The following is a 113,486-nucleotide window of genomic DNA, read 5'->3' as shown; positions in this document are numbered from 1 at the left end:
CACGACGGCGCGCAGAAGCAGTCCGCTGACGGATTTCGACGACAGCCCGGCGGCCCGCCGCCGCGCCGCGGTGCGGTAGCTGGAGAAAAAATACGCAATGCCGGCAAGCGCAATGAGCGTATAGGAGACCGGATCCGGCATGACCATTATCTGCCCGAAATTCACGAGCCACGAGCCATAGGTCAGATTGATCGAGCCGGTCGCTCCGAGAATATAGAGCTGCAGCCCGAGAACGGCGAGCAGTCCCGACAGGGTAGAGACGAAGCTCGGCATGCCGAAGCGGTTGAAGAGGAAGGAGTAAAGTGATCCGATCAAGGCGCCGACCGCCATTGCGGCAAGTATGGCCAGTACCACCGGCCAGCCCTGGTTGATCCAGAAGACGCCGACCAGCGCCGAGGCGAAGCCGCTGACTGAACCGACGGACAGATCGATTTCGCCGACCATCAGGATGCAGACGATGCCGAGCGAGATGACGCCGACCGTCGAACAATCGAACAGCATGTTGACGAGGTTGGCGCTGGAGAGAAACACCGGATTGAGCGCCTGGAACACCGTCCAGATGATCACCAAGCCGATGATGACAGGCAGCGAGCCGAGGTCACCGGAGCGGATACGATCCCAGAAGGCGCGGACCCACCCGGCAAGGCTATCGTCATGGCGTACTCTTTCGTCACGCCGATCGAGGAGAACAGGTGCTGCCGGTTCGTTCTCAATGGTCTTCATCATGCCCTGCCCTCCTCGTTCTCTTGGCTTTGCGCCTTGCGACGCATAGCGCGGCGGGAGACGGAGTTGTTGGATGCGCCGGTAATCGCGCTGACGAGCTCTTCGTTCGATGCGTCGGGCATGAAGGTGCCGTTGTTTCGCCCGAGCCGGAGCACGACGATACGGTCGGCAACAGCCCGCACATCCTCCATGTTATGGCTGATCATGATAACGCCGAGGCCGCGCTCGCGCACGCGCTCGATCAGATCCAGCACCTCGGCCGTCTGAGCAACGCCGAGTGCGGCGGTGGGTTCGTCGAGCATGATTAGTTTCGGTTCGAGCAACAGCGACCGGGCGATCGCCACGGTCTGACGCTGGCCCCCGGAAAGCGAGGCGACGGGCTCGCGCACGCTTGGGATCCGCGCGGAAAGTTCGTTCAGCAGCTTCCAGGCGCGGATCTCCATCGCGACCTCGTCGAGCTGGATGGGATTGAGCTCCTTGCCGAGAAAGATATTGGCGACGACGTCGAGATTCTCACAAAGAGCCAAATCCTGAAAGACGGTCGCAATGCCGAGATTGAGCGCAGCGCTTGGGCTCGACAGATCTGCCTGTTTTCCCTCGAACAGGATGGTGCCCGCGGTCGGCTGGTGGACGCCCGCCAGAATCTTGACCAGCGTTGATTTGCCGGCGCCATTGTCGCCCACAAGCGCCACGACTTCGCCGGCGTGCACGTCGAGCTCGATATCGGTCAGCGCCGACACCGCTCCGAAATTCTTCGAAATCCCACGCAGGCTGAGGACGGGCTGGCGGGGATCAAATTGATGTGAGATTTCAGACATCGCCTGATCTTTCGGAAAAGCGAAAAAGGAAGCGCGGCCGATGTCGGACGCGCTTCCGTTGGATTTACTTGATGATGCCGAGCTTCTTGCAGCCCTCGGCGTAACGGCCGGTGCAGAGCTCTTCGGCAGTGTTGATCTTCTTGTCGATGATCTCGGCCTTCAAATTCTCGGCAGTGACGACGGCCGGCACGAAAAGCTGCGCCGGCGTGTCGTAGAGCGTCATCTCGGCCTTGATCGTTTCGCCTGCCAGGAGCTTTACGGCGACGTCGGCTGCGGCGGCGGCGACGATTTCGCTCGGCTTGGAGATCGTGTTGTACTGATCCCCTGATATGATGAGCTGCAGCGCCGCGATCGTCGCGTCGTTGCCGGTCACCGGCGGCACGGGATCGACACCGGCGGCCTTGAAGGCTGCGATGGCACCACCGCCGGTGCCGTCATTAGCAGCGACGACGCCGACGATCTGCTTGCCGAAGCGGGTGATCTGTCCGGCGGCCCATTGCTGCGCATTCGCCGGCTGCCAGTTCGGCGTATCGAATTCAGCAAGCGTCTTGTATCCACCGCTCGCCAGACCCTCGTGAATGCCGTCCTTGATCAGGCCGGCAGCAGCATCGGTCGGCGAACCGTTGATCTGCAGAATACCGCCGCTGTCCGTTGGCACGTTCTTCGCCTTCAGATGCTTGACGAGCGATTCCGCAATCGCCTTGCCGATCGCCTTGTTGTCGAAGGAGACATAGAAATCGGCCTTGCCGGTCGGAATCGGGCGGTCATAGGCAATGACCTTGACGCCCTGGCTTTGGGCGAGCTGGACAAGAGATGCGGCCGCCGCCGAATCCACCGGATCCAGCACGATAACCTTGGCACCCTGGGTGATGGCCGAATTGAATTGTTGCTGCTGTTTGGCAATATCGGCATCGGCATTCTGATAGATGACCTTGCACGACGCGCAAAGCTTCTTCATTTCGGCGACGAAGCCCGGATGGTCGTGCTCTTCATAACGGGTCGAGCCTTGGTCGGGCATGAGGAACGCGACGGTCGCATCCGCAACCGCGCTTTGTGCAAAGGCGGAAGTTCCCCCGAGCAAGGACAACATAAGTGCCGCGGCGCCTGCCGCTTTCGTCGAAAATTTCGTCATTTCCATCTCCTCCCATTGGAAAAAATCGTGTAGTCGGTGATTGCAGTGATCTGCTGTGCCGTTCGGCTGAACGAGCGGCGTGCCTGCCCCGGCGGTTTGCTGTTTCTGAGGACAAGCGTCTCCTCTCGCGAGCCGCTCCTCGCGCGCTCACGTTCAAGCCTGCGTCAGTTTTGTTCCTCCTCCTTGTCCTCCCTATTGCCGTCTTCGACGGACCTTATGCCGCCTTCGCCACGTTGATATTGTCGCCCAACAATCGCCGGAAGCGGGACGGCGTCATGCCTTTTTCCGCGAGAAACTGGCGGTTGAAGTTGGACAGATTGTTGAAGCCGACCTCGAAGCAGATGTCTGTGATCGACGCATGGTCGTCGCTCATCAGGATCTGGCAGGCGAGATTGATGCGTAGGCGTTTCACATATTGCACGAGCGACATGCCGGTATGGCGGCGGAAAGCGCGTGAGAAGGCGCCTGTGGACTGTCCGGCGATCGCAGCGAGATCGGTTTCGTCGAAGGATTTCGTCAGATTTTCTCTGATATAAGCGAGCGCCTTGTTGATGCCGGCCGACATATAGCCCGAGGGATCGGGCAGATAGCTGGGGCTTGCGAGAAGCTGGGCGTCCTGCGCCCGGCTGAGCAGCCCGACGATCATCATGAAGAGCTCGATACGGCGTACGCCCTGGGCCTGCTGCACCTCGTTCATTAGCGGCGCCACCTCCCCGCTGGTCTCAGTGCCGAAGAGCACGCCCCGGCGGGATGCTTCGAGGACCGGCTCGAAGGGACCGAGCTCGGGCAGCACTTTCATTGTGTCGCTGATAAAATTCTCGCTGAACTGGATGAGCTGGCATCGAAGCGGAATGCTCGATCCCTTCGGGACGTCGCTGATCCAGTTGTGAGGAAGATTGGGGCCAGCCAGCACCAGATTGCCCGGTTCGAACTCGCCGATGAAATCGCCGACGAAATAGCGTCCTGTTGTCGCCACGACGAGATGCAGTTCATATTCCGGATGAAAATGCCAGCGAACGGTGTGATAGGGATAGCCATGCGCCTTCGCTGCGAAGGATTCGCCCGGTCTGATCTGAACGACTTCCAAGTCAGGTTCCATCGCTTCCTCCTCCGGGTGCGGTTCTACGTCCGCCTGCCAAATTTTCTTTTGGCTCTATTATTAAGGCGAGTGTAGTGGGCTCGCTTCATGCCCGCCACCACGATTCCAGGCCAAAACCGATACTTTTTTGATGATTAACGCTAAGCAGGCGGCGCAAAGACGACGGCAATCTGCCTTTGGGATCGTCCGAGACTGATCTCAGGCGGCCAGGGCGGCAATCACATTTCTGACCAGCGCAGCCGAAGACAGCCGGCCCGTGGCGCAGCTCGGGGCGCCGATGGCCCCGACGCGAATGGAAACTCCGCCGCGCGCATTGGCGATCGCAAACATCGACTCGTCCGTCAAATCATCGCCGATGGTGATCGGAACGCGGTTCTTGAAAGGATCGGACTGGAAAAAGCGTTCCAGCGCGTCGCCCTTGCTCGACCGTGCCGGTCGCAGCTCGAACACCCTTTTACCGAGCTGCAACGCCCAGTTCGGCCCGGCCAGCTCGGCATAGTGATGCATGCGCTCCTCGAGCACTTTTTCATATTCGGGCGCCAGTCGGTAGTGCGCGGCAACGGCGGCGCCTTTATCCTCTATCAGAACTCCCGGATAATGTTCGGCTTCGGCGGTCAACGCATGTTTCAGCGCCTGGAACTCGGGCGTCGGCTCGACGGTATGCATCCCGGCGGCGCTCCTGATCTCGGCGCCGTGCAGGCCTGCGGTTGGAAATGCAAAGGGTTTGAACAGCTCGTCTGCATAGGCAAGCGAGCGCCCAGTGACCAGTGCCAAGGCGCCGCCGAGCTTGTTCGAAAGGCGATGAAGGTGTCCGGGCAGGTCCTCTGGGACCTCAATTGCGTCCGGCGTAGGCGCAAGATTGAGCAGCGTTCCGTCGATGTCGAGAAACATCGCCCAGTGCTCCGGTTCCCCCAGCACCAATGAAAGCATTTCCTGCGTAGTGGTGTCGTCCTGCACGGCATTCTCCAAACTCTGCAATCATTGAAGCTAGGTCGCCCGCCGGCAACGACAAGATGACGTGGCCGGCACGGGAACATCCAAAGGCGGGTCAGCGTTTAATCTCGCCGCCCGTTCAAGCACTCGTGCCGTAAAGGTAAATTGATGGCCAGAAGCAGCTCCAAGAATAGCGAGGAGATCACCGCGCCGTTGGCGCATGGCGCGACTGTTTTGCCGCTGGTGACGATCGACGACTACAACAATGAACTGCGTGACAAGAACGGCTTTGTTGGCGACAACGCCAACAAGAAGACCTTCCAGCAGAAGCTCGACGATTGGAGAAAACACGTCCGCAAATTCGGAGATGACCCGATCGGTAAGGTTGCGACAGCAAAGCTTTCCAAGAAAAAGATCGAGTCTCTGCTGAAAGGGGACGATATGGAGGCCGCCGCACTGGTCCTGGGGGCGGTGGAGGACTTCGCGAAGGACTTTGCCGAGGTCATCGGCAAGTTCCTCAAGGACGAGCGCTGGTTCAAGACGGAGCGCATCGTCGTCGGCGGCGGCTTCAGGCAAAGCCGCTTCGGGGAGCTGGCAATCGCCAGGACCATGGTTCTTCTCAAGGCGGCGGGCATCAATATCGAGGTCACCCCAATCGTCCACCATCCCGACGAGGCGGGACTGATCGGCTCCGTCCACCTCATGCCGCCCTGGATGTTCAAGGGTTACAAAGCGATGCTCGCCGTCGATATCGGCGGCACGAATGTCCGTGCCGGCGTCGTTGAGTTCGGAAAGGAAAAAAGCCCCCATTTTGCAGATGCGGGCGTCTGGGAATCGACCATCTGGCGCCACGCCGACGACGAACCGAGCCGCAGTGCGACGGTGGAAAGAATGGCGGCGATGCTACAGGAATTGATTGACAAGGCAGAAAAGGCCAATCTGAAGCCGGCTCCGATCATCGGCATCGGCTGTCCCGGCATCATCAAGGCAGACGGCTCGATCGAACGCGGTGGACAGAACCTGCCAGGCGGCAATTGGGAAAGCGACAACTTCAACCTTCCCGCAGCACTGATGAAGGCCATTCCCTCGATCGCCGATCACAGCACCTTCGTGATGATGCACAATGACGCCGTCGTGCAGGGCTTGTCGCAGATCCCTTTCATGGAGGACGTGTCGAGATGGGCGGTGCTGACCATCGGCACGGGATTGGGCAATGCGCATTTTACCAATCGCGAGGGATTGAAAGCGCGATAATCCTGCCACGACGGGGAAGCTTTCGGCAAAGCAATGATCATGTCACCCCCCGCACAACCATCGGCCGACGCCGCGTCGCCTTATGGTAAATAACAGGTAAACAACGAAGAATTTGGTAGACGGAAGCAAAGGCGCGCATAAGTTCCGCTAGGAAGAGTGCCGGTTTCAGCAGAGACAGGTCCCGTGCGGCCTTGAACCCGATGATAGCCGTGCCGATGTGATTCGCATAGCGCAGGGCAAACCTCACATCCATTGCGCTTAATGTCCGTCACGCCAGCTGTTCCTATCTGCAGCTGACTGCGAACTCGGTTGATTGGTTCATCGCGCCGACATTCGGCTGGCTCACTCGTAGTAGATGTCGTGCAGGCATCACACTGCCGCGCCCAGCAGCGGCGGCGCAACTCAATCGCGGACGCAAGTCGCGACTCTTGGCAATGCGTATGGCCCGAATAGAACCCGGTTCGGCGCGTCTGTCGAGCATGCCGCGCATCGTCGTTGTCGCAAGCGTATCTCGGGAGTAATGCCTGGTTTAGCCCCCTTCCCTTTTCTGCCACAACTGCAAAAGATGGTGATAACATCGGCGGGCGGTTCTCCGCGCATTCAAATTGCGCTTATCTCCACGTCACGCAAGCTCATATGCAGACGAAAGATATAAGATGAACTTCAAGGGAATAAGCGCTCCGATCAATGCAGGCCGTCTCGAACAAATGCTCGGCCTTGCCTCGTCACGCCGCGATCCGGAATCCCAAGATGCAAATGGCAAGGCTTCCCACGTCGAGCCCGTCCGCGGGTTGGAGGTCGAGAGCCTTTGCCGTCCGTCTGCCTATAAATAAGAACGCCATCTGCCTGATCCGGTCTGTACCAAGCGGCGGCGGTTACTCCACTGAGTCGGCGAAGGCCTCGACGTCGGTCGAGTAGTCCCGGCGATAGGTCGGTGGCTTCGGCCGATGCCGTGTCGCCACCATTGTCAGCTGACAATCGCGCTAAGATTCCGGAATTCCACGTAATTTTTTCGAGGAATTCGGTTTGTTATATATTGGCTAACCAAGAAATCGCTTGACGGAATCGCCAGACTCACGATCTTTTGCGCAAAATTGCCCGATTTATCAGGATTTGCGTGAATGCCGACCAAGGCCGCGATTGTTGAGAAAGCCAGAAGAGCGAGTCAAGTCTCCATCGACGAAACGATTGCGCAGGACTCGACGATGCTCAGCAGCCAGCTCCAGGTTCTGTTCGAGCGGTTATTTTCGCCCGATGCCCGCAAATCGCTGCGACGGTTCAGCAGCACCGAGGCCGCCAAGCTGCTCGGCGTCACCGACAGCTATGTTCGCCACCTCACGGCCCAGATGGAAAGCATCAATCCCGAAAAGACGGCGGCCGGCCGCCGCGTCTTCTCGCTCGAAGAAATCCATGCGATGCGCCAGCATCTGGGGCGCACCAAACCCTCCTATCTGCCGACGCGCCGGCCGGGCGACCATCTCCAGGTCATCGCCGTTACCAATTTTAAAGGCGGATCCGGCAAGACGACAACGTCAATCCATCTGGCGCAGTTCCTCGCACTGCGCGGCTATCGTGTGCTCGCCGTCGACCTCGACCCGCAGGCGTCGATGTCGGCGATGCTCGGATATCAGCCGGAGTTCGATGTCGGTGAAAACGAGACACTCTACGGCGCTATCAAATATGACGAGACGCGCCGCGACGTGGCCGACATCGTCCGCCAGACCTATTTCCCCGGCCTCGATCTCATTCCGGGTAATCTCGAACTGCACGAGTTCGAGCATGATACCCCGAAGGCGCTGGCCGACAGCAATCGCGACGACAAGGACATGTTCTTCATGCGGGTCGGCAATGCGTTGCATTCGCTGGAACAGAGCTACGACGTCGTCATCATCGATTGCCCCCCTACCCTCGGCTTTCTGACGCTGTCTGCTCTCTGCGCTGCGACTGCCGTGCTGATCACCGTGCATCCACAGATGCTCGACGTGGCGTCGATGAACCAGTTCCTGACGATGACCTCCGATCTTCTGGCCGTCGTCAAGCAGGCAGGCGGCAATCTCGAATATGACTGGATGCGCTACCTGATCACCCGTTATGAGTCCAATGATGGTCCGCAGGCGCAGATTGTCGCCTTCCTGCGCAGTTTGTTCGGCGAGCGCGTATTGACCTCGATGATGGTGAAGTCAACGGCGGTTTCGGATGCAGGCCTGTCCAAGCAGACGATCTACGAGGCGGGCCGCGAGACGATGCATCGCCAGACCTATGACCGCGGCGTCGAATCCGTCGACAGCGTCAATGCCGAGGTCGAGCAACTCATCCGCAGTGCATGGAGCAGGACATGAGCCCCAAAGGTCGCGATATCCTGAAGAGCATGGTCGGCGCCGTCGAGCCGGCACGACCGGAGGCGCCAAGCGCGCCGCCGCCGCATCGGCCATCGGGCGCGGTCAAGGCGATGAACCTGTCGCTTGGCCGGCTGGGTGAGGAAGCCGCGGCCGCCAAGGCCTTGCGTGAGTCCCTCGCCTCTGGCGACAAAGTGCTGGAGATTGATCCGGCTGTCGTCGAAATGTCATTTATCCGCGACCGCATCCCGGTCGACAAGGATCCTGAGTTCGAGCGATTGAAGCAGTCGATTCGGGAAAGCGGACAGCAGGTTCCGATTCTTGTGCGTCCGGACCCGATAAAGGCTGGGTATTACCAGGCCGCCTATGGCCACCGGCGCTTGCGTGCAGCCGCGGAGATAGGTGTTCCCGTCAAGGCCGTGGTGCGCAAGCTCACGGATGAACAGCTGATTCTCGCGCAGGGTCAGGAGAACGGCCCGCGTGTCGACTTGAGCTTCATCGAACGGGCGTTGTTTGCGCGACGCATGGATGAACATGGCTTCAGTCGCGACATGATTGCTCAGGCGCTGGCGACGGATAAACCGGAAACGTCACGGCTGCTGCAGGTGGCGCAGACGATCGATGCGGAGATCATTCTTGCCATCGGACCGGCGCCGAAGGTAGGACGCCCCCGCTGGTTGGCCTTTGCCGATAAATTCAAGGAGGCGGGCGGGCGGAAGAAGGCGCAGGCGGCAATCGCTGCCGCTGCTTTCCCAACACTGGAGAGCAATAGCCGCTTCGATGTCATCTGGAAGGCACTGGAGGAGAAGGGCTCGCCGCAGCGGGTCGAGCAGACGCTTCGGACGCAAGGCGGCGGGACGCTTGCTTCGGTGAGCCGCTCGGGAAAAACCTTTCGCATCACCGTCAAATCGGCGGCATTTTCGGAATTCCTGGCTCGGCGGCTGGCGGGCCTCGCCGCCGAATTCGAAGAGCAAAATGAGGGAAAATGAAGCAGTTAGACTGATTGTCAGCTGACAATTGAACAGGAGATAACGCGCAAAAGAAAAAAGCCCCCGAACGTCACCGTCACGGAAGCTTTCCTCGTAGTCTTGAACACCTCCGAGAATCGCACTTCCGAGAATCGCTGTCAAGAGTTTTTGGCGCCGTTCAGGCGAGCGGATTTCTTTTGCCTCATTGAGGTGGAAGAGATGGAAACCGGAAGTATAACGACGCCCTTCGGGCGGCGGTCGATGACGCTTGGAATGCTCGCAAACCAGGTCATGGCAGGTGAGATCAAGCCTGATCAGTCGGTCGATAAATGGAAACTGTTTCGCGCGCTGTGCGAAGCAAAGCCGCTGCTCGGCATCACCGATCGCGCGCTGGCGGTGCTCAATGCTTTGTTGAGCTTTTATCCGAAGAACGAGCTGGCCCAGGAAAACGGCTTGATCGTCTTCCCCTCGAATATCCAGCTGTCCCTCCGAACACATGGCATGGCCGAACAGACGGTGCGGCGCCATCTTGCCGCACTTGTCGAGGCGGGGCTTCTGTTGCGCAAGGACAGTCCTAATGGCAAGCGCTATGTCCGCAGGGACAGGGCAGGGGAGGTCAACGAGGCCTTCGGCTTCTCGCTGGCTCCGCTGCTTGCTCGCGCCGAGGAGATCGAGCAGCTCGCCGCCGAGGTAATGGCTGAGCGCTTGCATGTCCAGCGCCTGCGCGAACGCATCACCCTTTGCCGCCGTGATATCGCAAAGCTGATCGAAGCGGCTGTCGACGAAGACGTCCAGGGGGATTGGCAGGGGCTATATCGGGAATTTCGGGACCTGGTCGAAGGCCTGCCGAGGTCGCCGACGACAGCGCAGCTCGAGCATTTGCTCGATGAATTGACAGCGCTTCGGGCAGATATCCTTAACCGGTTGGAGACTCGGATTAAATCGACGAAACAAAGCGGCAATGCCTGTCACATCGAGCGTCACATACAGAATTCAAACCCCGAATCCACCTCTGAATTTGAACCAAGCTTCGAAACGAAGCAGGGCGCAATGCCGGAGCAAGACCACGGGCGTGGGGCCGTGCTGTTGGAAAGGGGGAGAGATGCAACGGCTCATCCGATCGGACACGAGCGGCAAAGTCGACGGGTGGGCGGCGGCGATGATTCCGGCGGCCTGAAATCCTTCCCGCTTGGCCTGGTTCTGCAGGCCTGCCCGGAAATCCTGGCCTACGGGCCGGGTGGCGTGATCCGCAACTGGCGCGACCTGATGAGCGCCGCCGTCACGGTTCGGTCAATGCTCGGCGTCAGCCCGTCAGCCTATGAGGAGGCGGCAAGTGTGATGGGGGCGGAAAACGCCGCGACCGTGATGGCATGCATCCTGGAACGCGGGGGCCACATCAATTCAGCCGGCGGATATCTTCGCGACCTGACGCGGCGAAGCGAAAAGGGAGAATTCGCGATCGGTTCGATGCTGATGGCGCTCTTGCGGGCGAATGCGCCAGCCGGCCGAAAGGCTGGATAGATCTTAGGCGGTCGGGTGGACGCCGGCGAGTCTGTTGAAACGGGGGAGGGACGGTGTGCTGGATTCAGCGGATAAGTCTTCGCTCGAGGAAGGCCTGCATGTCGCGGCGTCCGTCCACCACGCAATAGACGACGACGTCGGTGCCGATGATGCGGTAGATCATGCGCCAGGGTTTATGGTGCAGTTCCCGGTATTCGGAGATGCCGATGCTGGCCAGTTCCTTTGGGATATTTCCGCGGGCGGGGAATTCTTCGAGATTGGCACAGGCGTTCTCGATTTCCGTCAGGATGCGCTCCGCCGTCTCGGAGCCGTCGCGACCGGTGATGAAACGATAGAGATCCTCGACATCGCGCTCCGCGTCTTCGGCGAAAAGAACACGATAAGGCATCAGGACTGGCTGTCGGCCAGACGCTTGCGAATGCGCGCGAAGGATTCTGCAGCAGGGCGCGTCTTGCCTTCCTCGACTTGCCGATTGGTAAGCGCCAGCACCTTCAGGAGCGCCAAGGTCTCCTGCGTTTCTTCATACTGGCCTACATCCTGAAGGATCGCCTTTGCCTCGCCGTGAAGGGTAATGACGACAGGCCGCGGGTTGTCCTTCAGCGTCCGGATGATTTCTGGCGCATGCGCCTTAAGATAGCTGATCGGCTTGACCTGTTCTGACAGCTTCATGCGGTTACTCCTTTCGACCAGAATATAGATCACAAAATGGTCGATTGGAAGAGCTCGGCCGGCGATCCCAGCACGCCACCGGGGCTTTCAGGCGCGCCTGCTTTTTTCCACTCGGTGGCTCTGAAAGAGAATGTCATTTCTTATAATGAACGTTGTCTACTGATTTTATAGATTAAGTTTTGCAACCACTGAGTGGATCGGCGGGTTATGACCTACTTCCTCAGCCTTCTCGACAAAAGCCCGATCGAACAGGGCCTTTCCGCTGCCGATGCGCTGAGGGCGACGGTAAAGATTGCAGCCCGCGCCGAGGAACTTGGTTATCACCGTTTCTGGGTCGCTGAACACCACAACATGTCTAATCTGGCGAGCTCCGCGCCGGAGGCGCTGATCGCCTATCTTCTTGCTAGGACCTCGAAGATCCGCGTTGGCTCCGGCGGGGTCATGCTGCAGCATTACAGCGCCTACAAGGTTGCCGAGACCTTCAATCTATTGGCCTCGCTTGCGCCTGGCCGCGTCGATCTTGGCGTCGGAAAGGCGCCGGGTGGCTTTCCGCTATCGACACGTGCCCTGCAGCTAGCTGTCGATCCGTCCAGGAAGCCGGATTTTGCGAGCCAGCTTTCCGACCTCAATACCTATCTCGCCGCAGATCCCAATAGCGACGGCGCGCAGGCGACCCCTTTGCCGCCGATGGCTCCTGAACGTTTCCTGCTCGGCGCTAGCGTCGAGAGCGCGAGACTCGCAGCCGAGAAGGGCTGGGAACTCGTCTTCGCCGGCCACCTGAACGGTGATCCTGACAATCTCAACAAGACGTTCGAGGCCTATGAGCAGGCATCCGGCGGTAAGCGCCCGATCCTCGCGCTCGCAGCCTTTGCCGCCGAAAGCGAGGAATATGCCCGTGAGTGCGTCGGCAATCTGCGCATCGTCAAGGTGTTCCTGCCGAACGGCCAGACCGTCAATGTTGGCAGTGAAGGGCAGGCGGCCGAATTTGCCCGCCAAGCCGGCGTCACCGATTACCGTATCGAGGAGAAGGTGCCGAGCGTGCTCCACGGCACGGCCAAGCAGATCCGCAAGGAATTGGACGAGCTTCACCGCCGCTACGGCGTCAAGGAGTTCGTGCTCGACACGCCGGCGCTTTCAACCGCCGACCGCCTTGCCTCCATCGAGCTGCTCGCCGCTGAGCGGATTTCCCTCGTCGCCTGACCCGTTCCAAGGAGGATCGATCCCATGGTTCAAAAACACGTCACGTTCGGCATTATGCTGCAGGGGCCTGGCGGCCATATGAATGCCTGGAAACATCCGAGCGTCCCGGCCGATGCCAGCGTCAATTTCGACTTCTTCGTCGACACCGCGCGCAAGGCGGAGGCAGCCGGCATCGCCTTCGCCTTTGTCGCCGACGGACTCTATATCAACGAGCAGTCGATCCCGCATTTCCTCAACCGGTTCGAGCCGATCGCCATTCTCTCGGCGTTGGCGGCTTCGACCTCGAAGATCGGGCTTGTCGGCACGGTCTCGACCTCCTACAGCGATCCCTTCACCATCGCTCGCCAGTTCGCCTCGATCGATCTCATCAGCGGCGGCAGGGCAGGGTGGAACGCGGTGACCTCACCTCTCGAAGGTTCGGGGCGCAATTACAGCCGCGAGCATCCCGAACACGAGCTGCGCTACGAGATCGCCGAGAATTATATCGATGCGATCAAGGGCCTCTGGGATTCCTGGGACGACGATGCTTTCGTGCGCAATCGCGAGACCGGCGTGTTTGTCGACAAGACGAAGATGCACCGCCTCAATCACAAGGGCCGCTTCTTCCGCATCGAGGGGCCGCTCAACATCGGTCGTTCGAAGCAGGGTCAGCCCGTCGTCTTCCAGGCCGGCGCTTCTGATTCCGGCATCAGACTGGCCGGCAAGCATGCCGATGCCGTCTTCACCAATGGCGGGCCGTTTGAAGAGGCTCAGGCCTTCTATCGCCAGCTCAAGGACAGCGTGATTGCACATGGCCGCAGTGCTGCGGAGGTCGGTGTCTATCCGGGCATCGGGCCGATCGTCGGCGCGACGACTGATGAGGCGGAAGCCAAGTACCAGGCGATCCGCAACCTCGTTACGATCGAGGAGGCGCTTCTCTATCTCGGCCGCTTCTTCGATCACCATGATTTCAGCGTCTATCCGCTCGACGAAGCGTTCCCCGAACTCGGCGATATCGGCAGGAACAATTTCCGCGCTACCACCGATCGTATCAAAAGGACGGCGCGGGAAAAGGCGCTGACGCTCCGCCAGGTCGCGCTCGATGTAGCGACGCCGCGCACCGCCTTCATCGGCACCGCCGAGCATATCGCAGAAGAAATCATCCGCTGGGTGGATCATGGCGCCGCTGACGGCTTCATCCTGGGCTTTCCCGTCATTGCCGAGGGCTTCGACGATTTTGCCAGATACGTCCTGCCGATCCTCACCGAGCGCGGCTATTTCGATCCTGTCCTCAGGGGCGCGACGCTGCGCGACCATCTGGGCCTAGCCTTCCGTCAAAGCCGCTATGCGACCGCGGCGGAGGAGTTCGAACGCGGAAAGGCAGTCGGCGCCTGAGGCGCCGGCGAACCCGCCATGGATGTCATCGCTCAGAACCCGCGCAGCAATGATCCGGTCGAGAAGGGCATCGCCCGCTATCTCGATGAGATCATCGCGCTACGACATGATCTGCACCAATATCCCGAGCTTGCGTTCCAGGAACTGAGGACCAGCAAGCTCGTTGCTTCCCGCCTTTCCTCCTGGGGCTACGAGGTGGCGACGGGCATCGCCGGTACCGGCATCGTCGCCACCCTCAGACGTGGCGAAGGCAAGAAGCAGGTCGGCATTCGGGCCGATATGGATGCACTGCCGATCGAGGAGGCCACCGACCTTGCCTATGCCAGCAGCAATCCCGGCGTCATGCATGCCTGCGGCCATGACGGGCATATTTCAATCCTGCTTGCCGCCGCCCGCTATCTCGCCGAAAGCGGCAATTTCAGCGGCACACTCAGGCTGATCTTCCAGCCGGCCGAAGAGATCGGCGCCGGCGCCCGTAAGATGATTTCGGAAGGGCTGTTCGAACGCTTTCCTGTCGATGCGGTCTTCGGTTTGCACAACTGGCCGGGTGTCCCGGCAGGCCAGTTCGGCTTCGTCACAGGCCCCGCCATGGCCTCGGTCGACCAGGCGGTGATCAGGATCGTCGGCAAAGGTGGCCACGGCGCGGAACCTCACCGCGCCGTCGACCCGGTATTGGCTTCAGCCTCCTTCATCACTGCGCTTCAGAGCGTCGTCTCGCGCAATGTCGATCCGCAGGACATGGCGGTCGCCACCGTCGGTTCAATCCATGCGGGCTCCGCCTCGAACGTGATCCCGGAAAGCGTGGAGATGAAACTCACCATGCGGGCCTTCAGCGAGACGGTTCGCCAGCTATTGCAGGAGCGCATTCCAGCCCTTGCCCGGGCCCAGGCCGAAAGCTTCGGCGCGGAAGCGGACGTGAATTATCGGCTCGGCTTTCCGGCGCTGGTCAACCATGCCAAGGAGACGGCATTTGCTCGCGACGTCGCCTATGACGCTCTCGGCCTTGCTGCGATCGAGAAGGATTTCCGGCCGAGAACCGCGAGCGAGGATTTCGCCTTCATGCTGCAGGCCAATCCCGGCAGCTACCTCTTCGTCGGTAATGGCGACAGCGCTCCTCTCCACAGCGCCCACTACGATTTCAACGACGCGATCATTGCGCCCGCCGCGCGCTACTGGGTCCGGCTCGCAGAAACTTTCCTCACTGAAGACAACGGGTGATGAGCGATATGAGCGATACGTTTCTCTATACGAGCCCTCTTGATCTGCGCGCCAAGCCGCTGATCGATGAACTGATCCACGAATATGACAGCCGCTACGGCACCTATTTCAATGCCGAAGGCGCCGCAGCCGAATTGAACCGGTATCCTCCTGAAGCCTTTGCGCCGCCCCACGGAAACTTCCTGCTGTTGATCCGCAACGGCGAAACCGTCGGCGGCGGCGCCTTCAAGCATTACAACGATCGCACGGCCGAGTTCAAACGCATCTGGACACGTTCGGATCTGCGCCGTCAGGGACTCGCTCGCAAGGTTCTGGTGGAGCTGGAGCTTCAAGCCGCCCGCCAAGGTTATAGCAGGATCTATCTGACGACTGGTTTCCGCCAGCCAGAGGCAGTCGGACTTTATCTGAACTATGGCTACACCGCGCTCTTCGACACGGCGGCCGATCCCGAGATCTACAAGAGCCTGCCCTTCGAGAAGGACATCACCCATCTCGCCGTGCCGGCTTTCGAAAGCGAACCGCGCCTGAAAGTGGCCGGCTGAAATCTCTGAAACGGCAAGTCAGACAATCATAAAAGGGAAATGAGAATGGCACTGACGACGGATTTTGCGGGCCTTGAGCCCGGCAGCAGGACGGCAGAACCCAGGCAGGACACTTCCCGTTACCGCATCGTCCCGGCCCGCCATCCCGAGCGGTTGGCCGGCACGGTATTCGCTACCATCGTCATCGTCGCGGTGCTTTATTCCATCTTCACCAATCCACGCTGGGGTTGGGGCGTCTTTGCCGAATGGTTTTTCGCCGAGCCCGTGCTCGTCGGCCTTGGCAGGACGCTGCTCCTGACTGCGCTCGCCGCCGTTTCGGGTTCCATCCTCGGAACGGCTCTGGCGCTCGCCCGCGTTTCAAAGTCGCCGCTGCTGTCAGGCCTTTCCTGGGGCTACATCTGGCTACTGCGCTCGATTCCCATGATCGTGCTGCTGTTGATATTGAACAATCTCGGCTATCTCTACGAAACGATCAGGATCGGCGTTCCCTTCACCGACACGCTGCTGTTCGACTACCCCACCGTACAGTTGCTGACGCCCTTTGCTGCCGCTTATCTCGGCCTCACGCTCAACCAGTCGGCCTTCTTCGCCGAGATCGTTCGAGGCGGCATTTTGTCGGTGGACCAAGGGCAGCTGGAAGCCGCCGCTGCGCTTGGTCTGCCGCGCCGCCGCCAGGCCTTCCGCATCGTGCTGCCGCAAGCCATGCGCTCCATCCTGCCGACCGGCTTCAACGAGCTCATCGGTTTGGCGAAAAGCACCTCCATGGTCTATGTGCTGGCGCTACCCGAGCTCTTTTACACCGTCCAGGTGATCTACCGCCGCAATCTCGAAGTCATCCCGCTGCTGATGGTCGCAACCGTCTGGTATCTGATCATCATGACCGTCCTCTCGGTCGCCCAGCACTATATCGAGCGCTATTTCTCCAAGGGCGCCGTGCGCAATCCGACGCCGCTGCCCTTCCAGGCATTCCTGGAGCGCTTCCGCCGTACGCTGCCGGCCCTCGACAACACGACCGATAAGACGCGCAATCTCAGTTTTCATGACGCGACGGCACTGCGGACAGGCGGTGCGGTGCGCATCCACGGTATCTCCAAAAGCTTTGGTTCGCTGAAGGTGCTCGACGACGTCGAGCTCAACCTGGCGGCCGGCAGCGTGACCGCCATCCTGGGTCCTTCCGGTTCGGGAAAGTCGACCCTGCTGCGCTCCATCAACCACCTGGAGCGTGTCGACGAGGGCTTCATCTCGGTCGACGGCGATTTCGTCGGCTACAGCAGGAAAGGCGATACGCTCTATGAGCTCAAGGAAAAGGATATCCTCAAGCGCCGTGCCGATATCGGCATGGTTTTCCAGAGCTTCAACCTCTTCCCGCATCTGACCGTGCTCGAAAACTTGATCGAGGCGCCGATCCAGCTCCGCGGCATCGGCCGCGAAGAAGCCGTGCAGCTGGCGCAGGAGCTTCTCGCCCGTGTCGGCCTCAGCGACAAGATCAACGCCTATCCGCGCCAACTCTCCGGCGGCCAGCAGCAGCGCGTCGCGATCGCCCGGGCATTGGCGCTCCGCCCCAAGGTGCTGCTGTTCGACGAGCCGACCTCCGCACTCGATCCCGAACTGGTCGGGGAAGTGCTCGACGTCATCAAGGAGCTGGCCCGCACCGGCACGACGCTCGTCATCGTCACCCATGAAATCGGTTTTGCCCGCGAGGTCGCCGACACCGTCGTCTTCATGGAAAGCGGCCGTATTCTTGAGGCCGGCCCGCCGGCCCGGATTTTCACCCAGGCCGAGCATCCCCGCACACGCGAGTTCCTCGCAAAGGTTCTCTAGCGCCGACAGCGCTGGCGAAGGCCGGGCTGCGACGGGCTGCTCTGGTCGAATGACAACAAGCACAATCTTAAGATGAAACGGAGAAGGGGCATGACATTTACTGATAGAGTAAAGCTTTTGATAGCAGGAGCCGTCACCATTGGTGCGATCGGTTTCGGCTCCGCTCAGGCGCAGCAGAAGTTCGATCTCAGCCCCGAACAGCCGAACCGGCTGCGGGTGGAAAAGAACGAGAAGCGCATTGCCGAAATCAAGGACTTCAAGTTTGTCGAAAATGGCGTCTTCACCGTCGGCATCAGCACGAGCGGCAATCTGCCGCTGCACGACTATGCCTCCGATTCCAAGACCGTTATCGGCTATGACGTCGATCTCGCGCAGGCAATCGCCGACAGTTTGGGCTTGAAGCTCAATCTCGTGTCCGTCGCATGGGCGGATTGGCCGCTCGGGCTCACCTCCGGCAAGTTCGACGCGGTGATATCGAACGTGACGGTCACGGAAGAGCGTAAGGAAAAGTTCGATTTCTCGAACTATCGCAAGGATGAGCTCGGTTTCTACGTCAGGGCCGATAACCCGATCAATTCGATCAAGGAGCCAAAGGATATTGCGGGGCTGAAGGTCATCACAGATGCTGGCACCAACCAGGAGAAGATCCTTCTGGAGTGGGATCGGCAGAATGTCGCGGCCGGCCTGAAGCCGATCGAGGTGCAATATTACGACGACGACGCGGTCAAGGATCTCGCCGTCCAGTCCGCGAGGGCCGACGCTGTCTTCAGCGTCAACGCGACCCAGGCCTATGCTGCTGGCATCAACGGCAAGACCAAGCTCGTCGGCACGGTCAGCGGCGGTTGGCCGATCACCGCCGAGATTGCCGTCACCACGCGCAAGGGCAGCGGCCTTGCCGCGCCGGTCACCGATGTCGTCAACGACCTGATCGCCAGCGGCGCCTATAAGAAGATCCTCGATACCTGGAATCTCGGTCCTGAGGCGATCGACAAGGCCCAAACCAACCCACCCGGCCTGCCGAAGAGCGGTTCGTAATAGTCGGCTTACGGACCGGCATCTCGCCGGTCCGTCTCTGCCTTTCTATGCAAACGGAGACATATCGAGCGTGACGACCTTTCCAGCAATCCGTACCCTCTTCCTCACAGCGCTGACGGCAATCTTGACAGGGCTCGGCGCAGCACATGCCTCCGATGAATTCGACTTGAGCCCGCAGCAGCCGGCCAGGCTTCATGCCGCCAGGAACGATGCGGCCGTCGCCGCGATCCCGAAGGATTTCAAGTTCGTCACGCCTGGCAAATTCACCATCGCCGTCAGCCCCGGCGGTCCGCCGCTTGCCACCTATGCCACCGACGCCAAGACCGTGGTGGGGGCCGATCCCGACTATGCCTATGCCATCGCCGATAGCCTCGGCCTGACGCTAGAGATCGTGCCGGTCGCCTGGATCGACTGGCCGCTCGGGCTTACCTCGGGCAAATATGATGCCGTCATCTCCAATGTCGGTGTGACCGAGCAGCGCAAGGAGAAGTTTGATTTCTCCACCTACCGTCAGGGCATGCACGGTATCTTCGTGAAATCGGACAGACCCATCACCTCGATCAAGGAGCCGAAGGATGCAGCGGGCCTCAGGATCATCGTCGGCGCCGGCACCAATCAGGAGCGAATCCTGGTGAAGTGGAGCGAAGAGGACGTCGCCGCCGGCCTGAAGCCGATCGAGCTGCAGTATTACGACGACGAGGCGGCGAGCCTGCTTGCGCTTCGTTCCGGCCGGGCAGATGTCATCGTCCAGCCGCATGCCCAGCTCGTCTTCATCGCCGCGCGGGACAAGAACATCAGGCGGGTCGGCACACTGAGCGCCGGCTGGCCGGATCGTTCCGATGTCGCGATCGCCACCCGCAAGGGAAGCGGTCTCGCCGATGCGCTGACCATCGCCACCAACGGCCTGATCAAGGACGGCACCTATACCAAAATCCTCGAGCACTGGCATCTTTCCGAGGAAGCCTTGCCCGCATCCGAGACCAATCCGCCCGGCCTCCCGAAATATTGATCAGGAAGGCATGACATGAGCGGCCGCGATATATCGATCAGCCACATCGGCTTCCTCACCCCCGGCAATTATCCAGACGATGATCCCTTGTCGGGATTGGAGCAGACGCTTCAGCAACTGCAATATGGCGAGGAGCTGGGCTTCGACAGCGCCTGGGTCCGCCAGCGGCATCTGGAGCCGGGGATTTCTTCAGCGAGCGCCTTCCTGGCGGCGGCCACACAGCGCACCAGCCGGATCGAGCTTGGAACGGCGGTCATCCCGATCGGTTATGAAAGCCCTTACCGGCTGGCCGAAGACCTTGCCACCGTCGATATTCTCTCGCGCGGGCGGCTGAACATCGGCGTCAGTGCCGGCCGGCCGCTGCATGCCGAACTGATCGGCCCGCTCGCCTTCGACGGCGATTGGACGCGTTACGATTTCTCGCATGATCGCGTGCTGCGCTTCGCCGATAATCTGCGCGGCGCCTATCTCGGAGATGATGAAACCTTCATCAAGACGCCCTTCGGCCCCCAGCGGCCGCGCCTGCGGCCTTTTGCCAAAGGTTTGATCGACCGCATCTGGTATGGCGGCGGGTCGCAGCGCTCGGCCGAATGGGCCGGCCGCAATGGCTTCAACCTATTGACCGGCAACGTCATAACCGGGGAGGGGACCGACGATTTCTTCGCCGCTCAGTCCCGGCTCATCAAAACCTATCGCGCCTCTGGTACTGAGCGCCGTATCGCGCTCGGCCGCGTCATCGTGCCTTTCGACAGCGCCGATGCGGCCACACGCCGCCGTTACCGCGACTATGCCGACGGCCGCCATCAGCGGACGCTCTCGCCGCAAGGCGACCGGCGAACCTTGTTCGCCCGGGATATCGTCGGCACGCCGGAGGAGATATTGGAGCGGCTATTTTCAGATCCGATTCTGCCCGAGGTCAGCGAACTGAGGCTGGAACTCCCCTACGAGTTCGAGCATGAGCAATATCGCCAGATCCTCCACGATTTCGTGACAACGATCGCACCCGCGCTCGGATGGAAAGCGCAAGCCGGAATTCGCGCCGCTTCCTAAATCTCGCCAAACCGATGATCTGGGCCATTCGATGGCTGAACAATCACTCTACGAGGAACATTCATCAGTGACCAAAACGGTAGAATACTTCTTTTCAATCGGCTCTCCCTGGTCATACATTGGTTTCGATGCCTTTACCGAGCTGGCGGCGCACAACGACGTCCTCATCACTCCCTATTTGACGACGGTGGTCGAGGAAAACGGCGGCATCTTTTCGCGCAACCGCCCGGAAATCCGCCGCGCTTACTGGACTCGGGATCTCAAACGCTGGGCCCGTGTGCGCGGCAAGGAATTGTTCCTCGAGCATCGCCCCGAGCTCAGCGACCCAACACCGGCGTCCCTCTTCGTGATTGCGGCCTATCTCGACGGGCAGGACTGGATCGGCGTGGCCCGTGCTCTGCAGCATGCCTTCTGGAGCGAGGCGAAGGATATAGGCAAGGCGGATGTGCGCGAGGCGATCGTTAACGCCGCCGGTTTCAATGGCGCCGTGCTGCTCAGGCGCCAGGCAGACGACGATGTTCAGAACAAATGGTCGGCCGACCGCGTGCATGCGCGCGACAGCGGCGTCTTCGGCTTCCCGACCTACGTCCATGACGGCGAACTCTATTGGGGGCAGGACAATCTGCCTTTTCTCGAACGTCATCTCCGCGGCGACAGGCCTTAGAGACGGATTTTTTCAGAGAAGTCTATAAAATAGATGGTCTTTGTTCCCTGCCTTTGATGGCCTTCGCTAGATTGGCGTGGTTGATGGGGAAAATCGCACGCATGCCCGACAGGATTTCACAGGCGGCCGGAGCCATTCCGCGTTCGACGGAATGGCCGACCGTCATTCTCGCGCTCGTCATCCATGGCGGATTTCTTGCGCTCACCTGGTGGTGGCAATCATTGCCGGCGATCGTGGCCGTCTTCGCGGGCGGCTGGCTGATTGCCTGGCACGGTTCCCTCCAGCACGAGGTTATCCATGGCCATCCGACCGGAAAGCGATGGATAAACGACGCGATCGGGTCGATACCGCTGTCGCTCTGGCTGCCGTATCCGATCTATAGGGAAAGCCATCTGGAGCATCATCGCGACGAATATCTGACCGATCCGATCGAGGATCCTGAATCGTCCTATTTCACCAAGGCCGCCTGGCAACAGCTCGGCGCGGCCGGCAGGCTGCTGGCGCGGTGGAACACTACACTGTTCGGCCGTTTGACCATCGGCCCTGCGGTGATGCTGTTGAGTTTCCTTGGGCAGGAATGGCGACTGATATGGGCGAACGAACCGGGAAGGCGACGGATATGGGCGGTCCACGGTGCAGGCGTCGCCGCCGTCCTTGTCTGGGCGACGGTCCTCTGTGGCGTGCCGGTCTGGCTTTATCTCGGTTTCGTCTATGTCGGCGCAGCGATGACGCGGCTCAGATCCTATGCCGAGCACAGATATGCCGAAAGCCATCAGGAACGCACCGCCATCGTCGAAAACAGCCACCTCTTCGGCTTGCTGTTCCTCTATAACAATCTGCACGTCCTCCATCATCGCCGGCCCGGAATTTCCTGGTATCGCCTTCCCAAGATCTATCGCCACAATCGCGAAACGCTCGTGCGCTCCAATGGCGGGCTTGTCTATGACGGCTATTTGGACATTGCCCGTCGCTTCCTCCTGAAGCCGCACGACGATCCGACGCACCCCCGTCATTTATAGAGCCGCGCTCCCGGCGCAGCGAGCGCGCGCTCGTCATGGCACGCGCGCTTGACCGTGAGCTGCCGGGAAGGGCGAAGCGCCTGCCGCGCCGTGGGGCAAGTATAACGGACGGAATTCTGTTATATTGGCTATGTTGCGCAGTTCTAGCGCAACCGTTCCATTCTGTTGGAGGAAAAGATAAGGGAAGAATTTTTTATATTGTTTGCTGCAAATGGTTCTTTTATCTCCCGCTTCATCGAAACGCGAAACGCCGCTATTTACCGGAGAGAGACGATGAACCCCGCCATGAACATGATGCCGATGATGAACAACATGATGCCCGCCATGATGAACCCGATGATGGGTGGCATGATGCCGATGATGTCGGGCTTGCCCGTGATGCCGATGATGAATGGCGCGATGATGCCGATGATGATGATGATGGGCTCGATGAAGTGCACCATGACGGCAGAAGGCATGGTCTGCGAAATGAAGCCGATGGAAGGCATGGACAAGGACATGTTCATGGAATGCTGCAAGCGCATGATGTCCATGATGTCGGGCGGCATGCCCGTCATGATGAATTGCGGCGGCATGATGATGTGCTGCATGATGGCGGCATGAGCCATCCGCCTCCAGCGCACCTGCAAGATGCGCCCAAAGAAATGACCGAAAGCCTCCGGAGACGGGGGCTTTTTGCGTCAGACGCGAACGTCTTCGAGATAGGTCGTCACCAGGTAGAGAATCGCCTCCGTTCCGGTCATGTTTCGGTAGAGGTGAGGCACGTCAGCATCGAAAATGACGGCGTCGCCTTCACCGAGGATATGCGGCGCCTGCCTGCCGGCAATGATTTCGACCGTGCCTTGCGCGACGACCAGATTTTCGACCGTTCCATGCTGATGGGCGTCGGCGTTTTCGGTGTGGTGCGGAGCAATCCTTAGCTCGTAGAATTCCACCTTCCTCTCTCCTTCGAAGGGAAAAAGAGCCCGCGTCTGGAAGCGCCCGTCGGAAGAGGCGAGGATTTTTGATTTTGCCCGCGGCACGGCAACGATCGGGGTTTCGCCGCGTTCGGCGATAAGAGCGGCGCAGGGAATTCCGAGTGCAAGCGCGATCTTCGAGAGGATGCTTAAGGTCGGGCTGCTCTTGCCGGTCTCGATCTGGCCGAGCATCGCGCGGCTGACACCGGCGATCTTTGCCAGCCTGTCGAGAGAATAGCCACGCCGGGTGCGAATGCGCCGCAGGTTCTGTCCTGTCTGAGCCGTGATCTCGTCGGCAGTCTCTCTCGCTTCGCCGCCGGAAAGGAGCACTTGATCAGGCGCCATATCCTGCAATGCCCATTGCAATGACCGGGACGAAACCCCAATACGGCACCCACATGAGGACCGGCTGCATCGCAAAGGATACCGGAGCGGATGGCTTCGCCGCATCAGCATGTCTGCTGCGCGACTGCCGGTAGGCCTGGAAATCGATGACGTCAGCCGTCTGCACTGGCATGAAAAGCTCCCGCTAAAAACTATAAGAATGCTATAGTTTCTCTTGCGGGAAGGGCAGGACATCTCGTCCAATCCTCAGGCTCAACCGGAAATCTTATACCAATAATATTCGACCTTGCGGCAAAGCCATTTATGGCGGCGTTCGCAAAGCCTCTTGCCCTAGGTTCGTCGTATAGGCGTTCCGTTTCAGAGGTCTTCATCACAGCCGGCCCTGTTCCCATCGCTGCGGTCTTTGGCCCGAGTGCGGGCCCAGAGATCAGTGATTCCGGATGATGTCGTGATGCAGCTTATGCGTGCCGGATCTGTGGCGGATGTTTTTTTCAACGATAAGAGCAACGAAGAACGCTCGTTCCTTTTATCTATCAATTTTGTAGACAATAATTGACCAGTCTTAAGAGAGGAAAAACAATGTCAGGTTTCAAACTCGTCGGCATTGCTGGCAGCTTCAATCGTCCTTCCAAGACACTGGCTCTGGTCCGGCATGTCGCCGAACTTGCGACCGATCGATACGGCTTTACGAGCAGGACCTATGATCTGCATGATGTCGGCCCGTCGCTCGGCAGCGCCTTGTGGCGCAAGGACCTTGACGAGCAGGCCAAGCATGTCATCGACGAGATCGTGCAGGCGGATGCCTTGATCGTCGGTTCGCCGACCTACAAGGGTTCCTATCCCGGCCATTTCAAACACCTCATCGATCTGATCGACCCGCATGAACTGCGGGCGAAGCCGATCATCATCACGGCGACCGGCGGCGGCGACCGGCATGCGTTGATGGTCGAGCATCAGCTTCGGCCGCTCTTCGGCTTTTTCATGGCCCATACCTTGCCGACGGCCGTCTACGCCTCCGACCGCGACTTTACCGACTATGCGGTCTCCTCGGACGCGCTTTCGAACCGGATCGGCGAGGTGGTCGGGGAACTGGCTGCTTTCTTCCCTGAGGTGAAGCCGGCGCTGGCGGCGGCCGAATAGGATCATCGTCATGGTCAGGTTTCAGAAGGTATCGGCCGACGATGCTGAAAAGCCCGAGGCGGGCGAGCAGATGTGGAGCGTCTTTGAATTCGCACGGCGATATCGCCTCGCCAAGCGGGAAGAGAACCGACTGCTGATGCTCTACGGACCGACCGCATCGCTTGGCGATCTTCTTGCCAATGCGCGACGTCATTCGCTGATTTCCTGATGCAGGTTACCCAAAGGTGGGTCGCGGTCTTGAACGACCCGCATCGAACAATGACCTGAGGCGCGCCGCACGACTCAATTTGGTGTGACGCGCTTTAGCCGAAGAAAATCGGTTCCGGACAGGAGATTCGCATGAAGCTTGATTTCCAATCCTGGCTGAAGCTCGCGGTCGACCGCTTTCTTGATCTAAAGCCGGCAGCTGGGCGCAAGCCCGCAAATGAATTGCTCACTCGCGACGAAGAGCGGGACTGGTCTGCCCGCGAATACGAACTTCATTATTGGGGCGCGACGCCCGGCCTTTGGTATTGAGGAGGTCACGTGATGGCTATCATCATTGAACCCGGCCTCGGTCGGCATCGTGCGAAAAGAACAACGGGCAGCATCATGTCGCTATTCCGGAATGCCGCCGGAATCTGCACGACCACGGGCTCGTTCATATTCCTGTTCGCTCTAGTGATCGGGTTGATCCGATGAACGAAGTCCTTATCCTTCCCGGTCTGTTCGGCTCGGCAGAAGGACACTGGCAGCGGCACTGGCTGCAGGATCACCCGGACAGTCGTTGCGTCATCCAGGACGACTGGGATCATCCGAACGTCGACAAGTGGTTGTTTCGGCTGGAAAGCGCGCTCGAAGAGGCAGGTGAGGCCTATCTGGTCGCCCATAGTCTCGGATGCCTGCTAGCCGCCAGGCTCGCCGGCCGGAGCGTTGCGCGCCGCGTGAAGGGAGCTTTGCTCGTCGCACCATGCGACCTGCCCGTTACCGAAGTCCTGCACCCTGGACAAATCTCCTTCGGCGATATGCCGACGGCGCCTCTGCCTTTTCCGAGCATCGTCGTCGGCAGCATGAACGACGCCTATATGACCGTCGACCGCCTGGCCCTGTTCGGTCGGCTGTGGAACGCCGAGACCCGGAATATCGGCCTGGCCGGCCACATCAATATCGCCAGCGGTTTCGGACGCTGGCGCAACGGCTACCGGCTGCTGGAAGCCTTGAAGACGCGCTCGGGTGCTCGAAAGCGCGCCGTTTCCATGCTGCCGGCTTTTTCGATGTGAGTGGAAGCGCAATGTCCGACATCGTCGCCGATCTCCTGCGGCTCACCGAAGACCCGAATGCCGACCCGCGAAGCAGGCGCCGCCAGACCATCAATCATTTGGTTCAGGCGCTGCTTGCGATGGCCGACAGCCAACTCGGACCGGAAGATGCGCAGAACCGCCATTCGATCATCCATTTGACGACGATCATCCGCGATATGACGGGACGGATCGCCGATGCCGACGACGCGACGTTTTCGGCGATCGTCAGGGAGGCCGCGATGCTGATCCGCAGCCTGGAGCGGCGCCGGGCGGATGCGGCCAAGTTTACGGTGCATTGAACGTGACTGCGATCCGGGAGCGCAAGCAGGCGGTGATCCAGCCAAGCGAGGCCCGCATGTTCGGCGGTGCGCTCACAGATGCGCTCGTATCGCTGAGCCTACGCCCGGAGGCCGACCCAGGTCCGGAGCCGCATCGGACCCCGCTCACCGAAGCGGAGCTGGAGACGCTCGCCATGAGGCTGCTTCTCGAATCCGGCGCGGGACCGCTTTGGATTTTCGCCTATGGATCGCTGATATGGAAGCCCGATTTCGATGCCATCCAATGGCAGCAGGGTGCGGCCAGGGGTTGGCATCGGTCCTTCTGCCTGAAGATGACCCGCTGGCGGGGGACGCAGTCCCAGCCGGGCCTGATGATGGCTCTCGACCGCGGTGGACTTTGCAACGGCATCCTTTTCCGGCTCGCCGATAAGGATCGCCTTGGCCAGCTTCGGCGGCTGATCCGCCGTGAGGTCGGCTCGATCGAGGACGCTGCGACGGTTCGCTGGATTCCTGTCGCGACTGCAGATGGGCTTGTGCGTGCGCTGGTCTTCTGGGCGGGCCCGAAAGGCGAGCGTGTTTCGCGAAAATTGCCGCTGGAGACCGTGGCGCGTGTGCTTGCCAGGGCCTGCGGGCATATGGGCTCCTGCGCCGAATATCTCTATCTGACGGTGAAGCACCTGGAGGAGCGCGGCATTCGGGACCGCAATCTATGGCGGCTTCAGAAGCTGGTCGCGGACGAACTTGTCGCCATACATGGACTGACCGAGGCAGCAGGCAGTCATTGATATGGGTGCCTGCTGCCTGCCATTCGGTCAGAGCTTGCCTTTCCACGGAACGAGGAAGGCCTCGAGGAAGCGGACGGCGGCCGAAAAGGTGAAGGCGCAGATCGCGATGACGGCGATGCCGACAAAGACGACGTCCGTTGCCAGGAACTGCGAAGCCGACATGATCATGAAGCCGATCCCGCGGGTGGAGGCGATCAGTTCGGCCGCAACCAGCGTGCTCCAGCCGACACCGAGCGCGATGCGGATGCCGGTGAGAATCTCCGGCAGGGCCGAGGGCAGGACGATGTCCAGGAAGAGCTGCAGCCGGCTTGCTCCGAGCGAACGGGCGGCATTGACGCGCTCGATCGGCAACGAACGAACGCCGGCCTGAGCCGAGAGGCAGATCGGGGCGAACATCGCAAGCACCAGGAGCGTGATCTTCGACGTCTCTCCGATGCCGAGCCAGATAATCATCAGCGGCAGGTAGGAAAGGGGCGGAAGCGGCCAGTAGAATTCGATCGGCGCGTCGAGCACGCCTTTTGCCCAGCGGTTAAGCCCCATGAGCAAGCCGAGCGGAATGCCGGCGGAGATCGCGATGAGGGCGGCGACCACGATGCGGAACAGGCTCGCAGAGACATGCTCGAAGAGCGATGCCCCGGCATAACCGTCATGATAGATGACGCCGATCTGCGTCAGCACCTCGTCCGGGCGCGGCAGAAACAGGTGCGGAACGACGCCAAGCGCGGCGACGAACCACCACAGCAGCAATATGGCGAGGGCCGTGGCGACGCTGATGGCCACCGTCGATCTCTCGCCTGCGCCGAAGCCGGCCATTTTTACCAGCTTGACCTGGCGATCCTCGGTGTGAGTCGTAATAGGCGGAGCCTGTGTTATATCGCTCATGCGACGCTCCTCAAATCTTCGGTGCTGTGGAGAATGGCGCGTATCTGCTCGCGCAGCTCGGCAAATTCTGGCGAGGCCTTGATCGAGCGGGCATCTCCTGTTTCGGCAAAGCGTGTGACGAAGTCGAGGTCGAAGCGGGCCACGACGCGCCCGGGCCGAGGCGACATGACGAGCACCTGCGTGCCGAGGAACAGGGCCTCTTCGATCGAATGGGTGATGAAGAAAACTTTCTTCGCCGTCTTGTTCCAGACGGAAACCAGCAATTCCTGCATCTGCTCGCGCGTCAGGCTGTCGAGCGCGCCGAACGGTTCGTCCATCAGCAGGATGTCGGGATTAGTCGCCAGCGCCCGCGCGATGCCGACGCGCTGACGCATGCCGCCCGACAATTCGTAGGGGAAGGCGCCGGCGAACTCGTCGAGACCGACGAGCCGGAGCAGCTCCAGCGCCTGCGCTTGCCGTTCCTTCCGGCCTAAGCCGGCGAATTTCAGCCCGAGCGCGACGTTATCGATGACGGACTTCCAAGGCAGCAGCGAGTCCTTCTGGAACACGACGCCGCGGTCAGCACCCGGACGTTCGACGCTGCGGCCATCGAGCGTGATCCGGCCATCCGAAAGCGGAAGGAAACCGGCAATCGCGTTAAGAAGGGTCGACTTACCGCAGCCCGAGGCTCCGAGTGCGACGACAAAACCGCGTTCGGGAATATCGAAAGACACGCGATCGAGCGCGTGAACGGTCCGCCCGTCCCGGGCGGAGAAAAAAACGCTGGCGTGATCGACTTTCAGCATAGAGGAACTCGCACGTTAGACGCCGGCGCGGGCGCGCCGGCGTCGGGGAGGATCAGTTTGTGGCGCCGGCGAGCGCGTCGGCGGTGACGAAGCTGCCGTAATTGTCCAGCACGCCGGGCACCTTGCCCTGCTCCTTCAGGAAGGATGCCGTGTCCTTGAGGATCTTGCCGGCGCCCGCCTTTTCGCCGCCGCCGAGCCAGGCGTCGGAAGCTTGGACTTCGGGGGTGAGCAGCGTCAGGTTCTTTAGGGCCGAAGCCTGCTGCTCAGGCGTGCCGCCAAGAAGCTTGGCGAGCGACTTGGCGTTATCGCTGTCGGGACCCCAGGCGGCTTTGTCCGCCGCGAAGGATGCGTAATATTTGGTGACGACCGAAGCGAAGCTCTTGAGGAAATCCGGATTGTCGGCGGCGAACTTGGAGGTCGCAACCCAGGCGGAAAAGGTCGGTGCACCCTTGTCCGCCACATCCTTGGAGGTCACGAGGACCTTGCCGTTCTTCTTCAGCTCGGTTAGCGCCGGATCCCAGACGAAGCCGCCGTCGATATCGCCGCGATTATAGCTTGCGACGATTTCCGGCTGGGGGATGGCGAAGACCTGGACGTCTTTTTCGGTCAGGCCCAGCGATTTGATCAGTGCCAGCAGCTGATAGTGATCCGTCGACACTGGCGCGGCGGCAAGCTTCTTGCCCTTCAGATCGTTCAGGCTGTCGATGCCGGAGCCATTACGGACGATAAGAGCCTCGTCGATCCCCGAGATGGATGCCAGGTAGAAGGCTTTGACCTCGAGCCCGCGCGATACCGCGGCCGCGAACGGGCTGGAGCCGACATAGCCGACCTGGACATCGCCCGAGGCGATGGCTGCAAAGATCTCGGCCCCCGAATTGAACTTGCGGAAGTCGATTTCATAACCGGTCGCCTTGGCAAATTCGCCATTGGCGATCGCAACCGAAGACGGCAGCGCGTCGGTTTGATAGCCGACGACGACCTTTTTATCCGCCGCCTCGGCGACAAAAGCCGTTGCAAGTGTTCCGACGCCGACGGCGATCGCGGCAATCAAATTTCTGAAATTCATCTTGAGCCCCTTTGTTCAGGGCCACATCCGGCCCTTGATCTCACCCTCAAAAGCCTAACGGGTGAGAATGGGCTAGCGGGAGAAATAACAAACTATATTTATAGACAATGGAGATATTTGTTTTCGCGATTCTACCGCTGGCGCGGTCTCAGGGCCGAGTGAGCGGCAGAAGCCAAGGTGTGGACCGTCAGGGAGAATGCGTTGATATATGATGTTATCGTGGTCGGATCCGGTTTTTCGGCGATAGCCGTGACCTGCAATCTCATCGAGCAGCTTCCCGCTTCGGCGGCGGTCGCCGTCGTTGGCGATGATCCCGGCTTCGGCCGCGGCACGGCATACCGGACGGAACTTTACCTCCACCGCCTCAACGTAGCCGCGGGCCGAATGAGCCTGCTGCCGCATCAGCCCGACGACTTTGTCGACTGGTTGAAAAATCGCGGGCGGCGGCTGCAGGCCGGCGATTTCGCCTCGCGCAGCGATTACGGTCTCTATGTCAGGGATACACTCGCGCAGCTGCTTCGGAAGCGGGACGGCCGCTGTCGGGTTGATTTCATCCGGGCCAAAGCGGCGGGATGCGTGGAACGTTACAACAGCACTTTGGCCTTCCATCTCGGCAATGGCGACGAGATTGCCGGCAGGAACGTGGTGCTCTGCCTCGGCGTCGGCAACGCCAAGCTGCCGGTCGACCCGGCGGCCGTACCGCTGTCGATGCGGCCGCGCATCATCGAGAACCCCTGGCGGCTCTCCTGGCTGGGACGCGTCGCATCGTCCGATACGGTCTGCATCCTCGGTTCTGGCCTGACGATGATCGATCAGGTTCTGGCTCTGCGTGCTCACGGCCATAGGGGCAGGATTGACGTGCTTTCGCGCCGCGGGCTTGCGCCGCTCGGGCATGCGAGAAATCCTCCCGCGCCTCTGCCGATTGACGTTGAGGCGCTTCCCACGACGATCAGCGGCATATTGAAGAGCTTGCGGGCAAAGAGCAGGTCGGTCGACGACTGGCGAAGCGTGATGGATGGCCTGAGACCGCAAACACAGGCTCTCTGGCAGCGGCTTTCCAACAAGGAGCGGGCCCGCTTCCTCAGGCATGCGCTTCCCTGGTGGAACATCCACCGTCACCGCGTCGCGCCTGTCGTGTTCGACAGGTTCGACCAACTCGTCTCGGAAGGAGCCGTTCGATTCCACGCCGGCTTCCTGAAATTGCTCGAGGCCGAGGAGGGTAGGCTCGTTGCCGGATACAGAGTTAGAGCTACAAGCGATCTCGCCGCAATCAAGGCGGATTGGCTGATCAACTGCACGGGGATGGAGCGCGCCGGCATCAGCCATTCACCGCTTTTGCAGGAAATGAACCGGTCTCAGCTGATCGCCGCCGATCCTCTCGGCCTCGGCATTCAGGTGAATGCTGCTTCCGAGGTTATAGGGTCATCCCGGATCTCGCCTGTCCGGCTGTTTGCGGTGGGCGCCTTGACGGCGGGACAATTCTGGGAAATTACCGCCGTCCCCGACATTCGGGTGCAGGCCAAGGCCGTGGTCGAAGAGATCGTCGCGCGGCGGCGGCCAGCGGCCGAGTCATAGACCGGCTATCCCCAGGGTCACTCGGTGCTGTTGAATTGCCGGCCGCCGCCAGCTACAGTGCGTGGTACGCCATAATACGATTTTCGAACCTGGCTGCCGCGAGTTCTTGAGCGTGCGAAGCCGGTCCAACTCTGAGGTGCAGAATGAGCGGTGCTTTCAAGGACGCAGCAATCAGGGTCGAGCGTCCTGCGAAGACATTGCGGGAGCTGGCACTCGACAAGGTCCGCGAAGCCATCGTGAATGGGTATTTTCGCCCCGGCGACCGCCTTGTCGAACGTGACCTCTGCGCCCAGCTCGGCGTCAGCCGCACGGTGGTACGCGAGGTTCTGAGGCACCTGGAATCGGAAGGGCTCGTCGCCAATCTGCCGAACAAGGGACCGATCGTCGCGCAGCTCGACATCGAGGAAGCCAAGCAGATCTATGAGATCCGCGGCGCTCTCGAGGGTATGGCGGCGCGGCTCTGCGCGGAACGCAGAAGTCCCAAAATCGTAGCCGCGCTGGAGGAAGCCCTTGCCGGGATCCGCAACAGTTATCGCGACAACGATATGGCAGCAGTGCTGACCAACACCTCTTCCTTCTACCAAACGCTGTTCACGATGGTCGACAGGCACGTCGCCTGGGGTGTCGTCAATCTCCTCACCGTGCGCATAAACCACCTGCGCTCGATGACGATCAAGACGGAGAGGCGCGGCATCGAAGGGCCAGCGCAGATGTCCAAGATCGTCGACGCCATCCGTCGCGGCGACGGCGAGGGCGCTTACCGGGCGGCGATGGATCATGTCGCTGCCGCGAGCGCGATTGCCGAAGCGGTGCTGTCGGCTAAGAAGTCCGCCGAGTAACACCGGGCAACCGCGGCAGCTTCCAATGCAAGCGGGCGAAGCCATTCGCACCATCTTCTATCATCATACGGGTTACGATGCCGGAGAGTCTACACTCTTGACACCCAGTTTGTCCGATGTGATGGTATGCCATAATAAATAATATCCAAGTTGACATGGATTGGCTTGAATCCTTCTGCCTTGCAGCCTCCCTGCGAGCCGGTGGGCCGCCGTGCGCACGGGCTGTGTCAGCTGACAACAATGGACAGGAACGAAGAGACTATCGGGGACTAAACGACCTTATTGCGCCCCGAGCAAATGCCTTCGTGGCCCATGCAGAGGCTGGCGAAGCGGTCATCTATTGTTTTCTGGCGAATATCCTGAACGGCGCTTGGCTCTGTCGACGCCGCGCCTACAACGAACTTGACAGTCAGATAATATGGTATACCATAATACACATTAACGAGATTGAGGTGTTCAGGTGGCCATTCAAATTCGCAAGACGGGACTGCTGATCGAAACGACGCTAATCGAAGGCGGCAAGGCCGCGGCCGTGCCGCTGAAGCTGTTCTCCGCCTATGCTGTCGTGAAGAACCCCTGGGCAGGGCAGGGCTTCGTCGAAGACCTCAAGCCCAAAATTCATGCGGGCGCGCCGGTGCTTGGCGAGTTGCTCACCAAGATGATCGTCGATGCCGTCGGTTCGGGCGAGGCTGTCGAAGCCTATGGAAAATCCGCCGTTGTCGGCCTGGACGGCGAGATCGAACACGCGTCCGCGCTCATTCACACGCTGCGCTTCGGCAACTTCTATCGCCATGCCGTCGGTGCCAAATCCTATCTCGCCTTCTGTAACACACGCGGCCCTGCCAATGCGCCGATCATGATCCCGCTGATGGACAAGAATGACGAAGGCCGCCGCTCGCACTATCTGACCATCCAGACCTCGATCCCCGACGCGCCTGCTGCCGACGAGATCGTCGTGGCTCTCGGCGCTTCGGTCGGCGGACGTCCGCATCACCGCATTGGCGACCGTTACCAGGATCTGAAAGACCTGGGGCAGGACGTCACCAATCCTGCGGGCGTTTGAGGGAGCGCTCTGACATGCTGACAGCCAGATCGAGCAAAGACGCCGCTGCAGCAACGAGCGCCGCCGGTGCCTTGCCCCGAAAGAGGACGGCAAGCGGAACGGCCTATCACGAGTCCGGTAGCGGGGAACCGCTGGTTCTGATCCATGGCGTCGGCATGCGGCTCGAGGCCTGGGCTCCGCAGATCGCCTTTCTATCGGCCGGTCATCGCGTCATCGCTGTCGATATGCCGGGACACGGCGAGAGCGCGAAGCTGGCGGCGGGCAGCCGCCTCGAGGAGTTCGTCGCCTGGTTCGGGCGCTTTCTCGACGACATGGCGATCGAAATGACGAATGTCGCCGGACATTCCATGGGGGCGTTGGTCTCCGGCGGGGCGGCGGCGACCTTCGGCGAACGGATCAGCCGTGTCGCATATCTCAACGGCGTCTACAGGCGCGACCCTGAAGCAAAGGCTGCCGTCCTTGCGCGGGCTGCCGCCATTCCGGTAACGGGGGTTGACAAGGAAGGCCCCCTGGCTCGCTGGTTCGGCGACGATCCGGACAGCCTCGTTGCGCGTGAATTGACACGGGAATGGCTGAGCCTCGTCGATCCGGAAGGCTATGCCGTCGCTTACGCTGCCTTCGCCGGAGGAGACGAAACTTACGCCGATCGCTGGAAGGACGTCCGCGGCCCGGCCCTGTTCCTGACGGGATCGGATGATCCGAACTCGACGCCTCTGATGGCAACGCAGATGGCGGCGCTTGCGCCCAAGGGCTGGGCCCGCATCGTCGAAGGTCATCGTCACATGGTGAACCTGACCGCGCCGGATATCGTCAATTCGCAGCTCGCTGAGTGGCTGTCGTTCGGGGAGGATGAACGATGACAATCCAGACTGTCGATCCCAGGGCGTTGCGAGATGCATTCGGGGCTTTTCCGACCGGCGTGACCGTCGTCACCGCCTGCGACGGCGAGGGGAATCCGATCGGGTTCACGGCGAATTCATTCACTTCGGTCTCCCTCAACCCGCCACTGCTCCTCGTTTGCCTTGCCAAGACATCGCGCAACTTCGCCACCATGACCGGCGCGCGGCATTTCGCGATCAATGTGCTGTCGGAAACGCAGAAGGACGTGTCAAATACCTTCGCGCGCCCTGTTGAAGACCGATTTGCGGCGGTCGAATGGACCAAAGGGGCGGCAGGCTGCCCGGTCTTCTCGAACGTAGCAGCATGGTTCGAATGCGCCATGGAAGAGGTCATCGAGGCCGGCGACCACGTCATCCTGATGGGACGCATCGAATCCTTCGACAATAGCGGCCGCAACGGTCTCGGTTATGCCCGCGGCGGCTACTTCACGCCGACGCTCGCAAGCAAGGCGGTTTCGGCGGCAGCCGAAGGCAACATCGAACTTGCGGCCGTCGTCGAACGCCGCGGCGAGGTTCTGCTCCTCGGCGAGGAGGTGCTTTCCCTTCCAAGCATCGACGCCCATGACGGCAACCCGACCGAGGCGCTGGAAAAATACCTGGAGACATCAACCGGGCTGAACGTCAGCATCGGCTTTCTCTATTCCGTCTACGAGGGCAAGAGCGACGGCAAGCAGCACATCGTCTACCACGCCGTCGCCGGCGATGGGGAACCGGCGAGCGGCAGGTTCCTGAAACCGGACGTTTTGTCGGGTGCGCAATTCAAGACCAGTTCGACTGCCGACATCGTCACCCGTTTCGCGATGGAAAGCTCGATCGGCAATTTCGGCGTCTATTTCGGTGACGAGACCGGCGGCAAAGTTCATCCCATTCCAGCCAAGGGCGCAAAAGCATGAAGTTCTCCCTCTTCGTCCATATGGAACGGCTCGACGCCAGCCAGAGCCACAAGAGCCTCTACGACGAATTCGTCGCGCTCTGCGACATCGCCGACCAGGGCGGCATGCATGCGATCTGGACGGGCGAGCACCATGGGATGGATTTTACTATCGCGCCCAACCCGTTCGTCACCATTGCCGATCTCGCCCGCCGCACATCCCGGGCAAGGCTTGGCACCGGGACGGTGATCGCCCCCTTCTGGCATCCGATCAAGCTTGCCGGCGAAGCTGCCATGACCGACATCATCTGCGACGGCAGGCTCGATATCGGCATTGCGCGCGGCGCCTATTCCTTCGAATATGAACGCCTGCTCCCGGGCCTCGATGCCTGGGGCGCCGGCCAGCGGATGCGCGAGCTCATCCCGGCGGTCAAGGGCATATGGAAGGGCGACTATGCCCATGACGGGGAGTTCTTCAAGTTCCCCGCGACGACCTCGGCGCCGAAGCCGCTGCAGCAGCCGCACCCGCCGATCTGGGTTGCGGCGCGCGATCCGAACTCGCATGAATTCGCCGTCGCCAACGGCTGCAACGTCCAGGTCACGCCGCTCTGGCAAGGTGACGACGAGGTTCAGTCGCTGATTGACCGCTTCAACGATGCCTGCGCCAAGAATCCTGAAATCGCGCGGCCGAAGATCATGCTGCTGCGCCACACCTATGTCGGCTCGTCGGAAGAAGACGTCGCCCAGGCAGCCCATGAGCTCAGCGTTTACTACAACTATTTCTTCGCCTGGTTCAAGAATGAGAAGCCGGTCAACCAAGGCCTGATCGAGCGGATTCCGGACGAGCAGATCCGAGCGAATGCGATGCTGTCGGATCAGGTCATGCGCACCAACAATGTCGTTGGCGACGCCGAGACCGTTATCGCGAGGCTGAAGGCCTATGAAGCGCTCGGTTACGACGAATATTCCTTCTGGATCGACACCGGCATGAGTTTCGAGCGCAAGAAGGCGTCGCTCGAGCGCTTCATCACCGAGGTCATGCCGGCATTTCAGGAGTAGGACCATGCGGCGTTTCCAACATTATATCGGCGGCGAGTTCTCTGACGGCGAGGCTCATTATCCCAGCATCGATCCGGCGACCGGCACGGTCTGGGCTGAGATGCCAGAAGCGCGCGAGGGCGATGTCGACCGGGCCGTGAACGCTGCCGAAAAGGCGCTATACGACAGTCCCTGGGCGAAGATGACCGCGACGCAACGCGGCAAGCTGCTCTACAGGCTGGCTGACCTCGTTGCCGCCAACGCGCAGGTTCTCGCCGAACTGGAGACGCGCGATACCGGCAAGATCATCCGCGAAACATCCGCGCAGATCGCTTATGTCGCCGAGTACTATCGTTATTATGCCGGCATAGCAGACAAGATCGAAGGCTCCTATCTGCCGATCGACAAGCCCGACATGGATGTCTGGCTTCGCCGCGAGCCAATCGGCGTCGTTGCCATGGTCGTGCCGTGGAACAGCCAGCTCTTCCTGTCGGCGGTCAAGATCGGTCCGGCGCTCGCCGCCGGCTGCACGATGGTGGTCAAAGCCTCGGAAGACGGCCCGGCGCCGCTTCTCGAATTTGCGCGTCTCGTGCACGAGGCGGGCTTTCCCGCCGGCGTCGTCAATATCATCACCGGTTTCGGCGCCTCCTGCGGCGCTGCCCTCGGCCGCCATCCGAAGGTGGCCCACGTCGCCTTCACCGGCGGTCCTGAAACCGCGCGGCAGGTGGTTCGCAACTCGGCAGAAAATCTTGCTTCCACCTCGCTCGAACTCGGCGGCAAGTCGCCCTTCATCGTCTTTGCCGATGCCGATCTCGAAAGCGCCGCCAACGCCCAGGTCGCGGGCATCTTCGCCGCAACGGGACAAAGCTGCGTTGCCGGATCACGCCTGATCGTCGAGCGCAGCGTCAAGGACAAATTCGTCGCCCTGCTGCGACAGAAGGCTGAGGCGATCCGGATCGGCGCACCACTCGACATGGCGACAGAGGTCGGCCCGCTCGCCACCAAGCGCCAGCAGGACAATATCGGCGCCCTCGTCGAAAAGTCGATCGAAAGCGGCGCCCGTCTCGTGACCGGCGGCAGCAAGATCGACGGCGAAGGTTTTTACTTCCCGCCGACGATCCTCGATTGCGACAATGTCGCCTCGCCCTCGCTGATCGAGGAATTCTTCGGACCGGTCCTGTCGGTCGTATCCTTCGAGACCGAGGCCGAGGCGCTGCGGCTTGCCAACGATACCCGCTATGGCCTCGCCTCCGGCCTCTTCACCCAGAACCTGACACGGGCGCATCGGCTGATGAAGGGCATCCGCGCCGGCATTGTCTGGGTCAATACTTACCGTGCCGTCTCGCCGATCGCGCCGTTCGGCGGGTTCGGCCTGTCCGGCCACGGCAGGGAAGGCGGCATGGCCGCGGCGCTCGATTACACCCGCACCAAGACGATCTGGCTCCGGACGTCGGACGATCCGATCCCCGATCCCTTCGTGATGAGATGACGCCGATGTTTTACGAAATCCGGACCTATCGGCTGAAGAACGGCGCGATCCCGCAATATCTCAAGGTCCTCGAGGAAGAGGGTATCGAGATCCAGAAGAGCCATCTCGGCACGCTGGTCGGCTACTTCTTCTCGGAGATCGGGACGATCAACGAAATCGTTCACATCTGGGCCTTTGCGAGCCTGGACGACCGCGAGGCGCGCCGTCAACGGCTTTTGGCCGACCCCCGGTGGCAGGCCTTCCTGCCCAAGATTCGCGATCTGATCGAGGTGGCGGAAAACAAGATTATGAAGCCAGCAAGCTTTTCTCCCAGGAGCGAGGCGCACTGACGGCATAAGGCATACCGTAGGACAAACCAGAACAAGGATAAGGGAACATGAAAACAGCATTTGCTTTCGCGGCGGTTGCCGCATTCGTGGCGGTCTCCGCCCCGGCCAGGGCCGACAACCTGGTCTTCTCGAGCTGGGGAGGAACGACGCAGGACGCACAGAAGGCCGCATGGGCAAGCCCCTTCACTGAAAAGACCGGCGTCACCGTCGTGCAGGACGGGCCGACGGATTACGGTAAGCTCAAGGCGATGGTCGAGGCCGGCCAGGTCGCCTGGGATGTCGTCGACGTCGAAGGTGACTACGCAGCCCAGGCGGGCAGGAACGGCCAGCTCGAGAAGCTAGACTTCTCCGTCATCGACAAGTCCAAGCTCGATCCGCGTTTCGTCACCGACTATTCGGTCGGCAGCTTCTATTATTCCTTCGTCATCGGCTGCAACGCCGATGCCGTCAAAGCCTGCCCGAAGACATGGGCTGACCTGTTCGACACGGCGAAGTTTCCGGGAAAACGCACATTCTACAAGTGGTCGGCTCCCGGCGTGATCGAAGCGGCGCTGCTTGCCGATGGCGTGCCTGCCGACAAGCTCTATCCGCTCGATCTCGACCGCGCCTTCAAGAAGCTCGATATGATCAAGTCTGACATCATCTGGTGGTCGGGCGGCGCGCAGTCGCAGCAGCTTCTCGCCTCCGCCGAGGCGCCCTTCGGCAGCGTCTGGAACGGCCGCATGACCGCCCTTGCGGCAACCGGCATTAAGGTGGAGACCTCCTGGGAGCAGAACATCACCGCTGCGGATGCGCTCGTCGTGCCGAAGGGCGCGCCGAATGCCGAGGCTGCGATGAAATTCATTGCACTGGCGACTTCCGCCGAACCGCAGGCCGCCCTTGCAAAGGCTACCGGATATGCGCCGATCAATGTCGAGTCGGCCAAGCTGATGGACCCGGAGACCGCCAAGACCCTGCCGGACCAGCAGACGGCAAGCCAAGTCAATGCCGATATGAACTACTGGGCCAACAATCGCGATACCATCGGCGAGAAGTGGTACGCTTGGCAGGCAAAATAGGCTGAGACTTCAGATGAACGGGTACGGCGAAATGTTCGCCGTACCTCCCGCAGCGACGCCTGTCGGATGGCGCCTGCGGAATTGACGGGTGGGAAGGACTGTCATGACGACGTATAGCGATGCCTCCGGCGCGATCATGCCTCTGCCAAAGGCGCGCAGGGCAACAGGTTTTGGCGGGGTCGTTCCGGCTCTGGCCTTCGTAGGAATCTTTTTCGTCGTTCCGGTGGTGGTCCTGCTGCTGCGAAGCGTATTGGAACCGGTCCCGGGTCTTGGCAATTATGCGCAACTGATCGGGTCGGCGACCTATCTCAAGATTTTCGCCAATACCTTCATCGTCTCCGGTTTTGTCACGGTGATTTCGCTTTTGATCGGTTTTCCCGTGGCCTGGGCGCTGGCGATCATGCCCGGCCGGCTGACGTCGGTGATCTTTGCGATCCTGCTCCTGTCGATGTGGACTAATCTGCTGGCCCGCACTTATGCCTGGATGGTGCTGTTGCAGCGGACGGGGCTGATCAACAAGATGCTGATGGGAATTGGCCTGATCGACCAGCCGCTGGCGCTGGTCAACAATCTCACAGGCGTGACGATCGGCATGACATATATCATGCTGCCTTTCATCATCCTGCCGCTCTACGGCGTGATCAAGAAAATCGACCCCTCGACCTTGCAGGCCGCAGCCCTTTGCGGCGCCAACCGCTGGCAGTGCCTGACCCGCGTTCTGCTGCCCTTGGCGATGCCCGGCATGGCGGCCGGCGCCCTCATGGTCTTTGTCATGTCGCTCGGTTATTTCGTGACGCCGTCGCTTCTCGGCGGTACCGCCAACATGATGCTCGCGGAGCTGATCGCGCAGTTCGTGCAGTCGCTGGTCAACTGGGGAATGGGCGGTGCGGCGGCGCTGGTGCTCCTGGTGGTGACCTTGTCGCTCTATGCCGTGCAACTGCGGTTCTTCGGCAGCCAGAACCCGGGAGGACGCTGAGATGCTGCTCAATTTCGACCGTCTCGGCTGGTGGAAATATCTCCTCCTGGCGATCACGCTTCTGACCGCCGCCTTCCTGCTGCTGCCGATCGTCTTCATCGCGGCGCTGTCCTTCGGCTCGTCGCAATGGTTGATCTTCCCGCCGCCGGGCTGGACATTTCAGTGGTATAGCGAGCTCTTCGCCGACCCGCGATGGCTGGAATCAGCTTTGACGAGCTTCAAGATCGCGGTCATTGTGACGATCCTGTCGGTGCTGCTCGGGCTGGTGACGTCCTTCGGGCTGGTGCGCGGTTCGTTCCTGTTCCGCGATGCGCTGAAGGCGCTGTTCCTCACACCGATGATCCTGCCGGTCGTGGTTCTCGCGGTCGCGCTGTACGCCTTCTTCTTGAGGATCGGTCTTGGTGGCACGCTGACGGGCTTTGTCATTGCGCACCTGGTGCTGGCGCTGCCCTTCTCGATCCTGTCCATATCGAGTGCGCTCGAAGGTTTCGACAAGTCGATCGAGGATGCGGCGGTGCTCTGCGGCGCCTCGCCCTTGGAAGCGAAGATCAGGGTCACGCTTCCCGCAATCAGCCACGGGTTGTTTTCGGCGGCCGTCTTCTCCTTCCTGACATCCTGGGACGAGGTGGTAGTGGCGATCTTCATGTCCAGCCCGACCCTGCAGACGCTGCCCGTGAAGGTATGGGCGACGCTGCGGCAGGATCTGACGCCTGTCGTCGCAGCCGCGTCCACCCTTCTCATCCTTTTGACGATCATCTTGATGGCGCTGGTCGCCGTCGTGCGTAAGGTACTGAAACAATGAACGAACCATTCCTTCAGATCCGCGGCATACGCAAGGAGTACGGCCCCGTTGTCGCCGTGCACGACGTCAATCTCGATGTCCGGCGCGGTGAGTTCCTGACCTTTCTCGGACCGTCCGGATCCGGCAAGAGCACGACGCTCTACATCCTAGCCGGCTTTGAAAATCCCACGAAAGGCGACATTACCCTCGAGGGCAAGACCCTGCTCGCCACGCCGTCGCACAAGCGCAACATCGGCATGGTGTTCCAGCGCTACACGCTGTTTCCGCATCTGACCGTCGGCGAAAACATCGCCTTTCCGTTAAAGGTCAGGCGCAAGTCGAAGACTGAGATCGACAGCAAGGTGAAGGAGATGCTGCGCCTCGTCCGCCTCGAAGGCTTCGAGGATCGCAAGCCGGCGCAAATGTCCGGCGGCCAGCAGCAGCGCGTCGCGCTTGCCAGAGCGCTTGCCTATGATCCGCCGGTGCTGTTGATGGACGAGCCGCTGTCGGCGCTCGACAAGAAGCTGCGCGAGGAAATCCAGCATGAGATCCGCCGCATCCACCAGCAGACGGAAGTGACGATCCTCTACGTCACGCACGACCAGGAGGAGGCGCTGCGGCTCTCCGACCGTATCGCTGTCTTCTCGAAGGGCGTCATCGACCAGATCGGGACGGGACCTGAACTCTACGCCAATCCTCGGACGCGCTTCGTCGCCGAATTCATCGGCGACAGCGACTTCATTTCCTGCGACCTGGTGTCATCCTCCGATGGACAAGCCACCATTGCGCTCGGAGGCGGGACGATCTTCGATCAAATTCCGGTGCATGGAAAAGGGACCTCCGGCGCCCGGGCGGCGCTGATGCTGAGGCCGGAGCGCATCCGCCTGTCGCGCGCCAGAGCCGCCGGCGCGGGTCTTGCCGCGACTGTCAGCGACATTACCTTTCTCGGCAACAATATCCACGTCTCCACAGAGACGGTGACAGGCGAGGCGCTTTCGGTCCGTTTGCCGTTCGGACATGAGGCTATTGCCGGGCTCAATCGTGGAGATATAGTCCATCTCGATTTCGATCCCGGTGCCGCTCACGTATTCTGCTGAAAGTTGTCCCATGAAGCTCAATGATCCCTCGCTGTTCCGTCAGGCTTGCCCCATCGCCGATCGCTGGATCGAAGTGGAAGGGCGCCGGGCGGCCATGGTCCACAATCCGGCGACAGGTGAGGTGCTGGGCGCGGTCCCCGACTTCGGTGCGGCGGAGACGGAAGAGGCCATCCAGGCTGCCGTGGTCGCCCAGAAGCTTTGGGCCAAGAAGACCGCAGGCGAACGCGCCGCCGTTCTCAAGGCATGGCACCGCCTGATGATCGAAAACCGCGACGATCTGGCGATGATCCTGACGCTGGAGCAGGGAAAGCCGCTCGCTGAAGCCAAGGGAGAGATCACCTATGGTGCGAGCTTCATCGAATGGTTTGCCGAAGAGGCAAGACGCATCAATGGCGAGACCATACCCGGACATCAGCCGGACAAGCGGATCCTCGTTCTGCGCCAGCCGGCCGGCGTCGTGGCGGCGATCACGCCCTGGAATTTCCCGAACGCGATGATCACCCGCAAGATCGGCCCCGCGCTTGCCGCCGGCTGCGCCGTCGTTCTCAAACCGGCGCTGCAGACGCCGTTCTCCGCAATTGCGATCGCCGTTCTCGCGGAGCGCGCCGGCCTGCCGGCGGGGCTGCTCAACATCGTCACGGGAGATGCGGCCGCAATCGGCGGGGCGCTGACTGCGAGCCGCGACGTTCGGGTCCTGACATTCACGGGCTCCACCCGGACGGGCGAGCTGCTTTACCGGCAATGCGCGCCGACGATCAAGAAGCTTGGTCTCGAGCTCGGCGGCAATGCGCCCTTCATCGTGTTCGACGACGCCGATCTCGACGCCGCGGTCGAAGGAGCGATCATCGCCAAGTTCCGCAACAACGGCCAGACCTGCGTCTGCGCCAACCGGCTTTACGTACAGGACAGCGTCTACGAGGCGTTTGCCGCCAAGCTCGCCGCGGCCGTTTCGGCATTGAAGGTCGGCAACGGGCTGGAACGCGACGTCGTGCTTGGCCCGCTCATCGACGACAACGCCGTCGCCAAGGTCGAAAGCCATATTCAGGATGCCGTTGCAAAGGGTGCCGGGATCGTTTCGGGAGGCAAGCGCCACGCGCTTGGCGGTCATTTCTTCGAACCGACGATCCTGCGCGATGTCGATGCCGGCATGCAGGTCGCGCGCGAGGAAACCTTCGGGCCACTTGCCCCACTTTTCCGTTTCCGCGACGAGCAGGACGTCATCGAGCAAGCGAACGATACAGAGTTCGGCCTGGCTTCTTATTTTTACGCGCGCGACCTGTCGCGGGTGTTTCGCGTCGCCGAAGCGCTGGAATATGGGATGGTTGGCGTCAATACCGGTCTCGTCTCGACGGCGGAAGCGCCGTTCGGCGGCGTCAAGATGTCGGGTCTCGGCCGCGAAGGGTCAAGCCACGGATTGGACGAATATACCGAACTCAAATATGTATGCCTCGGCGGCATCGCCTGAGCTGGTCGATGCTTGCGCTTCCCGTGGAAATCCTGACGAAGCTTTGCGCCGCCAGGGACCTACTTCGTAAATCGCTGCCGTAACATAATCGGACATGGCGCCGTAGCGCAGAGACTCCGAGCTGTGCCAGGCTGTGCGTCGCGTTGACGAACGCAGTAATCTCGCGGGGGAGAGCAGAGGAATGGCCATCGTTGGATTGTTCAGGAGGCGCAGTCCCTGTTCTCTCAACCGGCAGGTGGTCCGCCAGCAGGGCGGCCGTTCCAAGTACCCCTGCGGCAAGATCGGAAAATGACGACCAATCGGCTGTGGCGACTGTCCAGCCTACCTCTCACGCCGCTGCGTCCCGACCGGTTCTGAGGACCGGTAGGCCTAATCGTGATGAATATGACAATACATGCTACGCTGCCCACGAGAAGATGAACGAAGGGTATGCCCATGGCACCCGGTAGTATTCATGTGAAGGTCAGCGGGAAATTGCAGGATCATAACCAGCAGCAGGTTGGCCACGACGGCCTCCATGAAACGCCGACGAGCATATTCGTGCCCTCGTTCGCCGCGACCTGCAGACGCGTGATAAGGCCTGGGATTTGCTGCAAGTGGAACTCGCGCCGGCCATGCGGGCCGAAGACAGCGAATTCGTCGCGGTTTCGGCCAAAGACGTCATCCGCCGCAACAAGCGCCGATAGCCTGATGGTGACAATTTGATTTTATCCGCGCTGAGGAGCGCAGGACAAGATTTGGCGTGACACGGTTGAGGCGTGGGGAGAGAAGCAGGCGGACGCCTATATTCTCGGGCTGCACGCCTATTTGCAGCGTTTGTGCGAGGATCGGTCGATCTGGCGACAACTTCCGCAACGTCTGGCAGTTCCGGCAGACATCAAGCGTTCAGCCTATTTCGGCCGCTATGAGCATCACTGTGTTCTTTCGCGAGCTTAAGAAAGGCGATCTCGGTGTCATGAGCATTCTTCACGAACGGATGAATCAGCCGGTCCGGCTCAAAGAGGATCTGGCGGCTCTCTTAAACAAATAACCGTGAGGGGCGGGATCTTCGGTCGGTAGGATTGCTCCTCGATGTGGGCTTTAACCCGGTCTCAGAACCAGTGCTCCGCTCCCTCCATCGGATTTGCCCAGACCGTCATACCTGATGCAAACGGCGTCTCGCCTTCGGCACGCACGATCATTTCGCCTAGTTCGGGGACATCGAGATAGAGGATCGCGTCGGCGCCGAGCCGTTCCACATGTCGGATTCTGCCTTGCCACTGGCCGGTGCCTTCCGAAAGCCTGATATGTTCCGGGCGGATGCCGTAGGTCGTGCAGTTCATTCGCCGTGCCGTCTCGCCGCCATAGAGGTTCATTTTCGGGCTGCCGATGAAGCCGGCAACGAAGGGTGTGGCGGGATTGCGGTAGAGCTCCATCGGGCTGCCGATCTGCTCGACGGCGCCACCGTTCAAAACGACGATCTTGTCGGCCATCGTCATCGCCTCCACCTGGTCGTGGGTGACATAGATCATCGTCGATTTTAAACGGGCGTGGAGTTCCGAGATCTCCAGGCGCATCTGTGCCCGCAGCGAGGCATCGAGATTGGAGAGCGGCTCGTCGAACAGGAAAACCTTGGGATCGCGCACGATCGCCCGACCGATGGCGACGCGCTGCCTCTGGCCGCCGGAAAGCGCTTTCGGCTTTCTCTGCAGCAGATGAGTGAGCTGCAGCGTTTCGGCTGCTGCCGCGACCTTCTCGGCGATCTCAGCCTTCGGGCGGCGGGCGAGCGAAAGTCCGAAGCCGATATTCTCGGCAACCGTCATATGCGGGTAGAGCGCATAGCTCTGGAACACCATGGCGATGCCTCGCTCGGAAGGTTCCGCATAGGTCACGTCCTTGCCGCTGATGGTCAGCCTACCCGAGGTCGTCTCTTCCAGGCCGGCGATGATGCGCAGCAGCGTCGACTTCCCGCATCCCGACGGGCCGACGAAGACGACGAATTCGCCAGAGGCAACCTCCAGATCGATCCCCTTGATGACTTCAAGTGCGCCGAAGCTCTTGCGAACCTGTTTGAGACTGAGTTCAGCCATTCTGCTACCCTTTGACTCCGCCCGCCGTCATGCCCGCGACGATCTGGCGGTTGAAGAAGATGAATACGATCAGCGGCGGGATCGTTACGAGGAGGATGTTCATGAAGAGCAGATTGTACTGGCTCGAATACATGCTCTGGAAATTATAGAGCGTCAGCTGCACCGTCACATTCTCCTTGCCCGGCAGGTAATAGAGCGGATTGGTGAAATCGTTGAAGATCGCGATCGACTGGACGACGATATTGGTCACGGTCACCGGCTTCAGCAGCGGCAGGACCACGCGGAAGAAGATCTGCCGGGGCTTGGCGCCGTCGATCAGCGCCGCCTCGTCGAGATCGCGCGGGATGGTCGAAATGAACGACCGATAGAGTAGGACCGAAAAGGAGAGATTATAGGCAACCTGGATCAGGATCATTCCGGTCATGGTCTTGAAGAGGCCGATGTCCTGCAAAAGGCCGATGGTGGGAACAACGGCCGGCGGCATCATCAGGCCCATGAACAGCGCAGCGAAGGCCACGCGGTTCCATGCGGTCTTGCGGCGCTGCATCACATATCCGACCATCGCCGACAGCAGGATCAGGATAGTGACGGAAACGACCGTGATCAGAGTCGAATTGAAATAGGCGAGCACGAGCTGATAGTCGCGCGCCTTGAAGACGGCGACGAGATTGTCCCAGAACAGCCAATGCTCAGGAAGTTCGAAATCGAGGCGGGAGGCCTCCGATTTGGATTTCACCGCCTGCAGAGCGACGAAAACGAAAGGCATGACGAAGATGACCGCCCCGATGGCAAGGGCAATTGCACCCGTCACATAGGGGCGGACGCTTCTCATTCCTCGACCTCGCGCCGGTTGAACCACAGGGTGAAGGGCAGGATGATCACGGCGATCAGCGCGAACAGGATGACGTTTCCGGCCGTCGACAGACCATAGAAGCCAGCCTGGTACTGCTTGTAGATGACCGAGGCGATCACATCGGAGGAGAAACCGGGGCCGCCGCGAGTCATGGCCCAGATCAGGTCGAAGGATCGCAAGCCGCCGATCAGCGACAATGTCACGACGATGACGGTGGCAGGGCGCACGAGCGGCAGGGTGATCCGAACGAATTGCTGGAGCCGTGTGGCGCCGTCGATCCTGGCGGCCTCATAATAGTCGGGACTGATCGCAGCAAGGCCGGCGATGAAGATCAGGGTGGCAAGGCCGACCCCCTTCCAAACATCGACCAGGGCCACCGAAAAAAGCGCGAGCGTCGGATTGGTCAGCCATCCCGGCCCCGGCATTCCAAGCGTCTCGAGCGTAACATTGATGATGCCCTTGGTCGGATGCATCATGACCGTGAAGGTGATGCCGATGCCGATCGTCGAAACCAGCACGGGAAAGAAGACCAGCGTGCGCAGAAAACCGCGGGCGAAGATATTGCTGGTGAGCAGCACGGCCAGCAGCAGTCCGCAGACCGTTTTCAGGCCGGATGTCGTCAGCGCGTAGATCAGCGTGTTGATCAGCCCCTTGACCAGGAACGGTTCGGAAAAGAACTGCTGGAAATTTTCAAGCCCGATAAATTGGGCTGTCGAGAGATCCCAGCGCGTCAGGCTGTACCAGAGAGACGATATGGTCGGAAAAAGGAACAGCACGCCGTAAATGATGGCGGCGGGGATAAAAAACCATAGGGGGTAGGGCGAATTGCGCGAGCGCGGGCGTATCTCGGTCATGACTACCTCTTCGATCGGGAAACCTCGCCCTTCAGGAGCGAGGTTGATGACCCGAGCGTCCGCTACCAGTTGGGCAGGGCGAGTTGCTTGGCCTGTTTGCGCACATCCTCGTCATAGAGCTTGGCGGCTTCCGCAGGCTGACGGATGCCGGAGCCGACTTCGACGGTGATCTGCTCCAAAGCCGGGCCCTTGACCGGCGAAACGAACTCCAGCGCTGGCGTCGTTTTGTCCTTAGCCTCGAAATAAGGAAGCATGTCCTTGATTGCAGGCGGCACGTCCGCCGGGAGATCGCAACCGTCGACGAGGGAGGGCCCTTGCACGGCGTTGGTTTCCACCATCACCTTGCAGCCTTCGACGCTGCCGGCAAAATCAATGAACTTCTTTGCTTCCTCGGCGTGCTGGCTGGTGGCCGGAATATAGAGGCCAGGCGGCATCCAGACCGTCAGGCCGTTCGTGGCTGCCTCATCGCTCGGTTGGGCGAAGAAGCCGACATCGCTGAGGTTTTCAGGATAATTCTGTTTAATTGCGCCGACCGCAAAGCTCAGCATCGGATAGTGCGCCGCCTCGCCAGTGGCCACCATTCTCAACCCGTCATCATAGCTTGCTGCGCCGAAGTCTTCATTCATCAGCCCGGCGTCATGAACTTCCTTCAGGCGTTCGAAGCCTTTCATCGCTGCCGGCGTCTCTGCGTATTTCGCCTTGTTGGCGGTATAGTCGGCAGCGAAGTTCGCAACGGCAGCATGCAGGTTGTAATAGTCGGCCAATACGAACAGCTGCGAGGTCCAGGTATCGCGATAGGTTTGCGCGACTGCGACCTTGCCCGATGCCTTGACCTTGGCGTTGTTCGCCATGAACTCCGCCCATGTCTTTGGCACCGAGAGGCCGAGGTCCTGGTAGATCTTTCTGTTGTAGAGAATCCCGCCGGCCATCGCCGTACCGAAGGGAACGCCATAGACTTTGCCGTCGGCACTAACGACGGCCTTGAAGTCGCCGGACACTTTCGCCTGCGAGGCGAGACCGCTCAGATCGACAAGCGTTTGCGTCGGCTTCAGCGCCTGCAAGAGCGACCCGGAATTATACAGGAACACATCGGACATCTCCCCCGTCGCCAGACGCGTCTTGACGATATTGTCGCCTTCGCCACCGCCCGGCCGCTGCTCGATCTCGATCGTCACGTCGGGTGCCTTGCTTTGATAAGCGGCAACCAGCGCCTCGGTCGCCGCGACCGTATCGGGATTGTTGTCGATCAGGAATGACAGCGTGACTTCGGCCTGCGACGGGCCGGCCGCGGCCAAGGCCAGAAGCGCGGATGCGCCGGCAAGAATGAGCTTTATCCGATGTGTCATGACGTTCCTCCTCTGAACGGTTTGACCTGTATGCTCCTCAATAATCGGGTAGGGAAAAGACCAGCCTATGCGTGCCTGGGGGAAGAACCGCCTCCTCGATGACAGGCTCGCCATTGAGTGACGCATTGTGGTGCCGCCGGCCGGGCCGGAAGCGGCCGACGCAACCCTCCGGGAGCGTCAGCACATAGGTGACCTCGCTGCCGGTGCAGTGCCAGCCGGCCTCGATGCGCCCCTGGCTGATATCGTGATAGGTCGAAACCGGCGAAAGCGACGGGATCGGCTTCGGGTCGACGATCACTTCGGCAAAGCCGGGTGCGGCTGGGCTCGGCGAAATGCCGGCGACACATTCGAACAGCCATTGGCAGACCGCGCCATAGGCATAGTGGTTATAGCTGTTCATGTCGGGTTCGTAGATGGTGCCGTCGGGCGCCATCGAATCCCAGCGCTCCCAGATCGTCGTCGCCCCCTTTGAAACCTGGTAGAGCCAGCCCGGCACATCCTCCTGCAGGAAGACTTTTTCGGCGAGGTCGTCCATGCCGAGTTTCGTCAGCGCCGGCAAAAGGGCCGGCGTGCCGATGAAGCCGGTGCCGATCTTGTAGTCGGCATCGACGACCACCTGCCTGAAATGTCGCCGGGCGGCCTCATGATGCTCACCCGGTATCAGGTCATACAGGAAGGCCAGCGCATAGGATGTCTGATCGTTATGGGCGAGCCGCCCGGCCGGCGTGATGAACTCGTTGGCAAAAGCCAGCCGGATCTTGTCGGCGCGGCCCTTCATCTGCTCTTCGAGCGCATGCTCGCCGAGAACGCCAGCGACCTTTGCTAGAAGATCCGTCGAAATGAAGTGGTAGAGGGTCGCCGCACAATCGTCGGCAATGGTCGGGCGCGGCTTTCTGTTATCGCCGACCGGCTGCAGCCAGTCGCCGAAGGTGAAGCCGCGGGCGCCCCAATGCGAGGGCGGATGGACGATCGGGCCGTCCGAGATGGACCAGACGAAATCGACCCAGCGCACCATGGAATCCAGGCATTCCGAAAGAACGGACCGGTCGCCGTAATGGGTGTAGAGGACCCAGGGGATCACGACAATCGCGTCGCCCCAGCCGGTCGAGCCGGCATAGCCCGGGAAATTGCCGGGGTGCAGACGCGTCGGGTCGGGCGAGAAATGCGAAACGGCGCCGTCCTCGCGCTGGTCGGCCATCACATCGCGCAGATATTTCTTGAGGAAGGACTGGCTGTCGCTCAGCCAACAGGCCGTCGCGGCAAAGACTTGGGCATCACCCGTCCAGCCGAGCCGTTCGTCGCGTTGCGGGCAATCTGTGGGCACTTCGATGAAATTGGCGCGCTGCGACCAGATGGTATTTTCAACCAGGCGATTGACGAGAGGATTGCCCGAGGTGAAGCCGCCCGCCGGTTCCGGCACCGAGGAGATTGGGATCGAGGCGATTTCAACAATCTCCGCATCGCCTTTGATCGTCACCCTGGCATAACGGAAGCCGTGAAAGGTGAAATGCGGCGCGTAGGTCTCGTCACCACCTCCGCTGAGCGTATAGAGGGTATGCGCGGCGGCGGCGCGATAATTGCGATTGTCGAAATGGCGTTCCGGCCCAAGGACTTCCGAGTGCTCGACCCGTACTTCGGTGCCGCTGACGCCACGGACCGTGTATCTGACGTAGCCGCCGACATTCTGGCCGAAATCATAGATCGTCCTGCCTTCATGATCGGTCCAGCTTTCGATGGGGGCGAGCGGCTGCAGCTCCCGCACCGCTGTCGTCTCATGCGCGACGAGCAGCCCCGTGTCGAACGGCAATCGCTCGGTCCCGTGGGTTTCGGCGACCTTTTCCAGGCGTGCATCGTAAATCTCACCGAAATAGATCCCCGACTTCTGGATCGGCAGAAGGCCGCTTTGCCAGGTCGTATCGGTAGAAAGAATGGTGCCGCTGGGGCCGACCAGATCCGCAATGGCCCCGATCCTGTCGCCCCAGCAGTTGGGAATAGCCTGGGCGCCCCACATGATGGGCGAGCGGTACCATCCATCGGCGAGCCAGATTTCTATCCGGTTAATGCCTGACTTCAGAAATCTCGAGATGTCGTATCGCTGATAGGCAATGCGGGCGTCGTAATTCGTCCAGCCGGGCGTCAGCAGATCGTTGCCGACGCGGGTGCCGTTGATGAAGCAGCGATAGAGGCCGAGTGCCGAGATGAAGAGTTCGATCGGAAGGTCGGTGCCGTCATGATCGAAGGTCTTCGAGACGAAGCTTGCGGCCGTTCCCTGGCCGCGGTCCGACAGTGGTGCGATCATCTCTCCGGACCAGGCGCGATAAACGAGATTGCCGTCGATGGCTGCCGGCTGAAAGTTCATCAAGTCCTCCCGCAGAGCTGTAGAACGTTCTCCATATAACGTTCTACATTTTTTTCGGAAGTGCAATAGAAATTTCGTCACCAGTCTGCCATGGTGTTTCTAAGGGCGATTGTGACCGCCCGCAGCGCAAGTCCAGAGATTTCATGTCGATCGAAGAGAAAAAAAGACTGCAACGAAATGATCGCGTGACGATCCGGACGGTGGCAACGCATGCAGGCGTATCGGTCGCCGCGGTCTCGAAGGTGATGCGCAACGCTTACGGCGTCAGCGAAGCGCTGCGGGCAAGAGTGACCGACGCTATTGAAGCGCTTGGATATCGGCCCTCACGGGCGGCGCGCGGGTTGCGCGGCCGGAGTTTCACCATCGGCGTGCTTTTGATCGACATCCGCAACCCCTTCCTGCCGGAGGTGATTGCCGGCGTAAACGGCGTGCTGGCGCCTTCGCATTACCAGGCGATGATCGGCGTCAGTGATGCGCGCGTACAGCTGGAGACGTCGTTGATCGAGTCGATGATCGACTACAAGATGGACGGCCTGATCCTGGTTGCGCCGCGCCTGCCTTCGGACATCATCGCAAAATTCGCGGCTCAGATACCGATCGTCGCCGTCGGTTATCACGATGCCGGCGCCACGGCCTTCGATACGGTCAATGCCGATGACCAGCGTGGAGCCGAGATTGCGGTGGAAGCGCTGCTTGCCTGCGGCTATCGCGACATCGAAATGCTGAGCCTCGGCGAGCGTGAGGGGCACCAGGTCTCTGTCGTGCGCCAGCGCGAGATCGGCTTCCGCCGGGCGATGCAGCGTGCCGGACTGGGATCGTCTGCGCCGATCACCAAAATTCCGATCGCCCCGCCAAAGCGGGAGGAAACGATGCGAAAGTTCCTGTCGAGAAAGAACAAGCCGCGCGCCGTTTTCTGCTGGAGCGATCTCGACGCCATCACTCTTCTGAGCCTGGCGATGGAGATGGGTGTGCGTGTGCCCGAGGACCTTGCCGTCATCGGATATGACAATTCGTCGACCGCAGCGCTCGGCCTCGTCAATCTCGCAAGCATCGATCAATCGGGCAGGGAACTCGGTCAGGTCGCCACCCGGACGTTGATTTCGAGAATAGAGGGCCGCACCGGCGCGGAGCATATTTTCCAGATGCCGTCGCTGGTCAGCCGCAACAGCCTGACCCGATCCGGCAATGCCACGGATACTTAGAGCGCCAGAAATGGAAAGGCCGGCAGCTCATCTGCGCTGCCGGCCTCGTAATCTCAGGCGGCCTTGCCGAACTTCGAAGGACGCGTGGCGGCGGCCTTCTTGACCATGGCGGTAACCTCCGCCCGGCGGGCGCCGGATAGCGGCAGGCGCGGCATGCGTACGCGTTCCGAGCCGCGGCCCATGATCTGCTCGGCGAGCTTGATCGACTGCACGAGGTCATGCTCGGCATCGAGATGCAGAAGCGGCATGAACCAGCGGTAGATCCTGCGGGCTTCTTCCCAATCGCCGCGTTCGGCGGCGGCAACGAGCTGCACGGATTCCTCCGGGAAGGCGCTGGTCAGCCCCGAGACCCAGCCCTTGGCGCCGAGCATCAGTCCTTCGAGCGCGACGTCGTCGAGGCCGGCGAAGATATCGAAACGGTCGCCGAATTCGTTGATGAGATCGGTGAAGCGGCGCGGATCCGGCGCGCTTTCCTTGACCGCCTTGATATTGGGCACATCGGCAAGCACCTTCAGCACATCGGCGCCGATGTTGACGCGGTAGGCCGGCGGATTGTTGTAGAGCATGATCGGCAGCGAGGTCGCTTCGGCGACGGTGCGGAAATGCGCGATCAGCTCTTCGGGCTTCGGCACATAAACCATGGCCGGCAGCAGCATCAGCCCGTCGGCGCCGAGTTTTTCGGCGTCGCGGGCATAGGCCACGGCACGGCGCGTATCGAATTCGGAGACGCCCGTCACGACGGGGACGCGGCCGTTGACGACCTCGACGGCGGCTTTGAGGATCGTACGCTTCTCATCGGGATCGAGCGAGTTGTTCTCACCACATGTGCCCATGACGATCAGCCCATTGACGCCGTCGTTGACGAGCGCGTCCTGAACACGCTGGGTTGCGGAAAGATCCACGGAAAGATCTTCGTTGAACTGCGTCGTTACGGCGGGAAATACGCCCTTCCATCCTGTTGTCATCGATCGAAACTCCGTTAAAGTCGATTTGTTATATACAAACTGTCGACAAGACACAATCGCCATGATTTGTAAATTCGTGGGGCGTTGCCGAAATCGGCCAAAACGCATTACAAGGCTCTCATCAAGGGGAGGGACGCATGCAGAACGACGTGGAAAATGTGCGGGTGCGCGGTTCCGGCACGCAGAGCATCTATGCCGCGCTGCGCCGGGAGATCCTGTCGATGGCGCTGGAACCCTGCAGCCCGCTCGATGAGGTGCGGCTGTCGGAACGTTTCGGAATGTCGAGGACACCTATTCGCGAAGCGCTGTTGCGCCTTGCCGCCGACGGGCTGGTCACGACGCTGCCGAACCGGAACACGATCGTTGCGCCGATCGATTTCGCCAACCTGCCCACCTATTTCGAAGCGCTGACGCTGATGTACCGGGTGACGACGCGCGGGGCCGCCGGGCGGCGGAACGACGTGATCATGGAAACCATCCGCCGGCACCAGAAGGACTTCGCCGGCGCGGTTGCTAAGCGCGACGCCTATGCGATGATCGAGGCCAACCGTGAATTCCACGTGGCGATCGCCGAGCTTGCCGGCAATACCTATTACACGGCCTTTTTCGCAAAACTGCTCGACGAAGGCCGGCGCATACTTCGCCTTTATTATTCGACCTTCGACGACCGGCTGCCCCGACAATATGTCGATGAACACGAGGAAATCATCGCTGCCATCGAGGCCGGCGACGCCGAGCGCGCCGATCGGCTGGCAATCGCCCACGCCGGCCAGATCGTCCGCCAGATCCAGGACTATCTCGCCCGCGACCTTGATCGGCCGGTGGCGATCGGCCTGTCCTAAAGCACCGGTCGCGGCGCGGACAACAGAAACGGCAAGAACAGGAAAACGACATGTGGTGGCACCACCCCGTACCCCGCATCACTGAAGACGAACGGCAAGTTCGCCTCACCAGGCTTCGAGAAGCGATCGACGCAGAAGGACTGGCCGGCGTGCTTCTCGGGCCGACCGAAAGCTTGCGCTACTTCACGGGGCTCGTCTGGCATGCGAGCGAAAGGTTCCTCGGCGCGCTCGTCACGCCGACGGCCGTTTCCTATATCGTTCCCGGCTTCGAGCGCAGCCGCGTCGAAACCCTGCCGCATCTGCCGGGGGAAATTCTGGTCTGGGAAGAGGAGGAGAGCAGTGCTGCCCTCATCTCCCGGCTTGTCGGCCGAGGCGGCAGGCTCGCGCTCGACGATGGTTTGCCGTTCTTCTTTTATCACGCCCTGGCAGCGGCGATGGGCGCCGACAGGCTCGCTGATGGCGGCCGGCTGATCCGCGGCCTGCGCCGCATCAAATCCGCCGCGGAGATTGCGCTGATTCAATATGCGATGAACCTGACGCTCAATGTGCACAGGCAGGTGCATTCGCTGTTGAAGCCGGGCATCACCTCATCCGAGGTGGTCGATTTCATCGATCGGCAGCATCGCCAGGCCGGCGCCGACGACGGCTCGACATTCGCAATCGTCTCCTTCGGGCTAGCGACCTCGCTGCCGCATGGCGCCGACGGCGATCAGACCCTCGGCGACGACGACGTCATTCTCGTTGACACCGGCTGCCGGATCGACGGTTATCATTCCGATATCACCAGAACCTATATGCTCGGCGGCGGCAACAGCGACTTCGAGCGCGCCTGGTGGATCGAGCGCGAGGCGCAGCAGGCCGTCTTCGACGCTGCCCGGATCGGCGCTGCCTGCTCGAGCCTCGACGATGCGGCCCGCAAGGCGCTCGCCAAGCATTCGCTCGGCCCCGACTATCGCCTGCCGGGGCTGCCGCATCGCGCCGGTCATGGCCTCGGGCTCGAGATCCACGAGGAGCCTTATATCGTTCGCGGCAACGACACCCCGCTTGCGGCCGGCATGTGTTTTTCCAACGAACCGATGATCGTCTTTCCGGAGAAATTCGGGATCCGACTGGAAGACCATATCTACATGACAGCCGAGGGACCGCGCTGGTTCACCGCGCCGGCGAGGGGACCGACCGAACCGTTCTCCGCAGACGGCGCCACGCCTTAGCCGCTCCGGTTAGGTCCTTGAGTAGCAACGGAACAACGAGCCTACATAAGGCCACTTCGGCGAGGCTGCTTCTTCGGCCCGACGCGGTGTGAGTGACTAAGTTCAAGTTTCAATTCGCATTGTGGAAATGAGCTCCTCGCGCTTGGCTAAAGCTTGAATGGCCCGCTCCCCAAGTTCGCGGGCCACAAGATTAAGCAAGCCTTCGCAGAACACGATATAGGCGCCCATGCTGTTGCTGAAAAAGCTGCTCGCATGGGGCACGAAAAATGCGTGCCGCGAGGGGCCGACGAGAGGGGAGGCGCGCGTGTCCGTCACCGCTATGACGATGAGGCCGAGCTTCGCCGCGATTTCGGCCACATTTGCGACGCTGCGTGTGTATGGCGCGCAGCTCGCAACGACGACGACATCGCCTTTCTCCAGTTGGGCCAAGGCCTCGGCGACGCCAAGACGAGGCGCATCCAGCAGCGAGACATCGCTGCGCAGCATCCCCAGTCCATAGGTCAGAAAGCTTGCGAAGGCATGGAATTGGCGGACGCCATGGATCCTGACGCGGCGGGCGTTTGCAAGCAAACCGGCGGCTTCAAGCAGCGAATTCGGCTCGATCTGAGCCAGAAAGCCGTCGATGTTGTTCTTGGTCTCCAGGCCAAGTCGGTCAAAGATATGCAATTCCTCCTCGCTGTCTTCCTTCGTGGAAAGCAGACGACCCGCCTGGCGGCTGTAAAAGTACCTGTCGTCAGAGGAAAACGCCTGGCGGAAAACACTCTGGAAATCGCTGAATCCGGCAAAACCGAGCTTTTGCGAAAGCCGTGTCAATGTCGAAGCATTCACCCCGAGAGCGTCGGCCAATTCGGATATGGTGCGAACCGCGGTTTGCTCTGGCGTGTCCACCAGCTTCGCCAGCACATCGAGCGCCTTGTTGCCGAGCGAGATATTGGCATTCTCACGATTGATCCTCACGGTGAGGTTCCGAAGCTCCTCAATTGTCGCCGGCTTCGCAAATCCGGCAGCCTCATCCGTCACAGTCATGCCCCGCCTCGATGTCACATTGTCGCGATCTTTAGGCCCATATTCTCAAAACGAGCCACCGATCCCGCTCCATCATAAACGGCCCAATCGATGCTGTCCTTGCCGATCTTGAACACGGCGGTCGCCAGCGTGTTCTCGTTGTCGGGATCGTCGGGCTGGGAGCGATAGATCGGAAGCGCGTGACGTTTTCGATCCCAAAGGATGGACAGTGGGTCCAATGATTCATCGCTTGCGTTGAGCATATCCTGTCCGCGATCCTGACGTGAGTTCGACGACCCTGTTATGATTTGCGGCTCGGATGCCATCTCCGCATGCACAAGATGGTTCGCGTGGATGGATGGGCTGGTGATGTCCGCGATCGAACAATTCCTGTGGGTGAATTCGACACTGGCCAGTCGGGATTGCCCTGCCTGCGCCAGCGTCAGGTGAAACGCACCGGAGCGGGGCGCACCGGAAAGCAAAGTCAGCGCAGCATCGATCGTCGGGCAGTCGAGGATGGCGCGGGTCAGCACCATGCGCGGCAACCCGTCTCCGCCAAGTTTTGAGCGGATGTTGTTCACGGTCAGCACGAGGCCGCTGCCATTGATCGCGAATGTATGTCCGGGTATGGAGCCCGGATAGACGAATGCCGTGAACGGCTGGCCTTGTTCCGGGACGATGGTTGCCAGTGCGCATCCCGGTCGCAAGCCTGGATCACCGTCCTCATTATGGGCGACGACCGGGAACCGGCCTGGCATCTGAACGGTGGTGCAGCCATCCGGCGCCATTGCCCAGAGGTCGCCTCTACAGTTCCACGCAAGGACGTCGTCGAAGGGCAGCCCCAGTCCGTCCGCCAGGCCGGAGAGCTCCTGCCAATAGTGCGGATAGTGCTGTTCGACCAGCGATCTTGCCATCCGTACCCGGTCGTCGTGCTTGAATGCCATCACCGTTGCCCAGGCATAGGTCTTGACGAGATGAGCGTGAACGAGGGCAGCGCCCTGGCGCCCGAGACCTTGACCGATATCGTAGTGGCTACCCCTCAGGGTCAGGCTGGCAAGGCGATGGGCGGTATCAGTGGACATGCTGCAGGAACTCGCGGAGACGTGGGTTTTCGGGGTTGTCGAGAAGAAGGGCCGGATCGCCGTCGACGGCGATGTCGCCGTTTTCCATGAAGATCAGCCTTGTTCCGACCTGGCGGGCAAAACCGATTTCGTGTGTCACCACGATCATCGTCATGCCCTCTTCGGCCAGCGATTGCATGACGCGCAGCACCTCATGGCGCAGTTCCGGATCGAGCGCCGAGGTCGGCTCGTCGAACAGCATCAACTTCGGTTTCACCGCCAGGGCACGCGCAATGGCGACACGTTGCTGCTGGCCGCCTGATAACTCCGATGGATAATGATGGCCGCGATCGGCAAGTCCGACCTTCGCAAGCAGGGCCGATGCCTGCTCGGTTGCCTCTGCCTTGCCGAGTTTGCGAACCCTGCGCGGACCGAACGCAACATTCTCAAGCGCGGTCATCTGCGGGAACAGATTGAACTGCTGAAACACCATCCCGGCCTCCTGCCGGATCAGCCGGACTTTCGAACGGCTTTCCCGGACGCTTATTCCATCGACGATCAGATCCCCGCCGCTGATCTCCTCAAGCGCGTTTATACAGCGCAGCAGGGTGGATTTCCCCGATCCTGACGGGCCGATCAGCACGACGACTTCGCCCTTGCCAATCTCGAGGTCGACATCTTTCAAGACTGAAACCGGCCCAAAATTCTTGGTGACCTTTTTAAATTCGACGAGGCTCATAGGATCCGCATCCTCTTCTCGGTTACGCGCAGGAGGAGGGTCAGCGCTCCGGTCATAATCAGATAGAACACGGCAACGGCCGACCAGATCTCGACGGCGCGAAAGTTCGCCGCCATGATTTCCTGGCCTTGGCGGGTCAGTTCGCCGACGCCGATAACGATGAACAGGGATGTGTCCTTCAAACTGACGATGAACTGATTTCCGAGCGCCGGGATCATGCGCCGGAAGGCCAGTGGCCCGACAACGTAGAACAGCACCTTCCAGAGGGGCAGACCCAGCGCGAGGCCTGCTTCCCTCAACCCTTTGTGAATGGACAGGAACGATCCCCGGACGATTTCGGCGATGTAGGCGCTCGCGTTGACGATGATCGAAGTGATCGCCGCCGTCATCGGATTGATCCTGATATCGGCGATCAGCGGTAGTGCGAAGTAGATGAACATCACCTGCACGACGATCGGCGTGCCACGGATGAGTTCGATATATATCAATGCGATGCCGTTCACGACGATATTGCCATAGGCGCGCATCAGGCCGGCAACAAGGCCGATAACGAGGCCGCCGACAAGCCCGGCGAGCGCGATCATGACCGTGAGTTGTGCGCCCTTGAACAGTTCCGGCAGTGCTTGCCAAACGACAGACCAGTCGAATTCCATGCGAAGCATCTCCAAGCGGGAAAGGAGCGCCGGCAGGGCCGGCGCTGGTAAACTCGTTTGGAGATCAGCTCTTCGGTGGTTCGGTGCCGAACCACTTCTTGTAAATGGCGCTGTAGGTGCCGTTGGCCTTCAACTTGGCCAGCGAGACGTTGACCTTGGCGACAAGCTCGCTTCCCTTGGGAAAGGCCATGCCGTACTGCTGTGCCATCATCTGGGCACCGACGGTCTTCACTTTACCCTGACCGTTGGTCTTGATGTAATAGAGCACGTTCGGCGTGTCGTGCATCGCGGCGTCGGCGCGACCGGTCGCGACTTCCAGATAGGCATTGTCGCTATTGGGGAATAGGCGAAGCTCCGTATCCTTGAAGTTTTCCTTGGCGTAGTCGGTTGCTGATGTTCCCGTCTTGACGGCGAGCGTCTTGCCCTTGAGATCCTCCGGCCCCTTGATGGTGCTGTCCGTCGGAACCATCAATAGGAAGCCGCTGTCATAATAGCCGTCCGAGAAATCGATGACCTTCTTGCGCTCGTCCTTGATTGTGATGCCGGCGAGGCCGACATCGACCTGCTTGGTTTGAAGGGCGGGGATGATGCCGTTAAAGTCCATCGGCTGCAACGTATAAGTGACGCCAACGTCCTTGGCGACCGCATCCCAGAGGTCGATATCGAAGCCGACATACTTGTCGCCTTCCTTGAATTCGAACGGCACGAATGCCGTATCGGTGGCCACGATCAGATCGGCGGCCTGTGCCGGAAGCGAGAGTGCGATTGTCGCCGTGACGGCGGCTCCAAGCAGGTATGCAAATCTCAGTTTCATGTGAGTTCCCCTTTTTGGGCAAAAAGCATCGGCCTTTGCCTTTGGTCAACGATTGCAAATATAGAATGCTTTTATTGTGTTGTCGCATTCAAAATTTGCGCGATACGCTGACAGGGTATGTATGAGTAGCCCAGCAGCGAGATGCCGTTCGCAGTTAAGGAAAACCGCAAATTAAGGGTCTGCAGGACGTCGATCGCGCGGATATCAAGCGATTTCAATTAGTTAGCGGAATGCGAAAATACTGATGCGAAATCGCCGCTTGCTGGCTGCGCCTGGAAAATATCCAACTCGATCAAATATGATCCACTTAGATCATAAAATTTAATCAGGAAACAAATAGATCACAAATTGTTACACAGCTCGCTTGAAGGGCGCTAACCTTCGAGCCCGATCGTGATTGTCGCGGTATCCTTGCTCTTTTGAAGCGTCGGGGCCAACATCTGAGGCGCCGGCTGCTGGGATCGTGCAGGTCAGCAGAAGGCATGAGGCCGCGAGGCCCTGAAGATGTTCATCATGGCTGTTTTAGTCTCTCTGAATGACCTGGGCGCGCGCTTTTTAGCGCGTCACCTCACCGGATGGACGCATCGACGGCATCGCCAAGACGTTCGACGATGGTATCGATATCCTGCCGGTTCACGATGAAAGGCGGCGCCATCAGGACGTGATCGCCCGTCTTCCCGTCGATCGTTCCACCCATCGGATAGACCATCAGCCCGCGAGCCATGGCTTCCTTCTTGATGCGCGCATTGAGTTTCAGCGCCGGGTCGAAGGGGGCCTTCGTCGCCCGGTCGCTGACGAGCTCGATACCCTGGAACAGGCCACGCCCCCGGATGTCACCAACATGATGGTGGTTGCCAAACCGTTCGTTTAGCCTCGTTTCAAGATGGCTGCCCATTTCGATGACGTTGGCGAGCAAGCCATCGCGCTTCAGAATCTCCTGCACGGCAAGGCCGGCGGCCGCCGCCATCGGATGGCCCATATAGGTGTGTCCATGCTGAAAGAAGCCGGAGCCGCCGGCGAAGGCCTCGAAGATCGCGCCGGATAAAAGCACCGCGCCGACCGGCTGATATCCGCCGCCAAGCCCCTTGGCGATCGTCATCAGGTCCGGCGCAATGCCATCCTGCTCGCAGGCGTGCAATGTGCCGGTGCGACCCATCCCGCACATCACCTCGTCAAGGATCAGCAGAACGCCATATTTGTCGCAGATCGCCCGGATGCGCTTGAAATAGTCGGGGACCGGCGGAACGGCGCCGATCGTGGCGCCGACGACCGTTTCGGCGACGAACGCGATAACCTGGTCGCCGCCCAGCTCCAGAATCTTGTCTTCCAGCTGTTGTGCGGCGCGGGCTGCGTATGTTTCGTCGCTCTCCCCTTCTCTCTGGAAGCGATAGGCGTAGCAGGGGTCGATATGATGCGTCTCGATCAGCAGCGGTTTAAATTGTGACCGGCGCCATTCGTTGCCGCCGGTGGCAAGCGCGCCCAGCGTGTTGCCGTGATAGCTCTGACGGCGTGCGATGACGTGACGTCGCTGTGTCTCGCCTTTTTCCACGAAATATTGCCGTGCCATCTTCAGCGCTGCTTCGACGGCTTCCGAACCACCACTGACGAGATAGACGTGATCGAGCCCGGCGGGCGCATCAGCAACAAGCCGATCCGCAAGTTTCTCCGCCACTTCGGTGGTGAAGAAGCCGGTATGCGCATAGGCCATTTTGTCCAGCTGCTCATGCAGCGCCTTGATCACATCGGGATGTCCGTGCCCGAGGCAGGATACGGCAGCGCCTCCGGACGCGTCGATATAGGCTTTTCCATCGGCGTCGAAGAGTTCGATACCCTTGCCGGCGACGGCGACGGGGAGCTGCGCGTGAATAGCCCGGTGGAGAAGGTGCGTCATGGCGATCTCTTCATGTTTCTTGGCTTTAGGTGGATGTTGAATGCGGCCAGCTGCTCGTCGAAACGGCGGAGCGCCTGGACGGCCTCTTCTCCCCCTTGGCCCGCGAGCAGCGCGCCCAAAACCTCGGCGACGGCGAAGGCTGGTGACATGGTATGAAAGAAAGATGGACCCTCAGTCGAGACCAGGATGGTCGCCGTTGCGAATTGTGCGAGCGGCGCGACTTCGCTGTCGGTGATGGCGACGACCTTGATGCCGCGGCTTTGGGCGTATTCGGCAATTTCGATTGTTGCCCGGGTGTAAGGCAGAACGCTTGCGACGAGCAAAACGTCTTCCGCCGTTGCCGTGCCGATCGCATCCGCGCCTGTCCCGGCGATGCCATCGAGCATGGTCGATTTTTCGCCGATCAGCGTCAGGATGTAATAAAGATGCCAAGCGATAGAGTGGCTGGCGCGCAGCCCCAGGCAGTAGACGCGGCGAGCCTTTGCCAATGTCGACGCGGCATTGACGATCCGATCGAGGGATCGCGGCTCGGCAAGCCGGGCGATCTGCCCGCCGATCGAATTCAGCATTTCCGCCGCAAGAGCGTGGTCGCCCTTCAGCTTCTGGCTCAAGGCCTGGGCTCCGGCCTTGCCCGCAAAACCACCATCCGCACCGCGCATCGCCTCGGCATAGAGATCCCGGACATTGTCATAGCCAGCCAGGCCAAGATATTTCGCAAAGCGCGTCATGGTTGCCGGCTGTACGCCAGCCTGGCGCGCTTGTTCCCGCATGGACAGCAGGGCGACATCGCTTGGATGGTCGAGCACGTAACGTGCGGCCGCTTGTAGCTGGGCCGACATGCCGTCGAACGCCTTGATGATCGCTCCTGCCAAAGGTCCCTGGTTCATGGTCGTTACCTACATGGGTTCGATTTAAATTGCAACGTATGTTTCAGTATGTGATATAATGATCTATATGGATCGCCCTTAGGCAAGTTGACGAAGATGAATGCAGAAACTGCTTTGAAATCGATTGCAATAGCCGTCGCGCCCAACGGAGGGCGCCGTACGAAGATTGATCATCCAGCCATACCCCTGACGCCGGCCGAGTTGGCACAAACGGCGGCGGAATGCCTTGAGGCTGGCGCCGCCATGATACACGTGCATGTCCGCAAGCCCGATGGCTCGCATCTGCTTGACGCCGACGCCTATCACGCCGTCATCGCCGCCATAGAGGCTGAGGTGGGCGATCGGATGATTGTTCAGATCACCAGCGAAGCGCTTGGAGTGTATCGACCGCAGGAGCAGATAGCGATTGTCAAGACCGTCAAACCGGAAGCAGCGTCTCTGGCCCTGCGCGAACTTGTTCCTGATGAAACATATGAATCAGAGTTTGCGAACCTTTTGTCATGGATGAAAAAGGAACGGGTCCTGCCCCAGATTATTCTTTACGACCGGGCAGAGGCTCTCCGTCTTGCCGACATGATGCGACGCGGACTTGTTCCATGGAATGACATACCGACTTTATTCGTGCTCGGCCGCTATGCGGTCAATCAGTTGTCTCAGCCGCGAGATCTGCTGCCGTTTCTTGGGGCCGAGATGCCACGCTTTGCCCATTGGAGCGTCTGTGCCTTCGGACGTCATGAGGCGGCTTGTGTGGCCGCAGGCGCTCTCCTCGGTGGACACGTTCGGGTGGGTTTCGAGAATAATCTTTGGCAACCGGGTGGTATGTTGGCGGAGGCAAACGCGAAGCTGGTTGAACCAGTCAAAAAATCGCTCCACACGATGGGAGTAACTATTCAGAGCGGTTCCGACCTGCGATTGTCGTTGAATCAGCTTTGCGGTCAGGCCTAAACGTCGGTCGGTCCCTTCCTAATGTCGGGTTTACCGGCCTCGACGCCATTACCATTCCTGGCACTCTGCGCGACAGCCTCAATCTGCTCGCGATCGTGCTGGAGCAGGAGACCGACCCTCAGCCGACCGAGATCATGACCGACACGGCCAGATAAACCGACATATTTCTATGTCGGGCACGCTTGACCCCTTGCCCGACTACCGGGTGACGGTTGACGGCAACGAACAGTTCGGCACAGACGAGCAGCTTGGCGCCTTGCCTGATTTCGAAGCGATTGAGCGACTCTCTTGACATCCGTGGACGTTCAGCCGGGAGCCTGTATCTTGCTGGCCTCGGACACTTCAAGCTATGTCAATTGTGGAGGCAGATCGGCATGTCGTTGAAAACCGTCAAGACACCGGGGGAGCTGCGATCGGCCCGCTGGTTCGCATCCGAGGACCTGCGCGGCTTCGGCCATCGCTCGCGCCTGATGCAGATGGGCTACGATGCCGGCGACTGGGCCGGCAAGCCGCTGATCGGCATCCTCTCCACCTGGTCGGACCTCAATCCCTGCCACGCCCATTTCAAGCATCGCGTCGAAGACGTGAAGCGCGGCGTGCTGCAGGCCGGCGGCTTTCCGGTGGAGATGCCGGCGCTGGCGCTGTCGGAAAACTTCATGAAGCCCACGACCATGCTCTACCGCAACCTCCTGGCGATGGAGACCGAAGAGCAGATCCGCGCCCACCCCGTCGATGGCGTGGTGCTGATGGGAGGGTGCGACAAGACCACGCCGGGCCTCATTATGGGCGCGCTCAGCGCCGGCGTGCCGATGATCTACCTGCCGGCCGGGCCGATGCTGCGGGGCAATTATGCGGGCCAGCAGCTCGGTTCCGGTTCGGACGCCTGGAAATACTGGGATGAGCGGCGCGCGGGAACGATATCGGACAAAGAATGGGCGGGCATCGAAGCCGGCATTGCGCGCTCCTACGGCCATTGCATGACGATGGGCACCGCCTCGACGATGACGGCGATGGCCGATGCGATGGGACTGACGCTGACAGGGGTCTCTTCGATTCCCGCAGCCGATGCCAATCATATCCGCATGTCGGCCCAGACTGGCCGGCGGATCGTCGAGATGGTCTGGGAAGATCTGACGCCGGACCGGATCGTCACCCCGGCGGCCATTCGCAATGCCGCGACGGTCGCCATGGCGACCGGCTGTTCCACCAACGCGGTCATCCATCTCCTCGCCATGGCGCACAGGGGAGGGATCGAGCTGACGCTTGACGATCTCGACGCGCTGGGCCGCGTCACTCCGGTCATCGCCAATGTCCGTCCGTCCGGAAAGACATATCTGATGGAGGATTTCTACTATGCCGGCGGTCTTCTGGCGCTGATGTCGCAGGTCCGCGAGCGGCTCGATCTCGACGCATTGACGGTCTCGGGCGAAACGCTGGGCGCAGCGCTGGCCGATGCCAAGATTTATAATGACGACGTGATCCGGCCGCCTTCCAATCCGATCTATCCGGAGGGCTCACTTGCCGTGCTCAAGGGCAATCTGGCGCCCGATGGTGCGGTGATCAAGCCAGTGGCCTGCGACCCGCGCTTCCATGTCCATCAAGGCCCGGCTCTGGTCTTCGACAGTTACCCCGACATGAAGGCGGCGGTCGAGGACGAAACGCTTGATGTGACGCCTGATCATGTGATGGTGCTGCGCAATGCCGGACCGCTCGGCGGTCCCGGCATGCCGGAATGGGGCATGCTGCCGATGCCCAAGGCGCTGCTGAAGCAAGGACATCGCGACATGCTGCGGCTGTCGGATGCGCGCATGAGCGGCACCAGCTATGGCGCCTGCGTGCTGCACGTGGCGCCCGAAGCCCATGTCGGTGGCCCGCTCGCTCTGCTGCGCAACGGCGACATCGTCAGGATCGATATTCCGAACCGCCGGCTGGATATGCTGGTCGACGAGGAGGAGCTGATCCGGCGCCGCGCCGCCTGGACGAAGCCGGCCGATCGTTTCGGCCGCGGCTACGGCTGGATGTACGCCTCCCATGTCAGCCAGGCCGACAAGGGTTGCGATTTCGATTATCTGCTGCCCGAATTCGGCGCTGCAGCCGGAGAACCGGACATCTTCTAGGAGGACACGCAGGAATGACGACACTTTCGGACACCACGCGCGACAAACTCATGCGGGTCAGCGTCGCCACCATCAGCACGGCGCTTTTCAAGCGCGGCCTGCGCAACCAGACGATCCAGGATGTTCAGCCGGTCGCCCGTAAAGGCCGCAACATGGTCGGGCCGGCCTATACGCTGCGCTACATTCCGGCGCGCGAAGACCTGAACAAGCTCGAGGTTTTCCGCAATCCCGAACACCCGCAGCGCGCCTGCGTCGAAAGCTGCCCGCCGGGCGCCGTGCTGGTGATGGACAGCCGCAAGAATCCGCGCGCCGCCTCCGCCGGCTCAATCCTCGTCACGCGGCTGATGGTGCGCGGCGTGGCAGGTGTCGTCACCGATGGCGGATTCCGCGACAGTCCCGAAATAGCCGGGCTGTCGATCCCTGCTTATCACAATCGGCCCTCGGCGCCGACGAACCTGACGCTGCACCAGGCGCTCGACATCAACGTGCCGATTGGTTGCGGCGACGTGGCGGTCTGGCCGGGCGATATCATGGTCGGCGACGATGAAGCGGTGATCGTCATTCCCGCGGAACTGGCCGACGAGATTGCCGAGGAGGCTGTGGAAATGACCGCCTATGAGGATTTCGTAACCGAGCGCGTGCTGGCTGGCCAGTCGATCATCGGTCTCTATCCGGCAACGCAGCCGCGCCATCTCGAGGAATTCGCCGCCTGGCGCGCCAGGAGCGGCCGGTGACGCGCAGCATCCGTCACTTTTTAGTTTGGCGCGCTGGCTGCGGTTTCACCCGGCGGCAAGATCCGGAACAAAAAGGTTGAAACCTTCTCCCCCGGCTTGAAGGGTCCTGGAACCTGATTAGCTACCGGTTTTAGGCTTTGAAGGTACGCTGCAATTGATGTCACGTCCTCGTCGGTGAGCTGCGCGAATGCTTGCCATGGCATGATCGGCGCCAGGACGCGACCATCAGGCCGCTGCCCGGTCTGAAGAGCAGTCACAATCTGTTCCCTGGTCCAGCTGCCGATGCCGGTCTCCTTGTCAGGCGTGATGTTGCGGCCGATAAAAACGCCTTGGCCCGGGATCTCAAAACCGACGTCCGATCCACCGAGAAATCGCGAGGTGTCCGGCTTTCCAAAGAGATATCCCGGTGTGTGGCAGTCGTTGCACCCGCCGACCGTGACGAGATATTCGCCGCGCGCAATCTGCGGATCATCGGCCGCTGCTGCCATGCTCAACGGTAGCTCCATCACACAAGCAGCTAAAAATCCAAGCCGAACGCTCAATCGAAACATTTTACCCTCCGTGCTACAGCCGCTCGCAGCCGTAAAGGACTGAATATCACGATGAAGTTGTTCGATATATTAGCCACTTCGAATTAATGGAATTGCACGGGCGCGGGCCGCCAGGCCAGCAGTGAAAAAGGGCCACGACGAAGCAGGCCTCCATGTATTTTCGCGAGCACGGGGCGGCGCGGCAGCTGCTATTCAATCCGCGACAGCCGGAATGTTGTCGCTTCGCTCGGGGCGGTCGGCCACCAGCGGCACCTTGCCCGATTTCGAAGCGATGGAGCCGTTGTCGAACGCATGGCAGGACGCGCAGGCGGCATGATGCCGCCTGCGGGGGAACACGTCCCGCGGTCTTGTTCCGGGGGAGGGAACTCGACCGAAGAGCTTGCCATCAAGATTCACCGAGCCTCGCCCGCAGCGGGCGTGGGACTATCCGGCTGATCGCTCGGCGGAAGGCGATCATCGTCGACCTCCCCCTCGCCGCGATTGCTCGGGCTGGAAGGTGATTGCCGCGTGATCGTTTGAAGCTTCCGGTGCGCTCTCGGAGGTTTCCGGTTCGGCTCGACGGAAAAGACGCTTGAGCGCCTCGTCCAGGTCATCCACGAAGGTGAAGATGACGGGGATGACGACGAGGCTGAGCAGCGTCGACATCATCACGCCTCCGATTACCACGATCGCCATCGGCTGCCGGAAGCTCGAATCGCCGCCGGTCAGGCTGAGAGCGACCGGAAGCATGCCGCAAGCCATGGCGATGGTGGTCATGACGATCGGCCGGGCGCGCTTATGGCAAGCGTCGACGAGGGCATCGAACCTGGACATGCCCTGGCGGCGCGACATGATCGCGTATTCGATGAGGAGGATGGAGTTCTTCGTCACCACGCCCATCAGCATGAGCAGCCCGATGACGGCGGCCAGCGAGAAGCTGGTCCCGGTCACCACCAGCGGCACCAGCGCGCCGCCGAGCGAGAGCGGCAGGGCCATCAGCAGGGTGAGCGGCTGCAGGAAATCGTGGAAGAGCAGGACGAGGACCGCGTAGATGCAGAACACGCCGATTGCCATTGCCAGCGCGAAGCTCTGGAACAGTTCCGAGCTGCGCTGAAGTTCGCCCTGCTCGACAAGTGTGACGCCTGAGGGCAGATGCTGGAGCGCCGGCAGCGCCTGTGCCTCGCGGTTGACGTCGCCGAGGATGCGGCCGTTGAGTTCGACCGATACGGTGACATTGCGCATCCGGTCGATGCGATCGATTTCCGAGGGGCTGCCGCCGATGCGGATATCCGCGATCGATCCGAGATCGACATTCCCGTTCGTGCCCGCCACCCGCATGTTCTTGATATCGTCAAGGCTGGTGCGCGACTCCGGGCTGAAGCGGACGACGATCGGAATCTGGCGCTGCGGCAGGTTGAGCTTTGGCAGATTGGCGGAATATTCGCCATTCGTCGCCACGCGCGCCGCCTCGGCGATGGCGCTCGACGTCACCCCGAGCGCAGCCGCGCGCGCAAAATCGGGCGTGATCTGGATCTCGGGCGCCTGCCTTGCCGCGGTCGATGTCACCGCTCCGATGCCGTTCAGCGTGCGGAGCTGCTCCTCGAGTGCCGTGCTTGCGCTGTCGAGGGCGCTGGCATCGTCACTGGCAAGGGTGATCTCGAGCTTGGTCCCGTTGGCGCCATTGCCGACGGCGATCCGCACGCCGGGAAGGACCGACAGAGCCTGCCGGATGTCGTTTTCGATTTCCGACTGCTTGCGGTCACGCTCGCCGATCGGCGACAGCACGGCGACGATCGTGGCGGATCCGACGCTGCTCGTGGTGGAGGCGTTGACAGCGCCGCCGGAGGATGCGGAACCGACCGAGGAAAAGACATGCGTGACATCCTTGAGCTTGCCGACGAGATCGGCGGCCTTCCTGGTCGCGGCATCCGTTTGTTCGATCGTGGCGCCCGGCTGCATGGTCAGGGTGATCTGGGTGCGCGCGTCGTCCGAAGCCGGCAGGAAGCCGGATTTCAGCAGCGGAATGGTGGAGAGAGAAAGCGCGACGACAATGGCGGTTACGGCCACGGTGGTCTTCCGGCGGTTCATGGCAGCTTTCACGATTGCCAGATAGGCGCGCATGATGTGCCCATCCTTTTCCTGCGTTGGAGGGGCGGCCTTCATGAAATAGGCTGCCATCATCGGCGTCAGCAGGCGGGCGACCACGAGCGAGGCAAGGACGGCGACGGCGGCCGTGACCCCGAACTGCCGGAACAGAAGTCCCGGAATACCGCTCATGAAGGCCGTCGGCAGAAAGACCGCGACCAGCGTGAAGGTGGTTGCGATGACGGCAAGCCCGATCTCGTTGGCGGCTTCGAGGGCGGCATCGATCGGCCGCTTGCCCATCTGCAGGTGGCGGGCAATGTTCTCGATCTCGACGATGGCGTCGTCGACGAGAATACCGACCACCAGCGACAGCGCCAGCAGCGTAATGACATTCAGGCTGAAGTCGGCAAAATACATGATGAGGAAGGTGGGAATCACGGACAAGGGCAGAGCCACGGCCGATAGGATCGTCGCGCGCCAGTCGCGAAGGAAAAGCCAGACGACGATGATTGCCAGAATCGCCCCTTCGTAGAGCATATGCATCGAACCATCGTAGTTGTCGATGATCGGCCCGATTGTGCTGTAGGCTTCATCGATCTCCACGTTGGAATGTTTGGCGGCAAACTGTTTCATCGCCTTGTCGACATCTCCGGCGACGCCGCTGTCGGAAAAACCGTTCGAGCGCTTGATCTCGACGGCGATTACCGGTTTGCCGTCGAGATAGGCCATCGAGGACCGCTCCGCGAAACTGTCGCTGACGGATGCGACGTCGTCGAGACGAACCTGCTGGCCGTTGGCCAGGGGAATTCTAAGCCCCTTCAAATCATCGACCGAGGCTACGGCCCCGAGCGTGCGAAGGGTCTGCCGGGTACCGCCGATTTCGCCAAGGCCGCCTGAGGTATCGGCCTGCACGGCCTTCAGCTGCGACGACACGGTCGCCGCGGTGACCCCGAGCGACGCCATTGTCGCGGGATCGAGATCCACGTGAACTTCGCGGTCGATCCCGCCGACGCGGTTGACCTGCCCGACCCCGGGCACCGACAGCAGCGCCTTGGTCAGATCATTGTCGATAAACCAGGAAAGCTCGGATTCGTTGAGTGCAGTCGAGCGGACGGCATAGGTGACCAATGCCGAGCCCTGCACCGTAACCTTGGTGACGACAGGCGTCTCCATTTGCGCCGGAAGGTCGCCCTTGACGCTATCGACGGCGTTGCGAACTTCGTTCAGCGCCGCTTCGCTGTCTTTCTCCAGCTTGAAGGAAACCTTGATCGAGACGGTGCCGTCGGTAATGGTCGTGGTGATATGGTCGAGATAGCTCAAGGCCGCGAGACTATCTTCGATGGTGCGGGCGACCTCCGTTTCGAGCTGTGTCGGCGCCGCGCCGTCGAGCGTCGCCGTGACGCTGATCGTCGGAAGATCCATATCGGGGAAGTTCTGAACCGCCAGTTTCTTGAAGGCGAGCAGCCCGCCGGCGGTCAGCATCACAAACAGCAATATCGCCGGGACGGGGTTGCGGATCGACCATGACGAAAAGTTCATCAGTTTTTCTCCGCGATCTTCACGAGATCATTGTCCGAGAGGAACGCGCCGCCTGAGGTCACCACCTTCGATGTGCGATCTATGCCGGAGACGATTTCCACCTCGCCATTGTTGCGACGGCCGGTTTCCACCCGGATCCTTTGCACCCGCTGATCCTCGCTTGCTGTGAAGACGTAACTGATCCCGTCCCGGAACACGATTGCGGTCTCGGGCACGGTCAGCGCCGGCGATGTCTCGAGCTCGATGTCGCCCGTGACATAAAGGCCCGTGCGCGCATGGGCGTCGACCGGCAACGTGACATAGACAATTGCCCGGCTGGTATCGGTGCTGACCGACGGCCCGACAAGTCTTACCTTGCCCTCGATGGCGTGGCCCTCAAGCCCGTTGACCTTGACGCTCAGGCCTTGCGAAATGCGCGGCAGGTAACGCGAGGAAACCTCCGCCTGCCATTCGATCCGCTGCTGGCGGACCATGCGGAACAATTCGGTGCCGGCGGAGACGACAGCGCCGAGATCGGCGGAACGCGAGGTGATGAGACCGTCATCGACGGCGGTAATGGTCGTCTGCGCAAGCTTGATCTTTTCGCTGTCGAGTGCGGCCTCTTCTGAGGCAAGACTTGCCGTCGCCGTCTGCTCGTCGGCGAGATACTCGACGATCTTCTCGTCGGAGAGCGCCCCCGAAGGCTGCAGCTGCCGCGCCCGGTCGGCATTGGCTTTGGCCTTCGCAAGGCTTGCCTTGGCGGTCGCGACGGCGGCCTCCTGCTTGCGAAGATCGGCAAGCACGCTCTCCTGGGAAAGCCGCACGAGCGTCTGGCCCTTCGTCACCACGGAACCGACATCGACCAGAACATCGGTGATGCGCAGGCCGCTCGTCTCGGACGCGATCACCGCTTCCTGCCACGGCTTCAGCCACCCGCTCGCGGGAACGGTCTCGGGCCAGCCCCGCTGAGCCGGCGCCGTCAAAGAGACGGTGAGGGCGGTTGCCGCGGCCTGCTCGGCCATGGCGTTGCGGAGGGGAGAGAACAGCGCCATCGCAACGACGGCGGCCGCGAATAGTCTGGACGGTTTTCTCAACGACGCACTCCTTGTGGTCAAGGCATCGGTGCCTTTCCCGATCGGCGCAATCGACTGAAGGATTGCCGCTCATGCACGGCAACCGGCTTTCAGCGCGCGACGATGTCATGGCAGTTATGTAACCGGGCGAACGTTAAGTGCGGTCAAGTTAGTGTTAAGTTGGGTAAAACTTGGCTGCGTGACTGTGTTTGTGCTGTATGGCTTGCGGGGATTAATGACGGACAACGCGAATGAACAAGGTTCTCCTGATCGACGACGATGCGGAGCTGACGACGCTTCTGCAGGAATATCTGGTCGAGGAAGGATATGACGTCGTAACCGACACCGACGGGCGCGCCGCCATTGCCGCGGCTGCCGGCAATACGGTCGATATCATCGTGCTCGACATCATGATGCCCCGCATGAATGGCATCGAAGTGCTGCAGCGGATCAGGAAGCTCAGCCACGTACCCGTGCTGATGCTGACGGCCAGAGGCGACGATGTGGACAGGATATCCGGTCTCAATCTCGGCGCCGACGATTATGTGCCGAAGCCATGTTCGCCGGGTGAACTCGCCGCGAGGCTGCGCGCCATCCTACGACGCGCGGGCCAGCCGCCCGCCGGCCTGTCGACTGATACGGTGAGGGCAGGAGAGCTCGTGATCCATTCCGGCAGCAGAAGCGCCGAATGGCGCGGCGAAGCTTTGGAGCTGACCGGCACGGAGTTCAGCCTGCTCGAAGTTCTCGCCCGCAGCGCCGGCCAGCTGGTGTCGAAGCAGGATATTTCCAAGCGCGCATTCGGCAAGCCGCTCACCCCGTTCGATCGCCGGATCGACGTCCATATCAGCAGCGTTCGCCAGAAGCTCGGACTGAGGGAGGACGGACAATCCTGGATCCAGTCCGTTCGCGGTCAGGGCTATCAACTTCTCGTGGATTGACCATGCCCCGGCTTTTCTGGAAGTTCTTCGCGATCATCTGGCTGACGCTGACCACGACCGTCGGCGTGATCATCCTGCTCGTCAACCTTCTCCAAGGCGTTCCTTTTGCGCGGGAACTGGAACAGGAGCGACGGTCGATCGCGTTGAACCTAACCGCAAATGTGCTTGCGAGGGACGGCGAGGAAGCGGCAGCATATTTCGTGCGTTCAAGTGAAGAGACGCTGCCGCACGGTCTGACCATCTCCAAAACCGCAAAACCCGATGCCTGTTCGGATCCGAAGGCGGCTGATACGCGATCCGTTCTGAAGGAGGGGATCTGCTATCGGATATTCCTGCCAGCCCCTCCCACTTTCACCTTCGAAAATTTTGGCCCGTTTATGCCGTGGCTCACGATCCTGATCTCCAGCACGATATCCGCCTGGGCACTGGCACGATACCTCATCCGCCCCGTGGTGCATTTGCGCGATGGCTTGAGCGCGCTTGCGCATGGCCGCTTCGACTTCCGCATCGGCGAAAAGATGGCCGGCCGGAAGGACGAGGTGACAGCGCTTGCCCATGACTTCGATTCGAGCGCCGCACGGCTTCAGGAACTTCAGGACGCGCAGCAGAGATTGTTTCACGACGTTTCTCATGAACTGCGTTCGCCTTTGTCCCGGCTGCAGGCCGCCGTCGGCGTGCTCCGGCAAAGCCCGGCCAAACTCGGCGCCATGCTGGACCGGATGGACCGGGAGGTCGAACGGCTCGATGCACTGGTGGGCGAAGTTCTGACGCTTGCCAGGCTGACGGCGGGATCCGGCCTGCCGCTGAAGACGCAGATCGTCGATGTCATCGAGCTGCTGAACGAAATTCTCGGCGATGCGGCCTTCGAAGCCCAGGCACGGGAGGTCTCGATCACGACGAGCGTCGAGGGTGTCTTCCGGGCCGAGGTCGAAGGTGAGCTGATCTACCGGGCGCTGGAAAACGTCGTTCGTAACGCGGTCAAATACACAGCCGAGCATTCGTTCATCTCCGTGTCCTGCGAGACAGCAGACGACCGCCTCAAAATCTGCGTCACGGATCGGGGGCCGGGCGTCAAACGGGATGAGCTCGAACGGATCTTCCAGCCGTTCTCTCGCGGGAAAGAGGCGGTGCCGAGAGGCGGATACGGTCTTGGTCTCGCCATCACTAGACAGGCCATCGAACGCCACGGCGGGCGTGTGCATGCGTCGTTGCCGGAGGCGGGGGGGTTGGCGATCACACTGGAGCTTCCCCGAAAGCGCTGATCCCCTCTGCCGGGTTTTACCTAACTTTACAGTTTCTTAACCGCCATTAACGCTGGCCTCGCTAAGCCTGAACCCACGATCCCGGTTCAGAAGGCTCGCCAGTGAGTACGTCGCTTCGCAGAAGACTATCATCCCTCCGCTACGCCGCATCCACATTCCCACTGCTGCTGACAGGCTGCGTCAGCGGCCCGGATCACGTTCCCCCTGAGATGCCGCTTCCCGCCAAATTCGAAGCGGGGAGTAATAAGAGCAACGGCGATGTCGTGACTGCCGAGTGGTGGACGGCCTATCGCGACAAGAAGCTCGATGGGTTGGTCACTCACGGCCTCAGCGAGAACCTCGATGTGCTGCAGGCGCTCGAAAGCATCAACTCCGCTTCCGCCAACGTCACGGTCGCCGGTGCAGGCGCCCTGCCGAGCCTGACGGTCGACGGGTCGCATACCCTGTCCGGCGAGAAGGGGCGGCTGCGCACCACGGTCGGCACTACTAACACGTCAGGCGTCAATGCCAGCTTTTCCTGGCTGCTCGACGTCTTCGGCCAGTACCGTCGTTCGAAAGAGAGCGCCATCGCCTCGCTGGGAGCCGCTTATGCGACGGCCGACAATGCAAAGCTCACCTTCCTGAAAGACCTGGTCGTGAGCTATATCGACGCCCGCTATTATCAGGAGCGGATCGCGCTTTCACAGGCGAGTTTGAAATCCCGCCAGCAGACTTATGAACTCACACAGCTGCAGCTGAAAGCCGGTGCGGCCTCCCGGCTCGACGTCGTCCAGGCCGAGGGCCTGGTACAATCGACAAAGTCCGACATACCCGACCTCGAACAGAGCTTCACTGAATCGGCCCATCACATTGCCACTCTGCTCGGAATGCCGGCAGCTTCGCTTACGGACGAGCTGCGCAAGAATACAGGCCAGCCGGTGTTCCGCGGCGACATTCGTGCCGGCATCCCGGCTGATCTCATCCGCAACCGTCCCGATATAAGAAAGGCCGAACGCGAGCTTGCGGCCGCTGTGGCCGATATCGGTGCAGCCGAAGCCCAGCTCTACCCATCGATCTCGCTCTCCGGCTCGATTTCGCCAAGCTGGGTCAAATCGTCAAGCGCCCGCGGCGCAAGCCTGACCAGCTGGTCCTTCGGGCCGGCGCTCACCCTGCCGATCTTCGATGGCGGTAAATTGCGGGCCAATGTCGATATCGAGAAATCCGATGCCAGAAGCCAATATCTGGCGTGGAAAGCCGCGGTGCTGAACGGGATCGAAGAGGTCGAGAACGCGCTTTCTGCCGTTCGCCACGACACCCAGGCGCTGGGACCGTTGCGCAGGCAGGTGCAGACGGCGCAGGAATCGCTGGCGCTTTCCACAACCAGCTACAAAGACGGCGCCTCGTCGCTGCTCGACGTCTTGGACGCGCAGCGTTCGGTCTCCGACGCTCAGGAAAGCCTCGCTGCCACCGTGCAGCAGGTCGCGAAGGATTATGTGGACCTCTATGTCGCCATCGGCGCCGGTTACCTCGAGCCGGAGCAGGCGGCCTCCAGGCAAACGGCAAAGTCGGGTTGATTATCTGGAAGGTTGGCCTATCGTCCGGCGCTTTCCAGAATGCGCAGCGCAAGTTTGAGATGCGGCAGGTCAAGCATACGTCCGTCAAGCTGGATGACGCCGGCGTCCGGCCTGGCCGCAAAGCCGGCGGCGACTTTCTCGGCCCAGGCGATCTCGGCGGTGTCAGGTGTGAAGGCGTGGTTGATCGCTTCGACCTGGTCGGGATGGATGGCCATCATGCCGGAAAAGCCGTCGCGCCGGCCGCGGCCGGCATAGGCCCTGAGACCGTTGAGATCGCGGAAATCGGGATAGACCGTATCGATTGCAGGAACGGCGGCGGCATGGGCTGCGAACAGCGTGAGCGAGCGGGCAAGCTCGTAAGGCGGCGTATAACGACCGTCGGTTCTGCGTGCGGTCGAAGCCCCGATCGCGGCCGGCAGGTCCTCGGCGCCCCAGGTCAGGCCGCAAAGGTTCCCCGAGACGTCGCGGTAGCTGCCGATCTCGAAGATCGCCGACGGCGTTTCTGTCGCGATGGGCAGAATGGGAATGGTGGAGGCGAGAGCGCCTGCGAGCGTCAGCACGGAAGCGGCACCCTCGGCCTTCGGCAGCATGACGGCGAAAGGATGAAGGCCGTTCAGAGAGGCAAGATCGGCTTCGAATTCGGGGGAGGTCAGTGGATTGACGCGGATCAGCAGAGCGGCCTCGCCGGCATGGCGCAGGGTGAATTCGTGCACGGCTTCCCGGGCTCGCGGCTTGTTTGGGGGCGCAACCGAATCTTCCAGATCGAGAATGACAGCATCGGCGCCGGAGGCGAGCGCTTTCTCGAAGCGCTCCGGCCGGTCGCCGGGCACGAAGAGCAGCGAGCGCAGCCTCATGACGGTTTGACCTTCAGCATTGCCGTGCGCAGGCACTGGCAGACGATCTCGTCACGCTGGTTCAACGTGACATGCCGGAAAGTGACGATGCCAGCATCGGGGCGGGAGTTTGAGCGGCGCAGCTCCGTCACCTCGGTTTCCACCCGCAGCGTATCTCCGATGAAGACCGGCTTCGGCATCGTCACCTTGTCATAGCCGAGATTGGCGACGAGCGTGCCGAGCGTAGTGTCGCCGACCGAAAGGCCGACTGTGAGGGCAAAGGTGAAGGTCCCGTTGACGACGATGCGGCCGAATTCCGTTCCGGCGGCGTAGTCGGCATCGAGATGCAGCGGCTGCGGATTGTGGGACAGCGTCGTGAACAGCAGGTTGTCGGTCTCGGTGACCGTGCGGCGGATCTCGTGGGCGATGCGCTCGCCGACTGTCCATTCGTCGAAATAGCGGCCAGCCATCACGCTTGCTCCTTCATTACGGTGACAACAAGCTGGTTTTCCGAAACCCGGACCCCCGTGGAAACCTGTAATTTGCCAACGATGCCGTCGAAGGGCGCGCGCAGCGTATGTTCCATCTTCATTGCTTCGACCGTCAGCAGGCGATCCCCCTTGGCAACAGTGTCGCCTTCGGCGACATCGACCGCTATGACGAGGCCGGGCATGGGCGAAAGAATGGCGCCGTCGCCCGAACCCTGGCTTGCCTCGACTTCGCCCGCATGGGGCAGGCCGATCGTCCAGGCATTCCCGGCGTCGAAAAGCACGGTCTTCGCGTCGACCTCGACGGCATTCGCCTCAAGGCCGGGGCGCACGCGCCCCCAGTGGAGATGGCCGTCGATGCGCACCCGCACGCGGCCGTCGCCTGGCCCGGCGATGCGAAAACCGGTCAGCGCCGACCAGGGATCCACATTCGCGGTCTTCGAAAGTGCGGTGGCCGCTTTGTCGATTGTCGTCTCAGCCGGCTCCTCCTCCACAAGGCTTTCACCGTGGCGGTCGAGGAAACCGGTGTCGATCCGGGCGGCGGAGAAATCGGGGTCGGTGGCGACGCGGGCGAGTAGGCCCGCATTGGATCGAACCGGCCAGACCTCGATCTCGGCGCAGGCGGCTGCGAGCTTCGAAAGAGCTGTCTCTCGGGTCGGTCCATGCGCGATGATCTTGGCGATCATCGGATCGTAAAAGGCGGTGATCTCATCGCCCTGTTCGACGCCGCTGTCGATGCGGACGGTCGTGGGGAGTCTGAGATGTTCGAGCCGGCCGGTCGAGGGCAGGTAACCCGCGGCGGGATTTTCGGCATAGAGCCGGGCTTCGAAGGCCCAGCCGTTCATGGAAATCTCGTCCTGGCTTTTCGGCAGCGGCTCGCCGCTCGCGACCTTCAGTTGCCAGAGCACCAGATCCTCGCCCGTTATGGCCTCGGTGACCGGATGTTCCACCTGCAGGCGCGTGTTCATCTCCATGAACCAGATACGGTCGGGATGCAGGCCTTGGGAAGCGTCGGCAATGAATTCGATGGTGCCGGCGCCGACGTAATTCACCGCTTTTGCGGCCTTCACCGCCGCATCGCAGATCGCCGCGCGCGTGGCGGCATCGAGCCCCGGAGCAGGGGCTTCCTCGATGACCTTCTGGTGACGGCGCTGCAGCGAGCAATCGCGCTCGAAGAGGTGGACGCAGTTGCCGTGCTGGTCGGCGAAGACCTGCACCTCGATATGACGCGGATTGGCGATATAGCGTTCAAGCAGGACGCGGTCGTCACCGAAGGCGGCGGCGGCCTCACGATGGCAGGAGGCGAGAAGTTCGGCGAAATCTTGCGCCCGGTCGACACGGCGCATACCCTTGCCGCCGCCGCCGGCAACCGCCTTGATGAGGACGGGATAACCGATGGCATCTGCCTCGGCCGCGAGCCTGGCTTCGCTCTGGTCCGGCCCGAGATAGCCGGGGGTGACGGGCACGCCTGCCGCCTGCATCAATTCTTTCGCGGCGTCCTTCAGTCCCATCGCCCGGATTGCGGCCGGCGGTGCCCCGACCCAGATGACGCCGGCCTTCTCGACCGCTTCGGCAAATTCGGCATTTTCCGACAGGAAGCCATAACCGGGATGGATCGCGGCCGCGCCGGTTTTGCGGGCGGCCTCCAGGATCCGTGCCTCGGAAAGATAGCTTTCGCGGGCCGGCGGCGGGCCGATGGCGATTGCCTCGTCCGCTTCTTCGACGAAGGGCAGGCCGGCATCGGCTTCGGAATAGACGGCGATCGTACGGATGCCGGCAGTCTTTGCCGTGCGGATGATGCGGCGGGCAATTTCGCCCCGGTTGGCAATGAGAAGGCTTTCCATCATTGCCGCCTCACATCCGAAACAGGCCGAAGCGCGGCCCTTTCGGGATCGGCGCATTCAGGCAGGCGGAAAAGGCAAGGCCCAGCACATCGCGTGTCTGGCGCGGGTCGATGATGCCGTCGTCCCAAAGGCGGGCCGTAGCATAATAGGGATTGCCTTCAGCCTCGTAGCCGGCGCGGATCGGCGCCTTGAAGGCCTCCTCCTCGTCGACAGACCAATTCTCACCGCGCGCCTCCATCGCGTCGCGGCGGATGGTGGCGAGCACGGAGGCGGCCTGTTCGCCGCCCATGACGCTGATGCGGCTGTTCGGCCAGGTGAAGAGGAAGCGCGGGCGATAGGCGCGGCCGCACATGCCGTAATTGCCGGCGCCAAAGCTGCCGCCGATGATGACGGTGACCTTCGGCACGGTCGCTGTCGCTACCGCCGTCACCAGCTTTGCCCCATCCTTGGCGATGCCGCCGGCCTCATAACGGCCGCCGACCATGAAACCGGAGATATTTTGCAGAAACAGCAGCGGCACGCGGCGCTGGCAGGCGAGCTCAATGAAATGCGCACCCTTCAGCGCGCTTTCGGAAAAGAGCACGCCGTCGTTGGCGATGACGGCGACCGGCATGCCCCAGATGCGGGCGAAGCCGCAGACCAGCGTAGAGCCGTAGAGAGGTTTGAACTCATGCAGTTCCGAGCCATCGACGATCCGGCCGATCACCTCGCGCACGTCATAGGGCGAGCGCACGTCATCGGGAATGAGGCCAAAGAGGTCGTCGGGATCGAGCTTCGGCGACCGCGAAGGCTGGATGTCGATATCGACCGATTTGACGCTGTTGAGGCTGGCGACGATGTCGCGCACCAGAAGCAGCGCATGCTCGTCGTTCTCGGCGACATGATCGACGACGCCGGATCGGCGGCCATGGGTTTCGGCGCCGCCGAGTTCTTCGGCCGAGATGATCTCGCCGGTCGCGGCTTTGACCAGGGGCGGACCCGCGAGGAAGATCGTGCCCTGATTGCGTACGATCACCGTCTCGTCGGACATGGCGGGCACGTAGGCGCCGCCGGCCGTGCAGCTTCCCATGACGCAGGCGATCTGCGGAATGCCTTCGGCCGACATCTGCGCCTGATTGTAGAAGATCGCACCGAAATGATCGCGGTCGGGAAAGACCTCGGCCTGATGCGGAAGATTGGCGCCGCCGCTATCGACGAGGTAGATGCAGGGCAGCCGGTTCTGCAGGGCGATTTCCTGCGCCCTGAGATGTTTCTTCACCGTCATCGGAAAATAGGCGCCGCCCTTCACCGTCGCGTCATTGGCGACGATAATCACCTCGCGGCCGCAAACGCGGCCGATGCCCGATATGATGCCCGCACCGGGCGCCTCGTCGCGATACATGCCGTTCCCCGCCAGCGTGCCGATCTCCAGGAAAGGGCTGCCGGCATCGAGCAGCAGCTGAATGCGGTCGCGCGGCACGAGCTTGCCCTTGGCCGTGTGGCGCTCGCGCGCCGCCTTCGATCCGCCCTCACGCGCTTTCGCCGAACGCTCGTAGAGTTCGTCGATAAGGGCTCGGTTTTTGGCGGTATTGGCTTTGAAGCTTTCGCTGTCGCGATCGATCGCAGTGGAAATCACCGTCATGATGCGATGAGCTCCCGCCCGATCAGATAGCGGCGGATCTCGTTGGTGCCGGCGCCGATATCGTAGAGCTTGGCGTCGCGCAAAAAGCGCTCGACCGGCCATTCCTTGGTATAGCCCGCGCCGCCGAGCGCCTGAATTGCCTCCAGCGACACCTTCACGGCATTCTCGCTGGCAAGGAGGATCGCGGCGGCCGCATCGGTGCGTGTTGCGCAGCCGGCATCGCAGGCCCGCGCCACGGAATAGACATAGGCGCGCGCCGAATTCAGCGCGACATACATGTCGGCGATCTTGCCCTGCATCAGCTGGAATTCGCCAATCGCCTTGCCGAATTGTTTGCGCTCGCGCACATAGGGCAGCACCACGTCGAGGCAGGCCTGCATGATGCCGAGCGGGCCGGCGGCGAGCACGGCGCGTTCGTAATCGAGGCCGGACATCAGGATCTTCACGCCTTCTCCCTCCCGGCCCATCAGCGCCTCGGCCGGCACCTCGCAATCCTGAAAGACCAGTTCGGCCGTATCGCTGCCGCGCATGCCGAGCTTGGAGAGCTTCTTAGAGACGCTGAAGCCGGGCAGGGCTTTTTCGATGATGAAGGCGGAAATGCCTTTCGGTCCGGCTGCCGCATCGGTCTTGGCATAGACGACGAGTACGTCGGCATGCGGTGCATTGGTGATCCAGAACTTGGTGCCGTTCAGAATATAGCGGTCGCCTTTTTTCTCGGCCCGCAGCCGCATGGAGACAACATCGGAACCGGAGCCGACCTCCGACATCGCAAGCGAGCCGACATGTTCGCCGGAGATCAGCTTCGGCAGATGGCGGCGTTTCTGCTCCGCCGAGGCCCAGCGGCGGATTTGATTGACGCAGAGATTGGAATGGGCGCCGTAGCTGAGGCCAACTGAAGCCGAGGCGCGCGAGACCTCCTCCATGGCGACAACGTGCTCGAGATAACCGAGACCGGCGCCGCCGAATTCTTCCTCGACGGTGATGCCATGCAGGCCGAGTGCGCCCATCTGAGGCCAGAGCTGGCGCGGAAACGTGTTGCTTTCGTCGATCTCCGCGGCGAGCGGAGCAATATGATCGGCGGCAAATCGCGCCGTCGTTTCGCGGATCGCATCCGCGGTTTCGCCGAGCGAAAAATCAAACATGGCACTCCTCCCGCTGAGATATGTAGCGCGGGTTGCGGCAGGTTCAAAGTGCCCCGAATGAAGCGTATGAGAACTTCATTTTCTTGAAAATATGGAAAACATGGAATATATGGAAATCGAATAGGAGACGCCATTCGATGCGACAGTTTACGACAGGTGATCTCAACAAACAGGTCGGGGACGTCACCGATGCCGCGAGCCGCGAGCCGGTCGTTCTCACTCGTCACAACAAGCCGCGTTTCGTGCTGATGAGCTATGAGCACTTTGAACGCATGCGCAGTGGCACAGATCCACGCCGCGCGCATAGCACCTCGCAGATGCCGGACGAGCATGGCGAATTTTTTGGCGCGGCGATTGAGCGATTGTCACAGGGCGAAGGCTACGACCATGAGCCGTGAGTTTCGTCCTGGCGAGCTGAATAACCTATCCCTATCTCTGGGCATGGCAGCAGCAACGTGGCGAGACCGAGGGACGAAAACAGCGGCCCGTCTGTGTCGTGATTGCAATCCGCAGTGCCAGTGATGGAAATACACACCTCGTCCTGCTGGCAATTACCACGCCGCCGCCACAGGCGGGCAGGACCGCCTTAAAAATTCCCGATATCGAGCGGCGACGGGCCGGTCTTGGAGATCTCAAACAGAGCTGGATCGTCGTTGACGAATACAATCACGATATCGTCGAGCACTCCTGGTACATTGAGCCTCATCAAGCGGTCCTCGGTCGCTTCAGCAAATCCTTTGTGATGAATATTGCCGCTATGTTCTCGAAAGCGCGAAGTCAGTCGGGTCGGGTTAAGCGGTTCGACTAACCTACGTTGAGTTCCCCGGCTTCCTCTCGACGGAAGGCCTCGGGACTCTTGCCCATCCATTTGCGGAAGGCGCGAAAGAAGGCGCTCGGTTCGGAATAGCCGAGCTGGACGGCAATCTCGCCGATTGTTTTCGAGGTGTTCAGCAGCAATTCGACGGCGAGATCCCGGCGGATGTCGTCCTTGATGGCGGCATAACTCTGCCCCTCGTCGTGCAGGCGATGGCGCAACGTCGAAGGGCGCATGCGCATATCGGCGGCGAGTTCGGCGAAGCTTCGCCACGCGGCCGGTGTCGCCTGGTTCAAGCGCCGGCGGACGGCGGCGGCGATGCCGGCGTCGTAGCGGTAGCGCACGAGAATATTGGCGGGCGCGCCGCGCAGGAACTGTTTCAATGCCTGCTCGCTGCGCGAAATCGGCAGGTCGAGCAGGGCGCTATCGAAGCCGAGGCGGCTGATGGGTTGCGAGAAGCGCACGGGCGCGCCGAAGAACAGTCGGTAGTCGGCGCCCTGTTTCGGCTCGGCGCAGCGGAAATCGACGAGCCGGATCGGGATGCGTCGGCCGACCAGCCAACAGGTGATGCCGTGCAGGATGATCCAGTAGGTGCGGTAGGCGAAGGCCGAGCGCGTGTCGCCCTTGTCCCTGAGCTCGATCTCGGCAAGGCCGTCGCGGATAACGAGCCGCCCTCTGGGATCGTCGAGCACGACGTCGAGGAAACGCAGCGCCCGGCGCAGCGCCTGCCCCAGCGTCGGCGCGTGCAGTACGCAATGGCAAAGCAGCGTGAAACTGCCGCTGCGCATCGGTCGGCCGCTCATGCCGAAGAATTCGTCGTCGAGCTCGGCGGCGATTGCCAGCCAGAGCGCGCCATAGGTTTCGGCCGACACCGGCTGGTCGACCGCCGATAGACCCACGCGGGCGAGGATCGGCGCTGTCGGCTTGCCGAGCCGCCGTAGGCTGTCGAGCGCCTCCTCGATGAAACCCGGCGCGATCATCCGTCGCTCGATCTCGGCCATCCCATCCCCGCTATGGCAAAACTGTCCGAAATAATGGAGCAGTTCTGTCATCGCTTGCAATAGGGGGAATGAATAGAATCGTGGGTGTCGGTGGCGCTCGGAGGAGGGCGCAGCCGACAGGGAGGAACAGATTCATGCTGATCCGTGGAGCAAGTTTCATCGTCACCGGCGGCGGTTCCGGGCTCGGAGCGGCGACGGCGCGCATGCTGGTCGAGGCCGGCGGATGCGTGACGATTGCTGATCTCAATGTCGAAGCGGGCGAAAAGATCGCCCGGGAATTCGGCAGCGATGCCCGTTTCGTCAAGGCGGATGTGACCGATGGCGAGGAGGGGGCGGCAGTGGTTGCCGCTGCGGTCGAAGCCTTCGGCAGCTTGCGCGGTTTGGTGAATTGCGCCGGCATCGCTCCGGCCGAAAAGGTGGTCGGCCGCGACGGGCCCCACCGGCTGGAGAGTTTCGCGCGCACCATCGGCATCAATCTCATCGGCACGTTCAACATGATCCGGCTTGCTGCTGCCGCGATCCGGACTGCCGAACCGGATGGCGAAGGGGAACGCGGCGTCATCGTCAACACGGCCTCCGTCGCCGCCTTCGACGGCCAGATCGGCCAAGCGGCGTATGCCGCTTCCAAGGGCGGGGTGGCGGCGATAACCTTGCCGATCGCCCGCGAGCTTGCCCGTCACGGCATTCGCGTCGTCTCGATCGCGCCCGGCATCTTCGAGACGCCGATGATGGCCGGCATGCCGGCCGAGGTTCAGACAGCCCTCGGCCAGAGCGTGCCCTTTCCGCCTCGGCTCGGCCGGCCGGCGGAATTTGCCGAGCTGGTGCGCCATATCTTTGAAAACAACATGCTGAACGGCGAGGTCATCCGCCTCGACGGGGCATTGCGAATGGGCGCGCGTTAAGCGTGATGCCCGAGGAGGAAAGATGGCATTGCAGGATCCCATCGTCATCGTCGGTGCGGCGCGCACGCCCATCGGCAGCTTTCAAGGCGAACTGAAGGACGCGACCGCACCCGAGCTTGGAGCGGCGGCGATCGGTGCGGCGCTCCAGCGCAGCGGGGTTGAGGCCGAGGCGATCGAGGAGGTCGTCTTCGGCTGCGTGTTGCCTGCGGGGCAAGGGCAGGCGCCGGCCCGGCAAGCGGCGATCCACGCCGGGCTGCCCTTTGCGGCCGGCGCCAGCACCGTCAACAAGATGTGTGGCTCGGGCATGAAGGCTGTCATGATGGCGCACGACCTGATCGCCGCCGGCAGTGCTTCTGTGGCAGTCGCGGGTGGCATGGAAAGCATGACGAATGCGCCCTATCTCCTCGACAGGGCCCGTGGTGGCTACAGGCTCGGCCATGGGCGTGTCGTGGATCATATGTTTCTCGACGGGCTGGAGGATGCGTATGACAAAGGGCGCTTGATGGGCAGCTTCGCGGAGGATTGCGCCGAAGTCTATCAGTTCACGCGCGAAGCGCAGGATAATTACGCCATCGCCTCTCTGACGCGGGCGCAGAAGGCGATCGCGGAAGGTTGTTTCGACGACGAGATCGTGCCGGTCACGGTAAAATCAGGGAAAGCCGAGCAGGTGGCGAGCCGCGACGAGCAGCCGGGCCGGGCGAAGCTCGACAAGATTACGACGCTGAAGCCCGCCTTCCGAGAAGGCGGCACGGTGACCGCTGCCAATTCCAGCTCGATCTCCGATGGCGCGGCAGCGCTCGTGCTGATGCGCCGCTCCGAGGCCGAGCGTCGCGGCCTTGCCCCGCTCGCCACCATCCTCGGCCATGCCACCCATTCGCAGGCGCCCAATCTTTTCGCCACCGCGCCGATCGGCGCGCTGCAGAAGCTTTCCGACCGGACCGGCCTGGCGCTTTCGGATGTTGACCTCTTCGAGATCAACGAGGCTTTCGCCGTCGTCGCCATGGCGGCGATGCGCGATCTCGACCTGCCGCATGAAAAGGTGAACGTGCATGGCGGCGCCTGCGCGCTCGGCCATCCGATCGGCGCATCGGGCGCCCGCATTCTGGTGACCCTGCTTTCAGCATTGGAGCTTTACGATCTGAAGCGCGGCATGGCCGCGCTCTGCATCGGCGGCGGCGAGGCGACGGCCGTTGCCATCGAGCGGCACTAGGGGAGGCAAGCCGATGATCCTTTCCGACCTTCAGCAGCAGATATCAGATCTCGCCCGCGACTTTGCCCGCGACCGGCTGGAGCCGGGAGCGGCCAGGCGCGACCGGGAGCATCTCTTCCCGCGTGAGGAGCTTAAAGAGATGGGCGAACTCGGGCTGCTCGGCATGCTGGTGCCCGAAGCCTATGGCGGCTCGGATACGGGCGTCGTCGCCTATGCCGCGGCACTCGAGGAGATTGCCGCCGGCGATGGACCCTGTTCGACGATCATGAGCGTACACAGTTCCGTCGGCTGCGTGCCGATCCTGAAATTCGGCACCGAGGAGCAGCGGCAGCGTTTCCTGCCGAAGCTTGCGACCGGCGAATGGATCGGCGGCTTTGCGCTCACCGAGCCGCAGGCGGGTTCCGATGCCTCGAACCTGAAGACTCGCGCCCAGCGTGACGGCGATCACTATGTGGTCGACGGCGCCAAGCAGTTCATCACCTCGGGAAAGAACGGCAATATCATCATCGTCTTTGCCGTCACCGATCCCGATGCCGGCAAGAAGGGCATCACCGCCTTCATCGTGCCGACAGACACGCCGGGTTACGAGGTGATCCGTGTTGAGGAAAAGCTCGGGCTGCATTCCACCGATACCTGCCAGATCGCCTTCAATGCGATGCGCATCCCTGCGGATTTGCGGCTGGGTGCGGAAGGCGAAGGCTATCGCATCGCACTTGCAAATCTCGAGGGCGGGCGGATCGGCATTGCCGCACAGGCCGTCGGCATGGCGCGGGCGGCTTTCGAGGCGGCGCGCGACTATGCCAGTGAGCGCACCGCCTTCGGCAAGCCAATTTTCGAGCACCAGGCCGTCGCGTTCCGTCTTGCCGATATGGCGGTGCGGATCGAGGCGGCGCGCCAGCTCGTCTTTCACGCCGCCGCCCTCAGGGAAGCCGGGTCGCCCTGCCTGTCGGAAGCCTCGATGGCGAAGCTCTTTGCCTCGGAGATGGCCGAACGCGTCTGCTCGGACGCGATCCAGATCCATGGTGGCTACGGCTACATGGCCGATTATCCGGTTGAGCGCATCTACCGGGACGTGCGCATCTGCCAGATCTATGAGGGGACGAGCGACGTGCAGCGCATGGTGATCGCCCGCAATCTATGAGAACCACATCCGGCCCTGCTTCCGGGGAGGGGAGCACGGCCGGCACAGGGAGGAAAGAAAAAATATGGTGGATTCCGCTCGTTTGAGCCTGCACGTCCCCGAACCTGCCGTCCGCCCGGGCGGCCAGCCCGATTTTTCCAACGTCAAGATCGCCAAGGCCGGTTCCGTGCCGCGGCCGGAGGTCGATGTCGCATCCGAGGATATGCGCGATCTCGCCTATTCGATCATCCGCGTCTTGAACCGTGATGGCGAGGCGGTTGGTCCCTGGGCCGGGTCGCTCACCGACGAGGAGCTGCTGACCGGGCTTCGCAACATGATGAAGCTGCGCGCCTTCGACGCCCGCATGCTGATGGCGCAGCGTCAGGGCAAGACCTCCTTCTACATGCAGCATCTCGGCGAAGAGGCCGTCAGCTGCGCCTTCCGCAAGGCGCTCAACAAAGGCGACATGAATTTTCCGACCTATCGGCAGGCAGGCCTGCTGATTGCCGACAACTATCCGATGGTCGAGATGATGAACCAGATCTACTCGAACGAGAGCGACCCGCTGCACGGCCGGCAGCTGCCGATCATGTATTCCTCCAAGGAACACGGCTTTTTCACCATCTCGGGTAATCTCGCCACCCAATATGTGCAGGCCGTCGGCTGGGCGATGGCTTCAGCGATCAAGAACGACAGCCGCATTGCCGCGGCCTGGATCGGCGACGGATCGACGGCGGAATCGGATTTCCATTCGGCGCTTGTTTTCGCCTCGACCTACAAGGCCCCTGTGATCCTCAACATCGTCAACAATCAGTGGGCGATCTCCACCTTCCAGGGCATTGCCCGCGGCGGTTCCGGCACCTTCGCCGCCCGCGGCCTCGGCTTTGGCATTCCGGCGCTGCGGGTCGACGGCAACGACTATCTCGCCGTCCATGCGGTCGCCCGCTGGGCGGCCGAACGCGCGCGGCGCAATCTCGGGCCGACGCTGATCGAACATGTCACCTACCGCGTCGGCGCGCATTCGACCTCCGACGATCCGAGCGCCTATCGGCCAAAGACGGAATCGGAAGCCTGGCCGCTCGGCGACCCCGTGCTGCGGCTGAAGAAACATCTGATCGTCAAGGGCGTATGGTCGGAGGAGCGGCATGTGCAGGCGGAAGCCGAAATCATGGACGAGGTGATCGAGGCGCAGCGCCAGGCGGAGACGCACGGCACGCTGCATGCCGGCGGCAAGCCTTCGGTGCGCGATATTTTCGAGGGGGTCTATGCCGAGATGCCGGCGCATATCCGGCGTCAGCGGCAGAAGGCAGGATACTGACATGGCCAGGATGACGATGATCGAGGCGGTGCGCAGCGCCATGGACGTGTCGATGGCGAAGGACGACAATGTCGTGATCTTCGGCGAGGATGTCGGCTATTTCGGCGGTGTCTTCCGCTGCACCCAGGGCCTGCAGGCAAAATACGGCAGGACGCGCTGCTTCGATACGCCGATCAGCGAATCCGGCATCGTGGGCACAGCGATCGGCATGGCGGCCTACGGGCTGAAGCCATGCGTCGAGATCCAATTCGCCGATTACATGTATCCGGCCTATGACCAGCTGACACAGGAGGCGGCGCGCATCCGCTATCGCTCGAACGGCGATTTCACCTGCCCGATCGTCGTGCGTATGCCGACAGGCGGCGGCATCTTCGGCGGCCAGACGCACAGCCAGAGCCCGGAGGCGCTCTTCACCCATGTCTGCGGGCTGAAGGTGATCGTGCCGTCCAATCCCTACGACGCCAAGGGCCTGCTGATCGCGGCGATCGAGGATCCCGATCCGGTGATGTTCCTCGAGCCGAAGCGGCTCTATAACGGCCCTTTCGACGGCCATCACGAGCGGCCGGTGACGCCCTGGTCGAAACACGATCTCGGCGAGGTGCCCGACGGCCATTACACGATCCCGATCGGCAAGGCCGAGGTGCGGCGCGTGGGTTCGGCGGTAACAGTAGTCGCCTATGGCACTATGGTGCATGTGGCGCTCGCTGCGGCCGAAGACACGGGCATCGATGCCGAGGTGATCGATTTGAGAAGCCTGCTGCCGCTCGATCTCGATACGATCGTCAAATCAGTCACTAAGACCGGGCGCTGCGTCGTCGTGCATGAGGCGACCTTGACGTCGGGCTTCGGCGCCGAGGTCGTGGCGCTGGTGCAGGAACATTGCTTCTTTCATCTCGAAGCGCCTGTTGCGCGCGTCGCCGGCTGGGATACGCCCTATCCGCATGCGCAGGAGTGGGACTATTTCCCGGGTCCCGGCCGGGTCGGGCGGGCGCTTGCCGAAGTCATGGAGGCCTGAGCCATGGGCGAATTCATCATCAAGATGCCCGATGTCGGGGAAGGGGTGGCCGAGGCTGAACTTGTCGAATGGCACGTGAAGACCGGAGATCCGGTCCGCGAGGACATGGTGATCGCCGCCGTGATGACCGACAAGGCGACCGTCGAAATTCCCTCTCCGGTCAACGGCACCGTCATCTGGCTCGCCGGTGAGGTCGGAGACCGGATCGCGGTCAAGGCGCCACTGGTGCGGATCGAGACGGCTGGAGACGCCGTCGAGACTCCGCCCGTGCGGATTTCGCAGGCGCCGATTGCAGAGACGACGAAAGTCGAGATCGCCAAGCCTGCTCCCGTAGCGCCGGCTCCTGCCGTGCCGCCCGTCGAGAAGCCGCTTGCGGCTCCCTCCGTGCGGCTCTTTGCCAGGGAAAGCGGCGTCGATCTGAGGCAGGTGCCGGGAACAGGACCGGCCGGGCGCATCCTGCGCGAGGATATCGAGCAGTTCCTGGCCCAGGGCACCGCTCCCGCGGCGGCAAAGAACGGTCTCGCCAGGAAGACGGCTACCGAGGAGATCAAGCTCACCGGACTGCGGCGGCGCATCGCCGAAAAGATGGTGCTTTCCACCTCGCGCATTCCCCACATCACCTATGTGGAGGAAGTGGACATGACGGCGCTGGAGGAACTGCGCGCCACCATGAACGGTGACCGCAGGGCAGGTCATCCGAAGCTGACGGTTCTGCCGTTCCTCATGCGGGCGCTGGTCAAAGCCATTGCCGAGCAGCCGGAGGTCAACGCCACCTTCGACGACGATGCCGGCATTATCACGCGTTATAGCGCCGTCCACATCGGCATCGCCACGCAGACGCCGGCCGGCCTGACCGTGCCTGTCGTGCGGCATGCGGAAGCGCGCGGCATCTGGGATTGCGCCGCCGAGATGGCCCGGCTGGCGGATGCGGCGCGTTCGGGCACGGCGACGCGCGATGAGCTTTCCGGCTCCACCATCACCATCAGTTCGCTCGGTGCGCTTGGCGGCATCGTCTCGACGCCTGTGATCAATCACCCCGAGGTGGCGATCATCGGCGTCAACAAGATCGCTACGCGACCGGCCTGGGACGGCACGCAGTTCGTGCCGCGCAAGATGATGAACCTCTCTTCGAGTTTCGATCATCGCATCATCGACGGCTGGGATGCGGCGACCTTCGTCCAGCGCATCCGCACGCTCCTCGAAACGCCGGCGCTCATTTTCATCGAAGGCTGAGCCATGAAAGAAATTGTCTGCAAGCTCCTCGTCATCGGCGCCGGCCCGGGCGGCTATGTCTGTGCCATCCGCGCCGGACAGCTCGGCATCGATACCGTCATCGTCGAAGCTGGCAAGCCGGGCGGCACCTGTCTGACGGTCGGCTGCATTCCCTCAAAAGCGCTGATCCATGCAGCCGAAGAATTCGACGCCATGCAAAAAATGCTGGCCGGCAAGAACCCGATGGGCATCCGAGTCGAAGGCGCATCGATCGATCTCGCAAGGACGATCGCCTGGAAGGACGGCATTGTCGGCCGGCTAACAGGCGGCGTCCAGGGGCTCTTACAGAAGGCGCGGGTCAAGATCGTCCATGGCCGCGCCCGTTTCCGTGACGGCAAGACGGTGGAGGTGGAGACCGAAACCGGCCAGCAAATCATCCGCGCCGAGACCGTAGTGATCGCCACCGGTTCCGATCCGGTGGAGCTTGCCGATCTGCCTTTCGGCGGCCGGGTCATTTCCTCGACAGAGGCGCTGTCGCTGACGGAATTGCCGAAAGAGCTCGTCGTGGTCGGCGGCGGTTATATCGGGCTGGAACTCGGAATGGCCTTTTCGAAGATGGGCTCGGAGGTGAGCGTCGTCGAGGCAACGCCGCAGGTACTGCCGCTCTATGATGCAGAATTGGTGCGTCCCGTCATGCGCAAGCTGACCGAGAGCGGCATCCGGGTACTGACGGGTGCAAAGGCGATGGGTCTTGCCGATAATGGCGAGGCATTGATCGTTGAAACGTCGGACAGCCGGCGTGAGACACTGCCGGCGGATCGCATCCTTGTCACTGTCGGCCGCCGCCCGCGAACGGCGGGCTCCGGCCTCGAAGAACTCGATCTCGACCGCGCCGGTCCGTATCTGAGGATCGACGATCAATGCCGCACCTCGATGCGCGGCATCTATGCGATCGGCGACGTGACCGGCGAGCCGATGCTGGCGCATCGGGCGATGGCGCAAGGGGAGATGGTGGCAGAAATTATTGCAGGCAAGAAGCGGGGCTGGGACAAAAGATGCATTCCCGCCATCTGCTTTACCGATCCTGAGATCGTCAGCGTCGGCCTGTCGCCGGCGGAGGCGCGCGCGCAAGGATATGAGATCCGCACCGCCCAATTTCCGTTCAGCGCCAACGGGCGGGCGATGACGATGGTCTCTGAGGAAGGTTTCGTGCGCGTGGTGGCCCGCGCCGACACCAATCTCGTCCTCGGCCTGCAGGCGGTGGGAGCCGGAGTCTCCGAGCTTTCGGCAGCTTTTGCGCTGGCGATCGAGATGGGAGCACGCCTGGAAGACATCGCCGGCACCATCCACGCCCATCCGACCCGCAGCGAAGCGTTCATGGAGGCAGCGCTGAAAGCGTTGGGAAACGCTTTGCACATCTGAGCCGAATGGACCCGGATCACGCATGACGTCTGCCGGTTCGGATCCCATCAACGGAGACCGGAATAAGGCCGTGCCGATGCCGAAAAGCTTTGCCCACAAGGGCAAGAGCCCGACCTGTCGCAATAGGATCAGCGTCACACGGACATTGATCGACAGGCCGACTACCCCCTGAAGCGCTGACTTCGTCATCGCGTAGGCGGCAACCCCCGGATATGACATAGATCGCCGTTCGTGGAGCCGATTGACAAACTTAGTCCAGCTAACCTACTCGCACCATGGAGGCTCGAATGGCTACGATGAACGTATCTCTTCCGGACCCGATGAAAGATTGGGTTGAGGCACAAGCAAAGAGCGGGCGATATTCCAATGCCAGTGACTATGTGCGCGACCTGATCCGGAGGGACCAAATTCACGGTGACAAGGTTGCCGCCATGCAACGGTTCGTTGATGACGGTTTTAAAAGCGGTAGTGGCAGCCGCTCAAAGGACGAACTCTTTGCCGCGGCAGTGGCACGTGCAGAAACAACGCGCGACAGTAGATAATGCGCTTTGACCTTTTAGTCGAAGCGGAAGAGGACATCATTGCGATTGCCGAACAAGGAGTGCGCATGTTCGGAGCCGCACAGGCTAGGCAGTATCATGACGAGTCGTTTACCGTGCTTGATCTGATTGCGGCCAATCCGCGAATGGCGCGTGAGCGAGAAGAGATTTCGCCGCCAGTCAGAGTTCATCCGTTCAAAGCCCATCTCATTGTCTACCGCATCGAGGAGCACGGAACTATATTCGTGATCCGAATACGCCATGGACATGAAGACTGGGCCAGCGATCCCGCTTAGGCCTGGCTGAGTGAATGAACAAGCACAGTTGCATGGGGCAATAGGCCCCGGGAATATCGTCAGCAAAGCCTGTTAAGAGAACGCCGAGCGATCCCGAAGGACGGCTGAAACCCACGCGACAATCGCCGCGGGTGCATGTGATCCCTGGCTACGCCCTCCGGAGTCTCACTCACGCAACCACGGCCGACTGTTTCTCTGGGGCGTGGCCTCATTTTGGCCGACACAGAAGCTGGATCAATCACCAACGTCAGTGCCGTTCGATCACTTCGGCTTAATGGCCATTAGATTGCCCAACTCCATCGGGAAGGGGAATAAAATCGTCGAAGTCTTCTCGCTGGCGATGACGTTCAAAGTGCTCAAGTAACGAAGTTGCATCGCCTCCGGCTGTTTGGCCAGAATTTCCGCCGCTTCCAGTAGCTTCGCTGCAGCTTGCTGTTCGCCCTCGGCATTGATAACCTTTGCGCGGCGTTCGCGTTCAGCTTCCGCTTGGCGAGCAATCGCGCGTATCATCGACTCGTTGATGTCCACATGTTTGATCTCGACAGTGGCTACTTTAATTCCCCAAGCGTCCGTCTGAGAGTCAAGGATTTCCTGAATATCGGAGTTGAGCCTGTCACGTTCTGCCAGCATTTCATCGAGGTCATGCTTGCCGAGCACGGAGCGCAACGTCGTCTGAGCAAGCTGGCTTGTTGCCATCATGAAATCCTCGACCTGTATCGTCGACTTCTCGGGGTCAATGACCCTGAAGTAGATCACCGCGCTGACACGAACCGAGACATTGTCATGTGAGATGACGTCCTGGCTAGGGACATCGAGTACGCGCGTGCGCAAGTCGACCCGGATCATCTGCTGGACATAGGGGATGAGCAGAATCAAGCCGGGTCCTTTGACTCCGGTAAAGCGGCCAAGTGTGAACACGACGCCGCGTTCATATTCCCTCAGGATCTTAACCGCGGATGCGAGGATGGCGACCGCAATGACAGTGGCCACCAAATAGAAGACAAGATCTGCAAACATATCCATGACTTCTCCTCCTGCGTCCTTGAGCGCCGCTAGGTGTTCTCAGGGCGGCTGGCGACCTCGAGCGCCAGCCCATTGCGGCCCGTCACCCTGACAGGGTCACCAGCAACAAGCGGTTCGGCGGAAACCGCCTTCCAGCGTTCGCCATGCGCGATGACGTACCCCGTGAGCCCCGTCCAGCTCTCAACTTTTCCGGAAATGCCAATCATCTCCTCTGCACCGGTGGCTACCTGGCGCATTCGCGAGGTGAATGCCAGGCGGGCAACGACAAGGCTAAAGGCAAGAGTCGCAAATGCAATTGCTCCCAGTAAGGGGCGCGACACTTGCAGGCCGGGTATGTCGGTATCAAACAAGATGGTGGCTCCGAGGATCACGGCTACCCCGCCGCCGATGCCCAAAGCGCCGAAACTTGGCGAATGCGCCTCAGCCACAGTCAATCCCACGCCGAGGAAAATAAGCCCAAGGGCGGCAAAACTTACCGGCAGCAATGCCAGGGCATAGAGACCAAGGAGGAGGCAGATGCCGCCGATCGTGCCAGGAAGCATTGTCCCGGGTGCAAGAAATTCGAAGATCAGGCCATAGATACCGACCATCATCAGGATGATTGCGATGTTCGGATCGGTAATGACGGAAAGCAGGCGCGTTCGCCAGTCAGGCTCGAATTCCTGCACGGCCAAACCGGCGGTATCGAGCCGGACCTCCGTTTGACCGACCCGCACCATGCGGCCCTGTGCCTTTGCAAGGAGATCGTTGACATCAACTGCCGTGAAATCGATGGCATGTTCGCGCACTGCCGCTGTGGATGAAAGGCTTGCAGCTTCGCGGACAGCAAGCTCTGCCCAGTCGGCGTTGCGATTGCGCAATTCCGCCAGTCCACGGATGTAAGCGACTGCGTCGTTAACGGCTTTTGCTTCGTGGGCATTGCCTGGAGCTACCGGCTGCTTGCCACCAGGTTCGCTCGGCTTCTTTTCGGGTTCCTCATCACCGCCAAAAGGCTTCACGCCGAGCGCGATTGGTGTCGCCGCACCCAAATTGGTGCCAGGGGCCATCACCGCAATGTGGCTTGCGTAGAGAATATAGGTGCCGGCGCTGGCAGCCCGTGCCCCGCTTGGCGCGACGAAACTCGCGACAGGCACCGGCGAGGCAAGGATCGCGCGGATGATTTCCCGCATGGAGGTGTCAAGGCCGCCTGGTGTATCCATTTGCAGGACGATCAAGATCGCTTCACGTTCGCCAGCACGCTGAATGCCTCGAACCACGTAGTCAGCTATAGCAGGCCCAATGGCGCCATTCACCTTGAGGACGACAGACGCGCGGTCAGACGCCGACGGTACGCCGAAGCCCCAAGCTGAAAGCAGCAAAAACAACAAAGTGAAGATTGGCGGTTGCCATCGCCAACACCTCAATCCCCGCGTGCCAATCGGCGGAACGTACGTAGTATTTAATGTATGTCGGAAATTACAAAGTAAAAGACGAAGGCGTCAAAGGCTTAATGTTCAAGCCGTCTTACGCGCTCGTAAAGGCGAAGTTGGCTAAGCGCGTTACACGGATGCGAGCCGCGTGGCCCATGTTTTTTTGAAGGTCGCTCGCGGCCAGCGTCTTACGACCAAACTAATGTCGGCCGCTTCAATATTTGGCAATCAGATCGTGCCATTCTATCGTCAGCGGTTAGTTCTTCCGCTTCTACGACCCATGAAGGGTTTCACTCCGCGTCATCAAGCGCTGCGAGGAGCTCACGGTCGCATGTCCCTTTCAGAAGATAAGAGATTGAATCTCCTTCACCAGGCCAGCATTCTCGATACGCCGCCGACGGAAGAGTTCGATGCAATCGTGCGGCTGGCTTGCAGCGTCTTCGACATGCCGATGGCGATGGTTTCGTTCGTCGACGGGGATCGGCAGTGGTTCAAGGCCGAGCACGGTCTCTTTTTGAAAGAAGCGCCACGCGAGCATTCCTTCTGCAGCCATATCGTACAAACCAACTCACCGCTCGTCGTCGAAAAGGCCGACAAGGATTCTCGCTTTTCCGGAAATATCTTCGTCAGAGAGCGTTCGGTTCGGTTCTATGCGGGAGTGCCGCTTTCGGAAGGGGAGACCTGCTACGGCAGCTTCTGCGTCCTCGACACGAAGAGCCGCCGCTTCGGCGATCGGGATCTCGAACAGCTCCGCAGTTTGGCAAGCGTCGTCGTCGGCCTTATCCGGGAACATCGTCAGCAAAGCCTGTTGAGAGAACAGCAACGCGAATTGGAATTGAAGCAGGCCCGCTTCGAGCAGACCGAACGCTCTGCCAAGGTCGGCGGCTTCGAGATGGATCTCGAGACCGGCACGATCATTTGGTCGGACCAGATTTACCGCACCGTCGGATTGCCGGTCGGCAAACGCATGACCTCGGAGGAGGTGATCGGCTGTTATGCTCCCGAAGAGCGCGAAAGCGTCAGACGCAGGATCCGCGATGTCCTCGATGGTTCAGCGGCCGGCATCGACAGGGAATATCGCATCATGACGCCAGACGGGGAGGAACGCTGGGTTCGCGTGGTCAGCGATATCGAGCGCTTAAGCGGCAAGCCCAGTCGTCTGTTCGGCATTGTTCAGGATGTTTCCGAAAAAGTGCGTTACGAGCAACGTCTGCTCCAGGCCGCCAACGCCGATCCTTTGACCGGACTTGCCAACCGGGCAGCCTTCAATGCTCATATGGAGCGGCTCACAGCGGCCGACGCTCCTTCCATCGGCTTATTGCTGATCGACGTCGATCGCCTGAAGCAAGTGAACGATATCCTCGGCCATGCGACAGGTGACCTGCTGCTGAAAGGCGTGGCCTCACGTCTGGATGAACGCTTGGGAAAGCGAGGAAAGGTCTTTCGTCTCGGCGGCGATGAGTTCTCCGTCATTCTGGACGCGCCCGCTAGCGTACGCCGCATGGGTTCGCTCGCGCGCCACCTGATCGAATACATCGGTCGCCCTCTGGAGGTTGCGGGATCGACGATAAATCCGGCGATAACCGTGGGTGGGGCGATTTCGGAGGGCGAGATGGATGCCGCAACGCTTTCGCAAAACGCGGACTTCGCTCTCTATCATGCCAAAGAAACGCGGCGCGGCAGCTATATACACTACGAGCCCAGCCTGCGTTCGAGGATAGCGCGTCGCATTCAAATCGTCCGGGAGGTGGAGTCGGCTCTTACCGAACATCGGATGGTGCCGCACTATCAGCCGATCGTTGCCTGTGCCGACGGTCAGGTACGGGCGTTCGAAGCGCTGGTGCGAATGCGGCGTTCGGATGGTTCAATCGTGTCGGCGGCGCAATTTCACGAGGCGTTCACAGACCCGAGCGTTGCCTATCACATTACGACCCGCATGCTCGAGCAGGTCGCGTCCGACATTCGAGGCTGGACCGACCGCGGGCTGGAATTCGGGCGGGTCAGCCTCAACATAAGCGCCTCCGATTTCATGAGGGGCGACTTGGAAACCCGGATCGTTGCCGCCTTTGCGTCAAGAGGTATTCCGCTGGATAAACTTATGCTGGAGGTGACGGAAACGGTCTTCCTGCAGGGCCTGGAAGATGCCGTTGCAACAACCCTGCAACGTCTGCGCAGGAAAGGCCTGACAGTGGCGCTCGATGACTTCGGGACAGGTTATGCATCGCTGACGCATCTGCGAAGTCTGCCGGTCGACATCATCAAAATCGACAAGAGCTTTATTGACACCATGCTCGTGGATGAATCGAGCCTCGCAATCGTCGAACTGGTGCTCAATCTGGCACGGAAACTCGATATGAAGGTCACGGCGGAAGGCGTAGAGAGCCATCGGCAGGCGATGTGTTTGCTGGAAATGGGCTGCACCACGCTGCAGGGCTATTTGTTCGGCAAACCCATGGGCCGCGAACGTGTTGGCGAATACCTGTGCATGCCGAAAACCGGCGTGACGGAAAACGCCGACCGACCGCAGGAGGAACTGCGTCGTCTCCTCGGATAGCAGGGGGCGAGGTGCGCCGCTGTCGGCCGCTGCGACAAGGCTCAGGCGGCGGCCGTGGAAAGATCCGGATCGGCGTGATGGCAGGCAGTCAGCAGTCCGGGCGCAGCCGTCCTGTTCGTCAAGGCCGGCTCCTGTTCGGCGCAGATCGATGTCGCCTTCCAGCAACGCGTTCGAAAACGGCATCCCCTCGGCGGATCGACGGGGCTCGGCAAATCAGTCCGGTTGTTTGATCTCTATAGGGCTTTTCATGATGATTTCATGATGCGGAAACGGAATAGAGATGCCAGCTTTCTTGAAGGCGTCCCACAGCGCCATGAGGACTTGCCCGCGAACATTTGTAAGCCCGTTCGCTGGATCCGAGATCCAGAAGCGGAGCCGAAAGTCGAGCGACGAAGCGCCAAAGGCGGTCAGCCAGCAGACGGGTGGCTTATATTCGTTTGCGACCCGGGGCACGGTCGATGCTGTCGCAATGGCAATCTTGACGACCTGATGCGGATCGCTGTTATAGGACGTCCCGAAGTCAACGTCGATCCGTACATAATCACTGGAAAACGACCAGTTGACGACCTGCTGCGATATGAAGTCTTCATTTGGAATGAGGTACTCCTTGCCATCGCGGGTGATGACGGAAACAAACCGCGAGCGCAGGTCACGGATCGACCCGAACGTATCGCCAAGGGTGATCGTGTCACCCGGCTTGATTGACTTGTCGATCAAGATGATTATGCCGGAGATGAAGTTCGAGACCACTTTTTGAAGGCCGAAGCCGATTCCGACGCCGACTGCGCCTGAGAAAATGGTCAGCGCGGTAAGGTCGACCCCGGTCGCCGACAAAGCGATGGCTCCAGCGATTATGATCAGGCTGATCTTGATGCATTTGCTGATCAACACCTTGATGGAAGGCGATAAGTCGGCCGAGCGCTGAATCCAGTGGGAAAGCATGTTGCCGATGAGGACGGCCATCCAGATCAAGGCGATCGCCAGCACGAGGGCTTTGAGCACAAGTAGAAGCGACAGTCTCACCGCACCCAAATTAACCGCGAGTCCGTCGAGGGCAGATAGAACCGGGCCGTCAAGACCAACTGCATAAAGAGCGATGTAGCTCCAGCTGCCGATCGCGACGGCGCGTGACAGGGTTGGGTTGCGGATGATCTTGGTCAGGACGGAGATGACGAACCATGCCGCTGCCAGCGTCAGAGCCGTGGACACAAGCCAGCGTTGTGAGGGCCACGCGCTCTTGCTCAGCACAACGTTGGCGAGCCATAACCAAGCGACAAGGAAAAGCCACATCATCCGGCGCATAGGAGCAATGATGACCCGAAGCAGGTCTGGATTACCCTTGATCTGGCGCGCCTTTGCCTCCATCGCAGGCTCTGTGCGTGACGCAAGTAAGGAGGCAAAACCCAAGCCCGCCACGATGATCGCAAGCTGAAAGAACGTCCATTCGTTCAGAATGAATGTCGTTAGCCACTGCTCGGCGATCTCGGTCATCTGACTGATATTCATGATGATGATCCGACGAATGTCAGCTAGAGAAAGCTAGCGCACGAGTTTAGTTCATTTGGAAGAAACAAGCATCAGCATTCCATTTCGTCGTGCTAAAACAACTCGATGAAACGTGCTCGCGGGTATCGATCAGCTTGCGCGCCTGCGCAGCCATGCGCACGATGAGCTGAAGACGGAGCGTCATGAAGCCTACTAAAAAACGCGGCAAGTCGCGACCAGATAAGTCTCAGCCATTGCTGCGGCAGCTCGCCGCAGTTCCTGCGAAGCTGTTCGCTGGCGCGTTCCGCCAACAGTACGGCGCCATCTGCTTCCGCTATTGCAATGGCGGGCCGAAGATCGAAATTCTCGTGATCACATCGCGCGAGAGCGCGCGCTGGGTCATACCGAAGGGCTGGCCGATGAAAGGGAAGAAGCCTTTCGAAGCGGCACTGATCGAAGCCTGGGAGGAAGCAGGCGTGCGCGGGGCGGTGAGAAGGAAACCTGTCGGCCGCTATACCTATCTGAAGGAATTCGACGACGGCGATGTGGCCCCATGTATCGTCGACCTGTTTCAGATCGAAGTCACCGAGATCGGAAACGACTTCAAGGAGCAAGGCCAGCGTATTCTCGAATGGGTCAGCCCTGATGAGGCGGCGCGACGTGTTCGGGAAGTCGAACTCAAGTCGCTGCTCGTCGAATTTGAACCGCGGGGTCAGAAGAAGTCTGACCACGGCTGATAGGATTGTGGGGCTCCTCGTTCCGGTTACCGTTCGTGGCGGGCTCGGAAGGCAAGTTGACTCTCAATTGCCTTCGCGTCGACGGGCGTGATCATTATCTCTCGAACGGCTCGCCGAGCGAGGCAACGCCATTGAGCTTGAGCAGGCGGCGATCCGCCGAAATGATACCGAGCACAATGATCGTCACCAGATAGGGCAGGCATGCGAGCAGCTGCGAGGGAACGTCGAGCCCGGTCGCCTGGGCGGCAAGTCCCATCAGCGACACAGCGCCGAACAGACATGCCCCGAGAAAAATGCGGCCGGTCAGCCAGGTTCCGAAGACGACGAGCGCAATTGCGATCCAGCCGCGGCCGGCAATCATCCCATCCGCCCAGAGCGGCGTGTAGATCGTCGCCGCATAGGCGCCGGCAAAGCCAGCCATGACGCCGCCGACAGCGGCTGCGGCGAAGCGGATTGCGACGACCGGGTAGCCGATAGCATGCGCCGCCTTCGGGTTTTCGCCGACGGCGCGGATGATCAAACCGACCTTGCTGTAGGCAAACATCGCCCAGATAGCGATGGTCACGGCCAGCGAAAGCCAGACGACGATATCCTGGGTAAACAGGCCGCCGATGACTGGAATATGGGAAAGACCGGGAATGGCGATCTTCGGCAGCGCCTTGACCGTCAGGCTCTCGTAGGTCTTGCCGAACAGTGCCGACAGGCCCTGTCCGAGAATCCCGATCGCAAGCCCGGTCGCGACCTGGTTTGCATTGAAGCCGAGGACGATTGCCGCAAAGATCAGGGCCAAAAGCGCGCCGCCGAGGCCGGCGGCGAGAAAAGCCAGAAAATGGCCGCCGCCATGATAGACGATGATGAAGGCGATGACGGCGCCGAATGCCATCAGCCCCTCGACGCCGAGATTGAGCACGCCGGCACGCTCGACGATAAGTTCTCCCAGCGCTGCGAGGAGGAAAGGTGTCGCAGCAGCCAGCATTCCGGCCAGAACGAACTCGACGGCGTTCATGCCGGGCTCCTGCTCGCTGCGGGCGGCCAGACAAGACGGTGGCGCACGAAGGCGATGGCCACCAGGTAGGCAAGGAGCAGGCTGCCCTGGAAAACCCGGACGGCCGCGACCGGCAGATTGGCGGAGACCATGGCGTTGTCGCCGCCGATGTAGAGCGCCGCCATGACGATTGCAGAAACGACGATGCCGATCGGGTGCAGGCCGCCGAGATAGGCGACGATAATTGCCGCATATCCGTATCCGGTTGAGATCGAGCGCTGCAGCTGACCGAGCGGGCCGGCGACTTCGGCGGCACCGGCAAGACCGGCTGCGGCTCCACCGATCAGCAGGGAAAGCCAGATTGCCCAGCTTTCCCGGAAACCGGCATAGCTCGCCGCGCGCGGCGCCAGTCCGCCGACCTGCAATTTATAGCCGATGAAGCTCTTCTGCATGAAGACCCATGCGGCGATCGACAGGAGAACGGCGAGGACGAGCGCGACATTGACGCGCGTTCCCTCGATCAGGATCGGCACCATCGCGTCATATTGGAACATGACGGACTGCGGGAAATTGAAGCCGTTCGGATCCTTCCAGGGACCGAGCAGCAGATAATTGAGGAGTTGCACGGCCACGAAACTCAGCATCAGCGAAACCAGAATTTCGTTGGCATTGAGTCGGACGCGCCAGAAGGCGGTGAGGGACGCCCAGAATGCCCCGCCCATCATGCCGAGCAGCAGCATCGCCGGCCAGATCCATTGGCCGGTTGCGTCGGGCCACCAGATCGGAATGGCGGAGGCGAAGATCGCACCGAGCACGAATTGTCCTTCGGCTCCGATGTTGAACACCTTGGCGCGAAAGCCGATCGCAAGCCCCTGCGCGATGAGGAGCAGGGGGGCGGTCTTCAACAGCACTTCGGAGAAGGATGCCCATGAGAAAAAGGGCTCAATCAGCATTGCATAGACGACCGCAGCCGGATCGCGCCCCATAGCGACGTAAAGTCCGAGATTGAGAATGATGGTGACGATGAGGGCGATGGGCGGCGCCAGAAGGGTGGCGGCAAGCGACGCCCGCTCCCGACGGACCAGAATGGGCAGGGCGGCAAGGAAAGGTCTGCTCATGCGGTGGCTTTCTCGCGCTGCGGCTGGGCTCCGATCATGTATCGGCCAATCTCTTCCGGGTTGGTGTCACGCGTGACCAGCGGCGCACTCAGCGTCCCGTGATGCAGGACCTGGATAAAATCGCTCAATTCGAACAGTTCCTCGAGTTCCTCGGAAATGACGAGGATCGCCACGCCCTCGTTGCGAAGGCGCATCAGCCGCTTGCGGATCGCCGCGGCCGCACCGATATCGACGCCCCAGGTCGGCTGGGCGAGGAAAAGAAGCTTGGGCGCCAGCATGATTTCTCGTCCGACAATGAATTTCTGCAGGTTGCCGCCGGAAAGCGACCCGGCCTCTGCCCCTGGGCCGCGCGTGCGCACGTCGAAGTCCCGGATGCAATCACTGGTGAAGGCCTTCGCCTTGACCTTGTCGAGCAGGGCATGCTTCACAAGGTTCAGCGGGTGGGCGGTCAGCAGGCTATTATAGGTGAGCGACATCTCGGGAACCGCACCACGGCCGAGGCGGTCCTCGGGGACGAAGGCGAAACCGAGCCGCCGGCGGGCGGCAGAGTCAAGCGTACCGACATCCTCGCCCATCATGAAGATTTGGTCACGTTGATCCCGCGGCAATCGGGTTTCACCTGAAATCAGCGCCGCGAGTTCGCTTTGGCCATTTCCCGAAATGCCGGCAATGCCGAGGATTTCGCCGGCGCGCACGGCCAGGCTGACATTGGAAAGCTGCATGGCGAAGGGATCTGCCCGGTAATCGAGCCCGACGAGTTCCAAGCGCTTTTCACCTTCGACCGAAGGCAGCGCAGGCATCGGTTCCGGCATGTCGCGGCCGATCATCATGCGGGCAAGCTCGTGGGCATCATGCTCGCGGGGATCGACGTGGCCGGTCACCCGTCCGCCGCGCAGGATCGTCGCGCGATCGCAGAGCGACTGGATTTCTTCGAGCTTGTGAGAGATGAACAGGATGGACACGCCGCCATCCCGCAGGCGGCGCAATGTTTCGAACAGCTTTTCCACCGCCTGCGGCGGCAGCACGGAGGTCGGCTCGTCAAGGATCAGCAGTTTCGGATCGGTCATCAGGCAGCGAATGATTTCCACCCGCTGCCTTTCGCCGACGGAAAGCGAATGGACATGAGCGTGTGGATCGACTTCGAGGCTGAACTCATGCCCGAGCTTGCGAACGCGTTCCGCAAGCTCGCTCTTCTTGCCGGACACGATCAGGCGGATGTTCTCCACGACCGTCAGGCTCTCGAACAGCGAGAAATGCTGGAACACCATGCCGATGCCGGCGCGCCTTGCCTCTGCGGGAGAGGCAAGGCTGAGGGCCTTCCCGTTCCACGCGACGGTGCCGCTGTCCGGCTGCTCGACGCCGTAGATCAGCTTCATCAGCGTCGATTTGCCAGCCCCGTTCTCTCCGAGGATGGCATGGATGGAGCGGGCAGCGACGTCGAGATCGATCTGCTGATTGGCATCGACCGGGCCGTAGCTCTTGGTAATGCCGCGCAGCGACAGGAGCGGGCTCGGCATAGCTTACTTCGGCAAAGGCGTCGTGACACCCTTGACGTGCCAGTCCATTGCGACGATCTCTGCGTCTGTCGCCGTGGTCCCCGAAGGGACACCTTCGCTGCCATCAGCCTTGGTGAGGGGGCCGGTAAACGGCGAGAAGCTGCCATCGGCAATCTTGGCCTCGATTTCCTTGATCTTGGTCATCGTATCGGCCGGGATTGCAGGGTTCCAGTCGACGACCTGGACAACCTTTTCGGCTACACCGAGGAAGGCATTGGCGCCCTTGAAGGTGCCTGCAAGATGGGCGTCGACCGACGCCTTGAAGAAGGGCGACCAGTCGGTAGCGATGCAGCCCAGATAGGTCTTCTCGGCATATTTCTTCATCGACGAGTTGAGGTTGAATGCGTAAACCCCGGCTTCCTCGCAGGCCGAGATTACCGAGGGCGTATCCTGCGCATTCGAGAAGATCACGTCGCAGCCCTGCGAGATCAGCGCCTTGGCGGCTTCCTGCTCCTTGGCTGGATCGAACCAGGAGTTGACCCAGACGACAGACACTTCGATATCCGGCTTGACGGCCTGCGCGCCGAGCGTGAAGGCGTTGATGGAGGTGATCAGCTCGGGAATGGCAAAGGCCGACACCGAACCGAGTTTGCCGGTCTTGGAAACGGTCGCCGCCGCCATGCCGAGCAGGTAGGTTCCCTGAAAATATTTAGCGGCGAAGGGCGAGAAATTCGGTGCGACCTGGAAGCCTGAAGCATGTAGGACGCTCACCTTCGGATTGCGGCGGGCGATCTGCAGCGCGCCATTCTGATAGCCGAAGGAGCCGGCGATCAGGAAATGGTTTCCGTCGGCGACGGTCTTGTTCATGATGCGGTCGGCATCCGGACCTTCGGCGATGTTTTCGATGACCGTGACCTTCACCTTGTCACCATAGGCGGCCTTGATCGGGTCGATACCGGCGGCAAGCGCATGGCCCCAGCCGACGTCGCCGATAGGCGAGGGAACGACGAGCGCGATGCCGAGCGGTTCGTCGGCGGCAAGCGCCGAGCGGCCGGCAAAAGCGGTCGCGAGACCGGCAGCCGCCGCACTTTTCATCAGTGTTCTGCGGGTGAAATTGTTGGACATGTCAGTTCCCTCTTTTGGTTATTAGAATTCGACTGTCGCGAGCGCCGCTTCCGCGGCGGCGAAGAGCTGTGCCTCATCGAGCCCGACAAACTCGCCGGCCTGCCAGACGATGCGTCCGTTGATCATGGTCAGGTCGGTCGGCATGCCGATCCCCACCTTGGCAATCAGGCTTAACGGGTCGTGGCGGGTTCCGACATAATCCATCCGCCTCGTGTCGATCGCGAAGAGGTCGGCGGCCATGCCGGGAGCAAGCCGGCCGATATCGCTGCGGCCAAGCAGGCTTGCGCCGCCCGTGGTCGCATAGTTGAGGAAATCGACCGGCGCTGGAACCGGATGGGCGCGCGTCGCTGCCGTCAGGCACTGCAGCATATAGGCAGAGTGGATGCAGTGCATGAGGTTGGAATTGTCGTTCGAGGCTGCGCCATCGCAACCGAGGCCGATCCGCAGGCCGAAAGCCGCCATCGCCGGAATGTCCGTCACTTCGGCGCCCACCAGATAAACCGGTTCAGGGCAATGCGAGACACCCGTGCCGCTTGCCGCCATCTTGCGCAGTTCCTCGTGTGTCAACTCCCAGCAGTGAGCATAAAAGCTGTCAGGTCCGGCAAAGCCGAGTTCGGCGCAGTAGTCGACCGTACGCATTCCATGCCGCGCCGCGATGACGGTACTTTCGCCTTCACCGACATGCGTGTGCAGCCGGACGCCGCGATCACGGGCGAGCGCGACCGACTCGACGAAGGTTTCACGGTAGCAATTTACGGGCTGACAAGGGGCAACGACCACCTGCCGCATGCTGAAGGCGCCGGCATCGTGGTAACTGTCGATCAACCGGGCGCAATCGGCGATGAACTCGTCCGTCGTTTCCAGCATCGCGTCCGGGATCGTCGAACCCTCGGACTTCGGCAGCGTGTTGCCGCCGCGTCCCGCGTGGAAACGCATGCCGAGAAGATCGGCTGCCTCGAACTGGCGATCGATCAGACGCTTTCCTGCGTGCCGGGGGAAGCAATATTGGTGGTCGAAAGCCGTGGTGCAGCCATGCTTGATCATCTCGGCCATGGCGGTGACCGACGAATGATAGAAGCAATCCTCGTTCAGCCGTGAGAAGATCGGATAGATCCGGTCGAGCCATTCGATGACCGAGAGCTTCGTCCAGTCGAGATCGGCCCGATTGCGCACGAAGCATTGGAAGAAATGGTGATGGGTGTTGACGAGACCCGGATAGACAAACCAGCCGGACGCATCCTGGATGATCGTGTCGTCAGGCAGGGCCTGTTGCGACAGGTTCGTCCCGATCGCCTGGACCGCCGGACCCCTGGTCAGCAGATCCGCATTGCGGCGCACGGCCGGCCCATTGCCTTCGTCGACGACAATAGCCGCGCAGTTCTTCAGCAGGTAGCCCGCCATCTCACGTCTCCTCGTTGGCGGGATGAGGGTCGGGCTTCAACTCATGGAGCCGGTGGATGCCGGGCATTTCGATAAAACCTTCAAGGCTGCGGATGGCGCGCAGCCAAAGCCGGATGTTCGGATAGGGATCGAGCGAGATTCCGCCATCGGGCGCCAGTGCGACATAGGGGAAGCAGGCGATGTCGGCGATTGTTGCGCGGTTGGATGCCAGGAACCGCATGTCGCGGAGCCGCTGCTCAAAGAGCCCGGCTTCGAGTTCGCGCAGCGCCGCGATCCCCTGTGCCTGCAGGGTCTCGATATTGCCGGGGCGCAGAAGCATCTGATGCAGCCGTGCCGCGCCGAGATTTGTCGTCAGCCGATGCGAAAATGAGAGCCATTGTTGCACGCGCGCCGTCTCCTCGGGCGCGGTCAGACCCAGCCAATCAGGCCCGCTCCGGGCGGCGAGAAAGGCGAGCATGGCCGAAGATTCGCTCAGCACCAGATCGCCATCCACGAGGATCGGGATCGAACCTGCCGGATTGAGGGCCAGAAGCTCAGGACCACGATGTTCTAGGCCCGGATGGAAATCGACCGGCCGGATATCCAGCTTGACGCCGAGGATCGCGGCCATCAGGCGGATCTTGTAACAGCTCGGCGATAGGATGTAGTCGTAGAGCTTCATTGTGCGACCAGCTGTGCGCCATAGAGATAGTTGTGGCGCTTCAGCCAGCGCCGGTAAGCGATCGATGTCAGGTCGGCCCTTGTCGGAATTTCCATGCCGGGATCGAGCGGCAGAAGCGCCGGGATCTGGTTTTCGAGGATCGACCGATCCTGCAGGAAAATCATTTGCTGAAAATGGATGAGGTCCGTCATTGGCGTCACGTCGTCGAAGAGGGCCATCCACGGCCACACGTCGCAAAGGTCTTCCGCAAGCGGCTGGACGAAGAGGGTTATGACATCCCATTCCGCGGGGCGGGGAGGGCAAGTCTTGTAAAGCACCGAGCAGGTCGGGGCCGGCACGCGGTACATATATTCGGTGGTTATTCCGCCGGTCGCCGACTTTGCAGCCTGCGGCTGGTAGAACTTCACCTGTGTCGCCCAGACTTCATCCTCCTCCTCGCGGATCTCGACTTTATAATTTTCGACTTCCGTATGCGGCTCGGCGCCGAGAATATCGGTATGGACGAAGGGAAAATGCGCGATATCGAGGAAGTTCTCGACTGCTCTCAAGGGGGAACAGCGCACCCGCACGACGCCGACATCGATGAAGCGGCGGCCCGGCTGATCCGCTTCGGGAATGGCAAAGATCTCCTTGGCGGGGGTGCCGAGAGAAGACCAGACATGACCATAGCGGACGCGAACGGGCAGGACACGTCCATCGCCCGACGTGACCCGCGCTGCGCCGTCAGCCGTGCGCATAACTTCTATGGGCTCGCCCATCAAAGCGGTTTTGCTTCCTGCCTCGGTGAGTCGGCTCAAGAGGCCAACCGGGTACCATTCGTCGAGCATCGCGCCGGCTTCTTTCATGCCGCATCCTTCTGGCGTGTCTCCACCCGGCGGCGTAGGGCTTCGGCAATGCGGGAGGCCGTAATTCGATCTATGACGCTGCGACCCTGTTCGACCAGGACGTGAATGAGCGTGCGCTCGATCTGCGCTGCCGGCAGCAGCCGGATCCACGGACAATCGGCGAGCTGGATCAGCCCGTCCGCATTTGCTTTTCCACCGGCCGCCGTTTCGATTGTCGCAATCTCGGCATTGAGCGTCAGCGATCGTACCGGAACGAGATCACCAAGGCGTGGCGGCGGCATTGCCGATTCGCCGACGGCCACCCAGACGATTCCATCTGATTCTTCGACTTGTTGGACAGCGACGCGGATCGTCTCCGGCGGTACGAGATCGGGATGGGCAGGGATGCGAACGCATCCTCCCGCCGGAGAATAGCTCCAGCCGTGATAGATACAGGAGAGCGCCTCGCCCCGTACGAAGCCGTGAGACAATCGCATGCCGCGATGCGGACAGCGATCCGACGAAGCTGATGCGCGCCCGGACTGACTGCGCCAGAGAGCGATCGATCCTGCCGGTGTCCAGGCCGGGATGACGGTCGCCGGCGGCAGATCGGCAGAAAGTGCGACAGGCGTCCAGGAGCCGGCCGTATTGGAAGGCATGACAGTTATTTCCTCAATCTTACCAGCGGCTTGGCACTGCCGATGTAGGGCGGGTCCCAAGGTTTGCAATTCTCAGTCTCAGAGGCTTGCATAGAAAATTCGCATTGGCAACAATGATCAAATAAAGGGCATCAGGTCAGATGCTGCTCGGACTTCGGTGTGGAGATGGGATCTACAATCCTGCGCTGAATCTGATCGACCCAGACATCGATCGGGCCAAGCGAACATCCCATTTCGAGCATGTCGATCAGTTCGACGGGCCCTGCGACCTCCAGTTCAACCCGGTCCGCGCCGGCGTGCAAAAAATTCTGGGAAAGGCCGAGCTTGTCGGCATGACGGCGAATCCACGGGATGAACGAGGCGGATTTGACCTCGCCAATGATCGTGATCCGTTCGCGTAACGCGCTCTGCCGTGATCGTGTCATCGAATTCTCTCATTGGTTCTACAATGACAGCATAGCGCTTCGCCGCCCTTGGGAAAGGGCCCATAATCGAAGGCTCTTGTTCGTTCAAACGATCGATGCCTCCAAAAAGCAATCCTGGCTGCTGTGCGGAGAAGGCGATCCCCTCGTCGCCTCCAGGTCGCCAAAGGCCGCATCTCAGAAAACGAGCTGCAGATTCTTCAGGTCGACCAGGTAATGTGGAAGGAGGTGGCGACCGACCTGGATGACACTTCAGCCGGAGACTTGCGCGCACGTCGCTCGCGGGCCTTACCTGAACACCCAGAGAAGGTTTATCAGGAAATTGAAGGTGAAGGCCGTGCCGATGCCGAAAAACTTTGCCCACATGGGCGAGAACCCGACCTGTTGCGCGAGGATCAGCGTCACACAGACATTGATGGACAGGCCGACGAGCGCGCCGATCAGAAACAGTGAAGCGCGCTTGCGGCTTATTGCCTGATTGAAGACATAGCGGCTGGTGACGCTGTAATTGACGGCGGCGGCGATCAGCCAGCTCGATGTCGCCGAAAGGATGAGAGGCACGCCGAGCACCAGCATGCAATGAAACATCGTGAGGTCGACGAATGCAGCCAGACCCCCGGTGAACACATAACGAATAGCCTTGGACAAGATCATCCGGACGTTACCTCTGCCGCAGCGCCTCGAAAACCGGATCCGAATAGGTTGAAAAGGTCAGCCAGTCCTCCCGCGGTACGTTGGAGCGAATAAGCGGCAGGACACCGGCGCGCCGCGCCGCAAGACCGTCTCGCTCCGGTCTGTCCCCTATCAGGACGGTTTGAGCCGGACCGACACCGGCACGCTGCATCAGCATCTGCAGCCCCCGCGGATGAGGTTTCTGGATGCCGACGCCGGGATCGCTTGCGGTCAGTATGTAATCGGCCGACAAGTTCATCCTCTGCAGCTTCTCGTCGGCAGGATAATCAGAATAGATCCCGACCGCCTTGTTCTGCCGTCTAAGACCGGCAAACAGCTCGACCAGCCCATCATACCGGCAGGATGCGAGATGGGCGAGCGGACGGCGGCCAATCCATTCGCTGACGATTGCCTCTATCCTTTCGGCGGGCTCGCCGGTTCGCGCGACGATACGCGCCATCAGGCTCGCTTCAAAATCGTCGATCTCCTCCTCGCCGATGGCTTCACGAAGGGAGCGGTAGGCGCGAAGCACCCGCAGATTGGTCAGGCTGCGCCGCGCGACCGTATAAGCGATCAATTCGCCCGCCATCCGAAGGCGCAGCCTTCTCTGGCTGTATAGCGTTCCGTCGACGTCAAAGACGACGAAACGGATACTGCCCCAGTCGATATCCTTCGCCATGATCATTGGATGGTGATGTAGTGCTGCTCGGTCAGGGTCACTAAAAGAGGAATGTCGACGAATGTCGTGAAGATGAAGGCCGCCACCAGGGCCATGACGATTGCGATCAGCCCTGGCTCGCGGAACAGCTTTTCCGGTTTCTGCGCCGTGGAGCCCGGTTTCGTGGCCATCACGAAGTAGGCGGTGAACAGGGCAACGACGAAGGGCAGGACGAGCATGTACTCGATGCGATACTTGACCAGGAAGACAGACAGGAAGGCAATCGAAAAGAGCGAATAGGCAATGCATGAGGCGGTCAGCGAGACCTGCGTATACTGCGCGAAACTCGCCCGGTAGCGCGACAGCAGTTCCTTGCCATGCGACGCGACGATCTCGTCATATTCCGACAAGCGCTTGGCCGCCATTAGGAACGCGCCTCCGAACCAATAAGCCAGGACGATCGATCCCGGCGGCAGGCTCGTTGGGTCGATCATCGACCAGCCGATCACCAGCCGGATCGGATTGTTGACCGATTCTGATATGACGTCGAGATAAGCCTTGTCCTTGCTTCTGATCGGGTCGAGATTGTAGAGGATTCCCTGAATCGCAAACAGACAGGCGACGCAGAAGAGCAGTTTGCTCGAGAGGATGGCGCAGCCGAGGCCGACGATAAGCAGCACCGTCCATTCGAACTGGACCAGCCTGCCGTTCATCGCGCTTTGCACGGCGGACCGCTGCGATTTCGTCGGGTGATGCCGGTCGAACTCGCGATCGAACCACTCGTTGATGCAGTAGTTTGCAGATGCGATGCAGAGCGCGGTCACAAGGCCAAGCACGACCGAAGACGTTAGGTCGTCGTTTCTGACCCCGCGTAGAAGATAGGCGAGGATGATGCCCGGAACGATGAAGACATGCTTCGTGCTGTGATCGAGTCGTGCAATGGCGATATAGTCGCGCAAGCCCGCTCGGCCTGATGCGGGGACGCTGCGGTCACTCGAGCCCGTGTTCATCCCGGACGCTCCCTGATCTTTAGTCGGTCTATTTCCGATCACCGTCCAGCAGAATACACGTCATAGGTTTCGAAATAATTCCCTGGGCCGAGCGCATGCTTCACCGCATGCCGGGTGGGAAAAGAGCGAGAAAAGAAGCGAGGCAAGGCCGCGGCGAAAGCGGCGGGCGAGTGGCCAACTGGACCGGCCAGTTTCTCAGCCTGTCGCTGAACCCTAAGTGGCGCTGGCCGCGCGCGTCGCGATGCTGCTATCCGCGTCCCGTCGCAGTATCTCTAAGTGCTCAGAGCAAACTATCCTGACGACTTCAAGAAGCAACGCTGTTTGCTTGGCCAGCCATGCCAATGCCTCGTCGCTGATCTCGAAATGCTTGGAATAGCGGGATTTCACGTATGCCTCGTTCAGCGTGTTGAACCAGGCACGCTCACGATGCTGATCACGAGGAAAGGCTTCGGCGAGGCGTCGGTCCTGCTCTTCGGCAAGTGAGCGGAGAAATTTGATGTTGTGCGACGGCGGGCCGTAATTGGTGAGCGTCAGCAGAACACAGGAGTAAGCCTGCTCTAAGGCTTGATGAAAGAGAAATGCAGCTCGCTTCTTGTAATGTTTGACGCGAGCATGCTCTGCCAACTCGAAAAACTCCTGCGCGGCCTCCAGTCGTTCCTGAAAATGTTCTTTTGCCACCCGAAGGCGATCGGCCGCCGAGAATGGCTTGGGCTCCGCAAGTGGCTCATCATCGAGTTCATAGAGAACGATGCCCTCCTTGCGAATGTCGGAGAAGAAGTATTGCCCTTCCTTCAGATAGTTGTTCACCTCTCGCCTGGAGTGGACAATGAAGCTCACCGGCGTTTCGATGCCTTGTCGTGGATCAGTCGGTCGGCGGCCTTGTGCCAGTACTCGGCAAACTCACAAAGCTTGCGGTTGTTGACAATGATGAGGAGATCGAAATCCGAACGATAACCCTTCATCGTGAAGGGCTCGTCCACCCAGCCCCCCTTGGCGTAGGAGCCGAACAGGATGATCTTCAGTATCCGGCCGCGCTTCTTGAATTCCGCCGTGCCGTCCTTCAGCGCATCCTCGAATTCCTCGTGGAGGATCTCCAGAACGCGGCCAATCTCGCGTTGTTTGCGAAGCGGAATATGATCGATGGACGACTTCATGCATTACCGATAGGCGAGCGAGCGTCCGCCGTCCACCTTCAGTTTTCATGGGGCGCGCGCCACGAGCCGCCTCGCTTGAATGATTGAAGATTAAACGGCAGAATCAAAAATAAAAATTGTTTTCAGATTTATAATTTGTCGATCTCTCGGGAATAACTAAAGCACCTGGTAAATTATGAGATAAATACGAATTTTTAATTCACTTCCGATAACAGGTACTTATCGAAAGCGAGACTTCGTCTTGACGGTAGCAGGCAGTGACGAACCGTAATTCGTCACTAGAGTTCGTTTAGTAAATCATTTACCATAATTTCAATGTCTTACGATCTTGCGAAATTGCCCCTCCAGAGCCTGTTACGGCCGATTTCCGACGCCGGCATTGCGCTCGCCCGTCTCGACGAGCGCATCGCTCGCTCACCGGTCGGCGCCGGGTTCCTCGAACGCATGCATTTCGCCGACGCCTGCGCCTCGCTGTGGATCGACGGCGAGCTGGTCCATCTAGAAGACCTCGTTCTCCACGACGCCACGAAAGATGTCCGCACCCCGACTCACGAACTGACCATTGCCCGCGACGTGTTGAAAACCCGCCGGCGCATGGCGGCGCAATCGCCTGGCTGGGCGCTGTCGGCGGAGGGGGTGCGTAGTCTAATAGGTCAGTCAGGGCCCGGGACCGAACATGTTGCCGGCACTATCGTGGAGCCGACCGACCCGGAGCCAGATGGCGGCGCGGCCGGAGAAGGGCAGGGGGAGGACAGCGATGATGAGGCCGGCCCGCTTGCGGACGAATTCGCCGCCATCGATGCCGTGCTGGCCCGATCGGAAGCGGCGATCGAACACGCAAAGACGCCCGGTCCCGCCACAAGCGCTCGGGCTCACGGAAAAGATCCGCTTGTCTATGATCTCGACTGGGACGAGGACGAGCGGCTGGAGGAATGGCGCGGCGTGCTGCGGCAGACGGAAAATTTGCCGGCGGTGTTGCGAGCGATCGTTGCCCTCGATGCCTGGAACGAACTTTCGGTCCTTCAGCACGCGCCGTGGCTCGGTCGGCTGTTTTGCGCCTCGATCCTGCGCCAGGCCGGCATCACCACCGCCCCGCACCTCGCCGCCGTCAATCTCGGCCTAAAGTCGATCACCGTCGATAGGCGCCGGCATCCCAATCGCGAGACCCGGCTGCTCGCCATCGTGCAGGGTCTGGTCGCGGCGGCCGAAATCGGGCTGAAGGAGCATGACCGGCTGGCCCTCGCGAAAACGATGATGGATCGGAAGCTGGAAGCACGCCGAACATCATCGAAGCTGCCGCAACTGGTCGAGCTCGTCATGGCAAAACCGTTGGTGTCGGCCGGCATGGTGGCGAACACCCTCGAGGTGACGCCGCAGGCTGCGCGGCGGATTGTTTTGGAGCTCGGCCTCAGAGAGATGACGGTATCCCTCCTTCGAGGACTGGCGTCCCTGTCGGTTGTTCTCTTGCTTGCCAGTCAGATTTTCGGCTTTGGTCTTAACTCCCACGCCTATCTGGCAGTCGACTTTTTCTTCTGCCTGAGCGGGTTCGTCCTGGCAAGCGGGTATGACGAAAAGCTCAGGTCGGGTGTTCTGCAGAGCAGGACGTTTTTGCTGAAGCGGGTGATACGGCTTTATCCCATGATCGTCGTTGGCGTCGCCCTCGGCGTTATTGCCTCGCAAGTTGCTTTGACACCAAGCATAGCTCTTGTCGATGTCTCGATCCTTGCTGTTGGCGCGTTATTCCTATTGCCCCTCGGACTTCTCGTCGGTCAGCATTCGCGATCAACAACCCGCTGTGGTCCCTCTGTTTCGAGATGGTCGCTAGTGTCGTTTACGGATCAGTCGCTCGTCGTCGGGTTCATTTTTGGCACGAGGCGGCGGTTTTGGCTTTGTTGACGGCAGTGCTTTTCCAAATTGTCATGATCGAAGGTAGCATCGGGCCGGTCGGATTTGCCAACTGGCAAGCGTACTTCGAAGGATTTGTCAGGGTCGGCTTTTCGTTCCTTGCTGGCGTCTTGATCTCCCGCTGGAGAATCCATCATCGAGTCGGTGCGGTTCGACCTCAGATCCCGCTTTTCGTCTTGATCGCCGAAGCGTGAGGCGCACACAGGCCAGCTTTGTCATGGCGAGGAAACTCGTGCCCAACTTCTCATACCGGGTCGCGATCCGTCGAAAACATTTGAGCTTACTAAAGAACCGCTCAATGAGATTTCGCTTTCTGTAAAGCCAAGGGCTGAAGACGACTGGCCTCTTCCGGTTGGATTTTGGCGGAATGTTCGCCCATGATCCTTTCATTCTGACCTCCGCGCGGAGCCAGTCGGCATCATAGGCTTTGTCTGCAAGAACCATATCACCTTGGGATAGATCAGTAAGCAGCTCTTTCGCCGCAGTTAGGTCGTGAGCGTGACCGGGTGTGATAGCAATCTTG

The 113,486-nt window shown here is 60.9% G+C and carries 107 protein-coding genes and 8 pseudogenes (1 of these 115 running past the window's edge); 61 read left to right on the top strand and 54 right to left on the bottom strand.

Annotated features, from left to right (window positions below):
* The 5 genes from PH551_RS17405 to otsB all read right to left on the bottom strand — a co-directional run.
* Positions 1-726: the 5' portion of a sugar ABC transporter permease gene (locus PH551_RS17405; RefSeq protein WP_285193936.1), read on the bottom strand. It extends 534 nt beyond the left edge of the window; the window shows 726 of its 1,260 coding nt (coding positions 1-726); it begins with the start codon at positions 724-726; its stop codon lies off the left edge, out of view.
* Positions 723-1,541, bottom strand: coding sequence for an ATP-binding cassette domain-containing protein (locus PH551_RS17400; protein ID WP_085780791.1), 819 nt, complete (start codon positions 1,539-1,541; stop codon positions 723-725). The genes PH551_RS17405 and PH551_RS17400 overlap by 4 nt, the downstream gene beginning before the upstream one ends.
* Positions 1,542-1,605: 64 nt before the next feature.
* Positions 1,606-2,679: an ABC transporter substrate-binding protein gene (locus PH551_RS17395; protein WP_157131503.1), complete on the bottom strand. Its 1,074-nt coding sequence runs from the start codon at positions 2,677-2,679 to the stop codon at positions 1,606-1,608.
* Positions 2,680-2,887: 208 nt separating this feature from the next.
* Entirely contained in the window at positions 2,888-3,772 is an 885-nt protein-coding gene (locus PH551_RS17390) for a helix-turn-helix domain-containing protein (RefSeq protein ID WP_183699896.1), read from the bottom strand.
* Between the two features lie 198 nt (positions 3,773-3,970).
* Complete coding sequence (gene otsB, locus PH551_RS17385) at positions 3,971-4,750, bottom strand: trehalose-phosphatase (protein ID WP_183699894.1); 780 nt, start codon at positions 4,748-4,750, stop codon at positions 3,971-3,973.
* A 123-nt stretch (positions 4,751-4,873) separates the two neighbouring features.
* Here otsB and PH551_RS17380 point away from each other — a divergent pair, with 123 nt between their 5' ends.
* From PH551_RS17380 to repC, 4 genes are all read left to right on the top strand, one after another.
* Positions 4,874-5,959, top strand: a complete 1,086-nt coding sequence (locus PH551_RS17380; RefSeq protein WP_085780794.1) for an ROK family protein — start codon at positions 4,874-4,876, stop codon at positions 5,957-5,959.
* A gap of 1,121 nt (positions 5,960-7,080) precedes the next feature.
* Positions 7,081-8,298, top strand: coding sequence for a plasmid partitioning protein RepA (gene repA / locus PH551_RS17375; RefSeq protein ID WP_285193935.1), 1,218 nt, complete (start codon positions 7,081-7,083; stop codon positions 8,296-8,298).
* The gene (gene repB / locus PH551_RS17370) at positions 8,295-9,284 is read left to right on the top strand and encodes a plasmid partitioning protein RepB (protein ID WP_285193934.1); all 990 of its coding nucleotides are present in this window, start codon (positions 8,295-8,297) and stop codon (positions 9,282-9,284) included. The genes repA and repB overlap by 4 nt, the downstream gene beginning before the upstream one ends.
* A 198-nt stretch (positions 9,285-9,482) precedes the next feature.
* On the top strand, positions 9,483-10,784 hold the full coding sequence (gene repC / locus PH551_RS17365; RefSeq protein WP_085780798.1) for a plasmid replication protein RepC: 1,302 nt from the start codon (positions 9,483-9,485) through the stop codon (positions 10,782-10,784).
* Between the two features lie 64 nt (positions 10,785-10,848).
* Here the strand turns inward: repC and PH551_RS17360 are convergent, their stop codons facing one another.
* Positions 10,849-11,172, bottom strand: a complete 324-nt coding sequence (locus PH551_RS17360; protein ID WP_285193933.1) for a type II toxin-antitoxin system RelE/ParE family toxin — start codon at positions 11,170-11,172, stop codon at positions 10,849-10,851.
* Complete coding sequence (locus PH551_RS17355) at positions 11,172-11,453, bottom strand: type II toxin-antitoxin system Phd/YefM family antitoxin (protein WP_285193932.1); 282 nt, start codon at positions 11,451-11,453, stop codon at positions 11,172-11,174. The genes PH551_RS17360 and PH551_RS17355 overlap by 1 nt, the downstream gene beginning before the upstream one ends.
* Positions 11,454-11,660: 207 nt before the next feature.
* Between PH551_RS17355 and PH551_RS17350 the strand changes: the two genes are divergently transcribed.
* The 10 genes from PH551_RS17350 to PH551_RS17305 all read left to right on the top strand — a co-directional run bounded on the left by PH551_RS17350 (position 11,661) and on the right by PH551_RS17305 (position 22,385).
* Positions 11,661-12,653, top strand: a complete 993-nt coding sequence (locus PH551_RS17350) for an LLM class flavin-dependent oxidoreductase (RefSeq protein ID WP_285193931.1) — start codon at positions 11,661-11,663, stop codon at positions 12,651-12,653.
* A gap of 24 nt (positions 12,654-12,677) precedes the next feature.
* Positions 12,678-14,027 (top strand): LLM class flavin-dependent oxidoreductase, encoded by a 1,350-nt coding sequence (locus tag PH551_RS17345; RefSeq protein ID WP_285193930.1) that lies wholly within the window; start codon positions 12,678-12,680, stop codon positions 14,025-14,027.
* Positions 14,028-14,045: 18 nt separating this feature from the next.
* The gene (locus PH551_RS17340) at positions 14,046-15,245 is read left to right on the top strand and encodes a M20 aminoacylase family protein (protein WP_285193929.1); all 1,200 of its coding nucleotides are present in this window, start codon (positions 14,046-14,048) and stop codon (positions 15,243-15,245) included.
* Positions 15,242-15,787 (top strand): GNAT family N-acetyltransferase, encoded by a 546-nt coding sequence (locus PH551_RS17335; protein ID WP_285193928.1) that lies wholly within the window; start codon positions 15,242-15,244, stop codon positions 15,785-15,787. The genes PH551_RS17340 and PH551_RS17335 overlap by 4 nt, the downstream gene beginning before the upstream one ends.
* A gap of 45 nt (positions 15,788-15,832) precedes the next feature.
* Positions 15,833-17,608 (top strand): amino acid ABC transporter permease/ATP-binding protein, encoded by a 1,776-nt coding sequence (locus PH551_RS17330; protein ID WP_285193927.1) that lies wholly within the window; start codon positions 15,833-15,835, stop codon positions 17,606-17,608.
* A 90-nt stretch (positions 17,609-17,698) separates the two neighbouring features.
* Complete coding sequence (locus PH551_RS17325) at positions 17,699-18,643, top strand: ABC transporter substrate-binding protein (protein WP_285193926.1); 945 nt, start codon at positions 17,699-17,701, stop codon at positions 18,641-18,643.
* A 70-nt stretch (positions 18,644-18,713) separates the two neighbouring features.
* Complete coding sequence (locus PH551_RS17320) at positions 18,714-19,652, top strand: ABC transporter substrate-binding protein (RefSeq protein WP_285193925.1); 939 nt, start codon at positions 18,714-18,716, stop codon at positions 19,650-19,652.
* A gap of 15 nt (positions 19,653-19,667) precedes the next feature.
* Positions 19,668-20,702, top strand: coding sequence for an LLM class flavin-dependent oxidoreductase (locus PH551_RS17315; RefSeq protein WP_285193924.1), 1,035 nt, complete (start codon positions 19,668-19,670; stop codon positions 20,700-20,702).
* Positions 20,703-20,769: 67 nt separating this feature from the next.
* Entirely contained in the window at positions 20,770-21,366 is a 597-nt protein-coding gene (locus PH551_RS17310; RefSeq protein ID WP_285193923.1) for a 2-hydroxychromene-2-carboxylate isomerase, read from the top strand.
* 101 nt (positions 21,367-21,467) lie between these two features.
* Positions 21,468-22,385, top strand: a complete 918-nt coding sequence (locus PH551_RS17305; protein ID WP_285193922.1) for a fatty acid desaturase — start codon at positions 21,468-21,470, stop codon at positions 22,383-22,385.
* A 257-nt stretch (positions 22,386-22,642) separates the two neighbouring features.
* On the opposite strand, the gene PH551_RS17300 is transcribed toward PH551_RS17305, so the two are convergent.
* The 3 genes from PH551_RS17300 to PH551_RS17290 form a co-directional block, all read right to left on the bottom strand.
* Positions 22,643-22,993, bottom strand: coding sequence for a hypothetical protein (locus PH551_RS17300; RefSeq protein WP_285193921.1), 351 nt, complete (start codon positions 22,991-22,993; stop codon positions 22,643-22,645).
* Between the two features lie 72 nt (positions 22,994-23,065).
* A complete protein-coding gene (locus PH551_RS17295; RefSeq protein ID WP_221112986.1) occupies positions 23,066-23,686 on the bottom strand; it encodes a helix-turn-helix domain-containing protein in 621 nt (206 codons plus the stop codon).
* Complete coding sequence (locus PH551_RS17290; RefSeq protein ID WP_285193920.1) at positions 23,676-23,858, bottom strand: hypothetical protein; 183 nt, start codon at positions 23,856-23,858, stop codon at positions 23,676-23,678. The genes PH551_RS17295 and PH551_RS17290 overlap by 11 nt, the downstream gene beginning before the upstream one ends.
* Before the next feature lie 407 nt (positions 23,859-24,265).
* Between PH551_RS17290 and msuE the strand changes: the two genes are divergently transcribed.
* The 7 genes from msuE to PH551_RS17255 all read left to right on the top strand — a co-directional run bounded on the left by msuE (position 24,266) and on the right by PH551_RS17255 (position 27,169).
* Positions 24,266-24,826 (top strand): FMN reductase, encoded by a 561-nt coding sequence (gene msuE / locus PH551_RS17285; RefSeq protein WP_085780813.1) that lies wholly within the window; start codon positions 24,266-24,268, stop codon positions 24,824-24,826.
* A 10-nt stretch (positions 24,827-24,836) separates the two neighbouring features.
* Positions 24,837-25,034, top strand: coding sequence for a hypothetical protein (locus PH551_RS17280; protein WP_085780814.1), 198 nt, complete (start codon positions 24,837-24,839; stop codon positions 25,032-25,034).
* Between the two features lie 131 nt (positions 25,035-25,165).
* A complete protein-coding gene (locus PH551_RS17275) occupies positions 25,166-25,342 on the top strand; it encodes a hypothetical protein (RefSeq protein ID WP_198175575.1) in 177 nt (58 codons plus the stop codon).
* Positions 25,343-25,354: 12 nt separating this feature from the next.
* Complete coding sequence (locus PH551_RS17270; protein WP_198175576.1) at positions 25,355-25,507, top strand: hypothetical protein; 153 nt, start codon at positions 25,355-25,357, stop codon at positions 25,505-25,507.
* Positions 25,504-26,085, top strand: coding sequence for an RBBP9/YdeN family alpha/beta hydrolase (locus PH551_RS17265; protein ID WP_285193919.1), 582 nt, complete (start codon positions 25,504-25,506; stop codon positions 26,083-26,085). Before PH551_RS17270 ends, PH551_RS17265 begins: the two co-directional genes overlap by 4 nt.
* Positions 26,086-26,096: 11 nt before the next feature.
* Entirely contained in the window at positions 26,097-26,405 is a 309-nt protein-coding gene (locus PH551_RS17260) for a hypothetical protein (RefSeq protein WP_097599040.1), read from the top strand.
* A gap of 2 nt (positions 26,406-26,407) precedes the next feature.
* On the top strand, positions 26,408-27,169 hold the full coding sequence (locus PH551_RS17255) for a gamma-glutamylcyclotransferase (RefSeq protein WP_285193918.1): 762 nt from the start codon (positions 26,408-26,410) through the stop codon (positions 27,167-27,169).
* A gap of 27 nt (positions 27,170-27,196) precedes the next feature.
* On the opposite strand, the gene PH551_RS17250 is transcribed toward PH551_RS17255, so the two are convergent.
* The 3 genes from PH551_RS17250 to tauA are packed head-to-tail and all read right to left on the bottom strand — an operon-like array spanning position 27,197 to position 29,902.
* Positions 27,197-28,051, bottom strand: coding sequence for an ABC transporter permease subunit (locus PH551_RS17250; RefSeq protein ID WP_285193917.1), 855 nt, complete (start codon positions 28,049-28,051; stop codon positions 27,197-27,199).
* Positions 28,048-28,836, bottom strand: coding sequence for a taurine ABC transporter ATP-binding protein (locus tag PH551_RS17245; RefSeq protein WP_085780818.1), 789 nt, complete (start codon positions 28,834-28,836; stop codon positions 28,048-28,050). The genes PH551_RS17250 and PH551_RS17245 overlap by 4 nt, the downstream gene beginning before the upstream one ends.
* A gap of 52 nt (positions 28,837-28,888) precedes the next feature.
* Entirely contained in the window at positions 28,889-29,902 is a 1,014-nt protein-coding gene (tauA, locus tag PH551_RS17240; RefSeq protein WP_285193916.1) for a taurine ABC transporter substrate-binding protein, read from the bottom strand.
* A 201-nt stretch (positions 29,903-30,103) separates the two neighbouring features.
* Between tauA and PH551_RS17235 the strand changes: the two genes are divergently transcribed.
* The 13 genes from PH551_RS17235 to PH551_RS17175 all read left to right on the top strand — a co-directional run bounded on the left by PH551_RS17235 (position 30,104) and on the right by PH551_RS17175 (position 43,382).
* Positions 30,104-31,477, top strand: a complete 1,374-nt coding sequence (locus tag PH551_RS17235) for an FAD/NAD(P)-binding protein (protein WP_285193915.1) — start codon at positions 30,104-30,106, stop codon at positions 31,475-31,477.
* 143 nt (positions 31,478-31,620) lie between these two features.
* Positions 31,621-32,316, top strand: a complete 696-nt coding sequence (locus PH551_RS17230; protein WP_085780821.1) for a GntR family transcriptional regulator — start codon at positions 31,621-31,623, stop codon at positions 32,314-32,316.
* Between the two features lie 460 nt (positions 32,317-32,776).
* Positions 32,777-33,379, top strand: coding sequence for an amino acid synthesis family protein (locus PH551_RS17225; protein ID WP_085780822.1), 603 nt, complete (start codon positions 32,777-32,779; stop codon positions 33,377-33,379).
* 14 nt (positions 33,380-33,393) lie between these two features.
* Positions 33,394-34,239, top strand: coding sequence for an alpha/beta fold hydrolase (locus PH551_RS17220; protein ID WP_285193914.1), 846 nt, complete (start codon positions 33,394-33,396; stop codon positions 34,237-34,239).
* Positions 34,236-35,171, top strand: a complete 936-nt coding sequence (locus PH551_RS17215) for a flavin reductase family protein (protein ID WP_285193913.1) — start codon at positions 34,236-34,238, stop codon at positions 35,169-35,171. Before PH551_RS17220 ends, PH551_RS17215 begins: the two co-directional genes overlap by 4 nt.
* Complete coding sequence (locus PH551_RS17210; RefSeq protein ID WP_285193912.1) at positions 35,168-36,208, top strand: LLM class flavin-dependent oxidoreductase; 1,041 nt, start codon at positions 35,168-35,170, stop codon at positions 36,206-36,208. Before PH551_RS17215 ends, PH551_RS17210 begins: the two co-directional genes overlap by 4 nt.
* Positions 36,209-36,212: 4 nt before the next feature.
* Positions 36,213-37,676, top strand: coding sequence for an aldehyde dehydrogenase (locus PH551_RS17205; RefSeq protein WP_085780826.1), 1,464 nt, complete (start codon positions 36,213-36,215; stop codon positions 37,674-37,676).
* Between the two features lie 5 nt (positions 37,677-37,681).
* Positions 37,682-38,005 carry an NIPSNAP family protein gene (locus PH551_RS17200; RefSeq protein WP_285193911.1) on the top strand — a complete coding sequence of 108 codons (324 nt, stop codon included), beginning with the start codon at positions 37,682-37,684 and terminating at the stop codon, positions 38,003-38,005.
* A 47-nt stretch (positions 38,006-38,052) separates the two neighbouring features.
* Positions 38,053-39,063 carry an ABC transporter substrate-binding protein gene (locus PH551_RS17195; RefSeq protein ID WP_285193910.1) on the top strand — a complete coding sequence of 337 codons (1,011 nt, stop codon included), beginning with the start codon at positions 38,053-38,055 and terminating at the stop codon, positions 39,061-39,063.
* Positions 39,064-39,166: 103 nt separating this feature from the next.
* Positions 39,167-40,039, top strand: a complete 873-nt coding sequence (locus PH551_RS17190; protein WP_285193909.1) for an ABC transporter permease — start codon at positions 39,167-39,169, stop codon at positions 40,037-40,039.
* A 1-nt stretch (position 40,040) separates the two neighbouring features.
* The gene (locus tag PH551_RS17185) at positions 40,041-40,841 is read left to right on the top strand and encodes an ABC transporter permease (RefSeq protein WP_085780830.1); all 801 of its coding nucleotides are present in this window, start codon (positions 40,041-40,043) and stop codon (positions 40,839-40,841) included.
* Positions 40,838-41,917, top strand: coding sequence for an ABC transporter ATP-binding protein (locus PH551_RS17180; RefSeq protein WP_085780831.1), 1,080 nt, complete (start codon positions 40,838-40,840; stop codon positions 41,915-41,917). The genes PH551_RS17185 and PH551_RS17180 overlap by 4 nt, the downstream gene beginning before the upstream one ends.
* Before the next feature lie 10 nt (positions 41,918-41,927).
* Positions 41,928-43,382, top strand: coding sequence for an NAD-dependent succinate-semialdehyde dehydrogenase (locus PH551_RS17175; RefSeq protein WP_285193908.1), 1,455 nt, complete (start codon positions 41,928-41,930; stop codon positions 43,380-43,382).
* A 34-nt stretch (positions 43,383-43,416) separates the two neighbouring features.
* On the opposite strand, the pseudogene PH551_RS17170 reads toward PH551_RS17175, so the two are convergent.
* A pseudogene (locus tag PH551_RS17170) lies at positions 43,417-43,704 on the bottom strand (FAD-dependent oxidoreductase); the annotation flags it as partial.
* A gap of 113 nt (positions 43,705-43,817) precedes the next feature.
* On the opposite strand from PH551_RS17170, the pseudogene PH551_RS32920 reads away from it, so the two are divergent.
* A pseudogene (locus tag PH551_RS32920) lies at positions 43,818-44,068 on the top strand (transcriptional regulator).
* A gap of 49 nt (positions 44,069-44,117) precedes the next feature.
* Positions 44,118-44,412, top strand: a pseudogene (locus tag PH551_RS17165) (type II toxin-antitoxin system RelE/ParE family toxin).
* Between the two features lie 61 nt (positions 44,413-44,473).
* Here the strand turns inward: PH551_RS17165 and PH551_RS17160 are convergent.
* The 5 genes from PH551_RS17160 to PH551_RS17140 all read right to left on the bottom strand — a co-directional run bounded on the left by PH551_RS17160 (position 44,474) and on the right by PH551_RS17140 (position 50,863).
* A complete protein-coding gene (locus tag PH551_RS17160) occupies positions 44,474-45,451 on the bottom strand; it encodes an ABC transporter ATP-binding protein (protein WP_285193907.1) in 978 nt (325 codons plus the stop codon).
* A 4-nt stretch (positions 45,452-45,455) separates the two neighbouring features.
* Entirely contained in the window at positions 45,456-46,283 is an 828-nt protein-coding gene (locus tag PH551_RS17155) for a carbohydrate ABC transporter permease (protein WP_085780834.1), read from the bottom strand.
* On the bottom strand, positions 46,280-47,158 hold the full coding sequence (locus PH551_RS17150; protein ID WP_285193906.1) for a carbohydrate ABC transporter permease: 879 nt from the start codon (positions 47,156-47,158) through the stop codon (positions 46,280-46,282). Before PH551_RS17150 ends, PH551_RS17155 begins: the two co-directional genes overlap by 4 nt.
* Before the next feature lie 62 nt (positions 47,159-47,220).
* Positions 47,221-48,504, bottom strand: coding sequence for an ABC transporter substrate-binding protein (locus PH551_RS17145; RefSeq protein WP_285193905.1), 1,284 nt, complete (start codon positions 48,502-48,504; stop codon positions 47,221-47,223).
* A 37-nt stretch (positions 48,505-48,541) separates the two neighbouring features.
* Positions 48,542-50,863 carry an alpha-L-rhamnosidase gene (locus tag PH551_RS17140; RefSeq protein WP_285193904.1) on the bottom strand — a complete coding sequence of 774 codons (2,322 nt, stop codon included), beginning with the start codon at positions 50,861-50,863 and terminating at the stop codon, positions 48,542-48,544.
* 143 nt (positions 50,864-51,006) lie between these two features.
* Here PH551_RS17140 and PH551_RS17135 point away from each other — a divergent pair, with 143 nt between their 5' ends.
* On the top strand, positions 51,007-52,065 hold the full coding sequence (locus tag PH551_RS17135) for a LacI family DNA-binding transcriptional regulator (RefSeq protein WP_085780838.1): 1,059 nt from the start codon (positions 51,007-51,009) through the stop codon (positions 52,063-52,065).
* Between the two features lie 53 nt (positions 52,066-52,118).
* On the opposite strand, the gene PH551_RS17130 is transcribed toward PH551_RS17135, so the two are convergent.
* Positions 52,119-53,030 carry a dihydrodipicolinate synthase family protein gene (locus PH551_RS17130; RefSeq protein ID WP_085780839.1) on the bottom strand — a complete coding sequence of 304 codons (912 nt, stop codon included), beginning with the start codon at positions 53,028-53,030 and terminating at the stop codon, positions 52,119-52,121.
* Between the two features lie 137 nt (positions 53,031-53,167).
* Here PH551_RS17130 and PH551_RS17125 point away from each other — a divergent pair, with 137 nt between their 5' ends.
* Together PH551_RS17125 and PH551_RS17120 are read left to right on the top strand one after the other, a co-directional pair.
* A complete protein-coding gene (locus PH551_RS17125) occupies positions 53,168-53,872 on the top strand; it encodes a GntR family transcriptional regulator (RefSeq protein WP_285193903.1) in 705 nt (234 codons plus the stop codon).
* A gap of 50 nt (positions 53,873-53,922) precedes the next feature.
* The gene (locus PH551_RS17120) at positions 53,923-55,083 is read left to right on the top strand and encodes a M24 family metallopeptidase (protein ID WP_085780841.1); all 1,161 of its coding nucleotides are present in this window, start codon (positions 53,923-53,925) and stop codon (positions 55,081-55,083) included.
* A 102-nt stretch (positions 55,084-55,185) separates the two neighbouring features.
* Here the strand turns inward: PH551_RS17120 and PH551_RS17115 are convergent, their stop codons facing one another.
* The 7 genes from PH551_RS17115 to PH551_RS17085 form a co-directional block, all read right to left on the bottom strand.
* Positions 55,186-56,109, bottom strand: coding sequence for a MurR/RpiR family transcriptional regulator (locus PH551_RS17115; RefSeq protein WP_085780842.1), 924 nt, complete (start codon positions 56,107-56,109; stop codon positions 55,186-55,188).
* Positions 56,110-56,123: 14 nt separating this feature from the next.
* Complete coding sequence (locus PH551_RS17110) at positions 56,124-57,170, bottom strand: C45 family autoproteolytic acyltransferase/hydrolase (RefSeq protein ID WP_085780843.1); 1,047 nt, start codon at positions 57,168-57,170, stop codon at positions 56,124-56,126.
* Entirely contained in the window at positions 57,160-57,888 is a 729-nt protein-coding gene (gene glnQ, locus PH551_RS17105) for a glutamine ABC transporter ATP-binding protein GlnQ (RefSeq protein ID WP_085780844.1), read from the bottom strand. Before glnQ ends, PH551_RS17110 begins: the two co-directional genes overlap by 11 nt.
* On the bottom strand, positions 57,885-58,541 hold the full coding sequence (gene glnP / locus PH551_RS17100) for a glutamine ABC transporter permease GlnP (protein ID WP_285193901.1): 657 nt from the start codon (positions 58,539-58,541) through the stop codon (positions 57,885-57,887). The genes glnQ and glnP overlap by 4 nt, the downstream gene beginning before the upstream one ends.
* Positions 58,542-58,605: 64 nt before the next feature.
* Entirely contained in the window at positions 58,606-59,355 is a 750-nt protein-coding gene (glnH, locus tag PH551_RS17095; RefSeq protein WP_285193900.1) for a glutamine ABC transporter substrate-binding protein GlnH, read from the bottom strand.
* A 568-nt stretch (positions 59,356-59,923) separates the two neighbouring features.
* Positions 59,924-61,246 carry an aspartate aminotransferase family protein gene (locus PH551_RS17090; protein ID WP_285193899.1) on the bottom strand — a complete coding sequence of 441 codons (1,323 nt, stop codon included), beginning with the start codon at positions 61,244-61,246 and terminating at the stop codon, positions 59,924-59,926.
* The gene (locus tag PH551_RS17085; protein ID WP_285193898.1) at positions 61,243-62,133 is read right to left on the bottom strand and encodes a MurR/RpiR family transcriptional regulator; all 891 of its coding nucleotides are present in this window, start codon (positions 62,131-62,133) and stop codon (positions 61,243-61,245) included. The genes PH551_RS17090 and PH551_RS17085 overlap by 4 nt, the downstream gene beginning before the upstream one ends.
* Before the next feature lie 96 nt (positions 62,134-62,229).
* Here PH551_RS17085 and PH551_RS17080 point away from each other — a divergent pair, with 96 nt between their 5' ends.
* The 4 genes from PH551_RS17080 to PH551_RS17060 all read left to right on the top strand — a co-directional run bounded on the left by PH551_RS17080 (position 62,230) and on the right by PH551_RS17060 (position 65,929).
* A complete protein-coding gene (locus PH551_RS17080; protein WP_285193897.1) occupies positions 62,230-63,078 on the top strand; it encodes a beta-keto acid cleavage family enzyme in 849 nt (282 codons plus the stop codon).
* Positions 63,079-63,247: 169 nt separating this feature from the next.
* The gene (locus PH551_RS17070; protein ID WP_285194041.1) at positions 63,248-63,370 is read left to right on the top strand and encodes a hypothetical protein; all 123 of its coding nucleotides are present in this window, start codon (positions 63,248-63,250) and stop codon (positions 63,368-63,370) included.
* Between the two features lie 82 nt (positions 63,371-63,452).
* Positions 63,453-65,195 carry an L-arabinonate dehydratase gene (araD, locus tag PH551_RS17065; protein ID WP_285193896.1) on the top strand — a complete coding sequence of 581 codons (1,743 nt, stop codon included), beginning with the start codon at positions 63,453-63,455 and terminating at the stop codon, positions 65,193-65,195.
* A gap of 14 nt (positions 65,196-65,209) precedes the next feature.
* A complete protein-coding gene (locus tag PH551_RS17060; RefSeq protein ID WP_285193895.1) occupies positions 65,210-65,929 on the top strand; it encodes a ribonuclease activity regulator RraA in 720 nt (239 codons plus the stop codon).
* Positions 65,930-65,949: 20 nt separating this feature from the next.
* Here the strand turns inward: PH551_RS17060 and PH551_RS17055 are convergent, their stop codons facing one another.
* The 3 genes from PH551_RS17055 to PH551_RS17045 all read right to left on the bottom strand — a co-directional run bounded on the left by PH551_RS17055 (position 65,950) and on the right by PH551_RS17045 (position 71,156).
* A complete protein-coding gene (locus PH551_RS17055) occupies positions 65,950-66,435 on the bottom strand; it encodes a c-type cytochrome (RefSeq protein WP_285194035.1) in 486 nt (161 codons plus the stop codon).
* A 498-nt stretch (positions 66,436-66,933) separates the two neighbouring features.
* Positions 66,934-70,083 (bottom strand): efflux RND transporter permease subunit, encoded by a 3,150-nt coding sequence (locus tag PH551_RS17050; protein ID WP_285193894.1) that lies wholly within the window; start codon positions 70,081-70,083, stop codon positions 66,934-66,936.
* Positions 70,083-71,156, bottom strand: coding sequence for an efflux RND transporter periplasmic adaptor subunit (locus PH551_RS17045; RefSeq protein ID WP_285193893.1), 1,074 nt, complete (start codon positions 71,154-71,156; stop codon positions 70,083-70,085). Before PH551_RS17045 ends, PH551_RS17050 begins: the two co-directional genes overlap by 1 nt.
* Before the next feature lie 230 nt (positions 71,157-71,386).
* Between PH551_RS17045 and PH551_RS17040 the strand changes: the two genes are divergently transcribed.
* The 3 genes from PH551_RS17040 to PH551_RS17030 all read left to right on the top strand — a co-directional run bounded on the left by PH551_RS17040 (position 71,387) and on the right by PH551_RS17030 (position 74,888).
* Complete coding sequence (locus tag PH551_RS17040; RefSeq protein WP_285193892.1) at positions 71,387-72,073, top strand: response regulator; 687 nt, start codon at positions 71,387-71,389, stop codon at positions 72,071-72,073.
* Between the two features lie 2 nt (positions 72,074-72,075).
* Entirely contained in the window at positions 72,076-73,335 is a 1,260-nt protein-coding gene (locus tag PH551_RS17035) for a HAMP domain-containing sensor histidine kinase (protein WP_285193891.1), read from the top strand.
* A gap of 101 nt (positions 73,336-73,436) precedes the next feature.
* A complete protein-coding gene (locus tag PH551_RS17030) occupies positions 73,437-74,888 on the top strand; it encodes an efflux transporter outer membrane subunit (RefSeq protein ID WP_285193890.1) in 1,452 nt (483 codons plus the stop codon).
* A gap of 17 nt (positions 74,889-74,905) precedes the next feature.
* On the opposite strand, the gene PH551_RS17025 is transcribed toward PH551_RS17030, so the two are convergent.
* The 5 genes from PH551_RS17025 to PH551_RS17005 are packed head-to-tail and all read right to left on the bottom strand — an operon-like array spanning position 74,906 to position 80,816.
* A complete protein-coding gene (locus tag PH551_RS17025; RefSeq protein WP_285193889.1) occupies positions 74,906-75,742 on the bottom strand; it encodes an HpcH/HpaI aldolase/citrate lyase family protein in 837 nt (278 codons plus the stop codon).
* Entirely contained in the window at positions 75,739-76,191 is a 453-nt protein-coding gene (locus tag PH551_RS17020; protein WP_285193888.1) for a MaoC family dehydratase, read from the bottom strand. The genes PH551_RS17025 and PH551_RS17020 overlap by 4 nt, the downstream gene beginning before the upstream one ends.
* Positions 76,191-78,056 (bottom strand): acetyl/propionyl/methylcrotonyl-CoA carboxylase subunit alpha, encoded by a 1,866-nt coding sequence (locus PH551_RS17015; RefSeq protein WP_285193887.1) that lies wholly within the window; start codon positions 78,054-78,056, stop codon positions 76,191-76,193. Before PH551_RS17015 ends, PH551_RS17020 begins: the two co-directional genes overlap by 1 nt.
* 7 nt (positions 78,057-78,063) lie before the next feature.
* Positions 78,064-79,674: a carboxyl transferase domain-containing protein gene (locus PH551_RS17010; protein ID WP_285193886.1), complete on the bottom strand. Its 1,611-nt coding sequence runs from the start codon at positions 79,672-79,674 to the stop codon at positions 78,064-78,066.
* Entirely contained in the window at positions 79,671-80,816 is a 1,146-nt protein-coding gene (locus tag PH551_RS17005; RefSeq protein WP_285193885.1) for an isovaleryl-CoA dehydrogenase, read from the bottom strand. The genes PH551_RS17010 and PH551_RS17005 overlap by 4 nt, the downstream gene beginning before the upstream one ends.
* Before the next feature lie 137 nt (positions 80,817-80,953).
* On the opposite strand from PH551_RS17005, the gene PH551_RS17000 reads away from it, so the two are divergent.
* Both PH551_RS17000 and PH551_RS16995 read left to right on the top strand, forming a co-directional pair.
* On the top strand, positions 80,954-81,214 hold the full coding sequence (locus tag PH551_RS17000; RefSeq protein WP_285193884.1) for a type II toxin-antitoxin system Phd/YefM family antitoxin: 261 nt from the start codon (positions 80,954-80,956) through the stop codon (positions 81,212-81,214).
* Positions 81,204-81,624, top strand: a pseudogene (locus PH551_RS16995) (hypothetical protein). The gene PH551_RS17000 and the pseudogene PH551_RS16995 overlap by 11 nt, the downstream one beginning before the upstream one ends.
* Here PH551_RS16995 and PH551_RS16990 read toward each other — a convergent pair.
* Positions 81,621-82,682, bottom strand: a complete 1,062-nt coding sequence (locus tag PH551_RS16990) for an AraC family transcriptional regulator (protein ID WP_350223856.1) — start codon at positions 82,680-82,682, stop codon at positions 81,621-81,623. The pseudogene PH551_RS16995 and the gene PH551_RS16990 sit on opposite strands and share 4 nt — an antisense overlap.
* 83 nt (positions 82,683-82,765) lie before the next feature.
* On the opposite strand from PH551_RS16990, the gene PH551_RS16985 reads away from it, so the two are divergent.
* From PH551_RS16985 to PH551_RS16945, 9 genes are all read left to right on the top strand, one after another.
* Positions 82,766-83,533, top strand: a complete 768-nt coding sequence (locus PH551_RS16985) for a 3-hydroxyacyl-CoA dehydrogenase (protein WP_285193882.1) — start codon at positions 82,766-82,768, stop codon at positions 83,531-83,533.
* Between the two features lie 22 nt (positions 83,534-83,555).
* Entirely contained in the window at positions 83,556-84,743 is a 1,188-nt protein-coding gene (locus PH551_RS16980) for an acetyl-CoA C-acyltransferase (protein ID WP_285193881.1), read from the top strand.
* A gap of 13 nt (positions 84,744-84,756) precedes the next feature.
* Positions 84,757-85,884, top strand: coding sequence for an acyl-CoA dehydrogenase family protein (locus PH551_RS16975; RefSeq protein ID WP_285193880.1), 1,128 nt, complete (start codon positions 84,757-84,759; stop codon positions 85,882-85,884).
* A gap of 64 nt (positions 85,885-85,948) precedes the next feature.
* Positions 85,949-87,181, top strand: coding sequence for a 3-methyl-2-oxobutanoate dehydrogenase (2-methylpropanoyl-transferring) subunit alpha (locus tag PH551_RS16970; RefSeq protein ID WP_285193879.1), 1,233 nt, complete (start codon positions 85,949-85,951; stop codon positions 87,179-87,181).
* A gap of 1 nt (position 87,182) precedes the next feature.
* On the top strand, positions 87,183-88,196 hold the full coding sequence (locus tag PH551_RS16965) for an alpha-ketoacid dehydrogenase subunit beta (RefSeq protein WP_285193878.1): 1,014 nt from the start codon (positions 87,183-87,185) through the stop codon (positions 88,194-88,196).
* Positions 88,197-88,199: 3 nt separating this feature from the next.
* Positions 88,200-89,429: a dihydrolipoamide acetyltransferase family protein gene (locus PH551_RS16960; RefSeq protein WP_285193877.1), complete on the top strand. Its 1,230-nt coding sequence runs from the start codon at positions 88,200-88,202 to the stop codon at positions 89,427-89,429.
* A 3-nt stretch (positions 89,430-89,432) separates the two neighbouring features.
* Positions 89,433-90,830, top strand: coding sequence for a dihydrolipoyl dehydrogenase (gene lpdA / locus PH551_RS16955; RefSeq protein ID WP_285193876.1), 1,398 nt, complete (start codon positions 89,433-89,435; stop codon positions 90,828-90,830).
* A 287-nt stretch (positions 90,831-91,117) separates the two neighbouring features.
* Entirely contained in the window at positions 91,118-91,372 is a 255-nt protein-coding gene (locus tag PH551_RS16950; protein ID WP_285193875.1) for a type II toxin-antitoxin system ParD family antitoxin, read from the top strand.
* Positions 91,372-91,665: a type II toxin-antitoxin system RelE/ParE family toxin gene (locus PH551_RS16945; protein WP_285193874.1), complete on the top strand. Its 294-nt coding sequence runs from the start codon at positions 91,372-91,374 to the stop codon at positions 91,663-91,665. Before PH551_RS16950 ends, PH551_RS16945 begins: the two co-directional genes overlap by 1 nt.
* A gap of 261 nt (positions 91,666-91,926) precedes the next feature.
* Here the strand turns inward: PH551_RS16945 and PH551_RS16940 are convergent, their stop codons facing one another.
* Both PH551_RS16940 and PH551_RS16935 read right to left on the bottom strand, forming a co-directional pair.
* Positions 91,927-92,688, bottom strand: coding sequence for a slipin family protein (locus PH551_RS16940; protein WP_285193873.1), 762 nt, complete (start codon positions 92,686-92,688; stop codon positions 91,927-91,929).
* A 29-nt stretch (positions 92,689-92,717) separates the two neighbouring features.
* Positions 92,718-94,064, bottom strand: coding sequence for an NfeD family protein (locus tag PH551_RS16935; protein WP_285194033.1), 1,347 nt, complete (start codon positions 94,062-94,064; stop codon positions 92,718-92,720).
* 313 nt (positions 94,065-94,377) lie between these two features.
* Between PH551_RS16935 and PH551_RS16930 the strand changes: the two genes are divergently transcribed.
* Positions 94,378-96,651: an EAL domain-containing protein gene (locus tag PH551_RS16930; protein WP_285193872.1), complete on the top strand. Its 2,274-nt coding sequence runs from the start codon at positions 94,378-94,380 to the stop codon at positions 96,649-96,651.
* Positions 96,652-96,692: 41 nt separating this feature from the next.
* On the opposite strand, the gene PH551_RS16925 is transcribed toward PH551_RS16930, so the two are convergent.
* Both PH551_RS16925 and PH551_RS16920 read right to left on the bottom strand, forming a co-directional pair.
* On the bottom strand, positions 96,693-96,863 hold the full coding sequence (locus PH551_RS16925; RefSeq protein WP_483315425.1) for a hypothetical protein: 171 nt from the start codon (positions 96,861-96,863) through the stop codon (positions 96,693-96,695).
* Position 96,864: 1 nt separating this feature from the next.
* Positions 96,865-98,157 carry a mechanosensitive ion channel family protein gene (locus tag PH551_RS16920; RefSeq protein WP_285193871.1) on the bottom strand — a complete coding sequence of 431 codons (1,293 nt, stop codon included), beginning with the start codon at positions 98,155-98,157 and terminating at the stop codon, positions 96,865-96,867.
* Between the two features lie 182 nt (positions 98,158-98,339).
* Here PH551_RS16920 and PH551_RS16915 point away from each other — a divergent pair, with 182 nt between their 5' ends.
* A complete protein-coding gene (locus PH551_RS16915; RefSeq protein ID WP_285193870.1) occupies positions 98,340-98,873 on the top strand; it encodes an NUDIX hydrolase in 534 nt (177 codons plus the stop codon).
* A 94-nt stretch (positions 98,874-98,967) separates the two neighbouring features.
* Here PH551_RS16915 and PH551_RS16910 read toward each other — a convergent pair whose 3' ends face one another.
* The 13 genes and pseudogenes from PH551_RS16910 to PH551_RS16850 all read right to left on the bottom strand — a co-directional run bounded on the left by PH551_RS16910 (position 98,968) and on the right by PH551_RS16850 (position 111,058).
* Positions 98,968-99,879: an ABC transporter permease gene (locus tag PH551_RS16910; protein ID WP_285193869.1), complete on the bottom strand. Its 912-nt coding sequence runs from the start codon at positions 99,877-99,879 to the stop codon at positions 98,968-98,970.
* Complete coding sequence (locus PH551_RS16905) at positions 99,876-100,976, bottom strand: ABC transporter permease (protein WP_285193868.1); 1,101 nt, start codon at positions 100,974-100,976, stop codon at positions 99,876-99,878. Before PH551_RS16905 ends, PH551_RS16910 begins: the two co-directional genes overlap by 4 nt.
* A complete protein-coding gene (locus tag PH551_RS16900; RefSeq protein WP_285193867.1) occupies positions 100,973-102,493 on the bottom strand; it encodes an ABC transporter ATP-binding protein in 1,521 nt (506 codons plus the stop codon). The genes PH551_RS16905 and PH551_RS16900 overlap by 4 nt, the downstream gene beginning before the upstream one ends.
* Positions 102,494-102,496: 3 nt before the next feature.
* The gene (locus PH551_RS16895) at positions 102,497-103,597 is read right to left on the bottom strand and encodes a BMP family ABC transporter substrate-binding protein (RefSeq protein ID WP_285193866.1); all 1,101 of its coding nucleotides are present in this window, start codon (positions 103,595-103,597) and stop codon (positions 102,497-102,499) included.
* Positions 103,598-103,618: 21 nt separating this feature from the next.
* On the bottom strand, positions 103,619-104,998 hold the full coding sequence (locus tag PH551_RS16890) for an amidohydrolase (protein ID WP_285193865.1): 1,380 nt from the start codon (positions 104,996-104,998) through the stop codon (positions 103,619-103,621).
* 1 nt (position 104,999) lies between these two features.
* Positions 105,000-105,659, bottom strand: coding sequence for a glutathione S-transferase family protein (locus tag PH551_RS16885; protein WP_285193864.1), 660 nt, complete (start codon positions 105,657-105,659; stop codon positions 105,000-105,002).
* Positions 105,656-106,504 carry an aromatic ring-hydroxylating oxygenase subunit alpha gene (locus PH551_RS16880; RefSeq protein WP_285193863.1) on the bottom strand — a complete coding sequence of 283 codons (849 nt, stop codon included), beginning with the start codon at positions 106,502-106,504 and terminating at the stop codon, positions 105,656-105,658. Before PH551_RS16880 ends, PH551_RS16885 begins: the two co-directional genes overlap by 4 nt.
* Entirely contained in the window at positions 106,501-107,142 is a 642-nt protein-coding gene (locus PH551_RS16875) for a Rieske 2Fe-2S domain-containing protein (RefSeq protein ID WP_285193862.1), read from the bottom strand. Before PH551_RS16875 ends, PH551_RS16880 begins: the two co-directional genes overlap by 4 nt.
* 131 nt (positions 107,143-107,273) lie before the next feature.
* On the bottom strand, positions 107,274-107,567 hold the full coding sequence (locus PH551_RS16870; protein ID WP_285193861.1) for an acylphosphatase: 294 nt from the start codon (positions 107,565-107,567) through the stop codon (positions 107,274-107,276).
* Positions 107,568-107,852: 285 nt separating this feature from the next.
* Positions 107,853-108,218 (bottom strand): GtrA family protein, encoded by a 366-nt coding sequence (locus PH551_RS16865; RefSeq protein ID WP_285193860.1) that lies wholly within the window; start codon positions 108,216-108,218, stop codon positions 107,853-107,855.
* 7 nt (positions 108,219-108,225) lie between these two features.
* The gene (locus tag PH551_RS16860; RefSeq protein WP_285193859.1) at positions 108,226-108,915 is read right to left on the bottom strand and encodes an HAD family hydrolase; all 690 of its coding nucleotides are present in this window, start codon (positions 108,913-108,915) and stop codon (positions 108,226-108,228) included.
* A gap of 2 nt (positions 108,916-108,917) precedes the next feature.
* Positions 108,918-109,904 (bottom strand): UbiA prenyltransferase family protein, encoded by a 987-nt coding sequence (locus PH551_RS16855; protein WP_285193858.1) that lies wholly within the window; start codon positions 109,902-109,904, stop codon positions 108,918-108,920.
* 213 nt (positions 109,905-110,117) lie between these two features.
* Positions 110,118-111,058, bottom strand: a pseudogene (locus PH551_RS16850) (nucleotidyltransferase and HEPN domain-containing protein).
* A gap of 306 nt (positions 111,059-111,364) precedes the next feature.
* Between PH551_RS16850 and PH551_RS16845 the strand changes: the two are divergent.
* Both PH551_RS16845 and PH551_RS16840 read left to right on the top strand, forming a co-directional pair.
* Positions 111,365-112,480 (top strand): annotated as a pseudogene (locus PH551_RS16845) (RHE_PE00001 family protein); the annotation flags it as partial.
* Positions 112,475-113,145, top strand: a pseudogene (locus tag PH551_RS16840) (acyltransferase family protein); the annotation flags it as partial. The pseudogenes PH551_RS16845 and PH551_RS16840, both read left to right, overlap by 6 nt.
* Here PH551_RS16840 and PH551_RS16835 read toward each other — a convergent pair.
* A pseudogene (locus PH551_RS16835) lies at positions 113,129-113,486 on the bottom strand (IS5 family transposase); the annotation flags it as partial. The pseudogenes PH551_RS16840 and PH551_RS16835 overlap by 17 nt on opposite strands.

This window comes from Rhizobium atlanticum, from assembly GCF_030182485.1.
In the GTDB taxonomy this organism is placed as follows: domain Bacteria; phylum Pseudomonadota; class Alphaproteobacteria; order Rhizobiales; family Rhizobiaceae; genus Rhizobium.
This window is presented reverse-complemented; position numbering and strand designations above follow the sequence as displayed.

Excerpts from the sequence above, each read along its gene's own strand:
- PH551_RS16930 (WP_285193872.1), top strand. The coding sequence starts at position 94,378 with ATGAAGGGTTTCACTCCGCGTCATCAAGCGCTGCGAGGAGCTCACGGT.
- PH551_RS16915 (WP_285193870.1), top strand. The coding sequence starts at position 98,340 with ATGAAGCCTACTAAAAAACGCGGCAAGTCGCGACCAGATAAGTCTCAG.
- PH551_RS17265 (WP_285193919.1), top strand. The coding sequence starts at position 25,504 with ATGAACGAAGTCCTTATCCTTCCCGGTCTGTTCGGCTCGGCAGAAGGA.
- PH551_RS16905 (WP_285193868.1), bottom strand. The coding sequence starts at position 100,976 with ATGAGCAGACCTTTCCTTGCCGCCCTGCCCATTCTGGTCCGTCGGGAG.
- PH551_RS17295 (WP_221112986.1), bottom strand. The coding sequence starts at position 23,686 with ATGGCGCCTGATCAAGTGCTCCTTTCCGGCGGCGAAGCGAGAGAGACT.
- glnP (WP_285193901.1), bottom strand. The coding sequence starts at position 58,541 with ATGGAATTCGACTGGTCTGTCGTTTGGCAAGCACTGCCGGAACTGTTC.
- PH551_RS16890 (WP_285193865.1), bottom strand. The coding sequence starts at position 104,998 with ATGGCGGGCTACCTGCTGAAGAACTGCGCGGCTATTGTCGTCGACGAA.
- PH551_RS16945 (WP_285193874.1), top strand. The coding sequence starts at position 91,372 with ATGCGCTTTGACCTTTTAGTCGAAGCGGAAGAGGACATCATTGCGATT.
- msuE (WP_085780813.1), top strand. The coding sequence starts at position 24,266 with ATGTCAGGTTTCAAACTCGTCGGCATTGCTGGCAGCTTCAATCGTCCT.
- araD (WP_285193896.1), top strand. The coding sequence starts at position 63,453 with ATGTCGTTGAAAACCGTCAAGACACCGGGGGAGCTGCGATCGGCCCGC.
- PH551_RS16870 (WP_285193861.1), bottom strand. The coding sequence starts at position 107,567 with ATGACACGATCACGGCAGAGCGCGTTACGCGAACGGATCACGATCATT.
- PH551_RS17050 (WP_285193894.1), bottom strand. The coding sequence starts at position 70,083 with ATGAACTTTTCGTCATGGTCGATCCGCAACCCCGTCCCGGCGATATTG.
- PH551_RS16910 (WP_285193869.1), bottom strand. The coding sequence starts at position 99,879 with ATGAACGCCGTCGAGTTCGTTCTGGCCGGAATGCTGGCTGCTGCGACA.
- PH551_RS17230 (WP_085780821.1), top strand. The coding sequence starts at position 31,621 with ATGAGCGGTGCTTTCAAGGACGCAGCAATCAGGGTCGAGCGTCCTGCG.
- PH551_RS17135 (WP_085780838.1), top strand. The coding sequence starts at position 51,007 with ATGTCGATCGAAGAGAAAAAAAGACTGCAACGAAATGATCGCGTGACG.
- PH551_RS16960 (WP_285193877.1), top strand. The coding sequence starts at position 88,200 with ATGGGCGAATTCATCATCAAGATGCCCGATGTCGGGGAAGGGGTGGCC.
- PH551_RS16880 (WP_285193863.1), bottom strand. The coding sequence starts at position 106,504 with ATGAAAGAAGCCGGCGCGATGCTCGACGAATGGTACCCGGTTGGCCTC.
- PH551_RS16875 (WP_285193862.1), bottom strand. The coding sequence starts at position 107,142 with ATGCCTTCCAATACGGCCGGCTCCTGGACGCCTGTCGCACTTTCTGCC.
- PH551_RS17390 (WP_183699896.1), bottom strand. The coding sequence starts at position 3,772 with ATGGAACCTGACTTGGAAGTCGTTCAGATCAGACCGGGCGAATCCTTC.
- PH551_RS17025 (WP_285193889.1), bottom strand. The coding sequence starts at position 75,742 with ATGAGGCTGCGCTCGCTGCTCTTCGTGCCCGGCGACCGGCCGGAGCGC.
- PH551_RS17070 (WP_285194041.1), top strand. The coding sequence starts at position 63,248 with ATGTCGGGCACGCTTGACCCCTTGCCCGACTACCGGGTGACGGTTGAC.
- PH551_RS17035 (WP_285193891.1), top strand. The coding sequence starts at position 72,076 with ATGCCCCGGCTTTTCTGGAAGTTCTTCGCGATCATCTGGCTGACGCTG.
- PH551_RS17380 (WP_085780794.1), top strand. The coding sequence starts at position 4,874 with ATGGCCAGAAGCAGCTCCAAGAATAGCGAGGAGATCACCGCGCCGTTG.
- PH551_RS17005 (WP_285193885.1), bottom strand. The coding sequence starts at position 80,816 with ATGTTTGATTTTTCGCTCGGCGAAACCGCGGATGCGATCCGCGAAACG.
- PH551_RS17085 (WP_285193898.1), bottom strand. The coding sequence starts at position 62,133 with ATGAACCAGGGACCTTTGGCAGGAGCGATCATCAAGGCGTTCGACGGC.
- PH551_RS17185 (WP_085780830.1), top strand. The coding sequence starts at position 40,041 with ATGCTGCTCAATTTCGACCGTCTCGGCTGGTGGAAATATCTCCTCCTG.
- PH551_RS16970 (WP_285193879.1), top strand. The coding sequence starts at position 85,949 with ATGGTGGATTCCGCTCGTTTGAGCCTGCACGTCCCCGAACCTGCCGTC.
- PH551_RS17210 (WP_285193912.1), top strand. The coding sequence starts at position 35,168 with ATGAAGTTCTCCCTCTTCGTCCATATGGAACGGCTCGACGCCAGCCAG.
- tauA (WP_285193916.1), bottom strand. The coding sequence starts at position 29,902 with ATGAATTTCAGAAATTTGATTGCCGCGATCGCCGTCGGCGTCGGAACA.
- PH551_RS17355 (WP_285193932.1), bottom strand. The coding sequence starts at position 11,453 with ATGAAGCTGTCAGAACAGGTCAAGCCGATCAGCTATCTTAAGGCGCAT.
- PH551_RS17395 (WP_157131503.1), bottom strand. The coding sequence starts at position 2,679 with ATGGAAATGACGAAATTTTCGACGAAAGCGGCAGGCGCCGCGGCACTT.
- PH551_RS16885 (WP_285193864.1), bottom strand. The coding sequence starts at position 105,659 with ATGAAGCTCTACGACTACATCCTATCGCCGAGCTGTTACAAGATCCGC.
- PH551_RS16950 (WP_285193875.1), top strand. The coding sequence starts at position 91,118 with ATGGCTACGATGAACGTATCTCTTCCGGACCCGATGAAAGATTGGGTT.
- PH551_RS16865 (WP_285193860.1), bottom strand. The coding sequence starts at position 108,218 with ATGATCTTGTCCAAGGCTATTCGTTATGTGTTCACCGGGGGTCTGGCT.
- glnH (WP_285193900.1), bottom strand. The coding sequence starts at position 59,355 with ATGAAACTGAGATTTGCATACCTGCTTGGAGCCGCCGTCACGGCGACA.
- PH551_RS17040 (WP_285193892.1), top strand. The coding sequence starts at position 71,387 with ATGAACAAGGTTCTCCTGATCGACGACGATGCGGAGCTGACGACGCTT.
- PH551_RS17180 (WP_085780831.1), top strand. The coding sequence starts at position 40,838 with ATGAACGAACCATTCCTTCAGATCCGCGGCATACGCAAGGAGTACGGC.
- PH551_RS17060 (WP_285193895.1), top strand. The coding sequence starts at position 65,210 with ATGACGACACTTTCGGACACCACGCGCGACAAACTCATGCGGGTCAGC.
- PH551_RS17260 (WP_097599040.1), top strand. The coding sequence starts at position 26,097 with ATGTCCGACATCGTCGCCGATCTCCTGCGGCTCACCGAAGACCCGAAT.
- repB (WP_285193934.1), top strand. The coding sequence starts at position 8,295 with ATGAGCCCCAAAGGTCGCGATATCCTGAAGAGCATGGTCGGCGCCGTC.
- PH551_RS17215 (WP_285193913.1), top strand. The coding sequence starts at position 34,236 with ATGACAATCCAGACTGTCGATCCCAGGGCGTTGCGAGATGCATTCGGG.
- PH551_RS17290 (WP_285193920.1), bottom strand. The coding sequence starts at position 23,858 with ATGCCAGTGCAGACGGCTGACGTCATCGATTTCCAGGCCTACCGGCAG.
- PH551_RS17010 (WP_285193886.1), bottom strand. The coding sequence starts at position 79,674 with ATGACGGTGATTTCCACTGCGATCGATCGCGACAGCGAAAGCTTCAAA.
- PH551_RS16920 (WP_285193871.1), bottom strand. The coding sequence starts at position 98,157 with ATGAATATCAGTCAGATGACCGAGATCGCCGAGCAGTGGCTAACGACA.
- lpdA (WP_285193876.1), top strand. The coding sequence starts at position 89,433 with ATGAAAGAAATTGTCTGCAAGCTCCTCGTCATCGGCGCCGGCCCGGGC.
- PH551_RS16860 (WP_285193859.1), bottom strand. The coding sequence starts at position 108,915 with ATGGCGAAGGATATCGACTGGGGCAGTATCCGTTTCGTCGTCTTTGAC.
- PH551_RS17350 (WP_285193931.1), top strand. The coding sequence starts at position 11,661 with ATGACCTACTTCCTCAGCCTTCTCGACAAAAGCCCGATCGAACAGGGC.
- PH551_RS17280 (WP_085780814.1), top strand. The coding sequence starts at position 24,837 with ATGGTCAGGTTTCAGAAGGTATCGGCCGACGATGCTGAAAAGCCCGAG.
- PH551_RS17190 (WP_285193909.1), top strand. The coding sequence starts at position 39,167 with ATGACGACGTATAGCGATGCCTCCGGCGCGATCATGCCTCTGCCAAAG.
- PH551_RS17110 (WP_085780843.1), bottom strand. The coding sequence starts at position 57,170 with ATGTCCACTGATACCGCCCATCGCCTTGCCAGCCTGACCCTGAGGGGT.
- PH551_RS17155 (WP_085780834.1), bottom strand. The coding sequence starts at position 46,283 with ATGAGAAGCGTCCGCCCCTATGTGACGGGTGCAATTGCCCTTGCCATC.
- PH551_RS16855 (WP_285193858.1), bottom strand. The coding sequence starts at position 109,904 with ATGAACACGGGCTCGAGTGACCGCAGCGTCCCCGCATCAGGCCGAGCG.
- PH551_RS17150 (WP_285193906.1), bottom strand. The coding sequence starts at position 47,158 with ATGACCGAGATACGCCCGCGCTCGCGCAATTCGCCCTACCCCCTATGG.
- PH551_RS17140 (WP_285193904.1), bottom strand. The coding sequence starts at position 50,863 with ATGAACTTTCAGCCGGCAGCCATCGACGGCAATCTCGTTTATCGCGCC.
- PH551_RS17145 (WP_285193905.1), bottom strand. The coding sequence starts at position 48,504 with ATGACACATCGGATAAAGCTCATTCTTGCCGGCGCATCCGCGCTTCTG.
- PH551_RS17080 (WP_285193897.1), top strand. The coding sequence starts at position 62,230 with ATGAATGCAGAAACTGCTTTGAAATCGATTGCAATAGCCGTCGCGCCC.
- PH551_RS16990 (WP_350223856.1), bottom strand. The coding sequence starts at position 82,682 with ATGACAGAACTGCTCCATTATTTCGGACAGTTTTGCCATAGCGGGGAT.
- PH551_RS17220 (WP_285193914.1), top strand. The coding sequence starts at position 33,394 with ATGCTGACAGCCAGATCGAGCAAAGACGCCGCTGCAGCAACGAGCGCC.
- PH551_RS17330 (WP_285193927.1), top strand. The coding sequence starts at position 15,833 with ATGGCACTGACGACGGATTTTGCGGGCCTTGAGCCCGGCAGCAGGACG.
- PH551_RS16940 (WP_285193873.1), bottom strand. The coding sequence starts at position 92,688 with ATGGATATGTTTGCAGATCTTGTCTTCTATTTGGTGGCCACTGTCATT.
- repC (WP_085780798.1), top strand. The coding sequence starts at position 9,483 with ATGGAAACCGGAAGTATAACGACGCCCTTCGGGCGGCGGTCGATGACG.
- PH551_RS16895 (WP_285193866.1), bottom strand. The coding sequence starts at position 103,597 with ATGTCCAACAATTTCACCCGCAGAACACTGATGAAAAGTGCGGCGGCT.
- PH551_RS17400 (WP_085780791.1), bottom strand. The coding sequence starts at position 1,541 with ATGTCTGAAATCTCACATCAATTTGATCCCCGCCAGCCCGTCCTCAGC.
- repA (WP_285193935.1), top strand. The coding sequence starts at position 7,081 with ATGCCGACCAAGGCCGCGATTGTTGAGAAAGCCAGAAGAGCGAGTCAA.
- glnQ (WP_085780844.1), bottom strand. The coding sequence starts at position 57,888 with ATGAGCCTCGTCGAATTTAAAAAGGTCACCAAGAATTTTGGGCCGGTT.
- PH551_RS16965 (WP_285193878.1), top strand. The coding sequence starts at position 87,183 with ATGGCCAGGATGACGATGATCGAGGCGGTGCGCAGCGCCATGGACGTG.
- PH551_RS17130 (WP_085780839.1), bottom strand. The coding sequence starts at position 53,030 with ATGACAACAGGATGGAAGGGCGTATTTCCCGCCGTAACGACGCAGTTC.
- PH551_RS17020 (WP_285193888.1), bottom strand. The coding sequence starts at position 76,191 with ATGGCTGGCCGCTATTTCGACGAATGGACAGTCGGCGAGCGCATCGCC.
- PH551_RS17055 (WP_285194035.1), bottom strand. The coding sequence starts at position 66,435 with ATGGAGCTACCGTTGAGCATGGCAGCAGCGGCCGATGATCCGCAGATT.
- PH551_RS17275 (WP_198175575.1), top strand. The coding sequence starts at position 25,166 with ATGAAGCTTGATTTCCAATCCTGGCTGAAGCTCGCGGTCGACCGCTTT.
- PH551_RS17090 (WP_285193899.1), bottom strand. The coding sequence starts at position 61,246 with ATGACGCACCTTCTCCACCGGGCTATTCACGCGCAGCTCCCCGTCGCC.
- PH551_RS17305 (WP_285193922.1), top strand. The coding sequence starts at position 21,468 with ATGCCCGACAGGATTTCACAGGCGGCCGGAGCCATTCCGCGTTCGACG.
- PH551_RS17115 (WP_085780842.1), bottom strand. The coding sequence starts at position 56,109 with ATGACTGTGACGGATGAGGCTGCCGGATTTGCGAAGCCGGCGACAATT.
- PH551_RS17205 (WP_085780826.1), top strand. The coding sequence starts at position 36,213 with ATGCGGCGTTTCCAACATTATATCGGCGGCGAGTTCTCTGACGGCGAG.
- PH551_RS16900 (WP_285193867.1), bottom strand. The coding sequence starts at position 102,493 with ATGCCGAGCCCGCTCCTGTCGCTGCGCGGCATTACCAAGAGCTACGGC.
- PH551_RS17015 (WP_285193887.1), bottom strand. The coding sequence starts at position 78,056 with ATGATGGAAAGCCTTCTCATTGCCAACCGGGGCGAAATTGCCCGCCGC.
- PH551_RS17325 (WP_285193926.1), top strand. The coding sequence starts at position 17,699 with ATGACATTTACTGATAGAGTAAAGCTTTTGATAGCAGGAGCCGTCACC.
- PH551_RS17175 (WP_285193908.1), top strand. The coding sequence starts at position 41,928 with ATGAAGCTCAATGATCCCTCGCTGTTCCGTCAGGCTTGCCCCATCGCC.
- PH551_RS16980 (WP_285193881.1), top strand. The coding sequence starts at position 83,556 with ATGGCATTGCAGGATCCCATCGTCATCGTCGGTGCGGCGCGCACGCCC.
- PH551_RS17315 (WP_285193924.1), top strand. The coding sequence starts at position 19,668 with ATGAGCGGCCGCGATATATCGATCAGCCACATCGGCTTCCTCACCCCC.
- PH551_RS17300 (WP_285193921.1), bottom strand. The coding sequence starts at position 22,993 with ATGGCTCATGCCGCCATCATGCAGCACATCATCATGCCGCCGCAATTC.
- PH551_RS16975 (WP_285193880.1), top strand. The coding sequence starts at position 84,757 with ATGATCCTTTCCGACCTTCAGCAGCAGATATCAGATCTCGCCCGCGAC.
- PH551_RS16985 (WP_285193882.1), top strand. The coding sequence starts at position 82,766 with ATGCTGATCCGTGGAGCAAGTTTCATCGTCACCGGCGGCGGTTCCGGG.
- PH551_RS17120 (WP_085780841.1), top strand. The coding sequence starts at position 53,923 with ATGTGGTGGCACCACCCCGTACCCCGCATCACTGAAGACGAACGGCAA.
- PH551_RS17250 (WP_285193917.1), bottom strand. The coding sequence starts at position 28,051 with ATGAGCGATATAACACAGGCTCCGCCTATTACGACTCACACCGAGGAT.
- PH551_RS17340 (WP_285193929.1), top strand. The coding sequence starts at position 14,046 with ATGGATGTCATCGCTCAGAACCCGCGCAGCAATGATCCGGTCGAGAAG.
- PH551_RS17270 (WP_198175576.1), top strand. The coding sequence starts at position 25,355 with ATGGCTATCATCATTGAACCCGGCCTCGGTCGGCATCGTGCGAAAAGA.
- PH551_RS17245 (WP_085780818.1), bottom strand. The coding sequence starts at position 28,836 with ATGCTGAAAGTCGATCACGCCAGCGTTTTTTTCTCCGCCCGGGACGGG.
- PH551_RS17360 (WP_285193933.1), bottom strand. The coding sequence starts at position 11,172 with ATGCCTTATCGTGTTCTTTTCGCCGAAGACGCGGAGCGCGATGTCGAG.
- PH551_RS17345 (WP_285193930.1), top strand. The coding sequence starts at position 12,678 with ATGGTTCAAAAACACGTCACGTTCGGCATTATGCTGCAGGGGCCTGGC.
- PH551_RS17160 (WP_285193907.1), bottom strand. The coding sequence starts at position 45,451 with ATGGCTGAACTCAGTCTCAAACAGGTTCGCAAGAGCTTCGGCGCACTT.
- PH551_RS17200 (WP_285193911.1), top strand. The coding sequence starts at position 37,682 with ATGTTTTACGAAATCCGGACCTATCGGCTGAAGAACGGCGCGATCCCG.
- PH551_RS17000 (WP_285193884.1), top strand. The coding sequence starts at position 80,954 with ATGCGACAGTTTACGACAGGTGATCTCAACAAACAGGTCGGGGACGTC.
- PH551_RS17195 (WP_285193910.1), top strand. The coding sequence starts at position 38,053 with ATGAAAACAGCATTTGCTTTCGCGGCGGTTGCCGCATTCGTGGCGGTC.
- PH551_RS17125 (WP_285193903.1), top strand. The coding sequence starts at position 53,168 with ATGCAGAACGACGTGGAAAATGTGCGGGTGCGCGGTTCCGGCACGCAG.